General features: G+C 40.9%; 122 protein-coding genes, 2 pseudogenes, 1 riboswitch and 1 other annotated feature (2 of these 126 running past the window's edge). Of the genes and pseudogenes, 35 read left to right on the top strand and 89 right to left on the bottom strand.

All coding sequences use genetic code 11. The annotated features are described in order from the left end of the window. From trpA to MUO14_RS19270, 7 genes and pseudogenes are all read right to left on the bottom strand, one after another. Positions 1 to 570: pseudogene (gene trpA / locus MUO14_RS19300) on the bottom strand (tryptophan synthase subunit alpha); it reaches 230 nt to the left of the window's first position. 1 nt (position 571) lies between these two features. Next, positions 572 to 1,765, bottom strand: coding sequence for a tryptophan synthase subunit beta (gene trpB, locus MUO14_RS19295; protein ID WP_396265723.1), 1,194 nt, complete (start codon positions 1,763 to 1,765; stop codon positions 572 to 574). Next, positions 1,746 to 2,402 (bottom strand): phosphoribosylanthranilate isomerase, encoded by a 657-nt coding sequence (locus MUO14_RS19290; protein WP_244752179.1) that lies wholly within the window; start codon positions 2,400 to 2,402, stop codon positions 1,746 to 1,748. The genes trpB and MUO14_RS19290 overlap by 20 nt, the downstream gene beginning before the upstream one ends. Then, positions 2,402 to 3,163 (bottom strand): indole-3-glycerol phosphate synthase TrpC, encoded by a 762-nt coding sequence (trpC, locus tag MUO14_RS19285; RefSeq protein WP_244752178.1) that lies wholly within the window; start codon positions 3,161 to 3,163, stop codon positions 2,402 to 2,404. The genes MUO14_RS19290 and trpC overlap by 1 nt, the downstream gene beginning before the upstream one ends. Further along, positions 3,156 to 4,178 (bottom strand): anthranilate phosphoribosyltransferase, encoded by a 1,023-nt coding sequence (trpD, locus tag MUO14_RS19280; RefSeq protein WP_244752177.1) that lies wholly within the window; start codon positions 4,176 to 4,178, stop codon positions 3,156 to 3,158. Before trpD ends, trpC begins: the two co-directional genes overlap by 8 nt. Beyond that, complete coding sequence (gene trpE, locus MUO14_RS19275; RefSeq protein ID WP_244752176.1) at positions 4,175 to 5,695, bottom strand: anthranilate synthase component I; 1,521 nt, start codon at positions 5,693 to 5,695, stop codon at positions 4,175 to 4,177. Before trpE ends, trpD begins: the two co-directional genes overlap by 4 nt. A 352-nt stretch (positions 5,696 to 6,047) precedes the next feature. Next, entirely contained in the window at positions 6,048 to 6,449 is a 402-nt protein-coding gene (locus MUO14_RS19270; protein WP_244752175.1) for a GNAT family N-acetyltransferase, read from the bottom strand. Between the two features lie 267 nt (positions 6,450 to 6,716). On the opposite strand from MUO14_RS19270, the gene MUO14_RS19265 reads away from it, so the two are divergent. Beyond that, a complete protein-coding gene (locus tag MUO14_RS19265) occupies positions 6,717 to 7,205 on the top strand; it encodes a hypothetical protein (protein WP_244752174.1) in 489 nt (162 codons plus the stop codon). Between the two features lie 116 nt (positions 7,206 to 7,321). Continuing rightward, positions 7,322 to 8,434, top strand: a complete 1,113-nt coding sequence (locus MUO14_RS19260; protein WP_244752173.1) for an NADH:flavin oxidoreductase — start codon at positions 7,322 to 7,324, stop codon at positions 8,432 to 8,434. A 142-nt stretch (positions 8,435 to 8,576) separates the two neighbouring features. On the opposite strand, the gene MUO14_RS19255 is transcribed toward MUO14_RS19260, so the two are convergent. Further along, positions 8,577 to 8,828, bottom strand: coding sequence for a hypothetical protein (locus tag MUO14_RS19255; protein ID WP_244752172.1), 252 nt, complete (start codon positions 8,826 to 8,828; stop codon positions 8,577 to 8,579). Between the two features lie 144 nt (positions 8,829 to 8,972). Between MUO14_RS19255 and MUO14_RS19250 the strand changes: the two genes are divergently transcribed. The 4 genes from MUO14_RS19250 to MUO14_RS24420 all read left to right on the top strand — a co-directional run bounded on the left by MUO14_RS19250 (position 8,973) and on the right by MUO14_RS24420 (position 10,591). Further along, complete coding sequence (locus MUO14_RS19250) at positions 8,973 to 9,563, top strand: TetR/AcrR family transcriptional regulator (protein WP_244752171.1); 591 nt, start codon at positions 8,973 to 8,975, stop codon at positions 9,561 to 9,563. 2 nt (positions 9,564 to 9,565) lie between these two features. After that, positions 9,566 to 9,916, top strand: coding sequence for a DMT family transporter (locus tag MUO14_RS19245; RefSeq protein ID WP_244752170.1), 351 nt, complete (start codon positions 9,566 to 9,568; stop codon positions 9,914 to 9,916). Continuing rightward, complete coding sequence (locus MUO14_RS19240; protein WP_244752169.1) at positions 9,916 to 10,230, top strand: DMT family transporter; 315 nt, start codon at positions 9,916 to 9,918, stop codon at positions 10,228 to 10,230. Before MUO14_RS19245 ends, MUO14_RS19240 begins: the two co-directional genes overlap by 1 nt. A 238-nt stretch (positions 10,231 to 10,468) precedes the next feature. After that, positions 10,469 to 10,591 (top strand): hypothetical protein, encoded by a 123-nt coding sequence (locus MUO14_RS24420; RefSeq protein ID WP_255822134.1) that lies wholly within the window; start codon positions 10,469 to 10,471, stop codon positions 10,589 to 10,591. 57 nt (positions 10,592 to 10,648) lie between these two features. Here the strand turns inward: MUO14_RS24420 and msrA (MUO14_RS19235) are convergent, their stop codons facing one another. From msrA (MUO14_RS19235) to nadE, 4 genes are all read right to left on the bottom strand, one after another. Then, positions 10,649 to 11,344, bottom strand: coding sequence for a peptide-methionine (S)-S-oxide reductase MsrA (msrA, locus tag MUO14_RS19235; protein ID WP_244752168.1), 696 nt, complete (start codon positions 11,342 to 11,344; stop codon positions 10,649 to 10,651). A 67-nt stretch (positions 11,345 to 11,411) separates the two neighbouring features. Beyond that, positions 11,412 to 13,340 carry an endonuclease MutS2 gene (locus MUO14_RS19230; protein WP_244752167.1) on the bottom strand — a complete coding sequence of 643 codons (1,929 nt, stop codon included), beginning with the start codon at positions 13,338 to 13,340 and terminating at the stop codon, positions 11,412 to 11,414. 412 nt (positions 13,341 to 13,752) lie between these two features. Continuing rightward, positions 13,753 to 14,310 carry a cysteine hydrolase family protein gene (locus tag MUO14_RS19225; protein ID WP_244752166.1) on the bottom strand — a complete coding sequence of 186 codons (558 nt, stop codon included), beginning with the start codon at positions 14,308 to 14,310 and terminating at the stop codon, positions 13,753 to 13,755. 9 nt (positions 14,311 to 14,319) lie between these two features. Further along, the gene (nadE, locus tag MUO14_RS19220; protein WP_244752165.1) at positions 14,320 to 15,069 is read right to left on the bottom strand and encodes an NAD(+) synthase; all 750 of its coding nucleotides are present in this window, start codon (positions 15,067 to 15,069) and stop codon (positions 14,320 to 14,322) included. Between the two features lie 321 nt (positions 15,070 to 15,390). On the opposite strand from nadE, the gene bshB2 reads away from it, so the two are divergent. Both bshB2 and MUO14_RS19210 read left to right on the top strand, forming a co-directional pair. Next, the gene (gene bshB2 / locus MUO14_RS19215) at positions 15,391 to 16,077 is read left to right on the top strand and encodes a bacillithiol biosynthesis deacetylase BshB2 (protein WP_244752164.1); all 687 of its coding nucleotides are present in this window, start codon (positions 15,391 to 15,393) and stop codon (positions 16,075 to 16,077) included. A gap of 178 nt (positions 16,078 to 16,255) precedes the next feature. Beyond that, positions 16,256 to 16,975: a FixH family protein gene (locus tag MUO14_RS19210; RefSeq protein ID WP_244752163.1), complete on the top strand. Its 720-nt coding sequence runs from the start codon at positions 16,256 to 16,258 to the stop codon at positions 16,973 to 16,975. 124 nt (positions 16,976 to 17,099) lie between these two features. On the opposite strand, the gene typA is transcribed toward MUO14_RS19210, so the two are convergent. Continuing rightward, complete coding sequence (gene typA, locus MUO14_RS19205; RefSeq protein ID WP_244752162.1) at positions 17,100 to 18,941, bottom strand: translational GTPase TypA; 1,842 nt, start codon at positions 18,939 to 18,941, stop codon at positions 17,100 to 17,102. A gap of 554 nt (positions 18,942 to 19,495) precedes the next feature. Between typA and MUO14_RS19200 the strand changes: the two genes are divergently transcribed. Further along, positions 19,496 to 20,425, top strand: a complete 930-nt coding sequence (locus MUO14_RS19200) for an RluA family pseudouridine synthase (RefSeq protein WP_244752161.1) — start codon at positions 19,496 to 19,498, stop codon at positions 20,423 to 20,425. A 445-nt stretch (positions 20,426 to 20,870) separates the two neighbouring features. Here MUO14_RS19200 and MUO14_RS19195 read toward each other — a convergent pair whose 3' ends face one another. The 3 genes from MUO14_RS19195 to MUO14_RS19185 are packed head-to-tail and all read right to left on the bottom strand — an operon-like array spanning position 20,871 to position 23,364. Continuing rightward, positions 20,871 to 21,242: a hypothetical protein gene (locus MUO14_RS19195; RefSeq protein ID WP_244752160.1), complete on the bottom strand. Its 372-nt coding sequence runs from the start codon at positions 21,240 to 21,242 to the stop codon at positions 20,871 to 20,873. Between the two features lie 12 nt (positions 21,243 to 21,254). Continuing rightward, positions 21,255 to 21,551 (bottom strand): 4a-hydroxytetrahydrobiopterin dehydratase, encoded by a 297-nt coding sequence (locus tag MUO14_RS19190; RefSeq protein WP_244752159.1) that lies wholly within the window; start codon positions 21,549 to 21,551, stop codon positions 21,255 to 21,257. Positions 21,552 to 21,588: 37 nt separating this feature from the next. Further along, positions 21,589 to 23,364: a M3 family oligoendopeptidase gene (locus tag MUO14_RS19185; RefSeq protein ID WP_244752158.1), complete on the bottom strand. Its 1,776-nt coding sequence runs from the start codon at positions 23,362 to 23,364 to the stop codon at positions 21,589 to 21,591. A gap of 201 nt (positions 23,365 to 23,565) precedes the next feature. On the opposite strand from MUO14_RS19185, the gene MUO14_RS19180 reads away from it, so the two are divergent. Next, a complete protein-coding gene (locus MUO14_RS19180) occupies positions 23,566 to 23,937 on the top strand; it encodes a PilZ domain-containing protein (RefSeq protein WP_244752157.1) in 372 nt (123 codons plus the stop codon). A gap of 143 nt (positions 23,938 to 24,080) precedes the next feature. On the opposite strand, the gene MUO14_RS19175 is transcribed toward MUO14_RS19180, so the two are convergent. The 4 genes from MUO14_RS19175 to MUO14_RS19160 all read right to left on the bottom strand — a co-directional run bounded on the left by MUO14_RS19175 (position 24,081) and on the right by MUO14_RS19160 (position 29,272). Next, the gene (locus MUO14_RS19175; RefSeq protein ID WP_244752156.1) at positions 24,081 to 25,202 is read right to left on the bottom strand and encodes a mannitol-1-phosphate 5-dehydrogenase; all 1,122 of its coding nucleotides are present in this window, start codon (positions 25,200 to 25,202) and stop codon (positions 24,081 to 24,083) included. Next, a complete protein-coding gene (locus MUO14_RS19170) occupies positions 25,203 to 25,640 on the bottom strand; it encodes a PTS mannitol transporter subunit IIA (protein ID WP_244752155.1) in 438 nt (145 codons plus the stop codon). A gap of 12 nt (positions 25,641 to 25,652) precedes the next feature. Beyond that, positions 25,653 to 27,746, bottom strand: coding sequence for a BglG family transcription antiterminator (locus tag MUO14_RS19165; RefSeq protein ID WP_244752154.1), 2,094 nt, complete (start codon positions 27,744 to 27,746; stop codon positions 25,653 to 25,655). 65 nt (positions 27,747 to 27,811) lie between these two features. Further along, entirely contained in the window at positions 27,812 to 29,272 is a 1,461-nt protein-coding gene (locus tag MUO14_RS19160) for a PTS mannitol transporter subunit IIBC (RefSeq protein WP_244752153.1), read from the bottom strand. 481 nt (positions 29,273 to 29,753) lie between these two features. Here MUO14_RS19160 and MUO14_RS19155 point away from each other — a divergent pair, with 481 nt between their 5' ends. After that, positions 29,754 to 30,461: a DUF5694 domain-containing protein gene (locus MUO14_RS19155; RefSeq protein ID WP_244752152.1), complete on the top strand. Its 708-nt coding sequence runs from the start codon at positions 29,754 to 29,756 to the stop codon at positions 30,459 to 30,461. Positions 30,462 to 31,124: 663 nt separating this feature from the next. Here MUO14_RS19155 and MUO14_RS19150 read toward each other — a convergent pair. Together MUO14_RS19150 and MUO14_RS19145 are read right to left on the bottom strand one after the other, a co-directional pair. Beyond that, a complete protein-coding gene (locus MUO14_RS19150) occupies positions 31,125 to 31,322 on the bottom strand; it encodes a DUF3951 domain-containing protein (RefSeq protein WP_244752151.1) in 198 nt (65 codons plus the stop codon). Between the two features lie 92 nt (positions 31,323 to 31,414). Beyond that, positions 31,415 to 33,037 carry a BCCT family transporter gene (locus MUO14_RS19145; protein ID WP_244755685.1) on the bottom strand — a complete coding sequence of 541 codons (1,623 nt, stop codon included), beginning with the start codon at positions 33,035 to 33,037 and terminating at the stop codon, positions 31,415 to 31,417. 374 nt (positions 33,038 to 33,411) lie between these two features. Here MUO14_RS19145 and MUO14_RS19140 point away from each other — a divergent pair, with 374 nt between their 5' ends. Next, on the top strand, positions 33,412 to 33,684 hold the full coding sequence (locus MUO14_RS19140; protein ID WP_244752150.1) for a hypothetical protein: 273 nt from the start codon (positions 33,412 to 33,414) through the stop codon (positions 33,682 to 33,684). A gap of 7 nt (positions 33,685 to 33,691) precedes the next feature. On the opposite strand, the gene MUO14_RS19135 is transcribed toward MUO14_RS19140, so the two are convergent. The 10 genes from MUO14_RS19135 to MUO14_RS19090 form a co-directional block, all read right to left on the bottom strand. Continuing rightward, positions 33,692 to 33,946, bottom strand: coding sequence for a hypothetical protein (locus MUO14_RS19135; RefSeq protein WP_244752149.1), 255 nt, complete (start codon positions 33,944 to 33,946; stop codon positions 33,692 to 33,694). Between the two features lie 116 nt (positions 33,947 to 34,062). After that, positions 34,063 to 34,485 carry a hypothetical protein gene (locus MUO14_RS19130; protein ID WP_244752148.1) on the bottom strand — a complete coding sequence of 141 codons (423 nt, stop codon included), beginning with the start codon at positions 34,483 to 34,485 and terminating at the stop codon, positions 34,063 to 34,065. A gap of 217 nt (positions 34,486 to 34,702) precedes the next feature. After that, a complete protein-coding gene (locus MUO14_RS19125; protein ID WP_244752147.1) occupies positions 34,703 to 35,032 on the bottom strand; it encodes a GNAT family N-acetyltransferase in 330 nt (109 codons plus the stop codon). Positions 35,033 to 35,111: 79 nt separating this feature from the next. Then, positions 35,112 to 36,683, bottom strand: coding sequence for an acyl-CoA synthetase MbcS (gene mbcS / locus MUO14_RS19120; protein ID WP_244752146.1), 1,572 nt, complete (start codon positions 36,681 to 36,683; stop codon positions 35,112 to 35,114). Positions 36,684 to 36,831: 148 nt separating this feature from the next. Then, the gene (locus MUO14_RS19115; protein ID WP_244752145.1) at positions 36,832 to 37,680 is read right to left on the bottom strand and encodes a YitT family protein; all 849 of its coding nucleotides are present in this window, start codon (positions 37,678 to 37,680) and stop codon (positions 36,832 to 36,834) included. A 357-nt stretch (positions 37,681 to 38,037) separates the two neighbouring features. Beyond that, entirely contained in the window at positions 38,038 to 39,927 is a 1,890-nt protein-coding gene (locus MUO14_RS19110; protein WP_244752144.1) for a PAS domain-containing sensor histidine kinase, read from the bottom strand. A gap of 171 nt (positions 39,928 to 40,098) precedes the next feature. Next, complete coding sequence (locus MUO14_RS19105) at positions 40,099 to 40,968, bottom strand: DNA-3-methyladenine glycosylase family protein (RefSeq protein ID WP_244752143.1); 870 nt, start codon at positions 40,966 to 40,968, stop codon at positions 40,099 to 40,101. 207 nt (positions 40,969 to 41,175) lie between these two features. Then, positions 41,176 to 41,958: a delta-lactam-biosynthetic de-N-acetylase gene (gene pdaA / locus MUO14_RS19100; protein WP_244752142.1), complete on the bottom strand. Its 783-nt coding sequence runs from the start codon at positions 41,956 to 41,958 to the stop codon at positions 41,176 to 41,178. A gap of 81 nt (positions 41,959 to 42,039) precedes the next feature. After that, entirely contained in the window at positions 42,040 to 43,353 is a 1,314-nt protein-coding gene (locus tag MUO14_RS19095; RefSeq protein WP_244752141.1) for a Na+/H+ antiporter family protein, read from the bottom strand. 183 nt (positions 43,354 to 43,536) lie between these two features. Next, positions 43,537 to 43,683 (bottom strand): SE1561 family protein, encoded by a 147-nt coding sequence (locus MUO14_RS19090; RefSeq protein ID WP_244752140.1) that lies wholly within the window; start codon positions 43,681 to 43,683, stop codon positions 43,537 to 43,539. 174 nt (positions 43,684 to 43,857) lie between these two features. On the opposite strand from MUO14_RS19090, the gene MUO14_RS19085 reads away from it, so the two are divergent. Continuing rightward, positions 43,858 to 44,694 (top strand): mechanosensitive ion channel family protein, encoded by an 837-nt coding sequence (locus MUO14_RS19085; RefSeq protein ID WP_244755683.1) that lies wholly within the window; start codon positions 43,858 to 43,860, stop codon positions 44,692 to 44,694. Between the two features lie 6 nt (positions 44,695 to 44,700). Here the strand turns inward: MUO14_RS19085 and MUO14_RS19080 are convergent, their stop codons facing one another. The 3 genes from MUO14_RS19080 to MUO14_RS19075 form a co-directional block, all read right to left on the bottom strand. Continuing rightward, complete coding sequence (locus MUO14_RS19080) at positions 44,701 to 45,498, bottom strand: YfkD famly protein (protein ID WP_244752139.1); 798 nt, start codon at positions 45,496 to 45,498, stop codon at positions 44,701 to 44,703. A 129-nt stretch (positions 45,499 to 45,627) separates the two neighbouring features. After that, positions 45,628 to 45,756: a hypothetical protein gene (locus tag MUO14_RS24415; RefSeq protein ID WP_255822133.1), complete on the bottom strand. Its 129-nt coding sequence runs from the start codon at positions 45,754 to 45,756 to the stop codon at positions 45,628 to 45,630. A 111-nt stretch (positions 45,757 to 45,867) separates the two neighbouring features. Continuing rightward, positions 45,868 to 46,260 (bottom strand): OsmC family protein, encoded by a 393-nt coding sequence (locus MUO14_RS19075; protein ID WP_244752138.1) that lies wholly within the window; start codon positions 46,258 to 46,260, stop codon positions 45,868 to 45,870. Positions 46,261 to 46,414: 154 nt separating this feature from the next. Here MUO14_RS19075 and MUO14_RS19070 point away from each other — a divergent pair, with 154 nt between their 5' ends. After that, positions 46,415 to 47,584 (top strand): MFS transporter, encoded by a 1,170-nt coding sequence (locus MUO14_RS19070; RefSeq protein ID WP_244752137.1) that lies wholly within the window; start codon positions 46,415 to 46,417, stop codon positions 47,582 to 47,584. 196 nt (positions 47,585 to 47,780) lie between these two features. Here MUO14_RS19070 and MUO14_RS19065 read toward each other — a convergent pair whose 3' ends face one another. The 7 genes from MUO14_RS19065 to MUO14_RS19035 form a co-directional block, all read right to left on the bottom strand. Then, positions 47,781 to 48,734 (bottom strand): calcium/sodium antiporter, encoded by a 954-nt coding sequence (locus MUO14_RS19065; protein ID WP_244752136.1) that lies wholly within the window; start codon positions 48,732 to 48,734, stop codon positions 47,781 to 47,783. A gap of 73 nt (positions 48,735 to 48,807) precedes the next feature. Further along, positions 48,808 to 49,815 (bottom strand): metal ABC transporter solute-binding protein, Zn/Mn family, encoded by a 1,008-nt coding sequence (locus tag MUO14_RS19060; RefSeq protein ID WP_244752135.1) that lies wholly within the window; start codon positions 49,813 to 49,815, stop codon positions 48,808 to 48,810. Between the two features lie 321 nt (positions 49,816 to 50,136). Then, a complete protein-coding gene (locus tag MUO14_RS19055) occupies positions 50,137 to 50,547 on the bottom strand; it encodes a Fur family transcriptional regulator (RefSeq protein ID WP_244752134.1) in 411 nt (136 codons plus the stop codon). Next, positions 50,544 to 51,401 carry a metal ABC transporter permease gene (locus MUO14_RS19050; protein ID WP_244752133.1) on the bottom strand — a complete coding sequence of 286 codons (858 nt, stop codon included), beginning with the start codon at positions 51,399 to 51,401 and terminating at the stop codon, positions 50,544 to 50,546. The genes MUO14_RS19055 and MUO14_RS19050 overlap by 4 nt, the downstream gene beginning before the upstream one ends. Continuing rightward, positions 51,398 to 52,177, bottom strand: a complete 780-nt coding sequence (locus tag MUO14_RS19045; RefSeq protein WP_244752132.1) for a metal ABC transporter ATP-binding protein — start codon at positions 52,175 to 52,177, stop codon at positions 51,398 to 51,400. The genes MUO14_RS19050 and MUO14_RS19045 overlap by 4 nt, the downstream gene beginning before the upstream one ends. 263 nt (positions 52,178 to 52,440) lie before the next feature. Beyond that, positions 52,441 to 53,133 (bottom strand): amino acid ABC transporter permease, encoded by a 693-nt coding sequence (locus MUO14_RS19040; RefSeq protein ID WP_244752131.1) that lies wholly within the window; start codon positions 53,131 to 53,133, stop codon positions 52,441 to 52,443. 228 nt (positions 53,134 to 53,361) lie between these two features. Further along, positions 53,362 to 54,243 carry a transporter substrate-binding domain-containing protein gene (locus MUO14_RS19035; RefSeq protein WP_244752130.1) on the bottom strand — a complete coding sequence of 294 codons (882 nt, stop codon included), beginning with the start codon at positions 54,241 to 54,243 and terminating at the stop codon, positions 53,362 to 53,364. A gap of 299 nt (positions 54,244 to 54,542) precedes the next feature. Here MUO14_RS19035 and MUO14_RS19030 point away from each other — a divergent pair, with 299 nt between their 5' ends. After that, positions 54,543 to 56,471 (top strand): heavy metal translocating P-type ATPase, encoded by a 1,929-nt coding sequence (locus tag MUO14_RS19030; RefSeq protein ID WP_244752129.1) that lies wholly within the window; start codon positions 54,543 to 54,545, stop codon positions 56,469 to 56,471. 60 nt (positions 56,472 to 56,531) lie between these two features. Here the strand turns inward: MUO14_RS19030 and MUO14_RS19025 are convergent, their stop codons facing one another. The 3 genes from MUO14_RS19025 to MUO14_RS19015 are packed head-to-tail and all read right to left on the bottom strand — an operon-like array spanning position 56,532 to position 58,189. After that, positions 56,532 to 57,356 carry a YihY/virulence factor BrkB family protein gene (locus MUO14_RS19025; RefSeq protein WP_244752128.1) on the bottom strand — a complete coding sequence of 275 codons (825 nt, stop codon included), beginning with the start codon at positions 57,354 to 57,356 and terminating at the stop codon, positions 56,532 to 56,534. A gap of 24 nt (positions 57,357 to 57,380) precedes the next feature. Beyond that, positions 57,381 to 57,710, bottom strand: a complete 330-nt coding sequence (locus MUO14_RS19020) for a YtxH domain-containing protein (protein WP_244752127.1) — start codon at positions 57,708 to 57,710, stop codon at positions 57,381 to 57,383. Then, the gene (locus MUO14_RS19015; RefSeq protein ID WP_244752126.1) at positions 57,710 to 58,189 is read right to left on the bottom strand and encodes a low molecular weight protein-tyrosine-phosphatase; all 480 of its coding nucleotides are present in this window, start codon (positions 58,187 to 58,189) and stop codon (positions 57,710 to 57,712) included. Before MUO14_RS19015 ends, MUO14_RS19020 begins: the two co-directional genes overlap by 1 nt. Positions 58,190 to 58,415: 226 nt before the next feature. Between MUO14_RS19015 and MUO14_RS19010 the strand changes: the two genes are divergently transcribed. Continuing rightward, entirely contained in the window at positions 58,416 to 59,792 is a 1,377-nt protein-coding gene (locus MUO14_RS19010) for an alanine/glycine:cation symporter family protein (RefSeq protein ID WP_244752125.1), read from the top strand. A gap of 29 nt (positions 59,793 to 59,821) precedes the next feature. Here the strand turns inward: MUO14_RS19010 and MUO14_RS19005 are convergent, their stop codons facing one another. From MUO14_RS19005 to MUO14_RS18970, 8 genes are all read right to left on the bottom strand, one after another. Continuing rightward, entirely contained in the window at positions 59,822 to 60,643 is an 822-nt protein-coding gene (locus tag MUO14_RS19005) for a putative bifunctional diguanylate cyclase/phosphodiesterase (RefSeq protein WP_244752124.1), read from the bottom strand. Then, a complete protein-coding gene (locus MUO14_RS19000; RefSeq protein ID WP_244752123.1) occupies positions 60,640 to 61,974 on the bottom strand; it encodes a diguanylate cyclase domain-containing protein in 1,335 nt (444 codons plus the stop codon). Before MUO14_RS19000 ends, MUO14_RS19005 begins: the two co-directional genes overlap by 4 nt. 225 nt (positions 61,975 to 62,199) lie before the next feature. Beyond that, positions 62,200 to 63,297 carry a hypothetical protein gene (locus MUO14_RS18995; RefSeq protein WP_244752122.1) on the bottom strand — a complete coding sequence of 366 codons (1,098 nt, stop codon included), beginning with the start codon at positions 63,295 to 63,297 and terminating at the stop codon, positions 62,200 to 62,202. Continuing rightward, the gene (locus tag MUO14_RS18990; protein ID WP_244752121.1) at positions 63,290 to 63,703 is read right to left on the bottom strand and encodes an anti-sigma factor family protein; all 414 of its coding nucleotides are present in this window, start codon (positions 63,701 to 63,703) and stop codon (positions 63,290 to 63,292) included. Before MUO14_RS18990 ends, MUO14_RS18995 begins: the two co-directional genes overlap by 8 nt. Beyond that, a complete protein-coding gene (locus MUO14_RS18985) occupies positions 63,700 to 64,227 on the bottom strand; it encodes an RNA polymerase sigma factor (protein ID WP_244752120.1) in 528 nt (175 codons plus the stop codon). The genes MUO14_RS18990 and MUO14_RS18985 overlap by 4 nt, the downstream gene beginning before the upstream one ends. Before the next feature lie 257 nt (positions 64,228 to 64,484). After that, positions 64,485 to 64,856 carry a DnaJ family domain-containing protein gene (locus MUO14_RS18980; RefSeq protein WP_244752119.1) on the bottom strand — a complete coding sequence of 124 codons (372 nt, stop codon included), beginning with the start codon at positions 64,854 to 64,856 and terminating at the stop codon, positions 64,485 to 64,487. Between the two features lie 19 nt (positions 64,857 to 64,875). Further along, positions 64,876 to 65,511: an MOSC domain-containing protein gene (locus MUO14_RS18975; protein ID WP_244752118.1), complete on the bottom strand. Its 636-nt coding sequence runs from the start codon at positions 65,509 to 65,511 to the stop codon at positions 64,876 to 64,878. Next, positions 65,501 to 66,247, bottom strand: a complete 747-nt coding sequence (locus MUO14_RS18970) for a YkgJ family cysteine cluster protein (protein WP_244752117.1) — start codon at positions 66,245 to 66,247, stop codon at positions 65,501 to 65,503. The genes MUO14_RS18975 and MUO14_RS18970 overlap by 11 nt, the downstream gene beginning before the upstream one ends. A 167-nt stretch (positions 66,248 to 66,414) precedes the next feature. On the opposite strand from MUO14_RS18970, the gene mreBH reads away from it, so the two are divergent. From mreBH to MUO14_RS18950, 4 genes are all read left to right on the top strand, one after another. Continuing rightward, entirely contained in the window at positions 66,415 to 67,422 is a 1,008-nt protein-coding gene (gene mreBH, locus MUO14_RS18965; RefSeq protein ID WP_244752116.1) for a rod-share determining protein MreBH, read from the top strand. A 335-nt stretch (positions 67,423 to 67,757) separates the two neighbouring features. Beyond that, positions 67,758 to 67,991 carry a hypothetical protein gene (locus tag MUO14_RS18960; protein ID WP_244752115.1) on the top strand — a complete coding sequence of 78 codons (234 nt, stop codon included), beginning with the start codon at positions 67,758 to 67,760 and terminating at the stop codon, positions 67,989 to 67,991. 51 nt (positions 67,992 to 68,042) lie between these two features. Beyond that, complete coding sequence (locus tag MUO14_RS18955; RefSeq protein ID WP_244755681.1) at positions 68,043 to 68,384, top strand: DUF1428 family protein; 342 nt, start codon at positions 68,043 to 68,045, stop codon at positions 68,382 to 68,384. Between the two features lie 150 nt (positions 68,385 to 68,534). Beyond that, positions 68,535 to 69,455: a ketopantoate reductase family protein gene (locus MUO14_RS18950; protein WP_244752114.1), complete on the top strand. Its 921-nt coding sequence runs from the start codon at positions 68,535 to 68,537 to the stop codon at positions 69,453 to 69,455. Between the two features lie 352 nt (positions 69,456 to 69,807). On the opposite strand, the gene MUO14_RS18945 is transcribed toward MUO14_RS18950, so the two are convergent. Next, positions 69,808 to 70,332 carry a M15 family metallopeptidase gene (locus MUO14_RS18945; protein ID WP_244755680.1) on the bottom strand — a complete coding sequence of 175 codons (525 nt, stop codon included), beginning with the start codon at positions 70,330 to 70,332 and terminating at the stop codon, positions 69,808 to 69,810. A gap of 621 nt (positions 70,333 to 70,953) precedes the next feature. Between MUO14_RS18945 and MUO14_RS18940 the strand changes: the two genes are divergently transcribed. The 4 genes from MUO14_RS18940 to MUO14_RS18925 all read left to right on the top strand — a co-directional run bounded on the left by MUO14_RS18940 (position 70,954) and on the right by MUO14_RS18925 (position 73,771). After that, positions 70,954 to 71,622 (top strand): hypothetical protein, encoded by a 669-nt coding sequence (locus tag MUO14_RS18940; protein WP_244752113.1) that lies wholly within the window; start codon positions 70,954 to 70,956, stop codon positions 71,620 to 71,622. 84 nt (positions 71,623 to 71,706) lie between these two features. Beyond that, positions 71,707 to 71,901, top strand: a complete 195-nt coding sequence (locus tag MUO14_RS18935) for a hypothetical protein (protein WP_244752112.1) — start codon at positions 71,707 to 71,709, stop codon at positions 71,899 to 71,901. An 11-nt stretch (positions 71,902 to 71,912) separates the two neighbouring features. Then, positions 71,913 to 72,908 (top strand): acrylyl-CoA reductase family protein, encoded by a 996-nt coding sequence (locus tag MUO14_RS18930; RefSeq protein ID WP_244752111.1) that lies wholly within the window; start codon positions 71,913 to 71,915, stop codon positions 72,906 to 72,908. A gap of 470 nt (positions 72,909 to 73,378) precedes the next feature. Continuing rightward, entirely contained in the window at positions 73,379 to 73,771 is a 393-nt protein-coding gene (locus tag MUO14_RS18925) for a hypothetical protein (protein ID WP_244752110.1), read from the top strand. Positions 73,772 to 73,831: 60 nt separating this feature from the next. On the opposite strand, the gene MUO14_RS18920 is transcribed toward MUO14_RS18925, so the two are convergent. The 3 genes from MUO14_RS18920 to MUO14_RS18910 all read right to left on the bottom strand — a co-directional run bounded on the left by MUO14_RS18920 (position 73,832) and on the right by MUO14_RS18910 (position 75,701). Next, the gene (locus MUO14_RS18920; RefSeq protein WP_244752109.1) at positions 73,832 to 74,029 is read right to left on the bottom strand and encodes a YwbE family protein; all 198 of its coding nucleotides are present in this window, start codon (positions 74,027 to 74,029) and stop codon (positions 73,832 to 73,834) included. A gap of 93 nt (positions 74,030 to 74,122) precedes the next feature. After that, complete coding sequence (locus MUO14_RS18915) at positions 74,123 to 74,581, bottom strand: DUF2188 domain-containing protein (RefSeq protein ID WP_244752108.1); 459 nt, start codon at positions 74,579 to 74,581, stop codon at positions 74,123 to 74,125. Positions 74,582 to 74,693: 112 nt separating this feature from the next. Further along, on the bottom strand, positions 74,694 to 75,701 hold the full coding sequence (locus tag MUO14_RS18910; RefSeq protein WP_244752107.1) for a DUF3231 family protein: 1,008 nt from the start codon (positions 75,699 to 75,701) through the stop codon (positions 74,694 to 74,696). Between the two features lie 386 nt (positions 75,702 to 76,087). Here MUO14_RS18910 and glnA point away from each other — a divergent pair, with 386 nt between their 5' ends. Beyond that, positions 76,088 to 77,398: a type I glutamate--ammonia ligase gene (glnA, locus tag MUO14_RS18905; protein WP_244752106.1), complete on the top strand. Its 1,311-nt coding sequence runs from the start codon at positions 76,088 to 76,090 to the stop codon at positions 77,396 to 77,398. Positions 77,399 to 77,514: 116 nt separating this feature from the next. On the opposite strand, the gene MUO14_RS18900 is transcribed toward glnA, so the two are convergent. From MUO14_RS18900 to MUO14_RS18855, 12 genes and pseudogenes are all read right to left on the bottom strand, one after another. Next, positions 77,515 to 78,489, bottom strand: a complete 975-nt coding sequence (locus MUO14_RS18900) for a quinone oxidoreductase family protein (RefSeq protein WP_244752105.1) — start codon at positions 78,487 to 78,489, stop codon at positions 77,515 to 77,517. 10 nt (positions 78,490 to 78,499) lie between these two features. Further along, a complete protein-coding gene (locus MUO14_RS18895) occupies positions 78,500 to 79,279 on the bottom strand; it encodes an enoyl-CoA hydratase/isomerase family protein (protein ID WP_244755678.1) in 780 nt (259 codons plus the stop codon). 54 nt (positions 79,280 to 79,333) lie between these two features. Continuing rightward, positions 79,334 to 79,618 carry a hypothetical protein gene (locus MUO14_RS18890; RefSeq protein WP_244752104.1) on the bottom strand — a complete coding sequence of 95 codons (285 nt, stop codon included), beginning with the start codon at positions 79,616 to 79,618 and terminating at the stop codon, positions 79,334 to 79,336. Then, positions 79,618 to 79,797, bottom strand: a complete 180-nt coding sequence (locus tag MUO14_RS24870) for an acyl-CoA dehydrogenase family protein (protein ID WP_396265856.1) — start codon at positions 79,795 to 79,797, stop codon at positions 79,618 to 79,620. The genes MUO14_RS18890 and MUO14_RS24870 overlap by 1 nt, the downstream gene beginning before the upstream one ends. Positions 79,798 to 79,862: 65 nt before the next feature. Continuing rightward, positions 79,863 to 80,588 carry a 2-phosphosulfolactate phosphatase gene (locus MUO14_RS18885; RefSeq protein WP_244752103.1) on the bottom strand — a complete coding sequence of 242 codons (726 nt, stop codon included), beginning with the start codon at positions 80,586 to 80,588 and terminating at the stop codon, positions 79,863 to 79,865. A 2-nt stretch (positions 80,589 to 80,590) separates the two neighbouring features. Next, the gene (locus tag MUO14_RS18880; protein ID WP_244755677.1) at positions 80,591 to 81,646 is read right to left on the bottom strand and encodes a phosphotransferase family protein; all 1,056 of its coding nucleotides are present in this window, start codon (positions 81,644 to 81,646) and stop codon (positions 80,591 to 80,593) included. An 11-nt stretch (positions 81,647 to 81,657) separates the two neighbouring features. Next, a complete protein-coding gene (locus MUO14_RS18875) occupies positions 81,658 to 82,056 on the bottom strand; it encodes an acyl-CoA thioesterase (protein ID WP_244752102.1) in 399 nt (132 codons plus the stop codon). 12 nt (positions 82,057 to 82,068) lie between these two features. Then, positions 82,069 to 82,944, bottom strand: a complete 876-nt coding sequence (locus MUO14_RS18870) for a 3-hydroxyacyl-CoA dehydrogenase family protein (protein ID WP_244752101.1) — start codon at positions 82,942 to 82,944, stop codon at positions 82,069 to 82,071. Positions 82,945 to 82,977: 33 nt separating this feature from the next. Beyond that, positions 82,978 to 83,532: pseudogene (locus MUO14_RS18865) on the bottom strand (SDR family oxidoreductase); the annotation flags it as partial. A 439-nt stretch (positions 83,533 to 83,971) separates the two neighbouring features. After that, positions 83,972 to 84,403, bottom strand: coding sequence for a DUF3231 family protein (locus MUO14_RS18860; RefSeq protein WP_255822211.1), 432 nt, complete (start codon positions 84,401 to 84,403; stop codon positions 83,972 to 83,974). Continuing rightward, the gene (locus tag MUO14_RS24865) at positions 84,400 to 84,630 is read right to left on the bottom strand and encodes a DUF3231 family protein (RefSeq protein WP_396265721.1); all 231 of its coding nucleotides are present in this window, start codon (positions 84,628 to 84,630) and stop codon (positions 84,400 to 84,402) included. Before MUO14_RS24865 ends, MUO14_RS18860 begins: the two co-directional genes overlap by 4 nt. 12 nt (positions 84,631 to 84,642) lie before the next feature. Next, positions 84,643 to 85,851 (bottom strand): MFS transporter, encoded by a 1,209-nt coding sequence (locus tag MUO14_RS18855; RefSeq protein ID WP_244752099.1) that lies wholly within the window; start codon positions 85,849 to 85,851, stop codon positions 84,643 to 84,645. A 260-nt stretch (positions 85,852 to 86,111) separates the two neighbouring features. Here MUO14_RS18855 and MUO14_RS18850 point away from each other — a divergent pair, with 260 nt between their 5' ends. Continuing rightward, complete coding sequence (locus tag MUO14_RS18850; RefSeq protein ID WP_244752098.1) at positions 86,112 to 86,300, top strand: hypothetical protein; 189 nt, start codon at positions 86,112 to 86,114, stop codon at positions 86,298 to 86,300. A gap of 828 nt (positions 86,301 to 87,128) precedes the next feature. Here MUO14_RS18850 and thpD read toward each other — a convergent pair. The 7 genes from thpD to MUO14_RS18815 form a co-directional block, all read right to left on the bottom strand. After that, positions 87,129 to 88,031 carry an ectoine hydroxylase gene (gene thpD, locus MUO14_RS18845; RefSeq protein WP_244752097.1) on the bottom strand — a complete coding sequence of 301 codons (903 nt, stop codon included), beginning with the start codon at positions 88,029 to 88,031 and terminating at the stop codon, positions 87,129 to 87,131. 353 nt (positions 88,032 to 88,384) lie between these two features. After that, positions 88,385 to 89,860 (bottom strand): catalase, encoded by a 1,476-nt coding sequence (locus MUO14_RS18840; protein WP_244755675.1) that lies wholly within the window; start codon positions 89,858 to 89,860, stop codon positions 88,385 to 88,387. A gap of 521 nt (positions 89,861 to 90,381) precedes the next feature. Further along, a complete protein-coding gene (locus MUO14_RS18835; protein WP_304654196.1) occupies positions 90,382 to 91,644 on the bottom strand; it encodes a glutamate-5-semialdehyde dehydrogenase in 1,263 nt (420 codons plus the stop codon). A 62-nt stretch (positions 91,645 to 91,706) separates the two neighbouring features. Continuing rightward, on the bottom strand, positions 91,707 to 92,840 hold the full coding sequence (gene proB / locus MUO14_RS18830) for a glutamate 5-kinase (protein WP_244752096.1): 1,134 nt from the start codon (positions 92,838 to 92,840) through the stop codon (positions 91,707 to 91,709). Between the two features lie 57 nt (positions 92,841 to 92,897). Continuing rightward, on the bottom strand, positions 92,898 to 93,740 hold the full coding sequence (proC, locus tag MUO14_RS18825; RefSeq protein ID WP_244752095.1) for a pyrroline-5-carboxylate reductase: 843 nt from the start codon (positions 93,738 to 93,740) through the stop codon (positions 92,898 to 92,900). Positions 93,741 to 94,057: 317 nt separating this feature from the next. Then, positions 94,058 to 94,378, bottom strand: coding sequence for a thioredoxin family protein (locus MUO14_RS18820; protein ID WP_244752094.1), 321 nt, complete (start codon positions 94,376 to 94,378; stop codon positions 94,058 to 94,060). A 673-nt stretch (positions 94,379 to 95,051) separates the two neighbouring features. Continuing rightward, on the bottom strand, positions 95,052 to 95,669 hold the full coding sequence (locus tag MUO14_RS18815) for a DUF421 domain-containing protein (protein ID WP_244752093.1): 618 nt from the start codon (positions 95,667 to 95,669) through the stop codon (positions 95,052 to 95,054). A gap of 98 nt (positions 95,670 to 95,767) precedes the next feature. Continuing rightward, positions 95,768 to 95,981: a binding site (T-box leader), on the top strand. A gap of 41 nt (positions 95,982 to 96,022) precedes the next feature. On the opposite strand from MUO14_RS18815, the gene argS reads away from it, so the two are divergent. The 7 genes from argS to MUO14_RS18780 all read left to right on the top strand — a co-directional run bounded on the left by argS (position 96,023) and on the right by MUO14_RS18780 (position 101,435). Further along, positions 96,023 to 97,705 carry an arginine--tRNA ligase gene (gene argS, locus MUO14_RS18810; protein WP_244752092.1) on the top strand — a complete coding sequence of 561 codons (1,683 nt, stop codon included), beginning with the start codon at positions 96,023 to 96,025 and terminating at the stop codon, positions 97,703 to 97,705. A gap of 13 nt (positions 97,706 to 97,718) precedes the next feature. Beyond that, positions 97,719 to 97,934 (top strand): hypothetical protein, encoded by a 216-nt coding sequence (locus MUO14_RS18805; protein ID WP_244752091.1) that lies wholly within the window; start codon positions 97,719 to 97,721, stop codon positions 97,932 to 97,934. Between the two features lie 8 nt (positions 97,935 to 97,942). Beyond that, positions 97,943 to 98,263 carry a uridine kinase family protein gene (locus MUO14_RS18800; protein WP_244752090.1) on the top strand — a complete coding sequence of 107 codons (321 nt, stop codon included), beginning with the start codon at positions 97,943 to 97,945 and terminating at the stop codon, positions 98,261 to 98,263. 76 nt (positions 98,264 to 98,339) lie between these two features. Next, a complete protein-coding gene (locus MUO14_RS18795) occupies positions 98,340 to 99,818 on the top strand; it encodes a DHA2 family efflux MFS transporter permease subunit (protein ID WP_244752089.1) in 1,479 nt (492 codons plus the stop codon). A gap of 168 nt (positions 99,819 to 99,986) precedes the next feature. After that, positions 99,987 to 100,271: a hypothetical protein gene (locus MUO14_RS18790; protein ID WP_244752088.1), complete on the top strand. Its 285-nt coding sequence runs from the start codon at positions 99,987 to 99,989 to the stop codon at positions 100,269 to 100,271. 274 nt (positions 100,272 to 100,545) lie between these two features. Then, entirely contained in the window at positions 100,546 to 100,776 is a 231-nt protein-coding gene (locus MUO14_RS18785) for a hypothetical protein (protein ID WP_244752087.1), read from the top strand. Between the two features lie 176 nt (positions 100,777 to 100,952). Further along, positions 100,953 to 101,435, top strand: a complete 483-nt coding sequence (locus tag MUO14_RS18780) for a ribonuclease H-like YkuK family protein (RefSeq protein WP_244755672.1) — start codon at positions 100,953 to 100,955, stop codon at positions 101,433 to 101,435. 26 nt (positions 101,436 to 101,461) lie between these two features. Here the strand turns inward: MUO14_RS18780 and MUO14_RS18775 are convergent, their stop codons facing one another. Beyond that, positions 101,462 to 102,379: a DMT family transporter gene (locus MUO14_RS18775; RefSeq protein WP_244752086.1), complete on the bottom strand. Its 918-nt coding sequence runs from the start codon at positions 102,377 to 102,379 to the stop codon at positions 101,462 to 101,464. Between the two features lie 230 nt (positions 102,380 to 102,609). Between MUO14_RS18775 and MUO14_RS18770 the strand changes: the two genes are divergently transcribed. Next, positions 102,610 to 102,852 (top strand): hypothetical protein, encoded by a 243-nt coding sequence (locus MUO14_RS18770; RefSeq protein WP_244752085.1) that lies wholly within the window; start codon positions 102,610 to 102,612, stop codon positions 102,850 to 102,852. A gap of 189 nt (positions 102,853 to 103,041) precedes the next feature. Here the strand turns inward: MUO14_RS18770 and eutH are convergent, their stop codons facing one another. The 11 genes from eutH to nikB form a co-directional block, all read right to left on the bottom strand. Beyond that, a complete protein-coding gene (gene eutH / locus MUO14_RS18765; protein ID WP_244752084.1) occupies positions 103,042 to 104,139 on the bottom strand; it encodes an ethanolamine utilization protein EutH in 1,098 nt (365 codons plus the stop codon). Between the two features lie 238 nt (positions 104,140 to 104,377). Beyond that, a complete protein-coding gene (gene msrA, locus MUO14_RS18760) occupies positions 104,378 to 104,851 on the bottom strand; it encodes a peptide-methionine (S)-S-oxide reductase MsrA (protein WP_244752083.1) in 474 nt (157 codons plus the stop codon). Between the two features lie 122 nt (positions 104,852 to 104,973). Continuing rightward, positions 104,974 to 105,094: riboswitch (SAM riboswitch) on the bottom strand. 138 nt (positions 105,095 to 105,232) lie between these two features. Then, complete coding sequence (locus tag MUO14_RS18755; protein WP_244752082.1) at positions 105,233 to 105,928, bottom strand: AIM24 family protein; 696 nt, start codon at positions 105,926 to 105,928, stop codon at positions 105,233 to 105,235. Positions 105,929 to 106,116: 188 nt separating this feature from the next. After that, entirely contained in the window at positions 106,117 to 106,650 is a 534-nt protein-coding gene (locus MUO14_RS18750; protein ID WP_244752081.1) for a chromate transporter, read from the bottom strand. Continuing rightward, positions 106,647 to 107,231, bottom strand: coding sequence for a chromate transporter (locus tag MUO14_RS18745; RefSeq protein WP_396265720.1), 585 nt, complete (start codon positions 107,229 to 107,231; stop codon positions 106,647 to 106,649). The genes MUO14_RS18750 and MUO14_RS18745 overlap by 4 nt, the downstream gene beginning before the upstream one ends. Before the next feature lie 36 nt (positions 107,232 to 107,267). Beyond that, positions 107,268 to 108,872: a gamma-glutamyltransferase family protein gene (locus MUO14_RS18740; protein ID WP_244755668.1), complete on the bottom strand. Its 1,605-nt coding sequence runs from the start codon at positions 108,870 to 108,872 to the stop codon at positions 107,268 to 107,270. A gap of 70 nt (positions 108,873 to 108,942) precedes the next feature. After that, positions 108,943 to 109,917, bottom strand: coding sequence for an ABC transporter ATP-binding protein (locus MUO14_RS18735; protein ID WP_244752080.1), 975 nt, complete (start codon positions 109,915 to 109,917; stop codon positions 108,943 to 108,945). Then, positions 109,889 to 110,893, bottom strand: a complete 1,005-nt coding sequence (locus tag MUO14_RS18730; protein ID WP_244752079.1) for an ABC transporter ATP-binding protein — start codon at positions 110,891 to 110,893, stop codon at positions 109,889 to 109,891. The genes MUO14_RS18735 and MUO14_RS18730 overlap by 29 nt, the downstream gene beginning before the upstream one ends. Before the next feature lie 10 nt (positions 110,894 to 110,903). After that, positions 110,904 to 112,448, bottom strand: a complete 1,545-nt coding sequence (locus MUO14_RS18725) for a glutathione ABC transporter substrate-binding protein (RefSeq protein ID WP_396265719.1) — start codon at positions 112,446 to 112,448, stop codon at positions 110,904 to 110,906. Between the two features lie 21 nt (positions 112,449 to 112,469). Further along, positions 112,470 to 113,378: an ABC transporter permease gene (locus tag MUO14_RS18720; RefSeq protein WP_244752078.1), complete on the bottom strand. Its 909-nt coding sequence runs from the start codon at positions 113,376 to 113,378 to the stop codon at positions 112,470 to 112,472. Positions 113,379 to 113,396: 18 nt separating this feature from the next. After that, the gene (gene nikB, locus MUO14_RS18715; RefSeq protein ID WP_244752077.1) at positions 113,397 to 114,338 is read right to left on the bottom strand and encodes a nickel ABC transporter permease; all 942 of its coding nucleotides are present in this window, start codon (positions 114,336 to 114,338) and stop codon (positions 113,397 to 113,399) included. Positions 114,339 to 114,695: 357 nt separating this feature from the next. Here nikB and MUO14_RS18710 point away from each other — a divergent pair, with 357 nt between their 5' ends. Continuing rightward, positions 114,696 to 115,145, top strand: a complete 450-nt coding sequence (locus MUO14_RS18710; protein WP_304654223.1) for an Lrp/AsnC family transcriptional regulator — start codon at positions 114,696 to 114,698, stop codon at positions 115,143 to 115,145. Between the two features lie 110 nt (positions 115,146 to 115,255). On the opposite strand, the gene MUO14_RS18705 is transcribed toward MUO14_RS18710, so the two are convergent. After that, positions 115,256 to 115,343: the 3' end of an NUDIX hydrolase gene (locus tag MUO14_RS18705; RefSeq protein WP_244752075.1), read on the bottom strand. It continues 389 nt past the right edge of the window; the window shows 88 of its 477 coding nt (coding positions 390–477); its start codon lies beyond the right edge, outside the window; its stop codon occupies positions 115,256 to 115,258.

Here is a 115,343-nt window from a genome sequence, read left to right as displayed (position 1 = left end):
CATCTGGGGACATGTCATTTCGTTCCCCGGTTACTCCAAGGGTTGATACACAATAAAGAAAGCCTTTCGCATCCTCAGCTATTTGCTTGATACGCGTATCAGAATTTGGGGCCACTAGTGAGATGAATTCAACATCACGGTCAGCAGCAAGCCCCGTATCTCTTCGCTTTCCTCATATGGGAGATCAGGGATCAGCACACCTTCTGCTCCGTGTTCATCAAGCAGTTCAAAGAAACGCTGATAGCCTAACTGCAGAACAGGATTAAAGTAAGTGAAAATAACGACCGGTATCTCAACTCCTGCACGTCGAAGTTCAGGTACAAGCTTGATGGCTTTTGTTAATGACATCTCATTTTTTAAAGCACGTTTCGCTGCACGTTGGATCGTAGGACCGTCCGCAAGTGGATCAGAATAAGGAATTCCAAGTTCAAGCACGTCCGCACCCGCTTCCTGCAAGCGCAAAGCAAACTCAATCGTAAGCTCAGGGGTTGGGTCACCAGCTACAATAAAAGGAATAAACAAATCGTCCGTTTTCGTTAGTTTTCCTTGGAATGATGTTTTCGTCAGCATGTTATTCCTCCTCCTGAAAGTGCTCCATTAATGTCGCCATATCTTTATCTCCGCGGCCGGAAAGGTTGATTAAAATCGTTTGGTCTGAACTCATTTCTCCGGCTTCCTTAAAAGCTTGTGCCAACGCATGGGCACTTTCAATCGCTGGAATGATTCCTTCTTGTTCCGTCAAAAGCTTCAGGGCATCTAGTGCTTCCTGGTCGGTAATCGATTCATACCTTACCCGTTTCGTCTGAAAAAGATGGGCGTGTTCAGGTCCAATTCCTGGATAGTCAAGACCTGCTGAGATGGAATAAGGTTCGGTAATTTGTCCATTTTTATCCTGCATTAAATACGTTAGTGAACCGTGAATTACACCAGGGTTCCCTTTGGTCAATGTAGCCGCATGTTCTGGTGTATCAATTCCTTTACCCGCAGCTTCCACACCGATCAATTCAGGCGAATCTTCAAGAAACGGATAGAACATTCCCATCGCATTACTTCCGCCTCCAACACAGGCGTAAATACGGTCAGGCATGTTCGTCTCCACTTCTAAAAACTGCTGCTTTGATTCATCACCAATCACACGCTGGAAATCCCTTACCATTTTCGGATAAGGGTGCGGTCCGACGACAGAGCCGATTAAGTAGAAATGATCCTCACAATTCGCAACCCAGTAGCGAATCGCTTCATTCGTTGCATCCTTCAATGTGCCATTCCCGCTTGAAACCGGAATCACTTTCGCTCCGAGCAGCTTCATACGAAATACGTTCAGCTCTTGCCGGCGAATGTCCTCTTCTCCCATATAAACCTGGCATTCGAGACCGAACTTAGCTGCTACTGTCGCCGAGGCGACGCCGTGCTGGCCAGCTCCTGTTTCTGCAATGATTTTCTTTTTGCCCATTCTCTTAGCCAAAAGTCCTTGACCAATCGCATTGTTCATTTTATGGGCACCTGTATGATTGAGATCTTCTCGTTTCAAATAAATCTTAGCGCCGCCTAAATGATCTGTCATTTGATCAGCAAAGCTTAACGAAGTAGGGCGTCCGGCATATTCCTTTAGTACATCATGATATTCTTGCACGAAATCGGGATCATTCATTGCTTTCGTCAGCTCTTCTTCTAATTCTTGCAAAGGTCCCATCAATGTCTCTGGAACATACTTGCCTCCAAAATCTCCAAATCGACCTTTAATGTCAGGAAAAACTTGCAACATGGTGATCCACCTCTTTCAATACGGCTTGAATTTTATTAATATCTTTCTGTCCATTTGTTTCAATTCCACTTGATATATCGATTCCATCGGGCTCATGTGTCATCAACTGTTTGATATTATCAGGGTTGATACCGCCTGCAATGAAGCAAGATACATTGTGATCGTTAGCCATTTGCTTGTAACTTTGGATGGCCTCCCAATCAAATTGAACACCCGTTCCACCATGAGCGCCGTCTACTTTTGAATCGATGACATAGCCATCTGCTACTCCTTGGAAAAGATCCATTTGCTCTTGACCATTCGCTTGATGGTGAATCACCTTCCACACAGGCAACCCGAAAGTTTCTTTGATCTTTAACACTTCAGAAACGGTCTCATTGCCATGAAGTTGTATGACATCAAGCGGCGCAAACGCCAACACTTCATCAAGCTGGTCAATAGAAGGATCGACAAAGACACCGACAAGCTTCTGCTTTGGCCGAACCTTTCTAATCCACCTGCCGACCTGCTCTGGCCGCACATAACGCTTTGTTTTATTAACAAAAATAAATCCGAGATGAGTGGCTGACGATGAAGCCGTTTTTTCAACATCACTAAGAGATCGATTCCCGCACAATTTCACTAATGGTTCATACATCACACATTCACCCCATTCATCAGCTTTCCAACAGCCTGTTTAATATTGTCCTGACTCATGAGGGATTCCCCCACTAATACTGCCTCTGCTCCATAACCTGCAACCTGCTGAATATCATCGTGTGTGAATATCCCACTTTCAGAAACGAGCAGCGACTCTTTTGGAACAAGCTCCGCCATCCGCTTCGTTTGCTCAAGTGATGTTTCGAAAGTGTGCAAATTACGATTATTAATCCCGACAATCTCTGGTGTAAACTGGTTCAACACTCCCTCCAGCGTCTCCTCACTATGCACTTCAACAAGCACTTCAAGCCCCGCTTCATATGCTTGCAAATAAAGTTCATGTAATTTGCTCGCTTCCATCGCTTCTCCAATTAACAAAATGGCATCGGCACCAATTAACTGACTCTCAGCCACTTGAACTGGATCGATAATGAAATCCTTCCTCATCACCGGTACATCCACAAATTTTTTAATATCAGTTAAAAAATCACGATGTCCCTGGAAGAAATGCTGATCGGTAAGTACAGAAATCGCCTGCACCCCAGCATCAGCGTATTGTTTTCCCACCATCACATGATTAAAATCATCACGAATAATTCCTTTCGAAGGGGATGCCTTCTTCACCTCAGCAATTAATCCTGCAGTATAAGGGGATTGTTTCAAAGATTGATAGAATGATTGCTTGGTTACTTCCGCTTGCTCTGGCAAGTATATTGTTTCAATTTCTTGTTTTTTGATAGCTAAAATGGTTTCAAGCATACTGACGATTCTCCTTTTCTCCCTGAATCGATGCGAAATATGATTGCACGCTTCCACTCTTAATCGCGTCTTGGACATGTTTTACGCCGTCCGTTAAGTCAGAAGCTTTTCCTGCCACATACAGACCTGCTGCAGCGTTCATCGTTACGATTGTCATGGCACTCTCCTTGGCGTCGCCTATGATGACTTGCTTAATTAAATCGGCACTTTGTTGACTGTTGGAAATCTGAATATCCTCAAGCTTCCCTCTCGTTAAGCCAAGTTCTTCGGGTGTAATGGTAAACCTATGAATCTCACCGTCTTTTAGCTCAACTAGGTCTGTAACACCTGTCATGGTAATCTCATCCAGACCATCTCGACCGGTAGCCAGTAACACGTGCTTAGAGCCTAGCTGGTTTAGCGTTTCTGCCATCTTTTCAGCGTAGGCCGTATCATAAATGCCAATGAGCTGACGCTTGGCGTTCGCCGGATTAGCCATCGGGCCGAGTAGATTAAATACTGTGCGAAAGCCTAGTTCCTGCCGTGCTGGCACGGCGTGCTTCATCGCCTGATGGTAGTTCGGGGCGAACAAGAAGGTCATCCCTTTTTCTGAAATCGCCTTGGCCCCTTGTTCTGGTGTCGTATCAATCGGTATGCCTAAGGATTCCAGCACATCAGCACTACCGCTTTTTGAGGATACTTTACGGTTGCCGTGCTTAGCGACTTTCACACCCAGTGCGGCTAATATAATAGAAACGGCTGTGGATATATTAAAGGTTGAGCTACTATCGCCCCCTGTTCCACACGTATCAACGATGTCAGTTTGCTCTAAATCAAGTTTCGTCATATTCGCACGCATCGCGCGAACGAAGCCGGTCATTTCCTCAACGGCTTCTCCTCTATGACGCATGACAGAAAGCATACTCATAAGTTGACCTGTTGATACTCCCCCTTTCATGATTTGGTTCATTGCTGCATAAGCTTCTTCTTCTGTTAAGATATCTCCCTCTACGATTCTGGTCAATTGTTGTTTCATTTTGTCTCAGCTCCTTCTCTACTCTGCTCAAATAACTGCTGGGCTAACTCTATCGTACTTTTTAGGGCACTTGCTTTGTTCAATGTTTCTTGATATTCAGCCTCTGGATCCGAATCGGCTACAATGCCGGCACCTGCTTGAACATACACTTTCCCATTTACGAGTGTCATCGTTCGGATTGTGATACACGAGTCAATATTGCCGTCAAATCCTAAGTACACAATTCCCCCGCCGTAAAGATGACGTGGGGTTGGTTCTAATTCCCTTAGGATTTGCATGGCCCGAACCTTTGGTGCTCCTGATAACGTACCAGCTGGAAAAGCTGATATCAGGGCATCAATCGGTGAAATCTCTTCTTTTAGCTGGCCTGTCACTTTACTAATAATGTGCATAACCTTTGAGAAGCGTCCGATCGTCATATAATCATGGACGTTTACGGTTCCATATTCAGATACCCGCCCGATATCGTTTCTAGCTAAATCAACCAGCATGCGGTGCTCGGCTTGCTCTTTCTCATCAGCAAGCAACTCTTCAGCAAGAGCATCATCCTCTTCTTGTGTAGCACCGCGTTTTCTTGTGCCGGCAATCGGATGGATCTCAAGCTCACGAGCCTGAACTTGTAACAAGCGTTCCGGTGAGCTGCCAATCACTTCAACATCTTGAAAGTGTAGATAAAACATATATGGAGAAGGGTTTACTTTTCTCAAGACCCGATAAAGTTCAAAACCGCTTCTATTTGTTATTGCCTCAAAACGTTGTGATAAAACAGCTTGAAAGATATCGCCTGCTCGAATGTACTCTTTAATTTTTTCTACATCCTTCTTAAAGGTCGGTTTATCATAATTACTTGTTAATTCAATCAATGGTGACTGTCCATCCTCGTCTTCATCTGCCAGCATTAAATCGGGTAAGAAGCTTTTTTCCTTTAATGACTGTCCAACATTTTGCAGTTTTTCTTTTGCCAAATTAAAGGTCTGGGCAGCATCTGTTTCATCATCAAGCCTTGCATACGTTAAGATCGTCGTTTCCTTTGTTTTATGGTGATAAGCGATGAGGGTCTGACAAAATAACAGATGATAATTTGAGAGACTTATATCGTCGCTAATGGCTTCAGGAATCGGCTCATAATCGGAAATCGCGTCATACGCCATATACCCGACGGCGCCTCCCCTAAATGGTAAAGGAACTTCCGCAGGTTTCACATGAAGAGCTTCCACAGTGTCTTCAAAAGCTGCCTTCAAGGAAGATCTGCTCCCTTTTTCACCTGTGTGAAAATCATGGATGATAAATTGATCATCACTTTGTTGAATCTCAATCATCGGATCTAAACCAATAAATGAGTAATTAGACCATGGTGATTCAGGGTCTTGGCTCTCAAGCATATAAACCGCTTCGTCTTTCAAAGCATGAAACATGTGAATCGGTGTTAATGTGTCAGTATAGAAGGTTTGGGTAATTGGAATTGTGTGGTATTCCTTTGCACTTGCAAGGAACGATTCCATTGTGGTCGTACTCATATGTGCTCACCTCTCCATAAAAGTTTTATGGAAAATGAGACGTTGAGGGGTTAAAAATTAGTGGATGAAACATTGTAAAAATTGGCTTAGGCCACCGAAAACCCTTCATCGTGCAGGTCCTGTCGATCCCTTAGCTCTCTCTGCTCTTCTCACCCTAATTTCCTCAACTCATCTAATCTCATTCTCTACTCTTTGTACTTTCAAACAGTGTATTAAATTCTGATAATAAAGTCAAACCATTCCTTTTCTAACAAGCTACATGCTTAGAAAACTCGCCCAACAACCATTTATCCCCACCTCAGGTCATCCAGATTCTGGATGACCTGAGGTGGGGATTTTTTGTAACTTTTGATTATACGCTTTCCTCTGCTGATTTTCTAAGGCCATAAAAAGGGCGGAAACCGCGATTGACATAATATTCTTGAGAAGTGCTCGTAGCAAGCATCTCAATTCTTGTACTTGGGTAACATTCATGTGCCAAATTGATTAATTGTTGTCCAATTCCTAGCTTGCGATAATTTTCCATAACTAGGACCTCACAAATATATAATGTAATCGCACCGTCAGTCAGCCCTCGCAGATATCCAATTACATCGTTTCCATCTAAAGCTACTAACGCAAGATCTGAATTAAGTAAAGCTTGGATCGTTTCTTGACTGTGTCCAGCTAGATTGTCCCATCCTTCTTGTTCAAGTAAAGACTTGATCACATCAAAGTCATTCTCCTGAAACGTGCGAATTACAAAATCACTCATTAGGATACACCCCTTTTTAATAGATAAATTATAAAATACTGACCCATGTCTTCCATTTTCAAACCCTTCTTTAGTTAGTTTTCTATGGGTTTGAAGTCTTGCCACCTATACCGCCTTAATCATATAACGATCTGCCCCCTGCCTTGGTTTCACATGAACGTCATTAATTCTAAATAATCGCGATTCTAGAGGTTTTTTTATGTTTAAACATTTGTGCTAAAATATATTCTAGGTGTGTGATGTTGCTTAATGTAGGGGGGCATGAATGTGAAAGTCATCAAAAGATTATCTGTCATGATTATTTCCTTTGTTCTATTAGTAGGCTGTTCATCTGGACCTGATCTTTCTCTAAGTCATTTGAAAGAACTCTATCCTGAAGCCTTCGCAACTCCAATTGAAGCTTTGCCACAAGAAAAACAACAAAAATTAGGGTTGCCGCAAGAACTGCCTTTTGAATTGCAATCACTAGAAGCTGTTGTTGAAGGGGACGAAGTTGAAGTTATATATCAATCAGAAACTACGAATAAGGCTCTCGTTCGGACAATTTTTAACCCTGGTAACGACTTAGAGGAATCTGAATTACAAATCCCTCTTGATTCAGGAATCCTAGCAGGGGTTCAAGAACGAGAAGATCACGTTTTCGTAGAATGGTATAATGGAGATAAAGATGTCATCTATCAACTCGAATATTCATCGGAAGCGAAAAAGGAAGAACGATTGAAACAAACCATGGAAATAACCAACTCTATAGAATAATCCTAGGCCGTCACTTCAATCGTGGCGGTCTTTTTCTGTCTGCTTTTCCCTAAAGTAGTTTAACTGTCTCGATTTCGGGATAAATTAAGATTAATGTGGAAAAGGAGATGAATGTAATGAAGGAAGAATATAAAGCGCTATTTGAAAAATTAGCGGTCAACCAATTACAGCTTAACAATCGATATGTAGTTGCACCTATGACGAGAATTAGTGCTGAAAATAACGGAATAGCCAATGAAACAATGAAAGCCTATTATGAACGCTATGCGAAGGGCGGCTTTGGGACAATCATTACAGAAGGGGTTTACCCGGATGAAGAATATTCACAAGGGTATCACAACCAACCTGGTCTCGCGAACGTTAACCAAATGAAATCTTGGAAGCCGATCGTAGAAGGCGTACACAAACATGGGGCTGCTTTTATAGCACAGCTTATGCATGCCGGCTCCCAATCTCAAGGCAACATTCATGCGAACGATACCATCGCTCCATCTGCCGTACCTCCACAGGGTGATATGGTTCCCCTCTACGGCGGGGAAGGCCCCTATCCGACTCCTATTGAAATGACCCACGCGAACATGGAACAAGTGAAACAAGGGTTTGTTACGGCTGCTATCAATGCTAGGGAAGCAGGCTTTGATGGCGTAGAGATCCACGGGGCGAACGGTTACTTGCTAGATGAATTTCTTACCGATTATATGAACCTGCGTGAAGATCAATACGGAGGGGCTACAGGAAATCGAGTACGCTTTCTAACAGAGATCATTATTGAAGTTAGAAAAGCAGTCGGAAGAGAATTTATTGTTGGCATCCGAATATCACAAGGGAAGGTCTCAGATGGCGAACATCGCTGGGCTCTTGGAGAAAGTGATGCCAAGACAATATTTTCGAGTCTGGATAGTACCCCGCTTGATTATATTCATGTTACTGATGCTGACGGAACTAAGCCAAGCTTTGGAGAAGGAAGTAAATCCATCGCTGCAGCAGCTAAACAATACAGTAGATTGCCAATCATGGCAAATGGTCAATTACAGGATCCAGCTATAGCAAACTCCTTATTGCAGGAAGATCAAGCAGATTTAATTAGTCTAGCTACAAGTGCTTTACAAAATCCAGATCTTCCTAATCGAGTGAAGCAGGACGCAGAAGTCGTCCCTTTCGATTTTAAATCGATTATGCTTCCGAAAGCTTATATTAAAGAACATGAATTAAAAATGGAGATCATGTAAAATCAAAAATCAGCGAAGACTGACTCCGCGGATTTTTTAATTATTTCTCAAAAGAGAGCTCCAATTGCTGAACTTACAGATATAAATGAATGCTCTATAATACAAACACCGATCCATACTCTCACGAATATGGATCGGTGTTTTACACTTCACTTGAAGGCTTCTCATAATTCTTCCCAACAATTTGCACCTGTTTTAAATTTCCAATACTGTCGAAGTCAATTGCCAAGGTATCCCCTGCTTTCGCGAATGCAATTAATCGTTCTTTCAGTACTAGAAACTCACTTCTCTCTGCATCCTCCTGGACCAATATTGCATATGAACCATCATAACGGTCTAGCTTGTATTTATTCATGGATATGTCCCCTTCTACCGAAATTGTATGAACGTTCAAAAAATTACCTCCTATGTTTTACATACCCCCCTCCTTTATGGATAAACGTGTCGAAAATTGTAAAAAGCAATCTTCCCCTCTAGACAAACAAAAAAATCGATGATAACATTAAACTACCGACCGTTAGTTAGTGAGGAATACAAAATGTCTAAACAAAAAATTATAGATGTCAGTCTTGAGTGTTTTGCTTATCATGGCTATGAAAATACGAGTCTTACAAATATTGCTTCCAAAGTAGGAATCAAGAAACCTTCTCTTTACAATCACTTTTCCAGTAAGGAAGAAATTTTTCTTGAAGTATTAAAGGAAGTAGCTGTGAAAGAATCCGAGCACTTCAAAGACTTCAACAGACAAACAGGGGATCAACCCATTAAGCAGCGACTTGAGAAAGTTTATCATTTCTATGTTGACCACATGGCAAACTCAACCGAAGGCACGTTTTTTAAGCGTTTTACTTTCTTTCCGCCTGAAGACTTCTCTGATGAAATTAAACAAGTATTTCTTCAAGTAGAAGAGCAGGCGAATGATATTATCCGTCCTATTTTCAAGCAGGGAATGGAGGAAGGCACGTTGCGTCATCTTCCTATTGATGAAACACTATCCGCCTTCTACACGCTGATCGACGGACTATTTTTGGAAGAAAACTTTTACGATAAAGATACACTGGCTAAGCGAGAGCAAGCCAGCTTTAAAATCTTTTGGCTTGGGGTACAAAAATCAAGCGAGGAGGATTAACTATGGCCTGGATCTATTTATTCATAGGGGCCCTGTTCGAAATTGGCTGGGCCGTTGGGCTGAAAATGTCAGAAGGCTTTACAAGACCTGTTATTACTGGTCTTACACTATTATCAATATTCATTAGCTTCTTTTTATTTACAAAAGCATTAAAAATGATCGACATCGGCACAGGATACGCTATCTTCACAGGAATTGGCGCAGCTGGTACAGCCGTAATCGGAATGGCATTTCTTGGCGATATCAAAAGCGCCGGAAAGGTCTTTTTTATTGCCGTTTTAATCTTTGGGATTATCGGATTGAAAATGTCGGATACGCCAAAGGTGGAAAATCTTACTGAGGAGGGGTTATAATGTCTTGGATCTTTTTACTTCTTGCTGGCACAGGTGAAATGTTCGGTATGTTATTCCTCAAGCTTTCAGATGGATTTCGAAAACGAATCCCGACTTTGCTGGCCATTGTTTCAGGTGGATTAAGTTTATATTTCCTATCCTTATCTCTTAAAGAATTGCCTATTGGCACGGCATATGGAATCTGGACAGGAATAGGGTCTGTCGGAACAGTGCTGCTCGGTATTCTATTATTTAAGGAAAAAGCAAGCGTACAACGACTCTTTTTCATCAGTTGTATTATCGCTGGAGTTGTGGGTCTAAAGCTTGTTTCCTAATGGGACAATTTTTTCTAATAGATTTACTCAAAAACGTATTGCAATCGTCCTAGATAGCAAGTAAAATAAAAAAGGAAAATTCTAGCGATTAGACAACATCCGATCCCTTTTTTGAAAAAATTGATAGAGTACGGTGGATTTCGACCCATTGCAATATTTTTACCATTCATTGTAGGGATCTCTTACAGGTCATACGTCTATAGAGTATAGAACACATTATTCCTTGGAGGGCTCTTTAATGAGAAAAGTACTATTTGCAATCTTGCTCCTCATTGTTTTTTCATTCGGGTTCGTTGGTTATACTGATCTTCAATCCAAACCGACAATGAGTGAACCTGCTGCTGAAACGGAACAGTATTAAGAGGAAACATTAACATAGTAAAACCCGCTATCTGGTAGTTCCAGACAGCGGGTTTTCTTATTGTGATTCTTTTTTCGGTAGATCTAACATACGATCTTCTCCCCACGTCTCTTCTAAATAATCATCACGTCCGGAATTCCCACGGTAAAATTTATACCTTAACTCATTTTTCTTATAATAATCCTGGTGATATTCCTCTGCCCGATAAAATTCTTCTGCAGGGCTGATAGGTGTAACGATTTCTCCTTCAAAACGTCCTGAATCAGCCATCTGTTGTTTAGACTGCTTTGCTAGCTTTTGCTGCTTTTCAGAGTTGTAAAAAATCGCAGTCGTATATTGATAGCCTCGGTCAACAAACTGGCCTCCATCATCAGTAGGATTAATCTGCCTCCAAAATACATCCAACACCTGTTCATACGTAATCACATCTGGGTCAAAGTAAACTTGGACAGCTTCAATATGCCCTGTCCCGCCAGCCGATACTTCCTCATAAGTAGGACTTTCCGTCTCTCCTCCTGTGTAACCGGAAACTACTTCTTTTACACCTTTAAGCCTTTCAAAAGGCGGCTCCATACACCAGAAACAACCGCCGGCAAAGGTCGCTACTTTATAATCATCTGGTATATCCTCTGCTGAGACCATTTCACTTTCATAATTTCGTTTTGTCAAGTACGAATAAGCTTCTGGAATAACGAGCACGCCGGCAATGACTAGGATTCCTGCAATCACAAACCACTTGATTCGCTTGCTCATATTATCACCTCATTGATATGGTTACTTCAATCATAGCATGCATGCAGGGGTATAACGAGAAAACTGTTTATTCCTCTTCATCTAAGCTTAATCCTTCTATATGCTTTCTTCCCATTTGATGTTTGATTTTCCGGTATTCCTTTGATTTAAAAATAATATCAAAGTCATAGTCATCTGGGTAAAGTTCACTGGCCGGAATGTGCAGCTTTAGCCGCTTATGGTTAATCGTTTGCTTCTCCCCTTTAATTTGGACAATATAGTTCCCCTTTTTATCTGGTCCTTTGTAAACAATCGCTGTTTCTCCCGTCGCTTGCACAGTTACATTGTCACCCATTTGAAATTGACTGGCTTTGTCGTCATTCTTTTCTTGTGACTTTGCCTGACGCTGACCATATCGATTGACAGCAATTTGCTGCATGTACTCCATCTTCCCAAGCTTTGCCTCATCCACGTGAAAATGGGTAGCTTTTTTATAGGTAATCGCGTAAGCTTTCTCAATAATCTGAGGGTGGAGTCCTAGCTTAAGGGCAATATCAAATGCCTGGCTTTTCCCACTTGCACCTAAAGTGAGTTTATAAGTTGGTTTTAAAGTTCCAACATCAAATTCCATCGCTGCATTTAAGAATCCTTGCTTCGTGTTGGCATACTCCTTCATTTCACTGTAGTGTGTTGTAGCTAAGATGGTTGAACCTTTATCTGCCAGTTGATCCAGGATAGCGGTAGCCAAGCCCATCCCTTCTCCGGGGTCGGTTCCAGATCCCAACTCATCTAGCAGCACAAGGGTGTGATCATTGGCCTGCTTGATCACTTCTATGATATTCACAAGTCGTGAGCTAAACGTGCTTAAATTTTCCTGAATGTTCTGGCCGTCGCCGATATCAACGAGAATGTGTTGAAAAAGGGGAAGTGAGCTCCCTTTAGCTGCGGGGATGTGCAAACCCGATTGTGCCATTAACGACAGCAGACCCACTGTTTTAAGTGTAACTGTTTTCCCGCCGGTATTCGGACCAGTAATCAACAGGCTTTGAATCTCACCATCCAAAGTGATCGTTAACGGAATAGCCTGTTCTCCTAATAGAGGGTGCCTGGCTGCCTTTAAATCTATCACACTCTCATCATTTAAAACGACAGAATTCCCGTTAACCTGTTTACTATATTTTGCTTTTGCAAAAATAACATCATATTTATGCATGGTATCAATCGCCACTGATAACTCTTGTTCATAAGCAACCACTTCGTTTGTGAGTACGTAAAGGATTTGCTCGACCTCCTGTTCTTCACTTAGCTTCAGCATCTGAAGTTCTTCTTGCTGAACAGTGATCTCATCTGGCTCAATGAAGATAGTTGCCCCTGAAGAGGACTCGTCAATGACCGTCCCCTTTACTTTGTTCCGACTCTCCCTTTTAATAGGAAGCGTATATCTACCACCCTTTTCAACGACCATTTTTTCTTGCATAAGCGGCTTGTATTTAGCAGATTTAGTCATTTGGTCAATTTTCTCTTTTAGCTTCGTATATTTGGCTGTTTTCTGTTTTCTAATTTTAGCAAGATGGCTAGAGGCGTAATCATCCACCTGGCCATGACGGATTATGCGATGAATCTCCTCCTCAAGTAACGTTAAATCGGCAATCGACCAGGCGTATAAGCTAATGGTAGGTGCGATCATTTCCTTCCCATTCATAAACCGCTTCAATTTTGTACAATGATTGAGAAACGATACGAGGCGAGCGAACTGATCAGCTCGAATAAACATACCCTTCTTCGCTTGTTCGATCATATAAGTGACATCACTTAATGAATGAATAGGAACATTCCCGCTGCCAGCCAAAATCACTTTTGCCTCTTCAATTTCAAGATGCAAATGGCTAATCAACCTTTTACTTCGTGACGGGACAATGGCTAAAATTTCCTCCCTGCCTTCGTTCGTTAGTGCATAACCAGCTGTTTCTTCTAAAATTTCCTTAAACTCTAAACTCTGATATGATTTAGTATTCAAAGTAGATGCCTCCTATTTTTTATAAATCCATAAAAAAAGCCACGATAAGCACAAAGCTCATCGCAGCTCATGTATGGATTGTAAGGAGAACGAAAACGCACAGATGCGTTCATTCATGTGCTCCACCATTTAGAAAGACATAAAAAAGCTATGACTTAAGAAAGCCATAGCCTTAGATACTTCTTTCATTTCTGCTATGATTATGCTTGTTCTTAACTGTTTCTAAAAAAATGGAAACACAAATCTGACCTGCCTCAAAGCACGTCTTTTTCACATTTCTTCAGAACGTATCCAATTAATGGGATTAGTTAAGAACAACCACACTCATAATTCATTCTCCTCTAAGAAAGGAATTTAAATGGTAGAACACATTCGTTCTCTTCCTATAGGATAGTCAACTTTTTGAAAAAAGTCAATCTTTAAAAACGGTATCAAAATTGGCATCGTAACTCTTGATGGTCTTTGCGGAAAGTGATCGCTCTATAATCTTTAATGCGTTCTGATTATCTTCTCTCTGTTCTGAGGCCACACAATCCCTTGGCACCCATAGATCAAATCCACGCATATAAGCATCATTGGCCGTGAATAAAACACAAATATCACCCGCTACCCCAGTTAAGATCAGATTGGACACCCTCAACTGCTCTAAAAGGATGCCAAGCTGTGTACCAAAGAACGCGGAGTGCTTTGGTTTAATGATAAAATAATCATCTTCTTCAGGGAGTATTTCGTTAATTACAGGCTCCCCCAGGCCCTTCTTACACTCTTTGATTAGCTCTGTCTTGTTATCCTGCCATAAACCGAAATTATCATTGACATAAATAACAGGCATCTCTTTTTGTTTGACCACAGACTTCAACTTTTGCAGATTAGCCGTTATGGCTTTTGTATTTTCAAGAAGGTTCTCTCCTCCATCGAAATCCATTTTATTAATCATATCAATAATCAACAGTGCGGTTTGTTGCGACATACTATCTCCTCACTTTTTTTCATATTTAGGAGGCCCGGCTGGAACTTGCCTTTTGTGTTCTGTCCGTTCATGAATCTCGCCGAGACGCTGTTCATCTTCGGGAGGAATATCTTCTCCTCGCAGGTAGGCATCAATCGTTTGATAGGAAATGCCCATCTCTTCTTCATCAGACTGGCCTTCCCAAAGTTCAGCGCTTGGTTTTTTCCTAATCACAGAGTCTGGCACATGTAAGTACGCGGCCATTTCCCGCACCTCTTCTTTTCTCATATGAATAAGGGGAACAAGATCTACTCCACCGTCTCCAAATTTTGTGAAATAACCGGTAAAATCTTCAGCGGCATTGTCTGTTCCTATTACTAAGTAACCATAATTGTTAGCAACAGCGTACAGTGTACTCATCCGCATTCGTGCTTGAAGGTTTGCACCTCCTAATTGGGATTTTTCTTCTTTCCAATCCCCTTTCTCCACTAGCTTTTTTTGTATAGATGAATAGGTTTCTTTATAAGCATCGGTTAGTTCTATACCTACATAATCAAGATCAGCTTGCTCCACAGTGGCTACAGCATCCGTTTGATCTTCCACCCGCTGATTAATCGGTAGAATCACTCCAAGTGATTGGTCTGGAAACGCACGTTTAATTAAATTAGCAACGACTGCAGAATCGATGCCGCCACTTACTCCAACGAGAGCTCCTTTCGCTCCTGCTTCTTTAACCTTTGTTTGAAGCCAATTGACAAGATGTTGAACTCTTTGTTCCATATTATAATAACTCCCTTCATTTATAGAGGATGTTCAAAAAGTCACAAAATGATAAACGGCGAATTTCTTTGTTGCTCAGTTTTTCCGGTCCTCACGTAGGAAAGGTATACGCTGTGGTCCTCAAAACGTTCGCGCCTCGAACTTCTTGTCTCTCATTCGTCAACTTTTTGAACACACATTTATAGATCTTTATTTCACTATGTTCCTTTCTGCAAAAATAGGTAAACATAACTGTTGCCTCTCAATAAACAAATAGCTTTAAAAACAAGGTGATCTAAGTAATAATGTAGAATAGATGACTAGTTAAGGAGTGATTCACTCATGATCGAAAAGGAAAACCACGTGCTCGTCATTTTTCCACATCCTGATGATGAAGCATTTGGTGTTTCAGGCACCATTGCTTCCTATATAAATCAAGGCACCCCGCTTACCTATGCCTGTCTAACTCTTGGTGAGATGGGCAGAAACCTTGGCATGCCTGCTTTTGCTACCCGCGAAACACTACCAAACATTCGACGTGTTGAGCTGCAAAAAGCGGCTGAGGCTATGGGGATTACTGATCTTAGGATGGTGGGATTACGCGATAAAACATTAGAATTTGAAGACAATGACAAAATGACCCAGCTTGTCAGTGATTTGATTGTGGAACTCGATCCATCCTTAGTGATCAGTTTTTATCCCGACTATGCCGTTCACCCTGATCATGAAGCAACGGCAAGAGCTGTCGTCCGTGCTTTAGAACGAATCGAGCCTGCCAGACGGCCAAAATTTCACGCTGTGGCTTTTGCAAATAATACAGAAGAAGAACTGGGTAAGCCAGACGTCGTTCATAACATAACAAAAGTTCAGGAACAGAAGCTGAATGCTATGCGTGCTCACATTTCACAAACTGCTCGAATGCTCGAAATGCTCGACGAGGGGATCCAGGCGAATGACCCGGAAGCATTAAAGTGGATCACAACAGAATCTTTTTATAACTATATATGGGACGATTACCAAAAAAACTGATCCTAAGGGTCAGTTTTTTTACTCTTGAGTGTGATCCATCCTTTTCCTTAAAACGATGGCTTTATAGAAAAATAGGAATGTCACAGCATTGCCACAACCATAGGCAGCCATGTCATATAACATGACGATTGAACATGTTATGATTAAGATGGTTAATTTGGAAAGGGAGATTTTATTTATGAAAAAAATCGTATCATTCCTAATGTTTTCTGCTCTAATTATTATCCTTGCAGCATGTGGATCCTCTAGTGAAAGTGAAGAAAGCAACGCTAGTGAAAATAAGGAACCTGTGATGACTGAGGTTGAAGTGAAATTTGAAAAAGAACCTCTGCCGGTTAAAGAAGAAACTGTAATTAAAGCCGTCGTTACACAAGGCGAAGAAAAAGTGACCGACGCCGATTCAGTGGAATTTGAAATATGGCATAATCAAGCTGGACAAGAAAAATCAGATACGATTAAAGCCGAACATGCAGAAGATGGCGTGTATAAAGCTGCCTATTCATTTAATAAGCCAGGTACCTATCAAGTAATTGCTCATACGCAAGCAAGAAGCATGCATGTCATGCCTCAAGTTGAAGTGAAAGTGAGAGGCGACGAAACAGCTCAGGAAGAAAGTGGTCACGATCACGAAAAAGATGATCACGCTTCTGAACAAGATAGCCACGGGCATAGCACGTTCATGGTTCACTTTATGAAAGATCAAGAATTCAAAGCAGCTGAAGGCTCCACTCTTGCCGCACATATTAACCATAAAGAGAAGCCTTTTAAAGGGGCTATGGTAAAGTTTGAAATCAGTTCAGCCCAACTCCACAAGCATGAATTCATATCGGCTAAGGAAACGAATCCTGGTGAATACACGGCAGACTATACTTTCCCTTCAGCAGGGGATACACGGTGAATATTCATTATGAGAAGCCTGATCAAGAAATTCATGGTCATCACGAAGAAACCATCCAAGTAAGCGAATAGTTTTTGGGGGCAAAAAAAGTCTGATCCGCAATGGATCAGACTTTTTTTAATAATTAGATTTCAGCATTCTGCAGCTTTTTCTTCTTCGCCATTTTCTCACGTTCGTTTTTATTAAGATATTTCTTACGAAGTCGTACCGCTTCAGGTGTAACCTCACAATACTCATCATCATCCAAGTACTCAATGGCTTCTTCAAGCGTTAACTGACGCGTCTTTTTAATGGTGCTTGTTGTATCTTTCGTAGCAGAACGCACGTTAGTCAAGTGCTTCTCTTTCGTAATGTTTACAGTAAGATCATTTTCACGGTTGTGTTCGCCAACGATCATTCCTTCATAAACCTCTGTACCAGGCTCTACGAAAATCGTACCGCGATCCTCGAGGTTCATAATTCCATAAGTGGAAGATTTCCCTTTATCAAGAGAAACAAGTACTCCCTGACGACGACCTCCTACCTGCCCCTTATTTAGTGGAGCATAACCATCGAACGTATGGTTTAGAATTCCATACCCACGAGTTTGCGTCATAAATTCAGTAGAATAACCGATGAGGCCACGGGATGGAACGAGAAACTCAAGGCGGACCTGACCATTTCCATCATTGACCATATCTTGCATTTCACCTTTACGGATTCCAATTGACTCCATAACAGCACCTTGATAATCTTCTGGTGTATCAATTTGAACACGTTCCATCGGCTCACAAGTTACCCCATCAATTTCTTTCAAAATAACTTTCGGCTTAGACAGCTGAAGTTCAAAACCTTCACGACGCATATTTTCCACAAGAATAGATAGGTGCAATTCCCCACGACCTGATACAGTAAAGGCATCAGGGGAGTCTGTCGGTTCAACACGTAAACTTACGTCTGTTTCCAGTTGAGTCAACAAACGCTCTTCGATTTGGCGAGAAGTCACATACTTCCCTTCGCGCCCTGCAAATGGGCTGTTGTTCACCAAGAACGTCATTTGAAGGGTCGGCTCATCAATACGTGGAATTTCCATTGCTTCTTGGTGAGTTGTTGGACATACCGTTTCGCCAACGTTAATGTCCTCCATACCTGCAAGAGCAATAATGTCCCCAGACTTCGCTTCTTCAATCTCGATACGCTTCAGACCGATGAAGCCAAACAGCTTAGACACGCGGAAGTTTTTCACTGAACCGTCTTTCTTCATAAGTGAGACTTGTTGTCCGACTTTAATACTTCCACGGAACACACGTCCAACTCCAATACGTCCAAGGTAATCATTATAATCAAGGAGCGTCACTTGGAATTGCAGCGGATCGTCCTGTGAATCGACCGGTGCAGGGATATTATTCATAATCAGCTTAAAGATCGGATCCATGGTCTCGTTCTGATCTTCAGCCTCATCTCCAGACGTCCCATTCAATGCTGACGCATAAACAACTGGGAATTCAAGTTGCTCATCATCGGCACCAAGCTCGATAAATAAATCAAGCACTTCATCAATGACCTCATTAGGACGAGCGTTAGGACGGTCAATTTTGTTCAAAACGACGACTGGTGTTAATTTCTGTTCCAACGCTTTTTTCAGAACAAAACGAGTCTGTGGCATACAGCCTTCATAGGCATCAACGACTAATAATACACCGTCTACCATTTTCAAAATACGTTCAACTTCTCCACCAAAGTCGGCGTGACCTGGTGTATCAAGAATGTTAATTCGTGCATCATTATAATTGATCGCGGTATTTTTCGCTAAGATTGTAATCCCGCGTTCTTTTTCCAAATCATTAGAGTCCATAGCACGGTCATCCACGTGTTCATTCTCACGGAATGTACCAGAATAGCGGAGCATCTGATCCACAAGCGTTGTTTTTCCGTGGTCAACGTGTGCGATGATCGCAATATTACGAATATCATTTCTGTGTTGCATGAAGCACACACCTCTTTCAAATCACAAATTATTCAACCTGTCTATTATAACACATCAAGAGATTTGTCGATACCTATTATGCACTTATTTCAATTGTTGTACACATGGAGAACAGAAGATTATCGAATATTCCCTTTCTTAACGGCTATTTTCACAGTACAATAGAAAGCAACTGTTTTTAAAGTGAGTGTTCAAAAAGTTGCCAAGACACGCGAGCAACGTTGACACTAGCACGTTCCTTGCGCGTCGCAAGAAGGTCGAGGTGGCGTAGTTCCTGAGCACCAAGGAAATCTTCCCCGAATTGGTATCGCACGAAGGAAAAGTCTCCTTCATTTCCAAGGAACGGACTTGCATAGGACATGTGACTTCTAACACGGTTTTAGTTAGAAGTTCCACTGCTGCTTCATGATACGTAAGTAGCGAGGCAACTTCAGAGAATATCCTTCTTCGCTGAATTTCCTTCTTTGAATAGGCTTGTAGACGCAGGGGCACACGCTCTTCAAAAGCAAGCCAACGACTTTTTGAACAACCTCTAAAAGAAAAAGGTGAAATCAATGAAAACGAAACGCCAAGGAGAGTGGCTTGAGGTTACAATCCCGAAAAAATGGGATACCTTCACCATTGAAAGGATTTTGAAAAAGGAGTGGAAAGTGCCCAGGAAGCTCCTTCATAAATATCGAACCGAACGCAGCGTAACCTTAAATAATGAATCAAAGCATTGGAAGCAGACACAGGTTTATGCAGGAGATGCGCTTCGAATTAAACTGTTTGAACCTCAGCCGTTAGAAGTAATTCCTACTTACTTTGAGATTAACGTGTTATATGAGGACGATCATTTACTTGTCGTCAACAAACCGGGCGGAATGGATACACACCCAAACAACCCTGATCAAACGAACACGCTTGTCAATGCAGTAGCTTTTTACTTTCAGGCAAGTGGAATTGAAGCGAAGCCAAAATATGTGCATAGATTGGACCGTGATACATCCGGAGCTATTTTATTCGCTAAGCATGACCTTGCGATTGCTATGCTCGGTGAGCTATTGAAGAAAAGGGGGATCAGTAGGACGTATTTAGCCTGGGCTCACGGTAAAATTAAACCAAACAACGGTGTGATTAACCATCCGATTGGCAAAGACCGCCATCATCCGGCACGCAGAAGGGTATCGTCGGGAGGTCAGGATGCCGAAACCCGTTATGAACTAATTAAGTATGATGCTCAGCAAAAAGCCTCCCTTGTTAAATTAAAGCTCAGTACTGGGCGGACACATCAAATCCGTGTTCATTTAAGCTACATCGGCCATCCTTTGCTCGGGGATGAATTATATGGAGGCAAGCCTGCTGGATTCGGCAAGCAAGCCCTTCATGCAGCAAAGCTGAGCTTTTCTCATCCTTTTACAGAAGAAGTAATAGAATGTCTGGCTCCACCCGAAAACGACACGAGTTTATTTACATTTGAGCATGTTCAGGCATTAAACCAGTAGCATTACAGTATGAAGTGAGTAACATGATTGAGAATTCTGCCCAGACAACTGATGATTCTGACTAAAGTTCAGTTTATTCTGTCCTAACTTACGAGATTCTACCAAAAATCCAATTTATTCTGTCCAAATCCAAAGCGATTCTATTTACCCAAATCAGGATAGATTCTAACTTAACTGGAATAAGCCGCCTATCCCAAAGGATAAGCGGCTTTTCTTCAGCAATCTACTTTCAAAAAGTTCAGCATATGCCTCTTTCAGAAACAGCTTATTAGCCAGCTTTGCAAAGCATCCCTAACGGAGCATTAAATGGAAGGATATCAGATCTAAAAATTTGTAATATGGCTTTAAATCGTGCATAAAACAAGTTAAATACGCAAAAGCTCTCCTAAATACACAAATATCCTATCTTGCCACTGAAAAACATTGCAGTTTTTCAGTGGCTCCCCTACTCCTCGCTTCTTTTATTAAATAACTTTAGCCCGCCATACAGAGCAACTGCTCCCGTCGCAACAATGGATGCTCCATCCATTAATAAAATAGGAATCTCATCATTCCCTACGATGAATCGATTCATCATTGCAAGGAACAATACCCCTATGAAAAAGATAATCGCTACACAAGAAATAATAATACGGTATTTTTCCGGTGCTTCCTTTAAAGACCAAATAAAAAACACCGCTGCAAGCAATGCCCCTGTACTAGTAATCATTGCTTCAATCAATGTCACTGGTGGACTCGTAAGTATTTTAGTTTGATAGAAAAAGGTCAGCGCACCTATCGCAAGAGCAACTGACCAAGTGATTAAAAACACACGCATTAAGCTAAGCTCCTATTCTGTTATCTGTTTATAAAGGTCATCATATTTATCTGCACAGGTGAGATCAAGATCGATTAGCCCTTTCGCTTGCCATGAAGTCAATTTAATCGTAACCATCTTGTAGTCAATGCTGATAAATGGATGATGTTGGATATCCTCTGCATATTCAGCTACGTTGTTAACAAACTGAATCCCAGTAAGGAAATCTTCAAATCGATAACGCTTTACAATAAACTTGCCATCAAGCTTCCAACCATCTAACGCATTTACTCTCGTTTGCTTTTCCTCTTCAGGTATCCGTTGTTCCATACTGACTCCTCCTTTTTCAGAAATCCTACCCTATTTTTTAAGATGTAAGCTCTAAAAATTCCTCAACATCAGCGATGCATAGATTCAGTGCATACTCCCAAAACTCTGCCCCTTCAAGATTCACATTCAAATGCTTCTTCGCTAGATCTTCCACTGTCATGCGTCCCGTATCTTGTAGTAAAGCGATATATTTATCCTCAAAGTAGCTGCCTTCTTCGAGGGCTTTCGCATACACACCCAAGCTGAACAAATAGCCAAAAGTATAAGGAAAATTGTAAAAAGGAACATCAGTAATGTGAAAATGAAGCTTTGAAGCCCAGAAGGTTGGATCATATTCGTCTAAGCTATCTACATAAGCCTCTCTTTGAGCCTCTACCATCATTTCGTTTAAACGCTCGGTTGAGACTGTGCCTTGTTTACGTTCTTCATAAAATCTCGTTTCGAACAGAAAACGCGAATGAATGTTCATGAAAAAGGCCACCCCACGCTGTACCTTATCCTCAAGCAGTGCTATTTTTTCTGTTTCGTTCGAGGCGTTTTTCACAGCGGCATCTGCTACTATCATTTCAGCAAACGTCGATGCTGTTTCAGCGACGTTCATAGCATATCCTTGGTTCATGATCGGCAATTCATTCATGACATGCTGATGATATGCATGGCCAAGCTCATGTGCTAGTGTCGCAACATTAGAAGGAGAGCCTGAATAGGTCATGAAAATCCTTGTCTGTTCGCTATGAGGAAAGCTCGTGCAAAACCCTCCTGGACGCTTTCCAGGTCGATCCTCTGCTTCAATCCACTGTTTCTCAAATGCCATTCTAGTAAATTCAGCTAGATTCGGACTGAACTTTTCAAATTGTTCAATGATAAACTGTGCTCCCTCATTATAATCCATCTTCTGCTCACTCTCACCAATTGGCGCCCCGACATCATACATACTCAATTGCTCAAGCCCTAACAAATCCGCTTTCCGTTGTAAAAACTTCTGGTAATGTCCTTTATATTTCGAAATCGTCTCCCACATGGCTGTCAAAGTCTTCTCGCTCATCCGATTATATTCAAGCGGTTCTTTCAGCACATCATCCCATCCACGATGCTTGTATGTTTGTAGTCTAAATCCGGACAGATGATTAAGCGTTTCTGAAAACAAATCAGACTGTTCGCCCCATGCCTGTTGTAATTTATCAAAAACTTCTTTTCGTTTCCCTCGATCTGAAGTACTCAACTTATTAGCCGCCTGTCCAACTGATAACGCTTCTCCATTCATTTCAATTTTCACTTTACCAACAACCGTATCATACATTTGCCCCCACGCATGGTACCCATCTACTGCCAAATCATTAATCAATGCTTCCTGTTTTAAATCTAGTTTATCTTTCACCTTTTCCCGACGTTCCCTTAAAACAAATGCCAGATTATTAAGAGAAGAATCTTTAAGTATGCCCTCCCACACATGGGCATCAATCTGGATAAACTTTTGATCGAGTTCCGTCATTACATTTCCATACTGAGCCTCAAGCTCGCTCCTCTTCGTTACTAAAGTACCTGCAGCTTTATCCTCAATATTTTGAGCAGAAAGACAGCTGACAAACGCTCCAAACTCACTCAAATGCATAGCTGTTTCCTGAAGATTATCAAGAATTACGACCAGTTTATCAGTCTGTTCTGGATTTTTCGGTGGTGAAAATTGATGAACAAGCTTTCCAAGTTCACTTAAAAGGGTTTCAGTTACTTCTATATAATCCTGCAATTCACCTGAGTTGCTTCCTCCACTGAAAATTGTATCTAAATCCCATGTCGGTTCATAAGTCGCCATCTCAACCATCCTTTTTCTAACGAATTTTCATTCCCTTATGTAGGCTATTAAAAGTACTATTCCATTATACAGAATTTTCAAAACCAAGGAAAGTGACTCCTATTCCTCAGATTTGATTTATGGGAATAATCTGGGTAGATGTTATACTTTATTATAGCCTAACCCACACGCATATGATTTTGTATGAGAAAGGATGATCTTATGCGCTATAAACGTCATGAAACATTACGATACAAATTTAAAGATCCCTTACCAGCCAGCTTTAAAATTATAAAAATCGACGATCACGCTGTTGATACTACTCAAGGTCACGGACACATTATTAATATGAGTCCAGGCGGTCTGCGGTTAGCTATCAACTTAAAACTTCCAGCAAAACAAAAGGTACAGCTCTTTGTTGAGACAACGATACTCAATCACTCTCTTCACTTTATTTCAGATGTCGTTTGGACAAAACCAGTAGGCAGCACACAACATTACGGACTTATCTTTATCGATGACCACCATGAAGAAATCATGAAAATCCTCAAGGAATACCATAAAAAGCAACAAAGTAATTTCCTGCTCGGATAGAAAGGGCAAATGCCATTCACCGCGATGATTGGATCAGCAATTAGGAATGTTTTCGTCTCAAATGTAGTTTACGGTTTCTAACCTGAAAAAAATCCTCCTCTATAATTAAATATAGGGGAGGATTTTTCAGGAAGTTACAACATTTAAAATTGTTTTTCTACAGCCTCAAGCAAAGGGTGATCCTCACTTAGTTGAGCTACTTCTTGTAATGCCTCTTTATAGCCTTGTTCTTTTATCAGTGATTGAAGTTCCACAGCTTCGGGATCCTGATCTTGTTCATATACCAACACAGCTGCAATCACCTCAACCAAATGAATAGGTATCTCCTTATTCCATTCTATATATTCAACTGCGGGACGAACTAAGCGATCTTTTGGTCCAAGCTTGCGAATCGGCGCCCGACCAACACGAGTTACTTCGTCTGACAGATCAGGGTTTGCAAATCTTGATAAAATCGTTTCAATATACTTTCCATGAGTTTCCTTTGTAAAACCGTATTTTTTAATGAGGACATCACCAGACTCGTGAAGCGCCCCTTTTATTTTAGAAAGAATTCCACTATCACTCATCGCCTGATGGATCGTTTGATGTCCATAATAGTTCCCTAAATAAGCGGCTGCAGCATGTCCTGTATTTACAGTAAACAGCTTTCTTTCAATATACGGTGTCAAGTCGTCTACAAGTGTCATCCCACCGATTCCCGGTTTCTCCCCTTTTAAATTAGAGGAATCCACTACCCACTCAAAATAAGGCTCAACCGTTACTTTAAGTGGGTTCTCATGGGTTTGATCAGGCACAATGCGATCAACTGCTGCATTGGGAAATCCTGTCAATTTAACCACACGTGATTCAAATTCTTCATCCAAATGCTTTAGGACATGCTCCTTAAGTAAATCACTTCCTCCAATCATGTTTTCACATGCAATCACATTTACAGTTTCTGTTCTTTCTTTTAGCCCTTCAGCAATTAAAGGAGCAACCTTTGGTAAAATATGAGGACCAACAGCTGTTGTAATTAAGTCTGCCTTCGCGACCATAGCCACAACGTCTTCCTGATTAGTCACGCTATTTATTCCTGCTATATTGGTTACCTCGAATGACTCCTTTGAGCCCGCCAGTTCAATAGTGTACTTGCGTCTTTCATTAATCTGATCAATAAGTTCACCATTTACATCAACAAATACAGTCTCATATCCTGCTTTAGACAATAAAGCTCCAATGAACCCTCGACCAATATTTCCTGCACCAAAATGTACAGCCAGCATTTAATTCACCTCTTCAAAAATAGAAAGGATCGCTCCTCTAGACTCAGCCTGCAGAATTTTTTCAATATTTTCTTCTTCCGAGCACACAAGAGCAATCTGTGATAAAACTTCTAAATGCTCGTCACCTTTTCCAGCAATGCCGATCAACAACTTAACAATATTACCATCACCAAAATCGACACCCTCTGGTACAGTCACAATGGTAATCCCCGTTTCTTTCACAGACTTCTTCCCATCCTCCGTACCATGAGGAATCGCAACAAAATTCCCCATATATGTTGAAGTTACTTCTTCACGTTCAAGCATTTGTCCAATGTAAGCCTCCTCTACATATCCTTGTGTATGGAGAAGGCTTCCCACGTAACGGACGGCTTCTTCTTTACTATTAAACTGCTCATTCAAAGCAATATTACTGGTTGTTAAAATATTTGTAGACATGTTCATTCTCCTTTAATTTGTAAGTTTATTTCTCAAGAAGTGATAAAGTTTATTGGAAAAATAGTTCTTCATCTGTTCTTCGTCATCAGATTCCAGCACCTTCGTACATTCTTTTTCTTCCACTATTAAAGAACTTAAATAACTTAACACTTCATTTCCCCTGCTAGTCAGGTTGCTCGGGGCAAGCATAATAATAAAGCGATCACTAGCCATCATCTCACCATCCATTCCGAGAACCCTTGCTTCCTTTTTCAAAGTAATCATCATAAAGCATGGTTGTATAATTTCCCTTAATTTGGCGTGATAAATCGCTAATTTCGTATCCGGGATGCCAAGCCCGCCGACTTCCTCCCTTTCCAATAAAGCATGAACCACCTTGTTTGCATCATTGAGAACCTGGATCCTTTGCAAATACTCACATGCTTCAATGAGCGCGCGTTGCTTATCCGACTCATTCGTTTGTAACACAGCTAGATGTTCGATAATTTGGTTAACCGTTGCAGCATAATGTTGGATGGACTCCACAGATTGCTGTATAGACTGAATCGATTCACCCTTTACGTGAAGAGGATTTGCTAGTTTAACACGCTTCATTCGCTCATTCATTTTCGCTTTTCGAACCGCATGCTGCACCTTATGAACATCTTTCAATGGGAGCATCGGGTTGACGAGTACATAATCTGTAAAGTCACTAAGTGGGATCGTCGAGATCGTTAGATCGTAGCTTTGATGATCTAATTTCTCTAAATCAAATAATGAACGATGCTCTACTCCCTCAATTTCATAAAACTGCTGTTGGAGCTTTGCAGCAAGAATCTTAGCGGTACCCATTCCACTTGAACAAACCACTAACACGTGAAGACCCCGTGTCTCTCTCATGTTTAGAAGGGCCGATGCAAAGTGCATAACGATATAGGCTGCTTCTTCTTTTGGAAAAGTCATGCCTGGAAACACGTGTGCCGTCCCATCCTGTACAATTTCAAACAACTCGGGATAGTCTTGCTCGATTTGTTCCGTCAAAGGGTTTTGGATATCCATTTGCTGTTGGATCCGATAAACGCTCGGCTTTAAATGAACAACTAAATCATTGAGCAGCTGGTTAGATTCCTGGAGGTCGTGATTGAGAGCTTTTGAGACAAACTCGATAAGCTGTTTCGCCTTAAAAGCAATACTAAGGCTGCTATCTTCAATGATTACATCCGTATCATAACGGACCTTAGCCCCCATTAAGTGCATGGTGACGTAGCCTGTCTCCGCTTCAGGGATCTCAATATGAAAAGTCTCCTCAAGTTTTTCAATAAGCTTCCCAGCCACTTTAAACTCTTTGGAATTTCGTAACGAATGTAAATAATCCTCATCCATCCGAATAAACTCTCCTTGCTTCAAGCGTTCCAAGGCTAAAGCAATGTGAATCACTAGACCAATATAAGCTTGATCAGTCAAGTTATAATTGAGCGAGGGGCGAATGGTCTCTATCGTCTGTTCAATCAGAGAAATCTTGTCTCTGCTTACTAAACCAAGCAGACGCTCTGACACCATATCGAGGGAACTATCCTGTACATTTTCACGGAGCAGCTTTATAAAATCCAATTCATTCATGTGCTCCATTATTAAAGAGCTGATCGCCTCCCGTATTCGTGATTCACTCCCTTTAACCTCAACGCCATACCCTCTTTTTCGAATCAATTCTAATTGGAAGTCATTTATCATCTGCTCAATCTTATCAAGATCATAGCTAATAGTGGCAACAGTAACACCTAAATCGTGGGCAAGCGCAAATAATTTGATAGGCTGTTTTATTTCCAGCAGCTTAGAAAGAATGAGTACTTGCCGTTCTTCAGGTGTATAATCAACAGCATCTTGGTTGTTGATCGCTTCTTGCAGACTCTTCCGGTTTTCCTGTTCCCCTTCGACGATCACACCTTTACCCGCGGTCTTTTTTAATAAAAGATCATGACCCATCAGGAGTGTTTCGATTCCTTGGAGATCACGGTGAACCGTTCTCGTACTAACATCCAGGGACTCGGCGATTTCTTTAATAGCTACCGTTTCATTCGATAGTAAAAGTAGTTCAATCATCTTTCTTTCTCTGGCAGATATATACATCATCTTCCCTCCTTTCTTAAAAAGGTGAAGAAGGAAGAGTCTGCTCAATGCAGACTCTTATAAGATTATTCATTTGACTTTAGCTCCTCAACCAGTTCATCATACCTTGGACTGTTCAAGAAGTTGTCCACCGAAATGTGATGAGCATTCGGAACTTTTTGCATCGCACGCTCGGTTAAGTCTTTATGCGTAATGACAATGTCAACATCAGACGGCAGGTCATTAATAGCCATATTTGTTACATCAATCGCGATCGACGCTTTTTTGAATTTATTTTTCAATAAGGAAGCCCCCATTGCACTTGATCCCATCCCTGCGTCACAAGCGAAGATGATCTTATCTACCTCTTCTTGGTTTACAGCTGGAACTTCCTCAGGAGACTGCTGTGATTCTTTTTGCTGTTCTTCTTTTGATGAAAGTTGATCAGCTACATTGCTCTTTTTCCCTTTCATTTCTTCCATCTGTGCGGTCGCGGCAGTAATATCACTTTCTTCTTGCTTTCCTGCCTTTAAAATAATAGCAGCAACGATGAAAGTAACGGCAGTAGCGACAAGCACCCCGAGGATCACTCCAATATAATCTCCCCTTGGCGTCAGTGCTAATAAAGCGATAATACTTCCTGGTGAGGCAGTAGAAGTAAGTCCCACCCCGAAGGCCGCAAATGTAGCCGTTCCTGATACACCACCAGCGATGGCGGCGAGAATCAAGGAAGGTTTGGAAAGAATGTATGGGAAGTAAATTTCGTGAATACCACCAAAGAAGTGAATAACAGCAGCTCCAGGAGCGGTTTGTCTCGAAACCCCTTTACCAAATACAGTAAATGCCAGCAGTACACCTAGTCCAGGCCCAGGGTTGGCTTCCAATAGGAACAAAATTGACTTTCCTAATTCTTCTGTTTGCGTTACAGCAATTGGACTTAAGATTCCATGGTTAATGGCATTGTTTAAGAATAAAATTTTTGCAGGTTCAATAAAAATATTGACTAAAGGTAATAACCCTGCATTTACCAGAACTTTCACACCCGCGCCTAAAGTCAAAGTAATCCCGGAAACAATAGGTCCAATTAACTTTAAGCCAATGATCGCTAAAACGAATCCAGCAATCCCTGCGGTGAAGTTGTTAACAAGCATTTCGAAGCCTGAGCGAACTTTTCCTTCAAATAGACGGTCAATCTTTTTAATAACATACCCGCCTATAGGTCCCATAAGCATGGCTCCCATGAACATCGGGATATCTGCCCCTACAATCACGCCCATTGCAGCAGTTGCACCGACAACTCCCCCGCGAAGACCGTGCACAATACGTCCGCCTGTAAAAGCAATTAATAATGGCAATAGATACTTAATCATCGGGTCAACAAGTGCTGCTAACTCCTCATTTGGTGCCCAGCCTGTCTCAATAAATAAGGCAGTAATGATCCCCCAAGCAATGAAGGCCGCAATGTTCGGCATAATCATACCACTTAAAAAGCTGCCAAACTTTTGAACTCCCGCCCTTATTCCAGACTGTTTATTTTGGTCTGACATTTTATTTCCTCCTCTTTGTCTTTAATTATTTCTATATCTTTATAGTAAAACGTTTACAGAGGATCCATCAATATAATCTAAATACATGTTTGACACATAAGATGTTGCCATTTTTTAATTTAGAAACATTAGGAAAATAAGAGGGTTTACAATAGCCTAAACAATGGTAAAATGATTTTGTAATATAAATGAAATATTTTCGTCATAAAAATGAAACTTTCCACGATTACTGATCGTCTAATAAGTAGAAGAAAGAGTTTTTTGAAAAAATATTATCTATTAAAAGGGGCTTTTGCAATGAGAAAACAATCTGAATATGATTCTACAGATTTCATCTATGGTTTCGGAGGTTCTGCTGTTCTAGCAAGCATTCTTTATCTTTTTATCTATATTGCTTAATCTGAATGAAATTATACGGCGAGCCTCTTCCTTCACAAAATGAATGGAGAGGTTTTTTATTGATCAAAAGGAGGTGCTGTAATTGAGCATTCAAATACCAACTATCCTATTAGTAGGAGTTTTCCATATCTCAATGGAGCCAGATTTGGTTAACAAACAAAAAAATAACATAGAACAGGTAATGAATACCCTTCAAACATTTCAGCCAACTAAAATTGCTGTAGAAAAACCTTATTTAATTGAGGAAGAACTTGATCGTAATTATCAAAAATATAAAAGGGGCGACTTACTACCGGGGTATGATGAAGTCGAACAGTTCGGTTTTCCGCTTGCCAGCTACTTTGATCACCCTCGTCTATATCCTGTTGATGACATTGTTGATATGTCATCTCCATCCTTAAATCAAGTTTTTGAATGGGCTAAAGAGCATCAACCTGATTTGTTTCAAGAAATCATTGGAGTTCAATCACGATTGAAAGAGATGGAAAACCATTCAACTCTCATAGACAAGCTACACTATCTCAATAATCCAGCGTACATAGCCGAATTACAACGTGTCTATATGAAGCTTGCCCGAGTCGGTGATCGTCAACATCAAATTGGGGTTAGATGGTTAAAGCAATGGCACGAAAGAGATTTAGCCATATCAGCAAATATAGCGAGGTTAGTGGAATCTGACGATCGCCTTCTCGTCATTATTGGAAGCGATCACTTGCATCTCCTTCACCGCTTCTTATCAGATAGCGGTGATTATCATATGGTGGACTCATTTGACTACCTTCCGAGATAAAGGGTATTAAACCTCACTACCCTACAGAGCCCGCTGAAAAAAGTGACGTTTGTTAAACTCTGTAAGGAATGTATTTGGCATTTTTGTTACGTTTGAAATGGTCATATGATTTTTGTGTACAAAGACCTCAGATAAACAAGCTGATGAATAAAAACATGTATGTAGCTCTGTGCTCTCTTGGTAGCTTCCGTTATAAAAAAGAGAAAGGTGGTTGGGAAACGACTCGCTTTCCGTGGCCCCTCTCTCTGTTCCTAACCTTTATTCCAGATAACAGCTTTTTAATTCAATAACCACGTCCTCATTATTCCTGCAATCATGTATTCCATTATATAGTGAGTTCCTTAAATCAGTATGATAGAATTCTGTATAATACGCTCGGCTATACAATAATAGAGTGGGGTTACTATACGTGTGTTCAAAAAGTTGACGAATGAGGCCGTCGATACTAGCACGTTCCTTGCGCGTCGCAAGAAGTTCGAGGTGCGACAGTTTTGAGGACCGCAAGCCGTGTACCTTTCATACGTGAGGACCAGAAAAACCGAGCAACGAAGAAATTCGCCGTTTATCATTTGATGACTTTTTGAACATCCTCTATACACAGACTTTTTCAGCGACCTCGCCCTAGTGGATTTTTCACATAAAATGGATGACCTGAGGTGGAAATTATCCCCTATTATCTTTGTCTTCGACGATTATTTCTTCTTCGTGGAATTCTGTGTCTGTCTGTCCTGTTATATAATCAAAGGGCGTATAAGAATTGTCTACGCGTTCTTTTTTAATAAATATTTTATATGCTACGATCGTAATTAATACAAATACAGCAATCCCTACAATGAGTAAACCGATACTGTTGAGCAACAACTAATCGCCTCCCCTTCATTACTATTCTTTTCCCCTGTACATCCATTAAAAAACCAGACTTACTTTCTTTCGTCAGTAAGTCTGGTTGAATACTACTTGTCATCCCGATCCTTCTCTTGCATAACTTCAAGAGCAGACCGCTTTTTATTCTTTCTCTTCCATCGCTTAATATGGATAGTCGGGGGTTCATAATCATCAGATGCTCGAATGTCTGTGTTGGACGCTTTAATAAATGACCAGGCTAGCAGAAACATAATGAAGATCAGCGGAAACCCTCCAACAATACTAGCGGTTTGCAACGTGTCTAATCCGCCTAAGAACATGAGAACCATCGGCATGATACTTAAGGCAAAAGCCCAAAACAGACGGTTCCATCGAAGCGGTTCCCCTTCGACAGTCTTCTGTACAACAGATGCTAAAATATAAGAAGAGGAGTCGAATGTTGTTGCTAAAAAGATGATCGCGAGGATCGTGAATACAAGCACCATAAACTTCGCTAGTGGAAGCTGGTTAATGATCTCGATAATTGTAGCGGGTGCTCCATTCGTATCCATAAAACTAACGACGTCAAATTGACCTGTCAGCTGCATGTACAAACCAAAGTTACCCATAATTCCGAAGAAAAGAATACAACCAATGGTACCGTAAATCATTGTTCCTAAAATCATTTGCCGGATGGTTCGTCCTCTGGAAATACGGGCTACAAACAAACCAACAAACGGTGCATATACAAGCCACCATGCCCAGTAAAAAATTGTCCATGATTCTGGAAATTGTGTTTCTTCAAATTGTGCCAAGTTTCCAAAAGGCTCCATCCAAGTTGCCATTTTAAAAAAGTTGTCCAATAAAATCCCTAGGGAATTAAAGGTCGTTTCCATAATAAAGCGGGTAGGTCCAAGAATAAAAATAAAGGCAAGGAGGAATAAGGCCAGCCATATATTTATATCACTCAATACCTTTATCCCGCGCCTTAGTCCTGAATAAGAACTAATGGCAAAGATAACTGCGCACAAAACCATAACCCCAGCTTGAAGTCCTAAAGTTACATCTAATCCTGTTAAATCATTAATCCCGTGAGCAATCATTGGTGCTCCGAGAGCCAAGGTGGTTCCTGCACCGCCCAACAACCCGAACATAAAGAGAATATCAATTAAATTACCAATTGGACCGTCCACAGTTTTCCCTAAAACCGGACGGACCGCTTCACTTACTTTAAGTACAGGTTTTTTTCTAACATAATAGAAATAGGCAATAGGCAATGCTGGCAAGATATAGATCGCCCACGCTACAGGACCCCAGTGGAAGATCCCATATGCGGTAGCCCATTGAATGGCTTCTTTTGACTCGGGTGTTATGCCAAAGGGAGGCCCTTGATAGTAATAAGCCCATTCGATGACGGCCCAATACAAAATACTTGATCCAATTCCGGCTGCAAACAGCATAGCCGCCCAGGAAAATGTGCCAAATTCAGGCTTTTCCCCCTCATCACCTAATTTAATACGCCCATTTTTACTAAAAGCTACAAATAATAGAAAAACAAAAATAACAAGACCCATGATCATATATAAGGCACCAAAGTTACCTGTCATGAACGCATTTGCTTGACTAACAATTTCCTTTCCGGCCTCAGGAAATAGTACAAGGGGTACCGTAACAGCTAAGAGTAATACAAGCGCCCCGATAAACGTAGGCCAATCAATCATTTTCTTATTCAACATACATCTTCCTTCCATTTTGACAATACTCTGAAGGTTTTGTCGTTATTTTGGAGGCAAACAATTTGAAGAGATCTTGAGAAGGGCACGCTTAACAATGCAAAAATCAGAGTAACAAATAGCATACCATTGGTCAAATGAGTTCAGTAATATTAGTTATACCCTATCGGCCAAAAGATTAACATCCTTTTCGACAATGTGTACTTTTATTTGACAACCTCTGGCTATTCGTTAATGATTAGAAAAAGTTCACATTTCACAATACAAAAAGCGTAACCCATATAAAGTTACGCTTTAGCCTGAATGCTTTCTTAGTCTAACACCGACAGTGACTTATTATTCTGATATTCTCCGATAAATAGGTGGTTTTCTTAATGCTGAATAAATTAAAAAATTGGGATGAATTTATTGCCCCGCTCTATATACCTTCTTATACTGCTATACCAATCGCTTGCTGGTTGCTGTTTAAATCATCTGCGTGGAAGGACGTCGAGATAGTCTTGCTCATTATAATCACCCTATTCCTTGTATTTGCTGGGGCAGTCGAATCCAGTAGTGATGAGAACAAACATCAATTTTTTGGCTACCTTTATTTAAGTTCTAGCGTGATCTTTGCTTCAGCCGGCATATATATTTGGCTACTGTAAAGCAAACTCAAATAAAGAAAAGCCAAGGGAGTATCACAGGTATCATAATAATCATCGTTACGATAAGCCAGTTATTTCTATTCTCGCTCGTCAATTGTTTCCGATAAGACATCCCCCAGGCTAACAGTAGGAGAAATGTCATCAGGACGCTTCGAACGTGGAAATCCCCATCCTTATTGTTTGTAAATATATACACTCCGCCTTCAATAATAATAATTAAACCCACAATTAAATTAAAAGTATGGGTAAACATTTTACTCATCATATTCACCTCACTGAAAAGAATCATCATGATGGCTTAACATGATCAAGTATAGCAGATTCTAAAATGATTCGGGAACAATAAAACAGCCAGACTCACGTTTAAGGGTGTCTGGCCTAGTACTTTTGGAAAAGTTCTTTTAATGAACTAGTCATCTCAAAGGATGGACTCCCATGCTTTAAGACTTCCCAATGATTGGTGTGAAACAATATTTTAAGCAATGTAGTATCTTTCGTTGATAAAGTGAGCCCTCCAATAACCGTTGATCGACCATTGGGTTCTTCTACAATGTCACTGCTTTTTAAAGCGGTTAAGAACTGGCGAACCTCTGATTCCTTCTTTATCGTGAAAGTTTCATTCTTCTCTCCATAGTTATACAACTTAATTTTCAAGGGCCGTTCATAGTCACTCCAATCATGAGATGTCACCTTATCCTGCTCAAAGAATAGTGGATTAAAAAAGTATGTATTGTTCACATATATAATAGAAAATACAGTTAAAGCGATTCCTATAATAACATATAACTTTTTCCTTCTCATTATTCACCTCAATCTTCCTCACCTATTACTAAAAAATTTCAAGGAGTATAGGCCTTTATAATTATATGTACTATATATACGATCCACCCATCCTATTCGTTTCATATAACAGAGACTATTTTACAAAAAGTTGAAAACCATCCATCTCGTATAAATGAGATCTAAAAAAGGACCTGAGAATACTCCTCTCAGATCCTTCCTTGTTTAAGATATTCTCTTATAAAATCCTGTGGCCTTTCCTTGGAATCCCCAGTGACGATAGATTTGATGGGCGTTGTTTCTCATCCCGGTCCCCACTGTTTAATACAATGGACTTTGCTCCTTGCCGACTTGCCCATTGCTCTGTACGCTCTATCAATAAATTGCCAATTCCCTTCCCCTGAAACGATTCCCTAACACTAAAGGCTATGACACGAACATGCGGGTCATTTGTATGATACGCAACATTAAAAATAAAGCCAATCATCCCCAGGAGCCTCCCCCTTTCTTCATAGACAAAAGTATGATAACTAGAATCATTCAAAATAGACGTCAAACGGCTCTTCATCTCTTCTTCAGAGGTTGGATAGCCTAGCGCCCCATAAGCTCAGCTAGTTCCTTTGCGTCCTGTAATACCGCAGCACGAATCACTGGGGTTGTTCCTGCTTTCTAAGCTCAATTCTTCTGATTTTGCCAGATGTCGTTTTAGGAAGTTCAGCAATAAACTCGACTTTTCTCGGATACTTATATGGAGCTGTTAATTGTTTGACGTGGTCCTGAAGCTCTATAATAAGTGAATCTGTCCCCAGATAACCGTCTTGTAAAACAATAAACGCCTTCACGATATTACCGCGTACTTCATCGGGGCTAGCAACAACAGCACATTCCTGAACAGCGGTGTGCTTAACAAGGGCATCTTCCACCTCAAATGGACCAATGGTATATCCAGAGCTAATAATAATATCATCACTTCGGCCCTCAAACCAAAAGTATCCATCCTCATCTTTCCTTGCCTGGTCACCCGTGATATAATAGTTTCCTCTTTGTGCTATTTTTGTACGTTCTGCATCTTTATAATATTCTTTAAATAAAGCAGGAGTATCTAAATGAACGGCTATATCTCCAACTTGATCTGTCTCCACTGGTTCACCCATCTCATCAATAATATCCACGAGGTTCCCTGGAGTAGGACGCCCCATTGAACCGGGCCGGACTTCCATATCCTTCATAATACCGACGAGCAGTGTATTTTCAGTTTGGCCATAACCATCTCGAACGATGACATTAAAGTGGTTCTGAAACGTCTCAATCACTTCTCTATTTAAAGGTTCCCCGGCGGAAACGGCACTATGCAAATGCTTAAGACTGTATTCATTCAGATTATTCACTTTTGCCATTAACCGGTATTCTGTCGGCGTACAGCATAAAACGTTGACCTCGTGTTGATCAAGCATGCTTAAATATGTTTTAGGGTCAAATTTACCTTGGTACACCAGTCCTCTCGCCCCTGTTCCTAAAACAGAAAGAAACGGACTCCATATCCACTTCTGCCATCCGGGACCAGCTGTCGCCCATACTGTATCACCATCTTGAATGGCTAGCCATTCAGATGCAGCGGTCTTCAAATGAGCAAATCCCCAGCCATGTGTATGAACGACACCTTTTGGATTACCGGTTGTTCCAGAAGTGTAGGAGAGAAAAGCCATATCATCACGATGTGTATCTGCCATTTCAAGGGAATCGGGCTGACCTTCCATCAAATCGTCCAAGCTCAACCAGCCTGCTTTTGAACCACCATTTGTAAATGTCTTCACATTATCCATTTCTCTTACTCCATCAAACTGGTCTGTAAAGGGCTGATGGCTGACTACAGCACTCACCTCTCCATGGGATAAGCGATAAGCCAAGTCCTTAGCCCTCAGCATTTCAGAACTTGGAATCACAACAACTCCAATCTTCAAGGCTGCTACATAAACTTGATAGGCTGAAATCAGCCGTGGGATCATAACAAGAACCTTATCTCCCTTTTTTAAACCTGCCTCAAGGAAAGCGTTTCCAATTTTATTTGCATTCTTTATCAATGTTTGGTATGTAATCTCTTCGCGATCACCTGATTCGTTAAGCCATAGCAGAGCTTTACGGTCAGCTTCAAGTGCAAACCTTTCCATTTCAGAAACGATGTTATATTGCTCTGGTGCGATTAAATGCTCTTGATTCATTGCCATTCCTCCTCAAAAGATGAGCGATTATTCAATTATTAGCAAGTCAAGTATATCAAATTTTCAAAAAAATTAAAACAATAATGAGTCTACTACCAATACAAAAAGCCGCTTAAAGGTAGAACCCCCAGCGGCTTACTTTTATCTATTATGCTAAACGTTTAAAGTTTTGACCCAAAATTTCATTCATGGAGTGAACTGTTATAAATGCCCTTTCATCTATATTTGTCATATACTTCTTCAATCTCGCAAAATCTTTCCGATTCATGATGGTAGTTATAACCTCTTTATCTTCTTGATTAAAAGCGCCTCTAGCATAATGAATCGTAGCACCACGGCCTAAACTGTGAACAATAAAGTTACGGACTTGTTCACTTTCCTTGCTGATAATGACAATTTCCTTGTTATTATCAAACTGCTGCAGAGCATAGTCGATCACCAGTCCATTCAAAATAACACCAAAGAATGCGTACATTCCAACAGTAGGCCCGAAAATAAAGATGGAAGAAACGGCGATCGCTATATCAGAAAATAGTACACCCTTACCTACATCAATAGAAAAATACTTGTTTAGAATCATAGCAAAAATATCAGTTCCACCTGTGGATGCCCCTTGATGGAAGACGATAGCCATCCCAGAAGCTGCTATAATTTGACCAATGATTAGCTGAATCAGCAAATCGTCACTAAGCGGCTGCTGCATCGGAAAGAAAGCCTCGAGTCCCCACACCATAAAGGATAATACAAAACTTGCATAAATGGTTTTTGTGCCAAATTGAAACCCTAAAAAGATAAAGCCAATAATAAATAATACAATATTTAACAGAATCATGATTAATCCAAGAGATAGGTCCGGAAATACTTTATTTAAAACAATGGATAAACCACTGACTCCCCCTGTAGCTAAGTCGTTTGGGGAAAGGAAAAAGTGAACATTTATTGCTACTCCTAATGACCCAAGGTTCATGAGCAAAAAGGAAAGTATTTTCTTCTTCATCCAAAAGCCCTCCCTTACTAACGATGTCCAATTTCGACGAATTTTTTAGTACAACGGGGATTATAGAGGGCTTTGAGAAGTTTGTAAACAGCTTTGATTCAAAAAACTATAGTTTTTTCATGTAAGCGTTTGTTAACTCACTTTTCTCATAATTGCAACTGATTTTAACTGTTAAAAACATCGGTGAGTAATGAATAAGCACTATTCGACAGTAATGTATATTTCCCGGGAAATGTGTAATAATTTCTGGATATTTCATGGGAGGTGTCAAATCTGTCGGATCATCAATAGGAGAGGGAGATTTTCTATGTACGTATGCTAAAAGATCCGTTACGAATATCGTAACGGATCTTTACTTTAGAGTTCATATGGCAGGCAAACTGTGACACAGGTTCCTTTGCCAAGTTCACTCTTATATGCAATAGTTCCATTTAAATCGGTTACCATTTTCTTTGTCACCATTACACCGAGGCCTGTTCCTTTTTCTTTCGTCGTAAAAAACGGCTCACCAAGCTTTGCTAGTTGTTGATCACTTAGCCCCTGACCGTCATCCTTAACAGATAAGACAAGGTCATCACCTCTATTATAAGCAGCAACTCGTATATCCCCCTCTTCCTCAGTTGCATCAATGGCATTACTTGCTAAATTCAATAATATCTGCTTCAACCTTTTAGGCTCTGACTGAAAGGACTTTTCCACAATATCACATGTGAAGGATAAATCGACATTTTTGCCTGTTGCCTCTGGATCCAGTAATCTTAGGACATAGGACACGACTTCTTCAATGTCAATCTTTTCTAACTGAATCGAGGATTTCGGTTTAGACAGCATCATGAAATCCTGGACTATTGATTCAATTCGATTCACCTCATCCAATATGATCTCATAATAATTATCACGTAAATCTGGATTAACAGCACCTATCTGCAAAAACCCTTTAATTGCCGTAAGTGGGTTCTTAATTTCGTGAGCCACACCAGCAGCCATTTGAGTGATCGTAGATAATTGCTGTGATTTCTCCTTTAGTTGAACCATTTCCTTATATTTTGTTATATCTTGATGGGTTCCAATGATATACTCGGTTCCTTCACTTATAATAGGAAAGCCCTTTGTTCGAATCCACTTTTCTTCCCCTGACGTGGTTGTTACTCGATAATCCACCTGATGCTTTTGTTGTTTCATTACTGAAAAAGCGTTAAGAACCCTGTTGTAATCGTTCATATGAACAATATTCTCTAAAGAGGACCAACTAGCAAGTATTTCTCTTCTTCTCATACCGAACATATCATTAAAAGCCGGACTAACATAATGAATTTTTTGAAATTCAGAATCACATATCCAGAACACATCATTAATATTATTGGCTAACATAGAAAACCGCTTCTCAGATGCTTGCAATGCTGATAGTTGCTGCTTATACAATGTAATATCTTGTCCGATTATTGTAAGTCCTTGCGTGGTAGGCAGAATAGTCATTTTTACTGTAAGATCATATTTGTTAAGTTCACCTTCCAATTCTACCGATTCCTGAGTATCCATTGCTCTTAAGCAATGCCGGAAAAAGTCAGAATATTCATCTACCGAAACAACATCCCACAATTTCCTATTCAAGTTAGTTTGATAGGAAAGGCCGGTTAATTTCTCCATTTTATCATTCGCATAGATTAGTTCCCAACTGTTATTCACCATGGCTAACCCATGTGGAAAGTGATCAGCCACTTGAGAAAACAACTCTTTTTCGGGCGAAATTTGGCTTGCAGACAACTGATCGGTAAGAATTGCTGTTTGACGAAAAGCAGCGTTTGATGGATGTTCTATCATGTTGGCGGGTCCATCAGTATCTTTTTGTAATAGCTCTTCATTCCCTTGTAATAAGGAAGAGTCAACTTTATGTGCTTTAGGAAAGATTAGCGTTTTTTGATCGTTTTTTAAATCGAAGATCTTGCAAAGAAAGATACGATATTCATTTGCAACTCTCATATCAACTGAAAAATCCAACTCTTTCGTTTGAGAAGACTGGTAAATCATTTGATGGATGTCCGGACGATTTGAACTGCGGAACAAAGAAAACCATTCACACAAAGAAAAGTGAGTTTGGTCAAGCTGCAACGCTTTACGCATTTCATCATTTAATGCAACAGTCTGGTAATGGACATTAATCAGACATGCCGGAGTACCACTTGCTTCTAGAATGTCCAACATTTCTCCGCAATGAACATGGTCAGAATACCTCTCTCTAGTTACCAATATTAAGACCTCTTTCCTTTACCATCCATATTTTCCAACATGGGTTTAATTATAACGCATTAGTGTAAAATTTTGAATATCATCATTCAATTTCCATGTGAAAAAATAAGGACGAGTAACTTTTTAACATCATACGAGTTGTTGCGCTAAAATATGACCTCAAATGATATTTCATCCTTCTATACTTCGCCAAAGAGTTAGGGAGGCATAGCTTCTAAAAGGTTCCCAGCCGATGCTTTTTTCATTCATTTGTTCATAATCAGGCTTTTTATCAAGATCAAAATAGCGTTTTAATGCATTCTGAATGCCTATATCAGCCCTTGGAAATAAATCCTCTCTTCCAACCCCGAACATCAACCAATTTTCTGTCGTCCATGGACCGACGCCTCGAATTTTTATAAGTTTTTTCATCACCTCTTCGTTCGACCGTTCTGCAAGGTCCTCTAAATCTAATGTTCCATTGGTAATTAAACGTGACGTATCTATAACATATTCTGCTTTTCTTTGACTAAACTGCAGTTCTCTCAATTGTTTATAATCTAGGTCAGCGACGATTTCTGGCTGTGGATAAAACCATACACCATCCTTTTGAAATCCGAATTGCTCAACAAACCTTTTCGTTAACGTATAAGCAAACTTCATATTTAACTGCTGGTGGATAATCACCTTCATTAAACAATCATATAAGTGAAAATCCTTCACAATGGGCGTTCCAGGATGTTCATCAAATAAGCCTTTTAAATTTGTATTTAAAAAATGCTTATGTATCTGCTCTAAATCACGATCCCATTGAAATAAGCTATAAATGTGTTTCATTATACCCTCTTTGTTCTTTTCACTATCGTTTCGGATTTCAAACACAGGATTTTCGATCGTGCCACGACCAATCACCCGGACTACATGCGGCTGACCTGCTAATTTAACAGGTACATCTACCCATCTTTCCTTTATATTCAAAGATGTTAACGGATCCATAGACCATCTCGCTAATGTATAATCAAAATCATATATACTAACTGCTTCAACTTCTATTTTCCACATATTGATCCTCCTTACAAGATTGAAAACAATGGGTTTAAAGGCAAAACGCTTTGACTAGCTCCTGAGTATGTATGATTACGAAAAACCGGATATCCTGTAAAGACCTTCTATAACTCAATTCGACTTTAGTCACGTATTATCCTTTTCGAACCAGTGAATTGAAAAAAATGACCTGACTAGTAACTCGTCAGGTCATTTTAACAGAAACTATAAACCAATAATGGGGAATGGCAAAAGTTTTTTCATCATTAAGTCATTTAAGCTTCCAAAATGATATCCTCTTTTTCGCAACTGTATAATTAATTCGTTTAATGCGTCGGCGTTATCTTTTGAAACCGTGTGTAATAATACAACTGCTCCTGGATGGATTTGACCAAGGATACTTTGATAGGCATATTCCCACCCTTTTTGCTTGTTTGTTTCCCAATCTACAAAAGCAACCGACCAAAAGGCATGAATATAGCCAAGCTCTCTCGCCCATTTCAATGTTTGTTCATTAAACTTACCTTTTGGCGGACGAACATATGTCATCGTGTCTTGCTTTGTCAATTCTGAAACGGTTTCCTCCACCTTAGAAAGCTCCTTCTTCATTTCTTGTTTAGATAACTGGGTAAAATCGGGATGGTTCCACGAGTGATTCCCAATTATATGGCCTTCGTTAGCCATTCTTTGCACTAATTCAGGCGCACTATTGATATAGTGACCTGTTACGAAAAATGTAGCAGGAACTTGTTGTTCCTTTAAAACATCAAGCACTTTCGCTGTATGCCCTTGTTCATACCCGTTATCGAAGGTTAAATAGATCATTTTTTCGTCTGAATGGTCAACGTAAAAACCATCATACTTCTCAATCAATGGACCATAGCTTCCTACGTCAGGAGCCTTTCCATCCTTACTCTTTTTGTAGCCCCACCCTTCGGCAAAAACTGTGGTTATAGGCACCATAAGTAATGTAAAAGCTATAAACAAGGTAAATAGTCGTCGTTGCATAACGATCACTCACTTTTTTTCTTAGTATGCGATAGTTATAAGCAATTATAGATAAAAAATGGTTGGAAATCATGCCCAAAATTAAAGCACCAATGAGGCAATCCATCCAAAAATAAATAGCGGGATATTATAATGAAGAAAGGTTGGGACACACGTATCCCATATATGATTATGCTTACCGTCTGCATTTAACCCAGACGTTGGGCCAAGTGTACTGTCTGAAGCAGGGGAACCTGCATCACCAAGGGCACCCGCTGTTCCTATCAAGGCGGCTATTGCCATGGTCGAGAAACCTGCGCTAACGCAAATAGGTACAAACAATGCGGCAAGAATCGGTACGGTGGCAAAAGAGGAACCAATTCCAATTGTCACGACCAGACCAACAAGTAATAATACAAAGGCAATTAACGCTTTACTATCTCCTAAATAGGTCGAACTTGCATCAACCAGTGCAGAAACTGATTCGGTTTGCGTTAATACATTCGCATAGCCAGCTGCTACGAGCATAACAAAAGCAATGGTTCCCATCATTGCTATTCCATCGCTGACGACACGATCACCTTTTCTAAAGGGAACGACTTTAAAGATGAACATCAAGGCTAATCCAGCTAACGCTGCTAAGACAAGGTCTTTCCAGTAGGCTTGAATAAATAACGTTAGGATAATAGCAGCAAGGGTCAACCCATGTTTCGTGTCAAAACGTTGCGCTGTGAACTTTTGCAATAGCTGATCGCTTTTCTCTTCATGTTCGTCTATTGGCAGTGGTTTTTTCTTTTTACGATACGTAATAAACACGGCAAATAACAAACCAGCCACCATCCCTAAACCAGGAATTAACAAAGATTTCGCGATTGTATTAATGGTGATGGTAACACCATTTGATGCCATTGCTTGTTGAATCGTTTGGTGAAAAATATAACCAAAGCCAATCGGGATCATAATATACGGAGCTTTAAGTCCAAATGTAAGGGCCGTAGCAACCGCTCGCCGATCAATCTGCATTCGATCAAACATATGAAGTAAAGGTGGTATTAAAATAGGAATGAAAGCAATATGAACCGGGATCACATTTTGTGACAAACTTGCTATTCCCGCGATAACTAATACTGTAAAGATACGCATATCCTTAAGAACGCGCAGTAAATAGCCAACAAGCATACTGGTGATTCCGGAGTAGTTAATCGCTATGGCAAATGCGCCAAGCAAAATATAGCTTAAAGCCACCCCCGCTTGTCCTCCCATACCGTTAACAAGTATTTCTAAAGAACTGGTTAACGATTCACCATTCATTAATCCAGCTATAAGACCCGCTGCAAGAATGGCTATAACTACATTGACTCGAACTAAACTTAAGATGGTTAGAGCGAGTACTGATACAATAACAGCTGATGCCATCATGGTCGCTCCTCTCTACGCTGTTTTCTTTCTCTCTTTTTTACGTTAACGATTTATCATAATAAAGCAAGATAAACAAAAAATCAACCCTCATCTTGTGATGAGAGCAGTGGCTTTCGGGACTAATGATCATGGGACACATATGTATCTACTGATGTACATCGCCAGAAAAACTTCAATTAATTAAATTTTTTGTTCAAGTTCTTCCAGCATTTTAATAAGCTGATCAATATCCTCTACAGATGTTTCTTTTGGATCCATCTCATCCACACGATCCATAAAGGCAGATAAACGCCCTTTAAGATCGCTCAATTTCTCTTGCTGTGACATTATTAATAAACTCCTTCTATGTTTGGTTTAGCATTGCCTTGCCTATCATAGTACAAAGCGTACGATGTGTCTATCAATGATCTATCAGCTAAACATGCTATAATACTTTTTAGAAAAGTAAGCGTTTAGTCGAACAGGAGGCATTTTCAAGTGAAACTATTCGGAACTAATATTATGGAACTTATAGTAAATAGTACAACAATTCGCATTATTATTAGTGCCATCACCCTATTTATTGGTGTCATTATTGTTCGAAAAATCATTCGCTCGTTCTTTTCCCGCACTTCCTTTTTCGAGGAACGGAAAGAAAAGACGCTCGAAGCTATGATTAACTCAATTATTAGTTATGTCGCCCTGATTGGTTTTATAATCGTTGTATTATCAGAATTCGGGATAGATATAGGAAGGATTCTCGCCGGTGCTGGGATTATTGGAATTATAATTGGCTTCGGTGCTCAAAGCTTGATAAAAGATTTCTTTGCAGGACTTTTCCTTTTATATGAAGAACAACTGCATAAAGGCGACTATATTACACTAAACAACACACATCACGGTACCGTTGAAGACATCGGGCTCCGTTTTATCAAAATTAGAGAATGGAGCGGGAAGCTGTTAACGATAAGCAATGGACAAATTCATACGATAGAAAATTATAACTTCGAGTATATGCGCGTCATCGAGAATGTTACGACAAATTTTCGCGAAGATCCGCGAACAGTGTTTAATGTGTTAGAGGAAGCCTGTGAACGTTTAAATGAAGAACTGGCCATATACCTAAAAAGAGATCTCACAAGAAAAACGATCGAACCCTTTCAGGTGTATGGGATGTCTTCATTAAACGAGAACTATCATGGTTATCAATATACTGTAACGGGCGTTGTTGAAGACCTTGTTTACTGGACGGCATCAAAAGAAACGCGCCGTATCATAGCCGAAACAATGTACGATCATAACATTGCTATGGCAGAACAGCGCGTTCAAGTTCAGTCCTACTCATCTAAAGAGGAGTAGGACTCTTCATTTTAGTTCAAAGGAGAATCCGACGTGGTCTTGAATTGGGATCCATGCCCCAATTCCTTGTCTTGTGACATTTTTTATTTCCAAACTCTTCTTAGAGCCTTTAAGCTTTATATAAACGTCCCCAAAGGCCACTTCGCCTTTTTCATTAATAGCGGGAGCATAGGCATGGAGAAGCCCTGTTTTATTTACTGGTACAGAATAAGTATTCTTCTGCTTTGTACCAGCTCCAATTACTGTATGAAAAGACAGCGGAAGCTTCGTGTTCTTCTGTGCTTCCAATAAAATGAGCTTCATCATTTGCTCACTATGGCTGATTTTTGACGTCAATCCGCCTTTAATATGCTTTTCTTCCTTTTGCTTGTAGTTCATTTTCTCAGGCTGGTTGGCACCATGATTGTCTAGTTCATTCACATTGATCTCTTGGTACTCCCAATTAATATTAGTCTCTTTTGACTCATAAGTTAAAGGCCATCTTCCTAAGAAAATCTCTGCTCGGTAACCTAACGCAAAAGGAGAAGGCTTAAGCGTTGTTTCGTTTAAAATTTCGATCAGCTGTGGGTTTGTTATGCGCACTTCTGATTCTTCCATCAACTCATCTGTTAATTCTTCAGCCTCTAATACCTCTTGATCATCTGTTGAATTAGGATACGTGTTATCCTTCGAAATATTTAGTACATGATTCGGTATCGTAGAGTTCTTACCGTTTTCCTTATCTTTAGCTAGTGTATCTTGGGATGTGGGAACTAGTGAGATAAAACCAATAAGAACGATAAGTCCCAGCCACTTGAATTTCATCCTGCGTGGACCACCTTTCATTTTCCTATAGCTTGTGAAAATTGGTCCTGAACTATTCGACATTATGAAATCATTTTTTCCATTATCCACTTCGATTTTGGAGCAAAAAAATTGGATCGTTAGTCCGATTCATCCAAGAATAATGACTGTACCAAGACGAATAGGGCCGCCTAACCCAAGGGCTTTAATCAATTCAAATACCTCTGTCATTGTCTTTGCGGCTGTCAACGAAAAACCAAATCTTTTCTGTAATGCCACCAAAAAGCCATCAATGGGATTTAGTGAATACTTTGGTTTGGTGACTTTTTGAACAACCTCTATAAAACAAAAAGAGCTCCATCCTGTTCGGTCAGGATAGGCTCCTTTATTTCACCTACTGAGTTGAATACACTCAAGCGTTTCTTCGATTTCTATACTGTCTTTAACGGATTGAACCATAGAACAATTATTACTGGATATATCTAGGTTTTTCAGCAGCTTATCTTGATTTAAATGGTAACCCTTGACAACAAAGTGCAATTTAATCTTTACAATGCGATTTGCTTCTTCCGCTTTTCGTTCCACATCTGTTCGTACAATAATATCTTCGTAGTTGATCCTCTGCTTATCAAGGATTTTCCTGTAAACACTTAAACTGCAGCCGGCGATTGATGCTGTCATTAATTGATATGGACGAAAACCGTACTCTTCATCTCCAGATATGTCTAACTGCCCGTAATCAAAAGACGTACGAATTCCTTCTCCTTTAATATAAAATTCCATTGTACCTATCCCCTTTTTCAATTTTTGTTTCTCTTACTTATATAATAACCGTTTTCGCTAAGTAAATAACATAACAAATAGAATATCCTTGCCTGCGGGGTTCGATTTCGTTTACTATAATATGGATGCTTAAACTGATAAGGAGGGTGGAAGTGTGGTTTCGACAAAAACGAGGTTTTGGATTCTAATTGGGCTCGTAACGATTTCCGGGTTTTCTCAAGGGATGCTGCTTCCATTGTTGGCCGTTATCCTTGAACAAAATGGAGTACCATCTTCTATAAATGGACTTCATGCTACAGGACTATACATAGGAATTTTACTATCATCGCCATTTATGGAGAGGCCGCTCCAAAAAATGGGTTATAAGCCAATCATTTTAATTGGCGGAGCTCTCGTTTTTGTTTCACTTGCGTTGTTTCCTTTTTGGCAAGCTTTATGGTTTTGGTTTGCTTTACGTATGCTTATCGGCATTGGCGACCAAATTCTTCACTTTGGAACCCAAACATGGATTACAGCAACTGCTGCTAATGAATCCCGCGGAAGAAGCATCGCATACTATGGTTTATTTTTTAGTCTAGGTTTCACGTTGGGCCCTTTAATGACGAACTTACTCTCTGTCAGTATATATGTACCTTTCCTTCTGGCTTCATTATTAAGCTTAGTTGTCTGGAGCACCATGTGGTTAGTACGTAATGAAATGCCTGAAAACGACGGTGCCGCTGTGTACAGTACGAGTTCTATAAGACGATTCAGACAAGCATTGAAGTTAGGTTGGGTTGCCTTTCTCCCCCCGCTTGCCTACGGTTTCCTTGAAGCTACACTTCACGGGATTTTCCCTGTATATGGGATGAGAATTGGACACGATGTGAATGTACTGTCATTTATTATTCCATCCTTTGCCGCAGCAAGTTTATTTTCACAAATACCGCTCGGAGCACTAAGTGATAGAATTGGCAGAAAAAAAGTCATTCTTTCTGTCGTTGCAGGGGGCATGCTCGTCTTTTTATTTGCGGCTTTTTTCGAAAGCTCTACTGCCTGGTTATTTGCGACCTTTGCCCTGGGAGGATTATGTGTAGGTTCGCTATTTTCATTGGGAATCTCGTTCATGACTGACCTGCTTCCACGAGAGTTGCTTCCAGCTGGGAATATCATGTGCGGCATGTCGTTCAGTCTGGGAAGTATAGCCGGCCCATTCTTATCTGGGATTTTTATAGATCTCTTCCCTAACCTCTCATTTTTCTATATTATTGTAGCCTTGCTCGTGGTAGTGTTTATTTCAACCTTGTTGAAGCAGGAACCTCAAGTACAGGGTGCGAATATATAACTTTTTTAGTATAGAAGAACAAGAGATCAAGCCTCCATGTAATCTTAGTCAACTTCCTAAAAGAGGCTGGGACAATACTCTTTTAAAATAAATAAACCGCATGAAATCTGATTTTAAAATCTTGATTTCATGCGGTTTTTTATTCTCATGATTTGAACGATAACCGGTTATTTTTCACTTATGTCCCAGCCCCTAGTTAATTTCGCAAAATAATATAAACTAGATAAACGATATATCCAACCGCTAAAACCAACCCTTCTGTTTTGCCGATTCTATAGCTGGTTTTTGAGAAGATTAATAATAATACAGTCAATAAAATCATGATCATTACATCAGCAAACACTGCCCCATTAACAGCTAAAGGTGAAATTACTGCCGAAGTACCAAGTACAAATAATATGTTAAAAATATTACTGCCTACCACATTCCCAAGTGCAATTTCGCTTTCTTTTTTAAGTGCGGCAGAAATGGAGGTAACAAGCTCAGGAAGAGATGTCCCTATCGCAACAATCGTTAAACCGACCAACGTTTCACTCATTCCAAGTGAGTAGGCAATTTGTGTACCATTATCCACAACCAGTTGACCACCAAGAACAATCGCAGCTAAACCTATCAAAGAGTAAGCTATGTTTTTCCCCCACGTTATATGTTCGGGAATGGGTTCCCGAGCTGAATCTTTCCGGCTTCTCAGTCCAACCTCGATCACATAATACATAAAGATCGTTAAAAACAACAAAAAGATCAAGCCATCACTACGAGTTAACAGGTTACCCCCTAATCCCTGCAATGCCACATCTCCCATTAGGATCAATAATACAACACTTGCCAACAAAGTGAATGGGACTTCTTTTTTAACCGTTTCACCTTCTACCTTTAAAGGATATAAGAAAGCTGCAACCCCTACGACAAGAGTAATATTAAAGATATTGCTTCCAACTGCATTCCCCAATGAAACATCAGCGCTTCCTTGGAGAGCAGCAATGATACTTACTGTTGCCTCAGGGGAGCTTGTTCCAAAAGAGACAATCGTTAAACCAATTAGAATCGTAGGAACATGAAGCAGCCTGGCAATATTAGCGGACCCGTCAACAAATAGATCGGCTCCTTTGATTAATAAAGCAAAACCAACAACCAGTAAAAAATAAGCCATCGATGTTTTCTTCCCTTTCTACTTTAGTCCATACTCTTTATTCCCTACGACTCTTGAAATAAACCGCAAGCCTTTAATTAGATAAGGATTTAATAAGCACATCTAAATTCTGCTTCATCAAACTAAAATAATCTTCATCATTTGAAATATCCTCGTCTGTTAATACAGAAAGATTGTGAATTCTTAATGGCTCAGCACCAATTTCATTTTGTACGACTTCAGAAACTTTTGGTGTGACATTTTGTTCAAATAACACATAATTCAACTGAAGCTCCTCAGCAGTTTGGATAATCTTTTCAAGTTCTTTCTGTGAAGGTTCACTTGTAGGACTTAAACCTGAAACAGCAACTTGTTCTATTCCATACGCCTCTTCCCAATATCCATAAGCAGCATGCGAAACTATAATTTTATTCTTAGGAGTGTTTTCCAGTTGATTATGAAATTGTTGGTCAAGTGTAACTAGCTTATCTTCAAGTTGGTTGAAATTCTCGTTGAACAGATCTTCTGATTCTGGCTGTAATTCGACAAGCATGTCCTTTATGTTCTCAGCCATTTCAATAGAACGAATCGGATCAAGCCATATATGCGGATCCTGGCCTTCATGGTCATGCTCTTCTTCATGTAAATGAGTCTCTTCCCCAGAATCCTTCTCTTGTTTATGGGAATGATTTTCTTTGCCTTCTTTATGAGAGTTTTCCTCCCTCTCATGAGCATGGACATGTTCTTTAAGATTTACTCCCATTGAGGCCTCTAAAACACGCACACCTTCAGGCTTAACAGACTCCGCTATTGTTTCAGCATAAGACTCAAGTCCTGCACCACTGTAAATAAACGCGTCTGCTTCAGCTATTTTTATCATTTCCTTTGTTGTTGGCTCATAGGTATGGGGGTCAGTACCTGGTGGTAAAATCGAGGTCACTTGTGCTGCATCCCCCGCAATTTGTTTCGTAAAGTACTGTAATGGATAAACAGTCGTATTGATTTTCAGCTGCTCGCCTGCTGAATCTTCTTTAGAAGTTCCATTTCCACACCCAGCCAAAACGAATATAAGTATAAAGACAAGTCCTATATATTTCCTCATTGTATATTCTTTCCCTCCTCATCCCTTTCCAAAATGGATTATATCGTAATGATTACCATTTGTAAATAGTAATCATTACTCTTAATTACATGAAGCGAAAGCGTAGGGGCGCCTTGATCAGCCGCCACATAGGATGTTCGGCTAAGTTCGGAACTTCCTTGCGCCAACACCGAACCACCGGGGTCACGTACGATTGATATGACCTCGAGCATCCAAGCGTTGGAGATGGATGCGGCCCACGTAACGCGAACTTATCCACGATGCAACAATTCTTAGACCCCACAAGAAAAGCCCGCAACTCAGTGGTCGCAGACTTTTTTCTTAGTTGCATTGCGGGCATTTTCCATAAATCTCAAATTTATGATTTTCTATATCATAACCGTTAAGATGTTCATTAATGGTCTCCATCGGGCAGAACTCAATCGATTTCGTCTTGCCGCAATCAGTACAAATAAAGTGGTGGTGATGACCATGAGTATCACAACCTAAACGAAAGTGTTTCTCCCCACTGAGCTCTGTAGCCTCAAGGATTTCCTCATCAGTTAATAAATAAAGATTACGATAAATCGTATCATAGCTCACACTTGGGAAGTCTTCTTGAATTTCTTTTAAAATTGTTTTGGCAGCGATATATTGATCCTGATTTACAAAGATTTCAACAATACGCTCCCTTTGACGTGTTCGTTTATATCCTTTTTCCTTTAGACGTTGTAAAGCTGTTTCAACGTTCATATCGTTTCACCCTTTGTATAGAGTTGATTTCTAACCTTTTTATAAAGGATCGACATCATTAATATGATAATCGCAGTCAACACAATCGTCCCTCCTGGTGGTACACTTAAATGATAAGAAGAGTACAATCCAAGAATAACCGATAGTTCCCCAAAAGCGATCGATAAGCCAATGGTTTGTTTAAAACTTGTTGCAATTCTTAGGGCAGCAGCTACTGGCAATGTCATTAATGCAGACACAAGTAAAATTCCTACGACCTGCATGGCTGATGCGATGACGAGCGCTACCATAACAATAAATAAAAGATGAATCCACTTGCCATTCACTCCCGAAATAGAGGCATGTTCTTCATCAAAAGAAAGTACAAACAATTCCTTATAAAAAAGTATAACAATTGTTAGAACGACAATGGTAATAATTAAAACAGTCCACATGTTTGTACGGCTCACAGCAGTCACACTACCAAATAAATAACTAAATAAGTCCGTATTGAAGCCGTCCGCTAACGAAATTAATAGTACACCTAAACCAATTCCACCAGATAAAATAATTGGAATCGCTAATTCTTCATAGTGCTTATACACTTTGCGCAGCTTCTCAATTAAAATGGCGCCACCGACCGAAAACACCATCCCCATATAAACAGGATTAAGATCATGAATAGTCGATACTTTTTTCTCGAGTAGAAGACTGGCTGCAATTCCTGTTAATGTAATGTGGGAGAGAGCGTCAGCAATAAGCGAGAGACGTCGAACCACGATAAAGACACCTAATAATGGCGCTACAATTCCGATGAGTATCCCCGTAATTGCAGCATTTTGTAGAAATTCATATTGTAAAAAACTTTCAATCATAACTGGTTCTCCTCGTGTTGATGGTTATGTTTGAGCTGCTGCACAGAATGTCCATATAAACGGTTCAAATCCTCATCATCAAATTCCTTGTATTCCTCAGATGCTCCGTGGAAGTGTATCGTTTTGTTCATGCACACAACGTGTGTAGCGTGTTCGGTTATCGTGCCAATATCATGTGTCACCATCAATAGGGAAATGCCTTGCTCTCTGTTTAACTTAGCTAACAAGTCGTAAAAGTCTGTAACATGCTTTGCATCAACCCCTACTGTAGGCTCGTCTAAAATCAGCAACGAAGGATCACTGACAAGTGCTCTGGCAATAAATACACGCTGCTGTTGACCGCCTGACAGTTCACCAATGCTTGCATAGGCATACTCTTCCATCTCAACCACCCGCAACGCTTCAATTGCCTTTTCCTTATGTTTACGATTAAAGAAGCGGAAAACACCGATTCTAGAAACAAGTCCAGTCTTTACTACTTCTAAAACCGTGGCAGGAAACCCCAAATTAAAGCTATTTGCCTTCTGAGAAACAAACCCTACTTCCTGCCATTTATCAAAATGACGCAACTTGCGCCCAAATAGCCGAATATCACCTTCATCCGGTCTAACTAAGCCAAGCATTAATTTAATTAATGTAGATTTTCCTGATCCATTTGGGCCGACAAGTCCCAGGAATTGCCCTTTATCAATAGATAAATCAATGTCCCGTACAACCCATTCTTTATCATATTTAAAGGAGACATGGTCTACCTCTACAATTTTTTCTGCACCCATATACAAACCCTCTCGTAAATAAGAATGATTACGAATTACATTATAATATGTATGTACATTGAAGTAAACGAATAATTCATAACCATTACGATTAAGCAATGTTTTACTAAAATTCAATCATTTAATCAAGAATCTTGACCACAAAAAATCGCCGAACTTAGTCGACGATTTTTTCCTATAAGTGAGTGTTTAAAACCCCTATGCCTTACCAGACACCACGATGAATGAAAATGGATATCATTTGGTGACTTTATGAACAACCTCTATAAATATTTGTTATACCTACGTTCTAAATAATCCTGGAAGATTGAGAAAACCAGCGTTAATGCCAAGTACACCATCGCTGCCAATATATACATTGTCAACGAGTCAGTCGTTCTCCCTGCAACGATTTGGGCTTTATTTAAAATCTCTGGAACAGAAATCATCGCTGCTAAAGAAGTGGCTTTTAATATATCAAGAAAAACATTCGCCAACGGCGGGATAGCAATTCTTGTTGCCTGTGGCATGATAATACGTCGCATCGTTTTCCAATAAGAAAAACCTAAGGCTCGCGCTGATTCCCATTGCCCATGATCGACGCTGTTTAGTGAGGAACGATTTATTTCGGCGATATAAGCCGCGCTATTCGTCCCAAACCCTATAATAGCAGCTATAGGAGCAGAAAGGGTAATTCCTACAACGGGCAGGCCAAAGTAAAGTACAAATAAATAAACAAGAATGGGTGTTCCCCTCATCAAGGTAATATATAGACGGGCAGGCCATCTAAATAAGCGTTTGCTCGCCCCCCTTGCTATAGCTAAGAAAAAACCGATAACCAAGCCAAGGAGCATGCCGAGGAACGCTACCAATAAGGTATAGGGAACACCTTCTAATACAAACGGTAAGTTTTCCCACGCACGCTCAGGTACGAAAAGCTTCTCTAAATTAATATCATTTATTTCAATACCTAACATAACAGAACCCCTTAAAGTGTGTGTTCAAAAAGTTGACGAATGAGAACGTCGCCAAAGATCGTTACCTCCTGTGACAACGTCACGAGCACGTTCCTTGTGCGTCGCAAGAAGTTCGAGGCGCGACAGTTTTGAGGACCACAGCGGATGCCTTTTCATACCTAGGGACCGGAAAAACCGAGCAACGAAGAAATGCGCCGTTTATCATTTAGTGACTTTTTGAACATCCTCTTAAAGGTCTAGCCCTTCAATCTCTTGAATATCGGCTTCTGGTTTCTTGGAAGCATCCTGACCCCCAAAGAATTCTTTCGAAAGTTCTGTGAGTGTCCCATCTTCTCTCATTTCATCTAAGGTTTCATCCACTTTCTCTTTCAGCGTAGCAGCCTCTTTAGGCATGACGATAGCGGATTCTGTTGGGTGGAATTTTAAATCTGGATGAAGCTGTACTGGGATATCAGGCAATGCTTTTAATGCAAGTGACTGCAAATAGTAATCGTTAATGATGAAATCAGTACGTCCGTTGGCTACATCACGAAGGTACACATCATTGGCTACATTCCCATAGGTTTTTGTTTCTGCACCAAAGTGCTCAGCAATTTCCGCAAATACAGTTGTTGCTCCACCGCCGTGTTTCTTTCCTTCTAAATCTTCTAATGTTTCAATTCCGGAAAGGTTAGACTCACGGACAATCATAGTTGAATAGGAATACTTATATGGCTCGCTGAAAGCAAACTCTTTCTTCCTATCTTGCGTAACCTCCATATCATTAATGACCATATCAATCCGACCGCTGGTAATAGCAGATAAAAGCCCGTCTACTCCATATTCTTGAAATGAAAGCTCCAGGTCTAAGCGTTTCGCTACTTCACGCATCACTTCCACATCATAACCTGTCAGCTGGTCAGAATCCTCCGGGTAATAGGAAGTGGGAAAAAGTGTCCCTGAAGTCCCAACGACTAACTCCCCTGATTCTTGAATTTCACTCCATTTAGAATTAGAAGCATTGTCTGATTCATTGTTTTCACCAGACCCTTCTTTATTTTCATTTGTCCCACAGGCTGATAGAACAACTGAGAACATAAGGATAAGTATCAATAAAAGACCTTTTCGCATGGAATTTGTCCACCTCTCTAAGTTTGTTTTACACCTTATTCAATATAGCAACTTGACACATGTAAGATCAACCATCAAGCTTGGCTTTTTCCAATTAATCTTATGTAAAAATCTTCTGAATTTATTCAGCTTATTTATAATAATTATCCTTGACTTCCGCCGATGTCATGTTAATATTATAACATATATAAAATTATAATTATTATAATCTAAATAGTTGGCATTTACTTTGGAATATCCGGATTTACCCCGGGTTTATCGCGGTATTTATTATCAATTATAAATAAGGAGTTGAGAATATGTCTTCTGAAGTACGCTCATTATATAAGAAAGGATCCCAAGTGTTCAGCTCTTCCATCATTGAAAAACTGAAGGAACACTTCGAGTTAATTGCTGCTCTCTTCAGTGGTTTACTTATATTAATAACTTGGTTGAGTGCTGATCACCTTTCACCAAGCACATACATCACTTTACACCTCATCGCCTTCATCATCGGTGGGTATGCAAAGGCGAAAGAGGGAATAGAAGAAACGATACAGGATAAAGAGTTAAACGTTGAATTGCTTATGATTCTCGCTGCTATCGGCAGTGCCTCCATTGGATATTGGACAGAAGGGGCCATTTTAATTTTCATATTTGCATTAAGCGGAGCCCTTGAGACGTACACGATGAACAAAAGCCAACGAGAAATATCTTCGCTTATGGCTTTGCAGCCTAATAAGGCATGGAAAGTAACGAATGAAGGCTATATAGAAGTTGCTACAGATTCACTCATGGTGGGTGACCGCATTTTGGTTAAAGCTGGTGAACGTGTCCCCTCGGACGGAAAGATCATTAAAGGAGCGACAGCTATTGACGAAAGCGCCATTACAGGGGAATCCCTGCCTGTGTCCAAAGAAAATAATGCAGACGTTTTTGCTGGTACAGTAACAATTGATGGAAGCATCACTGTCGAGATCACTAAATCCTCGACAGATACAGTTTTTCAAAAAATTATGAAGATGGTCCAAACCGCTCAGAGTGAGAAATCACCATCCCAATTATTTATTGAGCGTTTTGAAAGTACTTATGTAAAAGTAGTCTTGATCGTTGTTGCATTAATGCTGTTCCTTCCCCACTATCTACTCGGCTGGACATGGATGGATACGATTTACCGGGCGATGATTTTGTTGGTCGTTGCTTCCCCATGTGCTTTAGTGGCTTCGATTATGCCGGCAACGCTATCAGCTATTTCAAACAGTGCGCGTCATGGGGTTCTATTCAAAGGCGGTGTACATCTTGAGAATCTGTCACATATTAAAGCCATTGCTTTTGACAAAACAGGGACACTTACTCATGGTTTACCTGAGGTAACGGATATACGCATGGCAGATCACTATTACGAAGATGATGTCTTATCTGTTGTTGCCTCCATTGAGCAGGAATCGAACCACCCATTAGCAAAAGCAATCGTCCGTTACGCCATGGAACACCAAGCTTCTTTCCTTCCTGTAGATAATATGAAAGATATAAGCGGGCACGGAATAACCGCCATCGTCCGTGGGGAAACTTGGAAAATAGGGAAACCCGAGTTTGTTGGAACTGACCTGGTAGAGTCTTTCCAAGATGGAGCGGCTTATGATTTAGCCGCAGAGGGAAAAACGGTAGTCTTTGCAGCTAATAATGAGGGACTTATTGCCATGTTTGCCTTAAAAGATACAGTTAGGGAAGAAACAAAACAGGCTGTCGAGGTTTTAAAACATCGCGGGATCTATACGGTCATGTTAACTGGTGACAATCCTACAACGGCTAAAGCGATCGCTGATGAGGCGGGGATCGATCATTTCGTAGCCGAATGCCTGCCAGATCAAAAAGTAACAGAGCTTAGTGCTTTGAAGAAACATTTTAAACATATTGCCATGGTAGGAGATGGAATTAATGATGCACCAGCTTTAGCCACAGCAAATGTTGGGATTGCAATGGGAGAAGGCACAGACGTAGCACTGGAAACAGCTGATGTTGTGTTAATGAAAAATGACCTTCCCAGAATCTCAAGGGCCATAAAGCTATCACAGAGGATGAATGGGATCGTGAAGCAGAATGTGATCTTTTCCATAGCTGTGATTATGCTTTTGATTATCAGCAATTTTTTACAGATGTTAGATCTCCCTCTAGGCGTGGTTGGACATGAGGGAAGTACAATTTTAGTGATCCTAAATGGGTTACGTTTGCTCAAGGATTCCGGCTGAGTGAATTTACAAGAAACAGTAAAAGGCAGCCTAATCCTTAACAGGGGCTGCCTCTTACGTTTAGCTATTCAATTCTCGATTTTTTAACACTACAGCATTAATTTCTCCACCCAAAATTATGACCAACCCTGATAGAAAAAACCATATCATAAGAACAATTACACCGCCCAAGCTGCCATAAGTAGCTGAATAATTGCCTAGGCTGCTTACATAGTAAGAAAACAGTAAGGATACCAATTGCCATCCCACTGTTGCAAAAATAGCGCCGATCGCAATTTCATTGATCCTAAGGGTTTTATTTGGGGCCATTATATATAAAAAGGAAAGGACAATAAAGAAGATCACAGAAGAAATGACCCATCTAAAGGCGCTCCATAAAGCAATGAAGCTATCCGATAATCCAAGTAAAGAAAAAACATACGTTCCAATGGCATTACCTAAGACTGGGAGTAAGAACGCAATCGCAATCACTAAGACCATCGCAACTGTCAGCACGATGGCGGTAAGTCTGCCCACAATGAAAGAGCGGCTTTCTTCAACGTTATGTGCACGATTCAAGGCACGCATTAGCCCCTTAACCCCATTTGAAGCTGCCCAAAGGGTACCAAGTATCCCAATAGATAGTAGACCTCCACTTCCTTGGTTAAGCAATTCAGTGACATTTTTAGAGATCATTTCATATGTTTCTGGAGGGGCATATGTTCCTATGAAGTCGAGCACTCGCTGTTCATCTATCTTCATATAGCCTAATAACGTAATAAGAAAAATCATCAATGGAAACAAAGAAAGTAAAAAGAAGTAGGCAAGTTGAGCTGCCATCCCGGGAACATCATCTTCCCCAATCCGCGTAAACAGCTCCTTGCCAAACCATATTACCTTGCTCAAATCGCCCTCTCCCCTTTTAAATCACTAGGAAGCCTTCTTAGGATCATCCACTGCTTCAAGCTGTTTACTTACATCTTTTTCGATGTCACTAAGCTTGTGAAGAGCTTCCTCTGCTTTATTTAAAATCATTAAAACATCGTCAATACCATTAGTTATACAGTGTGCTAATGATTCATAATTCATGCGTAACGAGTGAACCGCTTCAGATGGATGTGCAGCAAATTTTTTGCATGAAGCACCTGCTCTGCGTGTCTTACTCGTAACATAGCGACGTGTCCCTTTATCAAAAAGCATGATAGCCCCCCCTACAAGCGCTCCTATAAACATACCTTTACATAACTTATGCTGTGTCATTATATTTCCTCCTTAAATTTATGGTTTCGTTTAATTTCATTCAGAAGACCTAGACAGCCTTCGGTGACTAATTGATAAACTTGGTCGAAATTCCCTGTAAAATAGGGATCGGGTACATCTGTTTCATCTGCATCTAAAGCATAATCCATAAACTTTTTAACGGTTACACCATTTTTCTCTCTTATTGCTTGCAAATCATTCATGTTTTTTTGATCCATCGCAATAATGTAATCAAAACGATCCCAATCAGAAGAATCCACTTGCCTAGCAAGCATACCTTCGAATGAAATCCTGTTCTTATCTAGGATTGCACGTGTTCCTTCGTGGGGAGCAGCCCCTACATGCCAATGGCCAATCCCAGCGGAATCAACTGAAATGTGGTTTCCTAAGTTTTCTTCTTTAATAAGATCTCGAAAAATGGCTTCAGCCATAGGAGAGCGGCAAATGTTGCCAAGACAAACAAATAATACATGAATCATCTAAAGGTTCCCCCATCTTTATTATTTCATCTAATAGAAATTATATCGAAAAAAATTAAATTTTTCACCTTTACCTCTAATGGCTTTCAAAGGTTATTTTCCCATAACTTTGGCACGATATCCAATTCATTCATACAAACATTTTTAAAATAGCTTGACATTTTACGAGAATTTTCGGAATATTTTACATATAGACAAGTTTTTAAAACTAGTTAGGGGGAATCACATGGAAGACCGAGGAGTTATTTATAATTTTTTATCTTGGGCCAGTGGCGTTGTTTGGGGACCGGTTTTACTAATTCTTCTTGTTGGGACTGGGATTTACTTAACGTTACGCCTGGGCTTCCTGCAATTTAAAACACTTCCATACGCTTTAAAGCTTGCTTTTAAACCAAGCAAGCCTCAGGAAAAGGAAAAGGGCGATATCTCACACTACCAGGCTTTAACTACGGCGCTAGCCGCTACCATTGGGACAGGTAACATCGCTGGGGTAGCAACAGCCGTTGTTTTAGGCGGTCCTGGTGCCGTATTTTGGATGTGGATCACAGCGGTATTCGGTATGGCGACCAAGTATGCGGAAGCCATCCTTGCTGTAAAATATCGTGTAACAGATAAAAATGGTCAAATGTCCGGCGGCCCGATGTACTATCTTGAACGCGGACTAAAAGCCAAATGGCTGGGTGTTTGTTTTGCATTATTTGGTGCCCTCGCTGCCTTTGGTATAGGTAACATGGTGCAATCCAATTCGGTTTCAGATGTTATGGAAACAACTTTCAATGTCCCGACTTGGGTGACTGGAATAATCCTTACTTTATTTGCTGGGCTTGTCCTTTTAGGCGGTATTAAGAGTATCGGAAGAGTGACAGCGTTCTTCGTACCAATCATGGCTGTCTTTTATATTATTGGTGGTCTAATCATTATTTTCTTGAATCTTGAACAAGTACCGCAAGCCTTTGGAACAATTTTTACAGATGCCTTCACTGCAAGTGCAGTTGGTGGTGGGTTACTTGGGACGGCTATTCGTTATGGCGTGGCCCGTGGTGTATTCTCAAACGAAGCTGGTCTAGGTTCCGCTCCTATTGCTGCCGCTGCAGCACGGACGGATTACCCTGGACGCCAGGCACTCGTCTCTATGACACAGGTTTTCATTGATACCATTGTTGTTTGCAGTATAACTGGGTTAACGATTGTCATGGCCGGTCAATATGGCGGTGGACTAGATGGAGCCGATTTAACTTCTGCTTCCTTTGGAATGTTCCTAGGCGACATTGGTGCATACGTCGTTACTCTTGGTCTAGTCTTCTTTGCCTTCTCCACCATTGTAGGTTGGTCCTACTATGGTGAGAAATGTTTTGGATACTTAACAGGGGGACGGGGAATTAATGCTTACAAGATTGTTTTTGTTCTCTTTGTTCTCGTCGGGGCAATTGCCCAGCTCGACACTGTTTGGTTATTTGCTGACGTAGCAAACGGTTTAATGGCCTTCCCGAATTTAATTGGACTCTTACTTCTGTCCGGAGTTGTAGCTGCTGAAACGAAAAAGTTCTTAAAAGTAGCCAAACAAGAGAAAGCGGAAAAAAAGCGAGCACGTGAATCTGCATAGTATTTCCATAAAAACCCGCCATCCAATGATTAACTGGATCGCGGGTTTTCTTTTGGTTTATATACAGATTGTTTCGTTAACAGGTGCACGATTTCTTCTGGAGGAAGCGGCCGGCTAAAATAGTAGCCCTGATAAAATTGGCATTGGTTCTCTTTTAAAAAGGCAAGGACTTCTTCACTCTCCACTCCTTCAGCTACCACTCCTAATTTGAAAGCATCAGCAAGCCTGATCATAGCTTTAACAATTTCTGCATCACTAGGATCTGTAAGGACATCTTTCGTAAATGTTTGATCTATTTTTAGATAGTGAATAGGAAACTGCCTTAAATAACTTAATGAAGAATAACCTGTCCCAAAATCATCAATCGCAAGCGACACACCCATTGACTTTAAATACTGCATCGTTCGTATACAATCTTCGGTGTGCTGCATCACGCTATTTTCTGTCACTTCTATCTCTAAATATTCTGGGGCTAATCCTGTAATCGCAAGGATCCGCTGAACTTTATAGGCAAAATCATCTTTTTGAATTTCACTTGCGGATACATTTACTGCTATTCGTTCAGGTGCATAGCCTAACTCGATCCATTCCTGATTCTGTCGGCAAGCTTCGTAAAGGACCCATTCATCAATCCGTGTTATCAAACCCGTTTCTTCCGCTAATGGGATGAATTCATTAGGAGAAATAACTCCCTTCGCTGGGTGTTTCCACCTCACCAGTGCTTCCAGGCCGTTGATATACCCAGACTCCACGTCTACCTTAGGCTGATAATGCAGGCTAAGTTGGTCTTTACTAATAGCCTCACGTAAGTCTCCTTCAAGAGAAACCAGTTGGTTGTAAGAACGGTTCATTCCTTTCGTATAAAAAAGAATACTGTTCCTGCCCTCATTTTGCAATAATGCACCGCAATATCAGCTTTACCCATCAATTCCTGTGATGTACCCCCATCATTTGGATATGTGGACACACCAATACTCATCGTTATAAAAACTTTTTTTCCCATTAAGTCAATTGGCCTGCAGACTTGTTCTAAGATCTTCTCACCGATCTGGTTTGTTTTATAAGTGCCTGGCCCGTTTCTGATAGCTATGACAAATTCATCTCCACCAAGACGATACAAGATCGCATCATCGTCTAAGCACGAGCGAATTCTTTCGGTCATCATTTTAATCACTTGATCTCCCGCAACATGTCCCATTGCATCATTGACATACTTGAACCGATCTAAGTCACAAGACATGATCGTCATCGGTTCTGTTTGCTTAGACAGATCAATATATTGCTCAAGGTCTGTTTGAAGCTTACGCCGGTTAGGAAGATCTGTTAATGGGTCATGATAAGCCATATGACGGATACGGGATTCTGCATTTTCATACATCGTTATTTCCACCGCACTCCCTATAACTTCGACAATCTCTCCTTCAATTTCTACTGGGGACAAAGTTGTATAGAAAATTCGATTTTTGTATGTATTTTTATAGGAGACAGATTTTCCTTTAAAAGCCTGACCATACTGATTTCGATAAAAGGCTGCTTGTTTTTCACCAAATAGCTCATCAAGACTTTTATCTTGTACGTAATCAGTAGTCAGCTCGATTTCACGGGCAAGCTTACCCTCAAACATTACGAAGAAGAAGTCTTTTAAAGATGGATTATACCTTACTTTAAACACTAAGTTAATTAACGCGTTGATCGTTCTCGTGTAATCATCTTGTTCATAATCAAATGAATAAGGCAGCTTTGAATCCGTTACTTCCTGACCAAGTATGAATACTACATTTTCATTAACGAAATGGGGCATTGCTACACTCGTCGTCTTGAGCCACCGTTCTTCCCCACAGGATGTCTTAAAACATAGTTCCTCTCGCCAAGTCCCTTCTCCTTTAAATACAGGAAAGTCCCCTCTTACTATTCCACTTTTATCCTTGACCAGTAGAGAAAGTAGAGAAGAACCTATTAATTCGGTTCGGCTTTTTTGTGTGAAGTGACAAAAAGCATCGCTCATTTCTTGGATCAAACCTTGCTCATCTACTATGAGCGATGGCACTGCTTTTTGTAAAATATCGCTGTTCTGAATAATGGACTTGATCTCCTCTATAACTTGACGGGAGGATGGTGTCAACTTTTGTTGCTCTTCTAACACGTTTAAGAGCTGTATTACCTTCTGGCTGGAATTCAGCATCGCTTTTAGCCTCCGCTAACGTTCTTATTCTAAGTATACATTATACAATACAGGAAAAAAGACTACTACAATGAGAACCTGCCGCTGAAGGGGCGTATTTATACAAATACGCATATATGGCCTTAAATCGTGCATATATCACTTGAAATCATGCATAAAACAAGTTAAATACGCAAATACCTCATTTAAATCGGGCATATATTTTTAAAATAGTCACTTTTTTGTTTACACTTCCTCAACATTCTCCTTCGAACGTTTGCTTGTTAGAAGATAAAGTCCCCCACCCATAAGCAATAAGCTGACTAATCCCACCTGAAAATATCGTTGATAGTAATACCAGATATCTATATGAAATACCCTGCTTATTTGATCAGCAAAAGCCGGCAATAAGACAGAATCCGCAAAATAATACCCTCCTAAAACAAGTAATACAGCTCCAAGCTTCCGTTTTTGTTGAAGGAAATTTTTCACAATGGGTTGATCATTCACTTCTCCTTGCTGCACACGGTTCATTTGTTGAAGAGCATCAAAAAAACTAAAAAACCAAATAATCGGAATTAAAAACAGAAAGACTGATAACCTGAGAACATCTAAAATATAGATGGATAATAAAAAGAATACCATCAGCTGAATCCCACGTTTTTGTAAACCAAGATATAAATGACCTGCACCTGGAAAAATCGCTAATACGATGGTTAACATATTGTTTCTATGCCCTGCCTTACGCAGCTCGTTCCAGTCATCCATAAGCGGACGATCCTCTAATTCATATCCAGCCTGCTTTTTATTTAACGATTGAATGACATCAAACAAGTTATAAACCCAAATGATTAACAGAGCTGGGAGAAATAATAGGAATCCTGCTTGACTCGTAAGAAAAGTGACGAAGATAATCATCATCCCAGCACCTAAATAAATCGCTAAGAACGTAAGCCCCCTTTGTTTTAATCCGAGCTGGAAATGCCCCACACCCGGAAGGAAGGATAAAAGAATGGTAAAAAAGCGCTCATTCTGAATTGAATTGCCTGCTTGTACTGTAGCCGTTAATGATGTTGCCTCCTTCCCTCCTGTATGCTTATTTCTATGCAAAAGTGTAAGTGTAATATCAAGCATATTTGCTCCCCAAACTAAAAAAGCTAACGCAAGCAGGAACAAGATCGCAGGATCATTGTATGGTTCGAAAACAAACACTATAAAGCCCAGTCCGAGAGCTGCGAAAAAAATAAGCGGGTACAATATCCCTCGGACAGCCCTACCCAAATACATATGTCCAAAACCAGGTATAAAAGCTAAGAAAAAAGCTAAAATTGGCGATTTATTCATTACCCATTCCCCTTTCAGTTTCTGTCATCCAACGGTCCGTTCCTTCCATCATTTTCTCGGTAATGGATGGTCCGTTGTGAAATTGTTCTTCGTCAAACACTGTAAAAACATACTGAAATACACCGCTTCCCATCAAGACAATCGTCAACCCTGCGGCAATCGCATAATGGATAAATGTTTTATTCTGCTTCCCTTGTGCAGGGGTTTTTTTACGAATCTCATTCATTGTGTCCTCAGTAAAGGAGGGAGACATCAAAAAGTCGGGGTCAAATAAGTGAAGGCTTGTCATATATCTATGAAAACAATGCTCACATTCGTCCAGGTGATCCTCCACCTCGATTCGCTCGCCATCGCTAAGTTCGTTTGCAAGATACATTTGAAGAACTTCCTGTGCTACATGTTTCATGTAAAATCCTCCTCCCGCCAATTTTTCTTCATCCACTTACGCGCTCGATACAACTTCATTTCCACTGTTTTCTCCGCCAAGTCAAAGCGTTTACCGATCTCTTGGTAACTTTGTTCATCTATGTAATAGGCTTTAACGACATCACGGTAGTTTTTAGGAAGCGCCTCGATGGCTACCCGGATGCTCTTCTGCTTCTCTTTTGCTATTACGTACTGCTCAATGCTTTCGTCATAAAAAGACGCCCTGTCAAAGTCCAGTGAAACAGGGTCCTCTGGCCTTCGCTTATCCTTCCTTTGCTCATCAATTGCTTTTCTAAAAGCAATTTTACTTAGCCATGTTTTAAATCCGGGTCCGCGGTAGGAAGGGAGGGCATCCATCATCTTAATAAATGTCTCTTGCGCAATATCTTCAGCTTTTTCACGGTCACGGATAACACTATAAGCCACTTTAAAAACATGGGCTTTATACCGTTCAATAATGACTCGCGCTGCTTGCTGGTTTCCTGCTAATATTTTTTTAATCAATTGTTCATCAGTAATGTCCGCCCCTCCTCTCTCCTGACCCTTTTACTAATAGACGAATAAAATTGCCGAATCCCTACAATAAATAAGCAAAAATGTAAGCGTCTTGACCAATACCGAACACGCGCCTTTACTATGATGAAGAATCGACTGCCTACATATCAAGGCGTTAAACTTTCATGAAAAAACCTGAATGAAGCCAGTCGCTTCATTCAGGTTTTACTACTATTCATTCGCATGTCCTGATCATCTGTCTATTGCTAAAATCCCAGCTTACGGTCAATACTTCCCTGATATTGCCGGTATGCGCCCGATTGCTGCCACTTTCTTTTCTCCATTAAAAGATTAAACCGTATACGTTTCTCGGAAAGCTGTTGCTTATAACAAGATTGTTGTTTAGGATCATGGCAATCAGCGAGCAAATCCTCCAGTTGAACGATCTCTTTCTTCATCTGCATTTCTTCTGGAAGCATATTGGCATTTTTTAAGATTCGATAGCTGTTTCGCATATCATCCGGAACATGAGCAAGTTCATCCTTTGACAATGGTTTCCCTTTCCCTGGAAGATGATCGAAGTCCCCACGTGCGATCGACTGTTTAATTTTCTCTTCAATGATATGGCCAAAATCCATGGTAATTCCTCCTCCCTTGTTACAAGCGCTTTTGAAGAGATTGACGCAAGTCCTCAGCGAGAGCATCTACCTGCACAATTCGAGAGATTTTTTCCTTATTATATTTATCTGCAAACTTAACTTCATTCACTTCAGCTACTGTTACCCTTGCTGGATTAGCTCGCTTCAAACGCAAGACATCTCCTTGAGCAACACTCCCTTCCTTCAGTACACGCAAATAAAATCCTGTAAATCCCGTTTTCGTTAAACGACCAGGGAAATCATCAATCCCATGAGTACGAGCAATGATATAACACGGCTTCCGCGGCTTGGTAACCTGCACTTCCGCTTCCCCCAACGAATACACATCACCAATATTCACCCCCCACTCATCAATACCTTCTACAGTTATATTTTCACCAAAAGAAGGATAAGGAAAATTCAGCTCGTACACCTTTTCAAAATGACGGTAATGCTGTGCTGGATAAAGACAAACTGCTTGATCAGGTCCACCATGGTGTTTTTTATCTGCTTGTTCATCACCAGCAAAATGTAAAAAGTTTAAATAAGCCGGTTCAGTCATAGGCTTTTTTCGATAGGCACTCGTTAGTTCTCCTTTATCGGTTGTATAAGTTTCTGGACGTCCAACATTCAAAGAAAGCAATTTATAGCTCATGCAATGTCCCCTCTCTCCACTTTTCTACCCATGCAGGCAAATAATCATAACTCCACACATCACTGGGGTAATCGACAAGTACATCTTCCCCATTTTCATACAATGCTTGAATTAATTCATTGATGGCGCCGAAATACAAATCATATAAAAATTCATAGCTGAAAGGCTCTTTTGGAAGATGATTCTCAGCACAGACCTTTGGATCCGAGTAATTTAAATAAGTACGACATGCGATCGGCCTAACTTCATACGCCATACATGCTTGTGTCTCCGGGTCAAGCATCGGGCAAGGGAGGTTAAGTTTTTTATAAGCCAGCTTAGTGTCATCGTCAGTATGGTCCATAGACAGTGCCAGATTCAGCTTGTTCTTGTATTGTTCATAATAACGGTCCCAATGGTTATAAATCTCTTGTCTTCTATCTTCCGAAAATTGATCGATCAAACGAAACATCATTTTGGCTTCCATTTTACTTAAAACAATAGGAAAATAGCAGCAGAAGGCACAACCTTTGAAGCAGTTCGGAGTCATTTCAGAAAATTGCTCCATCCGACCTATTTCTTGATCTATCTCGCCTAACAAACGTTGAAAACCGGTTAAAATTACATTCTCCGACTCTAGTTGACTATCTAATAGCTGATCAACAATTTCATCAAAAAATTGCTGATCTAGTGCATAGGAATCGTTAATTTTTTTTGATTTATCTATAATCTCTTGATGTTTTAAATACCTTTCCATTAGGAAAAAACCCCTTCAACTAACATTACCTTTATTATACACGTCCTGGGGTCTAAACGACTACCTTCAAAGGACCCCATTAAATTCCTATTGTAAGACCCCCAAAAAAAACTTAAAATGAAAGAAGAATTATATGAGAATCTGTCATCTTATGGAGGTACGTCTACATGTTATCAAATGCTGAAATTGGAATCGATCTGGGAACAGCTAATATATTAATCTACTCAAAAGCCAAAGGTATTCTATTAAATGAGCCCTCTGTTGTCGCCTATGACACAGAAACCAAAAATGTTGTGGCCGTCGGGAAAGAAGCTAAGGAAATGGTTGGTAAGACACCAAGGAATATTATCCCTGTGCGCCCGCTCAGAGATGGTGTGATCGCTGACTATGATATGACTGCACAAATGCTTAAGGAATTATTAAAAAAAGTAGCTAAGAAATCCGGAATGTCCATGCGCAAACCGACCGTTGTCATTTGTACACCTTCCGGTTCAACTTCTGTGGAAAGAAGAGCGATTCATAATGCAGTGAAGAGCTATGGTGCAAAAGCCGTCCACCTTATTGAAGAGCCTATCGCAGCTGCTATAGGCGCCGACCTCCCTGTTGATGAACCTATTGCGAACGTCATCGTAGACATTGGTGGAGGAACTACAGAAGTGGCGATCATTTCCTTCGGTGGTGTTGTATCATCTCGCTCCATTCGTACAGGCGGAGATGTGATGGATGAAGAAATTATCCAATATGTCCGTAAAGCCTACAACATTTTAATTGGTGAACGAACCGCTGAACTAATCAAAATGGAAATCGGCTATGCCCAAGGCGACCACCCAGAAGAAAAAATGGATGTACGTGGAAGAGATATGGTGACAGGACTACCTAAAACCATCGAACTTTCATCTACTGAAATACAAGGGGCTCTTAAAGAAATATTAGAACAAATTCTAGAAACCATTCGTGCTACTTTAGAAGAGTGTCCTCCAGAATTAAGTGGTGACATCGTCGATCATGGCGTAATTCTAACCGGCGGAGGTTCATTGCTTAAAGGTATGCAAGAATGGTTATCTGATGTCATCGTTGTCCCTGTTCACATGGCCCCATCACCACTAGAATCCGTAGCCATCGGAACAGGTCGCTCCCTGAAAATGATCCAAAAACTCCAAAAAGCTACTAAGTAATACAGAAAAGCGGAAAAGCCCGTTTAGCCCCGTACGCATAAGACAAGCGGCGCAGTGACAAGAAAATAACAAATAACCTCTAGAAAAGCTGCCCTTCGTTGGACAGCTTTTTTTAGTCTAAAATAAAAGGATTTAATCATATCATGTCGAATTAATTTTACATAAGGAATGAACATATTTTTTTATAAAAGAATATTCTAATGAGATAATAAACAGAGAGATACATTTACAACAAAAAGGAAAAGAGGATCAATTATGCAGCGAACAACATTAATGAAGTGGGTCACAGGGGTCGGCGAAGGTTTACTCGCCATCCCGCTTGCAGGGGAGCATTTGTGTTAAGTACAGGTTGGACAGCACTCTTAGTCATGTTCATCCTTCACACCATTACACTCATCCTCTCAATTAGAGATTCACAATTCAGCTCTGGAAGTATTGTCGGAATGGTGGCTAGTTTCCTCGGAGCTATCCCTATACTTGGTTGGATGCTTCATACTGCCTCAGCCCTTGTTCTTCTGATTGATGCTGGTCAGGAAACTGGGAAAGCCAAGCAGAAAGACAATTTTTAATTTTGTTATAAGAAATGGTTCAAGAGAGAGGTGGTTACTATCTATGTATTGATGTATATCTTCCGTGTAAAAGAAGATAAAGCTGACTTGTTTAAACAGCTAAGCAAGAAAGCGAAAGAAATCATCCGGTCTTATTCTGGTAAGGCCACTCTTTATCAGGGAGAAACATTAACAGGAAAACAGGGTTCGATGGGACTTTTAGATTTGTTCGAATTAAAGGATGAAGAGATCGTCTTCTTTGGGAAGATTGAATACCCTTCAAAAAAGATGCATACTAAGTCCGTAGAGCAAATGAAAAAGGATGACCTGATCACCCATCTTTATGAGCAAATTATCGAAGTAGTTGACATGAGTCATCTAGTTACGTCGACTTTTCTAAAAGTAGAACAATAAGGTGTGAAAGAAGACGTTTAGGGGAATTAGGATGGTGAACATTAAGAAGATATTTAAAAGTCGTCATATCACAATATCCATTGCAATGAATCGGTATTCTATTCCTTCTTTAAAGAGAGGTAAACAAATCCATATAAAGAGGTGTTTCATATGAAAATAGTTGTACTTGGCGCAGGTGCATTAGGTGCATATTTCGGTGCTCGCTGGGAGGAAGCTGGGCATGATGTTGTCAATCTAGTTCGATCAGGACGCGCTGATCAGTTAAGAAAGCATGGCTTAACATTACATAGCGAAATGGGAGATTACACAGTAAATGAACTCACCATTGCTGAAAGCCCAGAAGAAATTGAGGACCCTGACCTAGTTTTTCTAGCTGTAAAAGGGTATCACCTGCATGGGACATTAGACTGGTTGAAACAGCTTGTTCAAAAAGGGGCAAAGGTTTACCCTGTGCTAAACGGAATGGAGCATATCCCCATTTTGCAGAAGGAACTCGGTGAAGAAGCCGTGATCGGTGGTCTTTCTTACATTATTGCTACCCTTGATGAAAAAGGGCATGTAGTTCATTCAAGTTCATTTCACGATGTAGTATTCGGACCTCTTCACCCTTCACAGCAACAAATATGCGAGGAATTAGCTTTAGCTTGCAACCAGGCTAATCTAAGCGGTACGTTAAGTTCGAATATCTTAGAGGATATTTGGAAGAAATACATGTTTATTTCAGCATTTTCAGGGATAACAACAGCCACCAATTTGCCTATCGGCGAAGTGCGTAGTTTCCCACAAACCCTTTTGGTCACAAGAAGAATACTTGAGGAGATGAAAGAGCTAGCTAACACCCACCAAATCCAGTTATCTGATGAACATGTCGAAGCCGCTTTCAATCAGTTAAAAGGCCTTCAACACGAAATAACTTCGTCTATGCATCAAGATCGCAGAAAAGGCTTGCCACTAGAGGTTGAACACCTCCACGGCGGAGCATTACGGCTTGGTAAAGAGCATAACCTTCAAATGCCCTACACCGAAACCATCCACGCGATGATTAAACCATACGAAGCCTACCAGCAATAAGAAAAGCGTAAAAAACATAAAGACATTAAAGAAGCTCTCTAGTTTTAAGCTAGAGGGCCTCAGCTTGTAGAGAAACCCCTTGTTTTTCTCTACAAGCTTTTTTGTGTATACGTACGGGCGAATATCGCTCGCTTTCTCATGCGGTATATCGACTTTCCTTCATTTGAAAGCCGATTCAAGCGAACTTGTTCTTTATCATCCCCCAAATACATCTCTTTGGGTGAGGCCATGACAAATAGGAGTAGACAAGTATTCGGCATCTAAACCAACGGCTTCTACGTTAAAACCGATAACAAATGAACGCGGTAAAAAATAAAATAGAAGGTCCACTAGTTTTAAGTTAGAGGGCCTTCTATTCTTCTGCTAACGTTTCAGGTTTAGGACGCTTTCCCCTTTGCAATTCACGGATACTCAATCCAAAGTCCATCTGCAAGTGAGGATAGTCTTTAAATGATTGCCAGTCACCGCCCCAAGCAAATCCCAGGCCTTTAGCAATCTCCACCACTTCCATCCAATCTGCCTGACCGTTTCCGTTATCATCGCGCGTCAAATCCCAAACGACATCTCCATCATCAAGCTGTAATGCAAAATCAATGGCCAGTCCATAATTGTGATAAGACTGCCCTCCTGAGGCATAGGTTACAATATCACCTTCTGTTGAACGGCCTTGTTCATATAGGCGCTCTTGCTCCTGTTTCGTCCTTACTCCCTCCGTTATCACCACATCAATCCCACGTTCGGATGCCTGTGCAACTAAATGTTTTTTTCCTTGCTCAACAGCTGGGTGCAATTCAGACGGCGGATTTTTATCTTCCACGTAATATATATGAGAATTCCGTTCTTGGAGTTCTATTAGCGTATAAATTAAAGAAATCATAACTCCGCCAAAGAACAATGTCCACACGGCTCGAATAAATAGACCTCTCAATGGCAAACGACTCCTTTTTTATTTCTTGTTTCGATCATATCATAATGTCTAGATTGATAGAAAATAATCGTACCTTGGTATAAAAAGGTTTCTGCATCTTTTTTTACAATCATAGTATATTTAGGAACCTAACTCCCGAGAACTTCCGCCACCACAGTCAACTAATTAAATATAAGAAGGTCCCCTGTACGACTATCCTCATTTTGCATTCAAAGTCTATCTATCATCCAGAGAAAATGCTGATCGTTTCCTTTTAGAATGTACATTTAGATAAGTACCGGACCATTCTTATGGAGACTTCCATTTTAGGGAGGGTGCTTTTTTGCGTCAAAACCCATTTTCATATAAAAAGTTGACGAATGAGAAACAAGAAGTTCGAGGCGTGAAAGTTTTGAGGACCACAGCGTATGCCTTTCCTACGTGAGAACCGGAAAAACCGAGCAACGAAGGAATTCGCCGTTTATCATTTGGTGACTTTTTGGACATCCTCTATAATATGCATCGTTATTAAGTAAAGCCTTCCTCATGATATAATAGGAGACAGAAATACCTTAGGAGGAGAGCGAAGACGTGAAGCTATTTAAACGCAAGCCCACTAGGACAGTCTATGAACTTCTAATGGTAGGTCTGGCTACATTATCTGTTGCAACCATCTGGCAACAAACACGATATGATAGTTATCTCGTATGGATAACCTGGAGCATATTTTTTATAGATTTCCTCTATCGACTGTTCACAAGTGATCGTAAATGGTCATTTGTTAAAAGGAATCCGTTTATTGTTATAGCTGCGATTCCTTTAGATGCCGCCTTTCAATTTGCTAGATTTGCTCGAATCCTTCATTTACTTAGGCTTAAATCAATTACAAAATACTATACCAAACCGCTGATCCGTTTCCTACAGCGCCAGCACCTTTCGCTAGTGGCGGGAACCACGTTCTTTTTGATTTTTTTGTTAATCATTCCATTAAACCTATATGAAGATAAATTGACAAGCTATAATGAGGCTTTTTTAAGCACATTGACAGCCCTGACCTTTTTCGGAAAAACAGGATTTGAGCCCCAAACGACAATCGGTCAGGTCATTATCGTTATTTTTACTATATTAGGGGTCATCATCCATGGGCTGATCATTAGCACAGTTATTGACTACCTTATCCAACTGCCTGTCGTACAAAAATTCAAAAAGCGATTCGGCAATAGTAGCAACACTGAAGAAATGCGCGAGAAAGAATCCTAACGGTCAACTGTTCTTAAATAGTTGATCGTTTTTTGGTTTAAAAATTAGAGAAAAAAGGAACATAAAAGTTATGGAGGTGAAAAAATGCCTGCGCGTAATAAAAAAACTGACCAAGACAGCGAAAATTTTAAAGAGAAAGTAAAAAAGGAACAGCTTATAGATGACGACATCCCTGAAGAAGACCTCAAACAGGATGAACGTGATGCCAAACGAGGAGAGAAGTCAAAAAATGATTCTTCCTCTGAAAAAAAGTATGACGAAGATTTTAAAAATAAATGAGGCGATCTCCTTTGACTGAATTTAAAGCGTACTATATTGATCAAATGGAAAATGGCAAAACGAATGCCGAGATAAAAACCATATCTACAAGGGAGCTTCCTGCAAGCGATGTACTCATTCAGGTACATTATTCAAGTGTAAACTATAAAGACGGAATGGTTTCATCACCGGGTAACCCGATGGTAAAGGGTTATCCTATTATCCCAGGAATTGATTTAGCCGGAATCGTTGCCGAATCAAAGGATGACCGTTTCCATGAGGGCGATGCCGTTATCGCTACTAGCTATGAAATAGGTGTGTCCCACCATGGTGGTTACAGTGAATATGCTTCAGTACCTGGCGACTGGGTTGTTCCTCTTCCAGATGGTATAACACTTGAGGAATCAATGATTTATGGAACAGCAGGCTTTACCGCAGCATTATCTGTCCATAAATTAGAGAAAAACGGATTGACTCCGGGTGACGGTTCTGTCTTAGTTACAGGTGCAACCGGAGGAGTCGGCAGCATGGCAGTGGCTATGCTCGCTAAGCGTGGTTATGAAGTTGAAGCCAGTACAGGCAGTAAAGAACATAAGAACTACCTACTGGATTTAGGAGCCGCACGAGTACTTTCTCGGGAAGAAGTATATGACGGAAAGGTTAGATCCCTGGGAAAACAACGATGGATCGCTGCCGTTGATCCCGTCGGCGGCGAACCACTCGCTTCCCTTTTAACCCAATTAAAATACAACGGGGCAGCGGCTGTGAGCGGATTAACAGCAGGAACGGATGTACCAACACAGGTTTATCCATTTATCCTTCGGGGTATAAACCTCTTAGGAGTTGATTCTGTCTATTGCCCGATGAATACAAGAAAAGAAATTTGGTCCCGTTTGGCTGACGATTTAAAGACAACCGATGCATTCGAAAAAATAAAAGTAGAAATTTCGTTAGATCAGGTACCTGAAACATTAACAAGTATCTTAAAAGGGAAGACTCGTGGACGAACAATTGTTAAGCTAGGATAAAAATATGGTAGTTTTTTAAAAAGCAGAAACCTGTTATTGACAAATCACACAAACCGTATTATAGTATTATATTAGTGCCTTCGCTAAAGGTAACTCGGAACAATGAAAGAGTGATGTGTATGAAACTGGCATTCTGCTACGTTTTATCACGACTTAATCACACTGGATCAGCTTCGGAGCTGTAAGGATGCAATAGAGGTAGGGATTGCGTCGTTTAAGTTGATAAAAACTACCATGTAGAATGGACCGCGGCAATAGGGGTTCATAACAACTTGCAATGGAAACGCAAGCAATCAACGAAAATTATTTTTTTCATTAATCCGATGTATAATGGAGGAAAGCTTAAAATAATGCTTTCTTATTCATAATAAAGCGGGACAGACGACGGTCTGTCCCGCTTTTCCAATATTTATGTGTTTATTTAATTATTTATATGGTAATATATACTTATGTATTGGAGGAGGAAAATAATGTCTGATTATAAATACCTTAATAAACTTTTACCAGAAGATGTGCATTATTTATTAGATCTAAGTGAATTTAAAGAGCTTATAGAGGAAATGTTAGGGAAAGCCTCAAAATTGGTCACAGTAGAAGTAGATTGTGATCAAATTGAAGATAGCTATGATAATTCCAACTTCAGGCCAATGGTTATTTTGAAGGAAATCGCTAACCTGTCAGAAGAAAACCGACACACAATCTTAAATACGGGCTTCTCCCTTGGTCAGCCATTTGATAGCGGAGATTTTGCGATGAAGAAAGTTTTCGGCGACAACTATACAGTCATTGCTGCTACAGAAGATCAAGATGGCGATTTCTTTACTGTAGAAATTCCATACGAGGATTTTGCTAGATCACAGTAGTAATGATTGAAAAACGCCCCGTATCCTTTTGCTAACAAAAATAGGATACGGGGCGTTTTTTTATTTTTCATATATGCTTTTTACTCTTCCCACTTGCCCATCCGCAAGACGCACTTTAATGCCGTGAGGATGGCTAGGAGATTTCGTTAGTAGATCCTTCACAACACCTCTAGTTAAATTTCCACTACGTTGATCCTTTTTCAAAACAATATCAACCTCTAGGCCAGGCTTAATATCTTTTCGTTGTTGTCCGTTCATTTTTTAAACCTCCAAACTATTCTTCAACCTATCATATCATGTTTCCTTAGAATAGCAGAAGCAATAATTGGGGGTATATACTACAAATCCTATTTATTCATTATAAGACGTTTGGTCCTGAATGCTCCCGTCTTTTCGATGAATAATCATTCTTGTCCCTTTATTTTTCGCCACTTCTTTAGCCCGTTCTACCGCATCCTGTTTATTATCGAACACATCAGAAGGCTGCTTAGCATCCTCAGCTTGGACGGCCCAGCCATCTTCGTGAGAAACGACATGTTCCCCCTTATCTAACAGTTCCGGGCGGCTCGGATAACCATTTCCTTCCCCTCTGCTGCGCAAATCATAATCACTTTTATTGTTCATTTCCTTTATTTCATCTTGAGATGCATTATCATGCCATTCCTTCGCTTGCTCTGTGGCAATTGGAATTGCACGTCCTTCATCGTATCCCTCATCAACCATTGCATTTGCTATATCGATCGCTTTCTTTCTAACAACCTGATCTAGACTTTGTAATGAGCTCGGATAATCTGTAGTATCCCAAGGCATTTCTCCCACCCCTTTACATGTCTTTTTATACTATTTACCACAGCTAGGAGAAAATAAACATTCTTCTACTTTACGGGGAGATACGATAAGGTTAGAAGATGTCACTTCTCCATCACTTTTTCTTCACCAATTCTCCTCGGTCAGCAGCTTGCGGTGGTTGCTCCATCCAACCCTTGTTTATCATTATATTAGCTCCATCTTCCGAGTACATGGCAATCTCCGATGTCAAACGTGCGTACAGTAATCCTAAATCCCGTCTCGGGCTCGTCGACATAGTCGTACCATATTGGGCGATTCCCGAAGCTACGAGTCCGCTAATATGAAACATCATAAGTTTATCTGAAAAAGGGGGTACAGTAGAGTCTGTTACTTCTGAGGTTAAATTTTTTGCTGATGAGAGGTTTTCTTCGTGTAATACTGAACTAAAAACCTTAAAATGCTTCGCAGAGATTTGCTTACCTCTTTTCATGTATTTTGCAATTTCTTTAGATTCCACTGCTTGGCTAAATCCAATAATAACAGCCTCACCAAGTGCATTTCTTTCAGCATTAAAAACGAGATTCGTAATCTCAATACCAAGTAAGGGACGACGTTCACCAAGCCATCCTGTGAGAAAACTTTGATCTTTAACAAAATCTACACGTTGCGGTGTCGGGAGGTAGGGATACCGTAATAATACTCCTTTATCTAAGGCAACTTTTCTTGCTCTATTGGTAAGTTCCTTCATTTCCTCCAAGCATTGATAGTAAAACGCCGCTATATCATCTCTTGCCGAAACACCATAAAGAATGCTTTCCCCCGTCAAACTTAACCTTCCCATATTCAACATATACAGTAAAATCAAAGCATCGGAAAACAAACGTGGTGCTTCTTTATTAACGTCGTCATCTGTAAACCCTACCGGAACAGGATATTTTTCTTCCTGAAAGATTCGTGTGATCGTCTGTATTCGTTTTTCGGTAAATTCTAAGGTGTATTCCAAAACCGATTGAATGTCCGGGTCCTCAACCGTAGCTAGAAAATATGTTAAGCCGCATTTAATCATTGTACTAGCATGAAATGTTGTCCAAAGATTTGAAACTTCAGCCGAAGTTAATTTAGGGTGGTGAACGCTTTTCAAAGTTATCCCTCCTCGTATTCCTTTCGAAAATTCCTTTTAAAAAAATGATTAAGGCCATGTTTCGCTGGGGTGGGCCTATTAACTGCTTGAACTCAATCAAAGACCTATATCAATAACACCATCAATAATCATACAAACTAGAACAGTACTATTACCAGAGACATAACAGGGAACAAGAACAAGCATTGTAAGTTTGAATTTAATTTTGTAATTAGATTAAAAATAGTTTATGGGATTTTTCGTAATCTATACAATTTCCTACATTTCTTAATAAATAAGCCCCCCATAATATTCCATGGTTTAATAATCAAACGAGATGGGAATCTAAATTTAGGTATGATAACAAAGACACTGACAAAAATTATCCAAAAAGGTGAGGAGTAATATTGAATTACACGAAAGAGAATATCAAACAGATCGTTAATGATGAAAAGGTAGAATTTATTCGACTAGAATTTACTGATATGCTAGGCGATACAAAGAATGTGGAACTGCCGATTGAAGAAATAGAAAGTGTACTAAATGATGAAGCTATGTTCGACAGCTCTTCCATTTCAGGTTTTTCAGAAATACAGGAGAGTGACATGTATCTAGTTCCTGATTTAGATACATTTAAAGTATTACCTAAGAATGTAGATGAGGATTGTATCGCACGCTTTATTTGTGACATTTACACACCAGATGGGGAGCCGTTTGACGGAGACCCTAGGTATATATTGAAGAGAGCGATGAAGGAAGCAAAGGATTTAGGCTACACAGTAAATGTTGGTCCAGAGCCTGAATTCTTTCTATTTAAATTGAATGAAGAGGGGTACCCTGTTCGTAAGATGAATGATCGTGCCGGATACTTCGATGCTTCTCCAAAAGATAAAGGCGATAAAGTGCGCCGGGATATTGTCCGCACGCTTAAAAAATTCGGCTTTGAAATGGAAGCTTCTCACCACGAAGTCGCTGAGGGGCAACATGAAATTAACTTCCGCTTCGATGATATGTTAAAGACAGCAGACAATATTCAAACGTTTAAAAACGTTGTAAAAGATGTCGCCACAAACCATGATTATCATGCGACCTTTATGCCGAAGCCTATTACCGGCGGGAACGGTTCAGGTATGCACTGTCACCTTTCTCTATTTGCTGATGGCGACAGTGCCTTCTATGATCAACATTCTGAAGATGAAATTTCTGATACAATGAAACACTTTATGGCTGGCATTCTTCACCACGCGAATGGGATCGCCGCTATTACAAACCCGAATGTGAACTCCTATAAGCGTCTGGTCCCTGGATATGAAGCACCTGTAAGTGTTGCCTGGTCCCACTCTAATCGTAGTTGTATGATCCGTGTTCCGATGACACGCGGGATGGGAACAAGATTTGAGGTTCGTAACCCAGACCCAACAGCAAATCCATATTTAACCCTTGCCGTGCTCATTCAAGCAGGACTTGAAGGTATCCGTAAAAATATGGATCCAGGAGAAGCGGAAACACGCAACCTATACGAAGTAAGCGACGATAGCGTTCCTACTCTTCCAACAAACTTAAAAGAAGCCATTAAAGCACTGAAGAAAGACGAAGTGCTGATGAAAGCATTAGGGGATCATACTTCAAAGGTTTATCTTGAAGAAAAAGAAGAGGAATGGAACACCTACTCCCTCCAAGTCAGTCAGTGGGAAGTAGATGAGTATATGAATAAGTAAATGTATGATATGCGGCTCTCTCAATATATGAGGGCCGCGTTTTTTGCGGGACTCTCAATCGGTATTAGTGGTCATTCCAAAGCAAAAAGCCGCCTACTATAGACGACTTCTAAAAATTAAGGTTTTAGTATTAACTTCCCTTTCGTTTTTCGCGCTTGCAATGATTCATGTACCTGTGCCGCGTCATCTAAATTGTACACACCGCCAATCGTCAACTTTAACTTTCCATTGTTGACTAATTGAAGGAGTTCTTCCAAGCTTTTCTCGAATAAGATTGGCTTCTTCATGATCTCTGGTAAAAAGAACCCAATTACTGATAGGTTTCGATTCATGAGTCCTGATGGATACATTTTGGCTGGATTGCCGCTTGCGACCCCATATACGACGATACGCCCAAACGACTGCATACACTGAACCGTTTCGTGAAAAATGTCCCCGCCTGCCATCTCAAGGGCTACATCTACACCCTTGTCACTCGTCACCTTCATAACTTCGTCAGACCAGTTCGCTTTCGTGTAGTTCACGCCATAGTCCGCACCTAATTTTTTAGCTACAGCTAACTTTTCATCTGTGCTTGCCGTGGCAATGATCTTTCCAGCACCAAAATGTTTCGCCAGCTGAACGGCTAGCGACCCTACACCTCCGGCTCCAGCGTGAACCAATACCGTCTCCCCTTTTTCAAGGCGACCCATCGTCGTTAATAAATGATAGGCAGTCAACCCTTGAAGAGGTAAAGCTGCAGCCGTTTCATCATCACAATCATCTGGTAATGAAATAAGCGCATTGGCTTTAGCTACTACATATTCCGCATATCCACCCGATCCAATTAGCGTGACAATCCGATCGCCAACTTGAAAGCGATCGACATCTCCCCCAATTTCTTCGATTATCCCAGCCACTTCAGCTCCTGGAATAAAAGGAAGTGGGGTCGGTATCACATAGGCACCTTGCCGCCTCGCTGTGTCTGCATAGTTCACACCAATAGCTGTGACCTTAATCAAGACTTCACCAGATCCGGGCTTCGGTTGTTCTACCTCAGCGCTTCGTAATACCTCAGGTCCTCCATATTCTGTAAATTGAACAACCTGCATTTAAATCACCTTACCTTCCTACAAAGACAGGCTTACGCTTATCCTTGAAAGCCTGGATTCCTTCTTTATGATCGTCTGTTTGTGCCATCATCGTTTGCGTTAACCGCTCTTGTTCAAGGATCGTCGCTAAGTCCGATTGATCGGCTTGATCAACGAGTTTTTTCATCATCCCAAGCGCCTGTACAGGTCCTTTAGCTAACTCTAAAGCATAATTCATTGCTCCCTCTTCCAACTCAGTAAGCGGCATAACACGGTTAACCAATCCCCATTCTGCTGCCGTTTCTACTGGGATAGGCTCAGCTCTAAATAAAAGCTCCTTCGCGCGGTAAGGACCAAGGATTTTCGCTAGGAAGTAATGTCCGCCTCCATCTGAGACAAGTCCTACCTGAGCAAAGCTTAACACGAACTTACTGTCTTCAGCAGCGATGATTTGATCACAAGCCAGCGCTAAGTTGAACCCCGCTCCTGCTGCATAACCATGTACGACCGCAACTACAGGCTTTGCAAGATCCTTAATCATAAGAATGAGTTTATTTAACTCCCCCACATGTTCATAAAGATGGTTCGCTGTCGCCTTGCCCATGTTTTTGACGTCGCCGCCTGCTGAAAAAGAACGGCCGGCACCAGACAACACAACGACCTTGACCTCCGCATTATGTTCCGCTTCACTAAGTGCTTCCTGCAGCCCAGTAATCATTTCATCCGAGAACGCATTCAAACTGTCAGGTCTGTTTAACACGCAAGAAAGCACCGGTCCATTCAACGATACACTTAAATGATCATTACTCAAATTTTGCAAAACGATCAGCTCCTTATTAAGATATATAATGCTTTTTCTCAATTATCACATCACAATGGCACGATTTCTTTCAAACGTATCTTCCCATTGATAGCTGCTTAGCAAACCCGCTATGTTCCCTAGTACTTTTGCCCGCTCTTCTCCCTTAAGAAGGTTCGACAGGAGTGAGGTTGATCCCTGATGTACATCCCCCGCTGCCTCTTCGCCCATTGCATACGCGAGCTGAGCTTTCAAGTCTACTTCTCTATCAGATACCTGAATAGCTTTAAGGGTACGAAGCATGGCTGATTCGCTTGCATAGATCGCAATCGCGAGGTCGGCCAGCTTCATCAGTGTTTCTTGCTCTGATTAATAATCCCAACTCCGGCCTTTCTGATTTTTTCCGCTACTAGTGGAAAATTCCCTGCTTCCAGCTCCTTTCTGTATGGGAGTATTTCCCGGGAAATAAATTGTCGAGCCGTGTCAGCAATCATCTTATGCTCTTCACTTCGATCTTCAGGTGTAAAGATCGTTTTCGGTGCTATATCGATAATTAAAAAACCTCCACCTTAACACTGTTTTCAACAGAATACATTCACTGCACCCCCTTAATTTTCCCGCTTTCAGGATCATATTTTGCTATTGTAGATAACAAGCCTTCCTGTGCTATAAATTGAATTTCTTTTTCATCCATGCCTAGATCAACAAGAATTCGTCCAATTCTAGTGGAGCGGAGCGTTTCAAACGGAGCTGCACATCCTTGATAGAATAGCAGCGCAGTTCTAGCCGCATCCGAAAGTTCAAAATCCCCTTCCTCTACTAGAAAAGAAACTAGACTACCTGCCCCATAAAAATCCTCCATCGTATAATGCCCACTCGTACCTGAGCAAACGAGAACAATCGTATCGTCTTTGTGTTCGCTTGCTAAGTGACGCGCCATTGCCCGATTGTTTAATAGAGAAGAGGCATATAGTGAATCGGCCTGACTTGAACGATTGAGGGCAACCGTTCCATTCGTAGTCGATAAAACGAGGTGTTTTCCCGCTACAATAGGCTGTAAAAAGCTGCGCAAGGGATGCTCGAAGCCCTCGATTGTCCTCCCTTTGTCTTCACCTGCTAACACATAAGGCTCATGCAGCGACTTCGCTTTTTCACGAGCCTGGGCTTGATCGTATACAGCAATGACTGAGGCCGCTCCATCAGCAAGGGCTGCTGTGATTGTTGATGTCGCAAACAGAACATCAAAGACAACGGCTACTTTCCCTTTCATCATGTCCGGTTGAATATCTTCCTTCTTAAAAATAACTTGAATATCGCTCATGCTTACAATCCAGCCGTTTCTTCTGCATGTTTAATTAAGTTATTGACAAACATGTTCATATTGGCAAACCTCGGGTCATTTGTTTGTCCATTTTTGTAGCGGTAATAAATTTGTTGAATGATCCCGGCAAGTTTGAAATAAGCAAAGGTTACGTACACATTGATATTGTCAAGGTCTCTACCGCTTCTCTCCGCATACTTCTCTATGAATTCTTCCCGGGTGTAAAAACCCTTGTGTACAGTAAGCGGCTTTTTACCAAGTCCGGTTTTTAGAAGCTCAGGGTCATCCTTTTCAATCCAGTAGCTCATCGCAGCCCCAAGGTCAGCAAGTGGGTCCCCAACTGTGGTCATTTCCCAATCGAATAGACCTACCATATTCGCTTGGTCATCAAACATCGCATTGTTTAATTTATAGTCGTAATGAATAATTGACGCTTGACTAGAGGCAGGAATATGGTCAACCAACCATTTTTTCAATCGCTTACCACTGACAACATCATCTGTACGTGCCTTCTCATAACGCTTAATCCATCCGTGAATTTGCCGCTCCATAAACCCTTCTGGCTTTACCATATTTTTCAGATCGGTCGTTGTATAATCGATAGCATGCAAGTCAACTAATCGATCAACCATGGTGTTAGAAAGGGTTCGACCTAATTCAGGTGTCGGTGTCACCCCATCAGGAAATTTAGTGTCAAAAGTCAATCCACGGCGTCGTTCCATAACAAAGAAGGGGCTTCCAAGCAATTCACCTCGTTCAAATACATATGGCTTTGGAGCTAGCGGAAATACCGGATGAATCGCTTTTAAAACTCGATATTCTCGTTCCATATCATGGGCTTTTGGTGCAACGGGTCCTATTGGTGGACGGCGCAACACAGCCTCCCAGTCTCCGATGGTGAGCTCATAGGTTAAGTTGGAATGTCCTGCCCCAAATTGTCTTACTTCGAGTTCCTCGTCTGGTAGATTCGCAACCTCACTACGTAAAAAAGGTTCGATTTTTCCTACATCGAGCTCTTCTCCTTTACGAACTTCACGTGTATCTTTAGTTTGCACGATAAGGATACCTCCTAATTAGCTGCCATTTGATAAGTTTCCAGCTGCTTTCTCATATCAACTGTTAAGGAAGCACTCTTTTGCTGTTCAAAGTCAAACTGAACAATCACACTGGATCCTTTGGCTACAAGCTCTCCTGATTCCTTTTCATACATTTCCTGCTCCAAGTGAAAACTTGAATTGCCAATTTTAGCTACACCACTCTTAATGACAAGAGTTTGGTTAAAATAGACTTGTTTTAAAAAGTCACATTTAATGGAGGCAAGAATAAAATTCCAATCCTCTTTTACTAACCCCAGATCATTAAAAAAACGGATTCTGGCGTCTTCCATATAAACAAAAAAGTTATTATTATTCACATGCCCTAGTAAATCAGTTTCACAAAATCGCACCCATATTTCAATCTGATGCATCTTCATCGCCCCTTATCTGCTCTTCACTTTGTTGTTGTACGTATAAAATCCTTTGCCGGTCTTCCTGCCAAACTCCCCGGCCTCCACTTTTTTCACAAGTGTCTCTGACGGTTTATCCTCTGGATCCCCTGTTTCTGCGTAGCGCTGTTGCATCACATAATAGCCGACATCAATGCCAGAGAGATCCATCAATTCAAATGGCCCAATTGGATGACTTAAGGCTTTACGGGTAATTCTGTCAATATCCTTGAAATCAGCATATCCTCCTTCGTATAAAGCCATCGCTTCCTTCTGGATCGCAAATAGTATTCGATTCGCAATAAAACCGGAAATTTCTTTTTGTAAAAGAACGGCCGTACGATTCATCTGTTCACACACATCCATAGCCAGCTGAGCTGATTCTTCAGAGGTATGGTCGCCTTTAACGACTTCCACACAATCCATTACGAGCGGTGGGAAGAAGAAGTGAATGTTGCAGACTTTCTCAGGACGGGATGTAGCATCCGCAATTAATGAGCTGACTATTGTCGATGAATTTGTGGCAAGCACAGCATTCTTTGGCGCAATTTCATCTACTCGCGCAAACACTTCACGCTTTACCTTTAACTTTTCAACAACTGCTTCAATAACAAGATCAGCTTCACTGGCGGCCTCTTTCAAATCCGTCGTAAACATGATGCGCTCAAAGGCTTCATCCCGATCCCGAGCGGTGATTTTCTTTTTTTGGATCCATCTTTGCATAATCTCAGTCAATTTTTTCTTCGCCTGATCAAGCGAATCTTGACTCATGTCCTGCACACTCGTTTGAAATCCAGCTAACGCACTAAGCATCGCAATTTGATGTCCCATTGAACCTGCGCCTATTACAGTTACATGTTTAACCACCATATTATTCCTCCTTATTTTTATAAAATTAGTACGCTAACAGGAAGCATGCATGCCACCGTCTACGACTAATACGTCGCCTGTAACATAATTTGAAGCTCTTGATGCCAGGAACAAAGCAGCTCCCTTCAAATCCTCCTCTGTTCCGAATCGACCCGATGGTGTCCGGTCGAGAATTAAATCCCCACCTTGTTCAAGTAATCCTTTGGACATTTTCGTTGGAAAGAACCCTGGAGCTAGCGCATTCACCTGAATATTTTTCGGACCCCATTTTACTGCTAAATCTTTGGTAAATGTAATGACGGCACCTTTGCTCGCATTGTACCCGACTGTATCCATAAACTCAGGATCAGTACCCCCAATCCCGGCCACAGAGGCTATGTTAATGATCTTTCCCGATTCTTGCTTCACCATTACCTGCCCAACCTTTTGTGACATCAGAAAGGTCCCTGTTACGTTGACATTCATAACCTTTTGAAAAGCCTCAAGAGGCATCTCAAGTGTTAGAGCTCCCCATGATGCTCCACTGTTATTGACAAGAATATCAATCGAACCAAACTTTTCAATCGTGCGTTCTACGACATTCTGTAGCTACCTTATGTATGCTGCCTTGAGGGTGAGCAGTCGAGCTGTTTAGTTCAATCGGGCGTCGGGAATCCATTTCTGACGGCTTGTGAGAAGCTGTCCTGCCTGCACGCGCTTACATAGATTCTCAGGTCCCCACTCTACTGTCCTTGAACAACGGGGGTTTCCCCCAAAAAGGCTATCTTTTACATACTCATCCCCATCACGCTCAATCCGTCTTGTACATTCAAACATACCAGTTAGTATGTATTTTCTATTTTATATCGACAATTCTGAAAATTCAAGCCAAAAAGTGAGGGTTCATTCATTTTCATATTGTGAACTTTAATCAGGATCACGATATATTCGTTGAATAACAAATAAACACCTCAGTTCAATGTAAGGAACTGAGGTGATCATAATGATTGGTGATTTATTTCGACTTTACCATATAAGCATGCTCGTATTAATCAATAACTTCCTTTTTAGCCAAGGCTGTACGATCAGGAGCCATAGGTGGTTGTTCCATCCAGCCGTACTTTATCAGGAGATTTGCGCCATCCTCGGCATACTTGCCAATATCAGTTATCAATCTTACATATTGGAGGGCTAAATCCTGTCTTTGGGCGACGGACAGACCTTTCCCATAAAAGCCCATTGCAGCAGATACTAATACAACAATGTGGTACAACATAAGTTTGTTTGAAAAAGGAGGAATGGTGGAACTAGAAATTTCAGATTCCCATCTCTTTGGTGAAGGTAGGTTCTCTTCAGATAGGATATTGTTTATTATATTAACCTGTCTTTTACAAAGGGACACTCCTCTTTGAAAATACTTACGAATATCTTTTGATTGAACCACCTGACTGAATCCAACTTCTAACACGATTTTGACTATCGTCTTTTGATTAGACCAGTTACTTCTGTGGCATTCAACGGTCTACGTTTTCCAAACCACCCTGTTAAGTAACTTTGACTTTTCACAAAATCAATCCCGCTTGGAGCAGGAAAATTTGGGGGCTTACTAAATATTCCTTTAGTTAACATCACTTCTAATATTCGATCATATAGGTCCATTGTTTCGGAATTACACTCGGCAAAGTAACTGGTGATGGCTGATAACATGTACGCCCACTACTAGTTTGTACTTAGATAAGTTCTTTTTCCCCACAACACACCCGGAATGACTAGAACAGCGAGCGAAATTACTCCTATCCAGCCCCACCGACTCCATAAGAGACCTGTAATGGTGCCGCCCCCTGAAACGCCGATGTAATAACTAACGAGATATAGGCTGGAAGCCCCTCCCTTGTGATGAGTTGCCTGCTGATTAACCAGCCATGCCATCATCGAATGAATCACAAAGAAGCCGAGACACATGAGAATAAGTCCAGTATATACTAACGGCACAGTCGGTAATATTGTTATGACTATACCTGTCAGCATCACTGCTGCACTAATCATGATAATCTTACTTAAATCAAAGGTAAGGGATAGTTTACTGGCAAGCGGCGAACCGACCAGTCCCATTCCATAAGCAAAATAAGCTACCGTAATGGTCCCAATGGACAAGTAATAAGGATCACCCATTAAATAAAACGGCAAATAAGTCCAAACTCCTGTAAATGCCAATTGAATAACAACTCCCATATAAAAGGCTGGAATGAGGTTTCTATTTTTCAAATGGATAAACATCATAGCCAAGTCTTCTTTAACAGGGAGTTTACTCGATTCAAAATTCTTAGATTTTGGTAACAGAAATAAAAAAGCTAGGAAAAAGACTGTTTCTATTGCAAATAAGAACCAGATGGCTGTTTGCCAGGAACTCTGCTCCGTCAGGTAACCTACAAATACCCTGCCAAACATGCCACCAACAGCATTACTGGCAATATAAAAGGAGATCCCTATCCGAATACTTCGCTGCTCAAATTCTTCTCCAATATAGGCAATTGCAGCTGCGGGAAGTCCAGCAGCAAAAAAACCTTGAATAAAACGTAAAATCAAAATCATTGTAAACGATTCTAAAAAAGGAATAATGAGTAACGGAATAATGGAAAGCAGGATCGTTCCTTTCATTAACGCTACTCTTCCCCATCTATCAGACATGAGTCCGAAAAATAACAATCCTAAAATTAAAGAAAAGATCGTTAATGAAAGCAGCAAACTTGATACAGTCGCGTTTACACCGAACTCGTCAACAAATTGAGGTAGAATCGGCTGTACCATATATATATTGGAGAACGTCATAAATGAGGCGACCGTCAATGCCACGATGGCCATCCAAAAAGGCCTATCCTTTGGCGTGTATCCTGTTTCACCTATCCTATCATCGTTTGCTTTTGCCACAAGAACCACTTCCTATATCAACAATTATGTAAGCATAAAAAATAACTCTCAGCCTTGCCAGCACATGAGAGAGACTGTTTTTTCTGTATGACGGACTGTTGAATGCTCTGTTTAGGGTAAAAATAAATTATTATAACTCTTCAAATATTATATCTTAATTTATATAAAACCAAAACAAAAAAACTTCGCTCGCCCTATGCATATCTATTCTTAATTGGGGCATAATACGGCAGGACTAAAGTTTAAGGAGCTGAATACCTATGGAGCATAACAAAGTTACTGATCTACAGGCGTTAGGACAGGAAGCCTATGCGGACCTAGAGGATATATCAAAAGCCATGAGTCAGCTACAGGCAGGATATAGTAAGGACATATTGGAGCAAAAGAAACAACTTAAACTGGATGTACTGAAAGCTGTAGGAACTGAGTTAGATAGGTATAAGACATAAGAGAAAGAGCTTGATCAGCTTCCATCCCTCTTTTCGACACATCCATATGCACCCCTAAGTCTTTAACCATCTGTACAGCCTAAACAAAATTACAACAGTGCGAAAGAAATTGATAACCACTATTATCCTGCTCCGTTACAGTATAGTCTCGATAATTAGGCCTCACAAAAAAAGACAGGTAACATCATCTCTAATATAAAATGGTTCTGTTCAGGATTAATCCTAAAAAGGGAATATAATGACCTTTTACTTATAACTGTAGCCATATTCCATTTAACAGCTTTTTTTGTACCTAAGAGAGTGACATAGTTAGATATATATGGCACAGTCCTATTTTACCGTCTCTCTCCAACTGATTGTCGATACTTATCTTGATCCTAGATATAACCTATATGGATACTTTGACAAGGGGGCAGACTTTGAAACGCTTCTATTCATTTTTGGTGTCTATCTAGCTGTAAACATATTGGTTATAAATTTTCCCTAACAGTAAAGGGCTAACCACAAAATCTTTTTACATATTGGCTTGGTCAATCTTCTCAGTGACTTATGAGCTTTTACTTTTGGAGGTAGGGATTTTTTATCATAGTGATCAATGGCACATCTAGTTCTCCGGGCTAATCTACCCTTTCCTCATAATTATTTTGTTACTCAATTTGAAACTGATTAATATTATCAAAAAATAGGTTACTGAAAACTCACTTCGCAACTGTCTCACTTTTCAGTAATCCACCTAATAAGGGCTGTTTCAAAAGGACTGCTTTACCCCGTTTTGAAACAGCCCATTTTATAGCCAGTAATACCTTTAGGAAAGTTCCCCATATCTCTTTACCTACTACTGCTTAATGTTGGGGCACCATCTCGTACAGCGATGAATTCAGGACGCTTCTCCCCTCCTGAATATGGCTTAACCAGTTGGTTTTCCACGCTATTATAAACCATGAATAAGTTGTTGCGGCTATATGGTGTAATATTGCCGTTTGAACCATGCATGGTATTGCTTTCAAATAAGGTGATAGAACCTGCTGCTCCCGTGGGCACGGAAATACCACCGCCTTGATCAGCGAGCCATCTTAAACTATCATGATCAGGAACTCCAAGCTTTTGTCTTTTCAATGATTCTTTGTAGTTGTTGTCTGGTGTTTCTCCTATGCAGCTAACATAGTAGTTATGGGACCCAGGTATCAGCATTAAAGGCCCGTTGAATGTATAGTTATCAGACAAGGCGATTGATAGACTGACACCCCTCATCCGCGGCATTCCATCCTCTACATGCCATGTTTCAAAATCAGAATGCCAATCAAATTCTTTCCCTGTAAACCCTGGCTTATAATTGATTCGAGATTGGTGGATGTACACATCGCTTCCGAGAAGATGGTTTACGATATCAAGCAAGCGTTGATCGTTTACTACTTTCTTGAAATAATCATCATCTTGATGTACGTGAAAAATCGATCTGATTTCATCACTTTCAGGTTCACGAATCACTTTTTCTGAACTCACATCACTACTTTCACCTTGAAGCTCAAAAATGCCTTTTTGCATTTCAGATACTTCCTGTTCAGAGAAGAAATTCTCAATCTGTAAAAAACCATTTTCCTCATAAAAGTCAAGCTGCCTCTTTGAGATAGGAGCTTGAGCATCTTTAGATCGATCTGTGTGAATCACAGGATCCTTTCGTTTCATAATTTCCGGCTTGGTATTTTTTCTGGAAGGATAAAGGTCTTTCATTTAAAAAAACACTCCTTGTCAAAAAATGATCTCTTCGAAGCCGATTTCATGGTTGCTGCTATTATTACTGGGTTTCTGAGGGGAACTTTCCTACGTACAGAACCCATACCCATCTTAAATAAGGTTAAACACTACCATATATAATTTTTTCAAAAAAGGAGTTAAGCAAGAAATAGAAGAAAATAAGTGATACTTTACATAGAAAGCTCTTGTGGAAACCTCATTAGTTCTCATGGTATTTAATGAGGTTTATTTTCTGTGTTAGTAGACAGCCAACTGAGTTAGAATGCCAAACAACATCCAAACAAAATAAAACCCTGCCTCCCATCTAAGGGAAGCAAGGTTAACCAGGGTTAGACTTTCCGTCCTACATATTCATCTAAATCGATCTTAGAATTTTCAGCAAGCAATTTACCTAGACTTTCATCAGCCTGATAGAAATTGGCGATCGCGCGACCTACGATGTTGCGGTCTTTAATCTGGTCAAAATCACCAAGAAGGTTCCGGACTAATGCATCCTTCTTCTCCTGATCGTAGCTTCTATAAATACGTCCAGCTTGACCGTAATAGTTGGGTTTATCAATGATGGAACGTTCGATTTCACCGCTTAGCGGCTGGGCGGGCTCTTCATACCCTTCAACAGGCGCTGGTTCACCCTCGGCACTGTTAGGTTCATAGTTTGTATGGCCGATCCCAGTATCCCGTGCCATGAAGCCTTCCTGCTGATTATTACTCACATCAACTTTAGGTCGATTAATAGGCAGCTGCTGATAGTTCGGCCCAACGCGGTGGCGTTGCGTATCAGAATACGAGAATAAACGACCTTGAAGCAGTTGGTCTTCAGAAGGCATCATTCCAGGCACGAGTACACCTGGGTTAAAGCCGACTTGCTCTGTTTCTTCAAAGAAGTTATCGACATTTTTATTTAATGTCATTGTACCAACAAGTTCCCAAGGTATATCCTCTTCCAACCAGTCCTTCGTCGCATCAAGAGGGTTAAAGTCAAAGTCATCCAATTCATCAGGGCGAAGAACTTGAACATAGAGATCCCACTCAGGATAATCTCCTGCTTCAATGGCATTATACAAATCAACCGTTGCATGGTTAAAGTCCTTGCCTTGCACTTCCTGAGCAGCATCAGGAGTTAAATTTTTCATCCCTTGCCTCGTTACCCAGCGAAGTTTAATATAGAATGTTTCACCTTGTTCATTGTACCACTTGAAGGAATGGACACTTGATCCTCGCATGTTACGGTACGTTGCCGGGATTCCTTCATCAGTAAATAAATGAAGCATCATGTTTGTTGTTTCTGGGGACAAGGACATGAAATCCCAGTAACGTGCAGGATCTTGAACGTTTGTCACAGGATTCGGTTTTAAGGAATGAATAACATCAGGGAATTTAATGGCATCACGAATAAAGAATATTGGAAGTGTGTTTCCAACGAAGTCATAGTTCCCTTCATCTGTGTAAAATTTAACAGAGAAACCACGAGGATCACGTGCTGTCTCAGGAGAGTGTTTTCCGTGAATTACAGTTGAAAAACGGGTGAAAACGGGTGTTTCCTTTCCCTCTTCCTGTAAGAAATCGGCCTTTGTATATTTTTTCATACTATTTTTCGTAACAAAGACACCGTGCGCCCCTGCACCTCTGGCGTGAACGACACGTTCAGGAATTCGCTCACGGTCAAAATGAGCAATCTTCTCTATCATTTGGTAGTCTTCCATTAGAATAGGACCATTTCTACCTGCTGTTTTGGAATTTTGGTTGTCAGAAATAGGTACACCTTGGTTGGTCGTCATCCGTTTACGATTGTTTTTATCAGACATAATACCCTCTCTTTCCAAATAAGTAATAGGTGTAAATTCACAGTAAGCAATGAAATCCATACTCACGTTTCCTTTACCTTAATTCTTTACCCCTAAAAATAATCCTCAAACTTGTTTTTAATTATTATTATCTAAAAATCTTTAAAAATATTTCATAAATTAAGAAGCTGAAATTTTTTCGAATAGCAATAGAAACCAATCACCATTATCTCAATCCTATTTCTATTATTATGAGTTTTCAACAAAATAAGTCTATATAACTATATATTCGTCATAAAACCGTAACAATCAACAGTTTTATAAATCTTTTGATGCATAATTTTGGAGAATAATTGTTTATAAAAAACGTAGGAGGGTATATCCAAAATGTAGGCGGATAGGATTTAAATTTACTTCGGGGAGGTGTATTTGAAAAATTAAGAACAAATCCCTTACCGTTAGAGTACAATCATCACCCAGCTCAAACAAAATACAAAAATGGAAGAGAAACCTATCGTTTCCCTTCCATTTAATCAAAACCTTTATCGAATTTGGCCGTCGCCCTTCATTAGGAATTTAATCGTCGTTAGTGCTGGCAATCCCATTGGGCCGCGGGCATGCAATTTCTGGGTAGAGATTCCAATTTCTGCGCCAAAGCCTAGGGCGCTGCCATCTGTGAAGCGTGTTGACGCATTGTGGTAAAGCGCTGCGGCATCAACGAGATTCAAGAAGGTTCGCGATGCTTTTTTATCTTCAGTTACGATCGCTTCCGAATGCTTCGTGCCATACGTTTCAATGTGTGCGATCGCTTCAGTAATGTCATCAACTGATTTTACAGCGATATCTGTGCTTAGATATTCATTAGCCCAGTCTTCTTCGCCTGCGAGGACAGCTCCTGGAATAACTGTCATGACGTGTTCATCGCCATGAACACTGATGTTATTTTTTTGCAGGGCATCGACTAAGGCCTCGCTGTTTCGCTCAAGCCAGTCTTTATGAACGACGAGCGTTTCGGCTGCATTACATACAGCAGGGCGGTCTGTCTTGGCATTAACTAAAATGTTGATCGCTTTTTCTACATTGGCGTCCTTATCCACGTAAATGTGGCAGTTACCAACGCCTGTTTCAAGTACAGGGACTGTTGCGTTTTCAACCACCGCCTGGATCAGCTTTCCGCCGCCACGCGGGATCAGGACATCCACATGTTCTTTCATTGTAAAAAGTTGATTTGTTGCCGCGCGGTCAGTACTTGCGATGAATTGAACAGCTTCACTCGGAATCTTCGTTTCAGCAAGCCCTTTGTGCATCACGTCAACGATCGCCTGGTTAGAGTTGATGGCGGAAGAACCACCTTTAAGAATAATGGCATTGCCAGACTTAAGGGCAAGCCCTGTCGCATCAACAGTTACGTTCGGGCGTGCTTCATAAATCATACCGATGACACCAAGGGGCACGGTTACTTTTTCAACTTGGAGACCATTCTCTAGTGTCCAATCAGAAAGAATGCTGCCCGTTGGATCATCAAGCTTAGCTACTTCACGCAAACCTTTAGCAAAATCCTCCACGCGTTCTTTTGATAAAGAAAGTCGATCCATAAACGCTTCAGAAAAACCTTTCTCGCGCCCGTTCTCAAGATCTTTTTCGTTAGCTGTTAAAATCGTTTCATATTCTTTTTCTAAAAAATCTGCTAAGTGGATAAGTGCTTCATTCTTTTCTTCGGTGGAAAGTACCATTAGTTTTTTTGATGCTTTTTTCGCTTCAATCGCTTGTGCCTCAACGTTCACATTGCTTTTTGTTAGTGTCATCCAAGACCTCCTTGATATTTTTGAAACCGTTAAAACTTCCTGCGAGAAAAAGGTTAATTTTCCTAAACACCTACCGGCAATGAAACTTCTAAGTGACAGACTAGATCTTTACTTTCAATGGCTGCAAGTTCATAGGATTCAAGTTCTGGTTCAGTTAAGCCGATCATTTCTTTCATTTGTTCTGAAGAATAATTGACGACACCGAGTCCCACTTCTTCCCCATCCAAGTCATGAATACGCACGACGGCTCCTTTTTTGAAACGGCCGGTTACATGATGAACGTTCATTGGCAAAAGACTTTCCTTCATACCTACGATGGTTTCACGGGCGGTGTGATCAATCGTAACATCGCCTTCAGGTCCAGAGTTAAACGCAATCCATTGCTTTTTCTGGTTTAAGTTCTCTTGTTCTGAAGTTGGTTCAAAGTAAGTTCCAATTGCTTTGCCATAAACGGCATTATAAACAATCCCGTCTGTGCTGGCTTTTCCTAGGAAAGAGGAAATCCCTGAGGCCATTGCAATCTTGAAGGCATCAATTTTAGATTTCATGCCCCCTGTTCCTACTTCACTTCCCGGATCGCCAGCTGCAGCCTCGATCTCTGGTGTGATTTCGTGAACCCGATCAAGTAATTGAGCATTTTCATCTTTTCGAGGATCTGCATCATAAAGACCATCTATATCAGATAGGATGACCAGATCATCCGCATCAACAAGACCTGCTACTTTCGCGGATAACGTGTCATTATCTCCAAATTTCAATCGGTCGATCGTGATCGTATCATTTTCGTTAACAATTGGGATAATCCCGCGTTCGAGGAGTACATTAATCGTGTTACGTGCGTTATTATATCTGCTTTCATCAGAGAAGTCGCTGCGTGTAATTAGGATTTGCGAACCCATATACCCATGGGACAAAAAGAGATCGGAGTATGATTCCATTAACAATCCTTGACCTATCGAAGCAGCGGCTTGCTTTTCTGGTAATGACTCTGGGCGTGATAAGCATCCAAGTTTACGATACCCTGCTGCAACGGCTCCTGAAGATACCAGAAGCACCTCATGACCATCATCTTTAAGGCGGACAACTTCATCGACAAGCTTCTCTAGCTTACGTCGACTGATCTCACCATGAAGACTTGTTAATGAACTACTTCCAATTTTTATGACTACGCGTTTCTTATTTGTATCGTTAACCAACTTATCACTCCTATTACTACGTGTTGTTCTACCTGTATGGGTCGACGACTGATTTATTTATTTTTGTCCTACTAACATTCCTTCTAATTCTTTACTCATTTCCTTTGAACGGCCGGCAGCGCCTTTAATTGCTTCCGAGATGGCTGTTCCTCCACCGGCACGATTTAGGGCATCAAGCCCCGCTGCTGTTGTTCCGTTAGGTGAAGTGACATTCTCACGAAGCTCAGATGGAGTAATATCTTGTTCTAACATCATTTTCGCCGCTCCAAGCAGTGTTTGCGCACCAATTTCTCGTAATGTTTCACGATCTAAGCCCTCAGCACTTCCTGTTTCCTCAATGTGTTCCATTAAATAATAGAAGTAAGCTGGTCCGCTCCCTGCAATCCCTGTGAAAACGTCCATTTTATCTTCTTCAATCACAAACACTTCTCCAATTGATTTCAATAATTCTTTAGCCACGAGCACGTTATCCATCGCAGCAAAATGTCCTGGGCAAACAGCTGTTGCTGATTCCCTAAGCATGCTTGACGTATTCGGCATCACACGAATCACTTGCTGTTCTTCATTCAGACGCTCTTCCATATAAGAAGTGGAAATACCTGCAAGTACAGATACAAGCACTTGATTGGGTGTGATTTTATGTCTTAAATCTTCAAGAACCGCATCAATGTCTTTTGGCTTCATTGCTAAAATAAATTGATCTACTTCTGAAAAATTTAAGTCATCTTTTAAAACTGTCCGTACACCGTATTTATCTTGAATCTCATTTAGACGATCTTGATTACTTCTATTCGTAACAATAATTTGTTCTGCAGGAATGTTCCCGGAATCAACCATTCCAGAAATCATCGCTTCCGCCATAGATCCTGCACCTAGAAAAGCAATCGTTTGTTTGATCATATGAGTTAATCTCTCCCGTTCGCGTTTTTTGTTCGCTCTTTAATATGACGTTTTTCATAATAACACTTGCGAAATGTATATCAAGGGTTTAAAGGCAAGTCATGCTTATAAACTCCAATTAGTGAGCGTAAGCGGTTTCATGGAGAGATATTTGCGATTCATCCTCTCTCACCGCAAATAATTACGTCTCACGCGAATATATGGAGATTATTTTTTCTAATAACCATACAGTTATGTGAGTTATCCTAATATTACAAAAATTAAACAAGACCACAAAAAAACCGATGCTATTAGCATTCGGGTAATTGTTCTTACTCCTATATAAATTGACTGTATTTGGCTAATTGCTGGTTTAATTTTTCCATTGGCACAAAACGCGCTTTACGAAACAGTTCCTTTCCTTTTGAAAAGACGATCACGGCAGGAACTGTAAATACAATGTATGTTCCTGCAATAGCTTTAACCTCATTAGCATCCACATGGATCGATGCGAAACGAGGATACTCTTCAAGAAGTTTCTCAATTTGGGGGAGCAGGCTGTGGCAAACTGAGCAGCCTTGGCTGGAGATGTAAACGAATGAAAGCAGTTCATCATTAATGACAGCCTGAACCTCCTCGATCGTTTGGACTTTTCTCATACTCGTCACCTCATTCATTAACTCCCATTGTAGCAAGTCCTAATCGAGATTTCACCCTAAATAATGGCTAAAACCGTTACAATGTGCCTATAGGTGTACATATGAGGAATCTCGTTCAACCAAGGAACAATCTTATATTATAAGTGAGAGTTCAAAAAGTTGCCAAATTAGAAGATAGACAAAATCGCCACGACATGCGAGCAATGTCGACACTAACACGTCCTTGTGCGTCGCAAGAAGATCGAGGCGGCGTCGTTCCAGAGCACCAAGTAAAACCTTTACCGAATTGGCCTCGCACGCAGGAAACGTGTCCTTCTTTTCCAAGGAACGGACTTGCACAGGACCGGTTTTAGTAGAAGTTCCACTCCTGCTTAAGGATACGTGAGTATCGAGGCAACTTCAGAGAACATCCTTCTTCGCTGCCTTGCACCGAATTAAATAGGCTCGCAGACGCAGGTGCACTCGCTCCTCAAAAGCGAGCCAACGGAGAGATTCGTCTCTTATCATTTGGTGATTTTTTGTACAAACTCTATTAAGAAAAAACTTACGGCCATCACTCTGTTACTCTTATTTCTAATACATGCTCTGCCAAAATCGGTGCCGATGACCTGTTTATCTATCGTCTCTTCCATGACTATATATTTATATAGTAGAAAATAATCTGCACAATTGTTTACTGAAGCTGTTGTGGTGGATTTTGATTACGTCCTTTATCTTCTACTTCTTTAAAAATATCATTACCAGTTGATTTAGGGGACTCCTGCATACCAACATTTGATCCTAAAGCATTCTTGAGACTTAAAATTTCTTTCTTCATATCTTCTATGTCCTGTTTGGTGGCAGGTTTTTTGTTCTCCATCAGTTCATAACCGACTTGGCCATTCGGCTCAAGTGTCGCTGATTTCAAATCACTAATAGTCGAAACATTCTGCTGTCTTAGCTTCATTTCAAGCTGATCCACAGTAAACCGGAGCTTTTTTAAGTTTTTTTCGTCGAGCTGTCCATTCTTAATAATCGACACAGACTGTCCAGTAATAAACTTCTCAAACCAATTCATTTTCACTTGTCCATACTCAATAACGACTAATGTAAGCACAAGTACTGCACCAACGCCAAACGTTGTCCAAACATTTTTTCCTGCTACAGGCTGAATCAATAATGAACCAATCCCAATCATAATCACCGTTTGTGCTAACGTCATCTGAGATATCGACTTTCTCCCTGCGATTCTTAAAATTAAGGTACCTACAACAATAATTAAAACGGCTTTCCATATCCAATCCCAATCCATAAACATCCTCCTCGCTTTCTTAGTGTGCCAAAAGGTAAAACAACTATTCGAAAAAACATTGCATTCCACACAACACTCCGCTATAATCTGAACAATACCTAAATTCAGCGATAAAGAGAGTAACTTTTGGGAAGTCGCTTAGCGAGTCAGGAATGGTGCAAGCCTGGCCGACTATCCATCAGTGAACCGGACTTTTGAGAAGCCGCTCCGAAACATAGTAGGAGCACGCCGGGGATGATCCCCGTTACCAACTTCAAGTGGTTGTTTTGCAGCTATAAGAGTGGTACCGCGAGCCCAAACCTCGTCTCTTCAATGAGACGAGGTTTTTTTATATTTAAGAGGAGGAATTAACCATGGAAAAACACGTCCTTGCCTTACAGCTATCCCACCTACTAGGAGAAGAGTACAGCCGCGACTGGGTGCACTCGCTCATTGAAATTCCGAAGCAGGAAGAACTCGGCGATTTGGCGTTCCCATGTTTTCAACTAGCCAAATCGTTTCGTCAGCCCCCCGCCAAAATTGCTGGTCAACTTGCACCACGATTGAAACATGATTTATTTGCGAGCGTTCAACCAACCGGAGGGTATATCAACATCTTCCTCAATCAGCGCTTCGTTACTGAACATACGCTTAAACAACTATTAACATCAGGCACAGATTATGGCTCTCATGAGTTTGGGGCAAACAAAAACGTTGTGCTCGATATGTCTGCACCTAATATTGCTAAACCCTTTTCTATGGGACACTTGCGCTCGACCGTCATCGGTAATGCGCTTGCCAATTTAGCGGATAAATGTGGCTATGAAACGGTGAAAATCAACTATATCGGTGACTATGGTACGCAATTTGGCAAGCTGCTCGCTGCTTATAAAAAGTGGGGGAATGAGGAACTAGTACGTGCAACCCCACTCCCTGAGCTAACAAAGATTTATGTCAAATTTCATGAAGAATCAAAGCAAAACCCTTCGCTTATTGAGGAAGGCCGCGATTGGTTTAAGAAACTTGAACAGAATGACCCTGAAGCCATTGAGCTTTGGAAGTGGTTCAAAGATGCCTCATTAACAGAGTTCAACAAGATCTATAACCTGCTCGGTGTATCGTTCGATCTCACACGCGGAGAAGCCTATTACAATGACAAAATGGATACAACCGTTGATTTATTAAAGGATAAGGGATTATTAGCGGAATCAGACGGTGCTAAGGTGGTACCTTTAGATAAGGAAAGCCTTCCTCCTTGTTTAATTATGAAAAGCGATGGAACAACGATTTATGCTACCCGTGATTTAACAGCTGCCATCGATCGCTATCACAGCTATAAATTTGACGAAGCACTCTATGTGGTCGGCCATGAGCAGACGCTCCACTTCCAGCAGATCAAGCATGTATTAAAGAAATTGAACCTCCCTTGGGCCCAAGATATTAAACACATTTCGTTTGGGATGATGCTTCAGAACGGAACAAAAATGTCGACCAGGAGAGGTAAAACGATTTTATTAGAGGAGGTTCTAAAGGAGGCTATTGAACGAGCAAAAGCGAATATTGAGGAGAAGAATCCTGGTTTAGCTGATAAGGATCTAGTGGCAAAGCAGGTCGGGGCTGGGGCGGTCATCTTTCATGATTTAAAGCATGATCGTCGTAATGATGTGGAGTTTTCGCTTGAGGATATGTTGACGTTTGAAGGTGATACGGCACCATATTTGCAGTATGCGTATGTGCGAGCTCAGTCGATACTTGATAAGGGTGAGTTTAAGCTTGATAAAGCAGATGTTTCTCTTGATGATTCCGAGGCATGGCCTTTAGTAAAACAGTTGCGTCATTTTCCTGATATTGTTGAAAAGGCTTATACGGAATACGATCCATCGAAAGTCGCGAGATATTTGCTTGATGCAGCCAAAACGTTCAATAAGTATTATGCGGGGACACGAATATTGCAGGAGGATCAGCTGGATGCGCGTTTAACGTTGGTTCACGGCTTTTCACTCGTGATCAAAGAAGGGCTGCGTTTACTCGGGATTCAAACACCAAATAAAATGTAGAGGGGATCGTCTAATGGAGTGGTTGAAAAATAATAAGAAAGACCTCTTACTCGTTGGGATTGATGGCTGTGGCGGTGCGGGCAAAAGCACTATGGCTGCGCATTTTTTATCGATGGTACCAGAGGGGGTTGTCGTTCATATGGATGACTTCTACCTCCCTTCCCACGAACGCAAGGAGATACAGACATTGGCGGGCATTTTGATTGGAAACGTGTGCTCAACCAAGTGATCAAACCTTTGTCGGAAAAGTCCCCCACTGACTATCAGCGCTATGACTGGGATCATGACGAGCTTGCAGAATGGCATCATATTTCTCCTTCGGGCGTTATTGTTGTTGAAGGCTGCTATGCTGCACGTGATCAGCTTAGGTCTTACTATGATTATACGGTCTGGGTCGAGTGCCCTCGAGAAGTCCGGCTTAAGCGGGGACTTGAACGGGATGGACAAGAGGCATTATCTTTCTGGCAGGATTGGATGGAACAGGAAGATCGTTATATCGAAATCCAGCAACCGCGGGATCAGGTCGACTTTATTATAAAGGGGATCGAAAATAATTAAGCAAAAATGTATATTTTGGTCGTTGCTTTCCGTTATAATGGTATTTTGTTAGGAACCTAAATAAAGGAGCATATCTATGGAAGGAACAACGACTACAAAATATGAATTTCTTGCTGATGATCCAAACTTCAGCGTTAAACCTGTAATGATCTCACTAATTGTAGGTGCTTTTTTTGCCATTTTAAACGAGACATTACTTAACATTGCATTAACAACCTTAATGGCAGAGTTCAGCCTATCTGCAACAACCGTACAGTGGATGGTGACTGGATTCATGCTTGTGATGGGTATTCTCATTCCGATTTCAGCACTACTGCTGCAAACCTTTACTACGAGGCAAATGTTTATGGGGACGATGACAGTATTTACAATTGGAACAGTCATTTGTGCGATGGCACCTACCTTTTCTATCTTACTAACAGGTCGCCTTGTTCAAGCTGTTGGAACAGGGCTGCTCATACCGATTATCTTTAACACCTTCTTACTTATCTTCCCGCCTGAACGCCGTGGAACGGTTATGGGAATGATCGGTCTTGTGATCATGTTCGCCCCTGCGATTGGACCGACATTGTCAGGGATTATTGTGGAACATTTGGGCTGGAGATTTCTATTTATTACGGTCATTCCATTTGCACTGTTTTCCATGGTCTTTGCCTACAAATTTTTGAAAAATGTCGGTGAAGTCACAAAGCCTAAGGTTGATATTCTATCGATCTTGCTTTCAACGGTTGGATTCGGTGGAGTGGTCCTTGGATTCAGCTTTGCCGGTGAAGGGGATTCAGGATTTCTTGATCCGCAAGTATTGACCTTCATTGTTGTTGGTTTTATCTCCCTGGCCTTTTTTACAATCAGGCAGTTGAAATTAGAAGAGCCACTTCTCGATGTCCGTGTCTTTAAATACCCCATGTTCACGTTGGCCCTTCTGTTGTTTATTATTGTTATCATGGCAATGTTCTCATCCGAAATTATTTTACCGATGTTTATGCAAGGACCTCTCGCGTTAACTGCTGCCACGGCAGGACTTGTCCTATTGCCAGGCAGCTTATTAAACGGACTGATGTCCCCCGTGATGGGAAAACTTTTTGACAAATTTGGTCCTAGAAAATTAATGATTCCGGCCGCCGCTGTCTTAACAGCCACGATGTTTTCACTCAGTCGTGTCGAGGCAACGACACCGATTTACGTCATTGTTATTAGCTACATGCTGTTAATGCTATCCGTATCAGCGATTATGATGCCGGCTCAGACGAATGGGTTGAATCAGCTTCCAAAACAGCTCTATCCGCATGGAACCGCAATTATGAATACATTGCAGCCTGTATCTGGTGCGATCGGGGTATCCGTGTTTATCAGTATTATGACAACTAGAAAAGAAAGTTTTTTGGCCAACGCCACAAATCCCACTTCGGAGAACGCGATCATGCAATCTACCGTCGCCGGAGTTGAACTAGTTTATTTCATAGCTTTCGCTGTTGCTTTAATCGGCTTTATCATTACTCTTTTTGTAAAAAGAGCAAAACCGAGTGATGTTTCAAGTGAATCCTCTCCGTCATAAAAGAAAACCATACCTTGGGGAAAAGCATGATCAGGCTGTCGTGAAAGTCTCGACAGCCTGATTTTTTCCTCTCTATTTTTATTTTTTCACTGATCTAGAAGCCGTTGATTTAGATGCCGGATACTTGACCACTCCTACCTGTCATGGCCTCGCCCCAAAGAGATGTATTTGGGGTTATTGCCTATCCTCGCTTATCAAATGCAAAAAGGATTTCTATATGATGCGGACCGCGATGTGTATGTGTGTCCCCGGGGAGAAGAACTAACTTATGCCACTACAGATCGTGATGGATATCGCCATTACACACCAAATCCCGTCGATGTAAGGAATGCCTCTCTTCCCGTAGAGTGCACTCAAAATCAAAAGCATCAGAAAAACATCACACGCCATGTCTGGGAGGATAATAAACGTCAGTTAGGTGAAGGGGAGTCTTTTTCGATTACGGGAGGGTGAATACTGCGAGACTCCTACGGAAAAACGGGCGATCCGAGACCCCACAGTGTGGGTTTCACGAGGAGACTCGGGTGTTCGTCCGCAGAAAGCGAGCGGTATTCGCCCGTACGTATGTACAAAAAAGCTTGTAGAGAAGTTTCTCTACAAGATCTGACCATGCTTTGGTGAAAAGCATGGTTTTCCTGTTTACAAATGGGTATAAACGGTTTCATTTAAGTGATAAAATCTTAGTAGACCGACCTTATTTTAAGAGTCAAAAAGGAGTGGGGCAACTATGTATTCGATCTACTATATCATCGTGATTGTCGTTTGCCTGGCTGCTTTAATTGGAACCATCTTAGTGGCAAGAAATATGATAAAGGAAGAATCTGAAGAGACTTCAGTGGAAGAAGAGCTTTCAAGTTTAAAAAGCGAGGGCAAGAGCTCAAGCATCCGATTGTTGACAATCATTTATTCAATCACGTTCATTATTACCATTATCCTCATTTGGATATTTATTTTTTAATTGAAATGACGAACTCCCCTCTTTGGAGCTCGTCATTTTTAGTTTTTTCACATGTAGAAAAGGGAAATGAATATAGTATAGAAATGGATTCCCTCAAAACCCTGTTTTTCTACTCCACTTGAAAAGAGCTGGTTCTATTGAAACCCATCCTGTTTCAGAATTCAATCAAAAATCAGATGACCTACAGTGAAGTATTTTCCCATATCTATTCGTTCATGCAGAGTGATCCAAGAGGTAACTATAAGCTTATGCTAGGTACAGATTCTCAAATACATGAAACTAGCACGTTATTTATAACCGGAATTGTCATTCAAAGAATAGGCAAAGGAGCCTGGGCGTGTTTTCGAAAAGAGACAGAACCAAGGTGTATGACGGTCCTCCACGAACGAATATCCTATGAAACGACATTAACGGAAGAAGTGGCCTCGCTTTTCACAAATGAGCATCTCGACAAACTGATCAATGTCGTCCTCCCCCACATTTATAAAGGGGCAAGCTTTATGGTTGAGGGACACATCGATATCGGTGCCGGCGAGCGAAATAAGACACGAACGTATGTCAATGAAATGATGGCACGGATCGAATCATTAGGGTTTGATCCAAAAATAAAACCTGATTCTATTGCAGCTAGCAGTTATGCCAACAAATATACGAAATAGAAGAGTGCAGACTTTTCTACAGAAAATTATCCTTCTCCTGCAACGCGTTGCTTGTTCGTTTGTGACGTATTCCTTTTAGGCTTTCTTGTGGCTAAATAAACCCCTATAAAAATAATCACGAGCCCGAAAGCTAAATTTTTAGTAATCGGTTCATTTAGCAGTACATATCCCCACACCATTGCCGTAACCGGAACTAAATAAGTGACAGATGTCGCGAACTCGGCACTGCTATTCTTCACAATATAATAAAAAAGCAAATGGGCGATTCCTGAACCAAAACATCCAAGGCCGATAATGGACCATAGAACGAGTGGATCCGCAACTAAGTCAGCATTTATACGGGAAGTGGTTCCTGTTACAAGTGTGCCAATGAATCCGACCACTGATGCAATCGCAAGTGAACAGGTAGTAATCAGCAGGACACCCGTTGATTGTAGATGTTTTTTCGTATATTGGGAGGCAAATCCATAAGAGATGGTGGCGCATACCATTGTGCCGATTCCGACGAAACTTTCTTTAAATAGTTGCCCCACATTAAACTCTATAAGGACAAGAATACCTGCGAATCCTAAACCTATTCCGAGCCATTGCCGCTTTTTCAACACAATTGCGAAGAAAAGGAAACCTACAAGGCCAGTACAAATCGGGGTTAATGCATTTAGAACTGCAGCTGTACTGCTATTAATCTCGGTTTCACTTAAAGCAATCAGCCCCCACGGGATGCCGGCATTAAAAACCCCTACGAAAACAAGTGATCTCCAGGGAATCGGTCTTACGATGTTCCCTCTCCTCATCCAAAGGAACGGGAACAAAATCAGGACGGCTGCTGAACACCTTAGAAACACCGACCCCCACGCACCAACAGGATCGAGCAGCCATTTTATAAAAACAAACGACATCCCCCAAATTAAACTTAAGCTGATTAAAGCACCATATACTCTCATTCCAACTCCGCCTTTCTTTAACAAAAAAGCACACAGGGTATATATTTAAAGTGCGTGCTCACAATTCTATTAACTGCACATGATTACAGCTTTTCATAAAAATTCCTCAATGCTTTACATCGAATGGAGCAAATGTTCACCAAAAAGTACAATTTATTTCACCTATAGCATCGTTTTTACAACCACAAATAAGGTAAAATGAAGGTAATCTAGTAGAGGGAGTGGTGAGCATGTACCCTTTTTTAATGGCCGTCATTATTCTCGTTAGTATCATAGCATTAGTTGGGACACTCTATGTTGGAAAGAACGTAAACCAAACCATTGCAAAATATGAAGCAGAAGGATACTCTGCCGAGGATGAAGTGGCAAGCTTGCAAAATCATGGAAAAAAAACAAGCTTTCGCCTACTAACTACCATCTACAGCATTACCTTTGTTATTGCAGCCATTCTATGTGCCATTTTCATCTTTTAGTTTGTGTTCAAAAAGTTGACGACTGAGAAACAAGAAGTTCGAGGTGCGAACGTTTTGAGGACCACAGCGTATGCCTTTCCTACGTGAGGACCGGAAAAACCGAGCAACGAAGAAATGTGCCGTTTATCATTTGGTGACTTTTTGAACATCATCTTTTAGAAAATTATCATTTGGGAAACACCTAAAACCTTAACTTGACTGCTCCTTTAACCCATCAGGGCTGGTTGTTAGCCACGCGATCCAAGCAGCCAGTCCGCCTGCAACTAGCTTACCGATGACCACAGCCACAATCATCTCCTTATTTACACTAGCTACAAATCCTAAATGGCCTCCAAGCACAAATGCCCCGCTAACCGCAAACGCAGCATTCATCACTTTTCCCCTTGTATCCATATCCTTCATGGTCGCCAGCATAGGAATATGGTGAGCAAGCGATGCGATGAACCCCGTCATCGCTACCGAGTTAACCCCAAGTTTACCGCTCCATTTGTTCCATAGTCGCTGGCCCGATTGATTAATAAAGCTGACCATTGGATAGGCACCCGCAAGCATGATCGTGATATTTCCCACGATGCCTAGCCCCTCCTCTAAAGGAGCCATACCTTGAACTAAGGTAAAACCTGTTAATGTTTTGATAATAATTAAGACTAACCCACTAATGATTAGTAACTCGACTGATCTGCCAAACTTTGCAAACAAGTGAATGGTTAGATTAGTAAACTTCCATAACCCTAATCCTATTATGACTGCTACAACCACTGTAGGTATAAGGTTGCGGATCATCCACCACAGTTCATAGCCGGCTACAAACCCTCCGGAGAGGCAACCAATGGGAATCGTAATTAACCCGATTAATATCCCCTTTGCAAAATAAGGATAGTCTTCTTTTGCAATCATCGTTAAGGCAATTGGAATGGTAAAAACCAGTGTAGGTCCCATCATCGTCCCGAGAAACGCCCAAGAGAAAACCGCTGCATCGTCACTCTCAGCGAGGGCTTCTGCTAATTGATAGGCCCCCATATCAATCGCTAATATCGTTGATGCAAACATCGATGGATCAACCCCAAGCCACTGGTATAGTGGCGTAATAATAGGAGCTAACCATGCGGATAGAACAGGGGCCAACGAAATAATTCCAACCATTGCAAGCGCAAGCGGCCCCATCATCATAAAAGCATCGTAAAATCGCTCCCCTAAGCCCCATCGATTATGTAAAAGATAGTAATCTACTGCTCCAATGACCATAAAAAGTGTCATGATGATAAGTAATCCCTCATTAAACCACATGGTATCCTGTATCCTCCTAACCGCCTATAATTATACGTAACTATTAAAGATTGTGCTGTTTATAATCAAGTCTTCAAGCTTTTTTCGTTAATCATTGGCTTTAATTGAAAAAAGAGTGACCACCACCCTTGATTCATCTCAAGCTAGATCACTGTCGATCTATTTTAACACTCTATTCCATTTTAGATATAAAAAAAGAACCCTCCTTATTAAAAGGAAGGCTCACTCCTATTTTTAATTAGCTGATTCCGCAAGCAACTGCTCCATTCTTTTGTGAATATTTTTGATGGTATTCTTCCGCATCATAGAAAACTTCAGCTTTTGCTACCTCCGTTACAATCGGACGTTTAAAGATCCCTTTTGCTTCCCACTGCTTAATCTTTTCGTCCGCAATCGCCTGCTCTAATTCATTGGTATAAAAGATAGCAGATCGATATTGATGACCTACGTCCATACCCTGCTTATTGCGAGTTGTTGGATCATGCGCCTCAAAAAAGATATTAATCAACTCTTCGTATGTCAGAACAGTTGCATCATATTCAATCTTTACAGCTTCTGCATGACCCGTTGTTCCCGTTTTCACTTGATCATATGTCGGATTCTTAACGTGACCGCCTGTGTATCCAACCCGTGTTGCAGTCACTCCATCAAAACGCTCAAAAAAGGGCTCGACGCCCCAGAAACACCCTGCACCAAAAATAGCTGTTGCCATAACTCATCTTCCCTTCTGTTAATGCGGAACTTCTTCTTCAAAGAGAGTTTGACGGTTTTAAAACCAAAAAACCCCTTTTCTTATCCAGTATAAGAAAAGGGGTCGTAATATTCCGTACGATCCTCTCATCTCTTAGAATGTTACCATCCTACAGGAATTGGCACCGTTCTCGTCAATCTCGTGGATTGATTCGATGGTTGCCGGGCATCAAAGGGCCAGTCCCTCCGCCTCTCTGGATAAGAAGTTTCCATTATTTATTTTGTTAATTCACATGATACAACGATTTTCCAATGAAGTAAAGAGTGAAGCTTCAACTTTTTCTCCTGTTTGTTAAATTATGCTGAAGCCCTATTGAAGATGACTGATGGATTAATAAATTTCTTACGATCCGCTTCCCGTCGTGTACACTTCCTCAAACGGTTGAACGATGACAAACCCTTCACCTTTGAATTCCATTTGGATTGATTCCCCGCTTCCCCTTCCGAGAAATGTCTTAAAACTGATATCTGTTTTAAACTCTGGTTCGAGATGCCCGGACCAGGCTACCGTCGCATTAGGGTCCGTAATTACAGATTCTCCGGGGCGAACGAGTAAAGTTAACGGCTCATAATGGGAGGTAATCGCTACCCTTCCGTTGCCTTGAAGTTTAATATTGAACAGTCCACCAGACATCATTCCTGCTACTTTTTTCATTAACTTAACATCCCATTCGATACCTGGCTCAAAAGCCAAAAGGTCATTCCCATTAACGGTAATCGATTCGTTGGAGAGATCAAAAATTGTAATTTTCTTCCCTTGATCTGCTAGGTATAAACGACCCCTGCCCTGTGCTTTCATTAATGAGCTGCCTTCTCCTGAAAAAGCTTTCTTGAACATGCGGCCGACTCCATGTTCCAGTATCCCTTCGCGCTCAAACTTTATTTGACCATTGTAAGAGATCATTGAACCTGACTTCGCCCACACTTGATCCGTTAAATTAACCTCTAAAATACGAGGTGTTTCTAATTCAAAATAGTCACTTTCTGTCTCATCTTGTTTCGTTTGTTGAATGAATTGATCAATTGAATAATTGTCCATTTAAGAGTTCCTCCCCATTTCGTTCTGTTCTTGATACGAATGAGGAAGGCAAAGCGTTTCGTGCTTTCCTTCCATTTTAGAATATCCCCTCACTGTGGTTTGGGGAGATCCTACTTAGTTTTTTGATAGAATCCCTGGTCAACATTGAAGAACAAAAGGCACACCATCCTCTAAATGGTGTGCCTTATTTACGATCCTAGAAAAATAGCTCCATACATTAATGAACCTATTATCACAAAGGCTGGATGAACCTTCACACGTTCGAGTAAAAAGAAGCTGACAACAATCAGCAGAATGGTTTGCAGTGCTCCGGCAGAAAAGTAAGAATTCCGGAAGAACTGAAAAGCCATAATCCCTAGTAAAATAGCAATGGACGGACGTATTAGGGCTGTCATTGTTTTAACTCTAGGGGAGTCTTTGAATTTATACAAAAGACTTAGAAGCCCAATCATAAGTAGTAGGGATGGAGCTACTGTGGCAAATACCCCTACAAACGTCCCCAAAATCCCGCCCTGCTGATAGCCGATAAACCCAGCCATTTTCGTAGCGATTGGGCCTGGTAACGCATTCGCCATCGCCAGCATTTCACTGAATTCGCTGACAGACATCCAGCTGAACCGCTCAACCACTTCGTTTTCTACCAGAGGGATAGAAGCGGGGCCGCCGCCATACCCCACTATTCCTGGAATGAAAAATGCAATAAAAATCTTCCAATAAATCATGAGGATTGCTCCTTATTTACATATACCTTGGTGTCTTTCCCCTTTTTGCCCATAGGTCTAATTAAGGCAACTAGAAGAAGAGCGAAAATAATTAAGCCCGGATGGATGCCTGCCCATTCTATTAAAATGAGGGATCCTGCTCCCAGTAACAATGTTGTCAACCATCCTAAATTCACTTTTGCCTTCTTAAGAAAGTCGTAGGTAAGTGTTGCAAGCATCACACCAACAACAGGAACGACAGCTTGTGTCATTCCGTTCACCCATGGCTGTTCACGAAAGCTATTTAATGAAGTAATGAGAATAATCATGATCGCAATCGTTGGGATAATGGTAGCAAGAACAGCGTTTAGCATGCCAAGAATTCCAGAGACTCTGTATCCGATATACCCTGCCATTTTCGTAGCAATCGGGCCCGGCAGTGAGTTACCTAGAGCAAGGATATCGGCAAAATCATCGTCAGATAGCCATTTGTACTTTTCTACAACTTCTTTGTGCACGAGTGGAATAGAGGACGGGCCGCCGCCATATCCAAGCATACCTACCCGAAAAAAAGCCAGGAAGAGATTCCAATGCTGTATCATACTCTCATCCCCTCTCATCTCTATCCTTTCATAGCCTTAATAAGCGGATATGGTTCCATCTGTGCGCGATTCTGTTCCGCCAAATAACGTTCCGGTATGTTTATCACGCCAAATGATTTGCCCGCGGCCAAAAGCGCCGGTCTCGAGCTGCACTTCAATTTTATGACCTTTTCTTGCTAAAGCTTCTGCTACATGGCTAGGGAAACTCGGTTCCACCCACACCGTTTTATTCTCCATCCACTGCCAACGCGGGGCATCAAGTGCAGCTTGCGGGTTCAAATGGAAATCTATCGTATTCATAGCGACTTGCACGTGGCCTTGTGGCTGCATGAATCCTCCCATCACTCCAAATGGTCCAACAGGATCGTCCCCTTTGGTGAGGAAGCCTGGGATAATCGTGTGATAGGAGCGTTTGTTTCCGGCTAGCGCATTTGCATGATTCTCGTCTAATGAAAAATTATGACCACGGTTTTGTAAGGCAATACCAGTCCCTGGAACGACAAGTCCTGAGCCAAAGCCCATATAATTACTTTGAATAAAGGACACCATATTGCCTTCATCATCCGCTGTTGCTAAATAAACCGTCCCCCCTTTAGGAGGTTGCCCTGGCTCAGGAGTGAGTGCCTCCTCAGAAATGAGCTTTCTGCGTTCACTCGCATACTGATCATCTAAAAGGGTTTGATAATCAAATTCCATATGATCAGGCTCTGCAACAAACTTTTGCCCGTCAGCAAAGGCTAGTTTCATAGCTTCAATTTGCTTATGATACGTGTTCACGGACTCCTTTTCTTCTATTTGGAAACCTTTTAATAGATTTAAAGCAGACAGTGCTACAATTCCCTGGCCGTTTGGCGGAATCTCCCATACATCATAGCCCCTATAATTTACCGAAATAGGATCAACCCACTCTGGTTGATAGTTTTTCAAATCTTCCTTTCGAATAAATCCGTCATGCTTGATGGAAAACTGTTCGATTTGATCGGCCAGCTCACCATGGTAAAAATCTTCAGACTTTGTATCAGCAATTTTTCGGAGTGTATCGGCGTGACCTTGTGAGCTCCAATGTTCGCCGACCCGCGGCGCATGGCCGTTAGGAGCGAACGTATCAAACCAATGTTGAAATTCTTCTCCCTTAAGTGTTTCCTTGTACTTCTCGGCCGCTGAGTTCCAGAACTTTCCGAGTACTGGTGAAATAGGAAAGCCTTCTTCCGCATATTGAATGGCAGGAGCTAGCACGTCCTTAAAGGGTAGCTTGCCAAACCTTTTTGACAGCTCCGCCCAGGCTCCTGGAACGCCAGGGACGGTTACGGGTACGAATCCAAATTTTGGGATTTTATCATATCCACGCTTCTTAATCTCTTGTATAGACAAAGATGACGGGGCATGCCCGCTTCCGTTCAAGCCGTACAGTTTATTTTTCGTCCAAACGAGAGCAAAGGCATCTCCACCGATGCCGTTCGATGTAGGTTCTACTACCGTTAACATAGCTGCTGTGGCAATAGCTGCATCAATTGCGTTACCGCCTTGTTTGAGAATATCTAATCCGGCTTGAGATGCTAGCGGTTGGGAGGTTGCAACCATCCCTTTATGTGCGACAGTACTTACTCGATTGGTTGTATAAGGTTGATAAAGGTAGTCGATGTGATCCACATTCTTTCTCCTCTCTAAATTCAAATATTATCTGTGTTTGATCATGAAAAAAGATAAACGGTTATACTTCATGACAAGCTACAAAATGATTGGGTTTAACCTCTCTCCATTCTGGTCTCTCCTCACGGCAGCGGTCATGAGCAAGCGGACAGCGTGTGTGAAAGGGACAGCCGGACGGGTAATCAGCAGGATTCGGCAAATCTCCGTCTAATCGCACTCGTTCCTTTTTCTTTCCTGGTATAGGCCTTGGAATGGCAGAAAGAAGGGCCTGCGTATAAGGATGCAATGGATTAGCATACAGTTCCTCCGAGAAAGCAAGTTCCGCCGTAGCTCCTAAGTACATCACAAGGACTCGATCACACATATGTCTAACTACCCCTAAGTCGTGCGAGATAAATAGGTAGGTTAGCTGGTGATCTTGCTGAAGGTTCTTTAGCAATTGTATAATTTGCGCTTGAACAGAAACATCAAGGGCAGAGACCGCCTCATCACATACAATCAGGGACGGATTCAGCGATATCGCCCGAGCGATCCCGATCCTTTGCCTCTGTCCTCCACTGAATTCATGGGGATAACGTTCTGCATGTTCTTCCTTTAGTCCGACTTCGACTAGCAGGTCTTTTACCCGCTGCTCACGCTCTTTTTTCCCCACTTTTGTATGAATAATAAACGGTTCTTCAAGGGCATCCCCAACACGCTGCCGAGGATTTAGTGAAGCATATGGATCTTGAAAAATCATTTGCATCTCTTTTTTAAAATTTTTTAGTTTTTTTTCTGATAGTCCTCCAATTTCTTCTCCTCGAAACTTTATCGACCCTTCCGTAAGCTCCTCAAGACCTAAAATCGTACGACCAAGAGTAGACTTCCCACAGCCGGATTCACCGACAATTCCCATGGTCTCTCCCTCTAACACATCAACAGATACGTTCTCAACAGCCTGAACATTGGCTTTTGTTCTTTTAAGTAAACTGCTTTTAACAGGAAAGTATTTTTTAACTTGATTCACTTCAAGAAAGGGCTTTGTCGTAAGACTCATCTTTGGTCACCTCCTCTTCCTGTAACCAGCATTTCGATTGATGACTAGAAGAGATGGAAAAGTGTGGCGGATCTTCTTGTTTACACTTTTCTGTAGCAAATGGACACCTTGGATGGAATCTGCATCCTTCGATCTCTTCATTTATATTAGGTAAAGAACCAGGGATCGCTTCAAGTGATTGGTTTGCATCGTCAACATTCGGGACAGACGCAAGCAGTCCCTTCGTATAAGGGTGACTAGGATTTGAAAAGATTTCTTCTACTGTCCCTGTTTCAACAACATGGCCTGCATACATTACCATTACATGGTCAGCCACTTCAGCCACAACACCCATATCGTGGGTAACCATGACCACTCCCATCCCTAAATCTTCTTTTAGATCATCGATGAGATCAAGGATCTGCGCCTGGATCGTTACATCAAGTGCTGTTGTAGGTTCATCCGCAATCAGAAGCGAAGGGTTACAGGCAAGTGCGATCGCGATCATAACTCGTTGTCTCATACCACCACTTAGCTCATGAGGGTGTTGCTTTAATCTTTTCTCAGGATTAGGTATCCCTACTTTGTTTAACAAATCAATAGCCTTATGCTTAACTTCCGCTTTTGACAGTTTCGTGTGTATTTTCAGTGGCTCCATCAACTGATAGCCTACAGTGAATACAGGATTTAATGCGGTCATAGGCTCCTGAAAGATCATTGAAATTTCATTCCCGCGCAACTTTCTCATATCCTCTTTCTTTTTAGCAGTCAACTCTTCACCATTAAACTTAACGGATCCTTCTGATATCTCGCCATTGTTAGGGAGCAATCCCATTACGGATAATGTTGTGATACTCTTCCCGCAGCCAGACTCACCGACAATGCATAAGGTCTCACCACGATTGACAGAAAAAGAGACCCCTCGAACAGCGGACACCTTTTGGCCCGCTGTTTTAAATGAGGTAACTAGGTTGTTCACTTCTAATAGTTGTTCCATTGTCTCACCCCTACTCTCTGTGGACGTTATAAAGTGACCATTGTCCTGTTGGATCAATCTGCAATCCTTTCACAGATTTATCATAAGCTACAGTAACCACTCCGTGGTGCATAGGTACCCAAACAGCATCCTCAACAGCTATTTGATTTGCTTCTATCAGCTTTTGTCTTCTTACTTCTTGATCTACAGTCTCCCGCGATTCCTTAACAAGCTGGTCAAAATCACTATTACTGTAGGACATACGGTTAGATGAACCAATATTATCGGAATGTAAGTTCGGATATAGCAGCTCACTGCCGTCAGCTGTACTGTTTGACCAGCCAAGGAATGTCATTTGGAAGTTTCCTTCAGTAGTAGTATCTAGGAATGTTCCCCATTCCATTGTTTCAATCTCAACATTAAGTCCAACCTCCGTTAACTGGGCTTGAACTATTTCCGCCATCTTCATATAAGATTCACGATTTGCAGCAAGTAACGTAATTTCCTGACCTCCAAATCCATTTTCTTCAATAAGCTGCTTCGCTTTTTCCGGATCATAGCTATACCCTGCATCTGCAGCTTCCTCATTATAGCCAAATACTTTTGGTCCAATAAGGCTTTCATTTTTTATACCTAATCCATTCAGCTGCTTCACGTAAGCTTCACGGTCGATCGCATGAGAAACGGCTTTCCTAAAGTTAATATCATTAAAAGGTTCTTTATTCATATTGAAACCTAGATAATAAACAGGGGTTCCTTCCCTCTTTTGAACCTCTACATTTTTCAATGATTCAATACGCGGAAGCTGTTCAGTCGGGATCGCATCTATAAATTGAACTTCACCCGTCTGCAGCATGGAAACAGCAGTGGAATACTCAGGGACGACTTTCATTGTGACATTCTTAAGTTGGGGAGCTCCTTGCCAATAATCTTCATTTGCAGAAAGGGAAACATGGTCACCTTGTACCCATTCTTCAAAAACAAACGGTCCGGTACCAACTGGGTTTTGGTTTAAGTCCCCACCTTTATCAGCCTCCGGGCTTACAATAGAAGCGTTTGTATGGGACAATGCTGCAAGCAAAGGACCATAAGGCTCTTTCGTTTTAATAACAACGGTATACTCATCCTTCACTTCAATGGATTCTACAGGTTCGAGCAAAGAAGCACGCGGTGCAGCCCTCTCTTCACTCATAAATTGTTCAAACGTATATTTTACGGCTTCGGCATTAAAGGGGGTTCCATCATGAAAAGTTATATCTTCTTTTAGTTTAATCTCCCATGTGGTGTTATCTGGGGTTTCATAGGATTCTGCTAAATGCGGCTTAATTTCCATTGTTTCTGGATCCCTAACAAACAACGTTTCATATACTTGCTCAATCACTGCAGAGGATACAGAATCGTTCGTATCAATCGGCGAAAGACCTACCACATCTGATGTAGTAGCATAGGTGAGCTCTTGACTTACATCCGCTCCACTTTCACCGCTCCCCTCCTGTGAAGTATCACTACTACACCCCATTAAAGTTATAAGAACTAAAAAAATAAAAGCAACACATTTAATACGTTGTTTTTTCATACTAAAAACCTCCTCTTATTATTAAGTATCAAGATCCATATTAGGATCAAGCGCATCCCTTAAACCATCTCCTACAACATTAAAAGCAAATACTACAAGCATAATAGCGATACCAGGAATAATTGTTAAATGGGGGGAAGTAAACATAAAATCTTGTCCCGTGGCAATCATAGCTCCCCATTCAGGTGTAGGCGGCTGTGCCCCTAAACCTAAGAAACTTAAAGCTGCTGTTGATAAAATAGCCGTCGCCATTCGCATCGTAGCGAAGACAATGATCGGTGCTGTACAGTTAGGTAGAATATGTTTTAATAGAATTCGAGAACTGCTAGCTCCAAGAGATCTCATCGCCAAGATATACTCTTGCTTCTTTACGGTTAAGACACTTCCTCGAACAATTCTTGCGCAAGTTGGAATTGACCATATACTGATTGCGATCACTACGTTTACTAAGCTCGTACCTAACATAGCGATAATTAACATCGCAAGCAAAATTCCTGGGAAAGCAAATAACAAGTCAACGATACGCATAATCGGCCCGTCCAGTTTCTTATAATAACCCGACAGCAGCCCTAAAGTAACTCCTCCAATTAGTCCTAACGTAACCGAGGTAATCCCAACCAATAATGAGATTCTCGCCCCGAAAACAAGGCGTGACCATACATCCCTTCCATAATTATCAGTTCCAAGCCAATGTCCTTCAGCTCCAACTCCAAGCTGAGCACTTGGCAGATCCTGTTCCACAGGATCATACCCCGCGAATACAGGTGCAAATATAGCCATAATCACTTGTATTGCAATGATAATAAGTCCAAATACAGCAAGTTTATTTTTTAATATACGTTTAATGGTTTTAACTAACATTCGCTCTTTCTTGCTCTGTTTCATTCCTTGTTTTACTGGACTATGGCCAACAGATTCTGAGCTCGCCATGGTATACACCTCCCTTCTTTAATCGTAGCTAATTCTCGGATCAATAAGTGCGTAGATAATATCCACAAGCAGATTTACAACGACAAATAACGTTGCCACCAACAACACGGTTCCTTGTACGACTGGAAAATCACGAGCAGCGATCGCATCAATCATCAATCGGCCTACTCCATTAATTGCGAAAACCTGTTCTGTAATAATTGTGCCGCCAAGCAGAAACCCAAAATTCAACCCAATAACTGTAATAACAGGAATCATCGCATTTCTTAAGGCGTGTACCCAAATGACCGTCCAAGATTTTGCACCTTTCGCTTTAGCTGTCCGTATATAATCGGCGCGAATCACTTCCAGCATGGCGGACCGGCTCATTCTTGCGATCATCGCTGCTGAAGCTGTTCCTAATGTGATCGCGGGCAAGATCAGCTGTTTTATCCCTTCAATAGTCCAAAATGGGGCACTCAACCCACCTACAGGTAGCCATTGAAGTTGGACAGAGAAAATCAAAATCAGCATCGCGCCTAACCAGAAGTTTGGAATAGAAATTCCCGCGAGAGCAACGGTTGTACTCGAAAAGTCAAACCAGGAATTTTGTTTAATTGCTGAAATAATTCCAGCTGGGACACCGATGAGTATTGCTACAATCATGCTGGCAATAGCTAAATTCAATGTTTGTGGAAAGCGTATAATAATTGCTTCCGCCACCGATTGATTGTTTTGGAACGAATATCCGAGATCTCCTTGAACAACCCCTTTTATGTAGTCAACATATTGGACTAGTACAGGCTTATTTAAACCCAATTCCTCTCGGATCGCCTCGATGTCTGACTCTGTAGCTGTAGGGCCTCCAATAACTGTTGCCGGATCTCCAGGTGCAATGTGCATACTCATAAATACTAGAAAGGAAATTCCAAAAAGCAGAAGTAAAAGCTGCAAAAAACGTTTTATTATTAAACCTACCATACTATCCCCCCTTTATTAATATAATTATTTCGAAAGTGCATACTCTAAAGTTATTTAACTTTAAGAAGCTATCACCCGCTTTTTATTTACAATCGTTAATTAAATGTGCACTTTAAATTAACAATCGTTTGTTGTTGTGATGAGTATAATGCAATTTTCAAAATATTTAAACCCCTTTCAGCGAAAAAGGTCACATTTTTTTGTATTTTGAATAAATTCAGATTTCATTTGAAAGAAAATAATCTTCATGCTACTATTTTTACGAAAGGGTTTAAGTATGGAAAAAAATACAATGAATCTAGTAAAAAAGATTCTATTGATCATGTTAGGTGGTAACCTATGGAAGATGATTATAAGATGAAGATCGATGATACGGATAAACGTATCCTCGAGTTATTAATTGAAGATGGTCGTCTGTCTTATGCGGATATAGGGAAAACCCTTGGACTTTCACGTGTTGCCGTACGTTCAAGAGTTAACCAGCTCATTGACTGTGGGGTTATTGAAAGATTTACTGCGGTGGTGAATAGTGAAAAGGTTGGCAAAAAAGTATCTGCCTTTTTTGAAGTGGATTGCGAACCACGTTCACTCGTAGAAGTTGCTGAGAATTTAGCAAATAATCCTTATGTAGCAAGCTGTTATCAAATGACAGGACCAAGTACACTGCATATGCATGTCCTAGTCAATGACTTTAAAGAACTTGAATCATTTATTAATAATGAACTATATGCTCTTGAGGGGATTACAAGGGTTGAAAGTCATACATTGCTCCGTCGTTTTAAAAGCAGGAGCGGCTTGAAATTGTAGAGATATGGATCAACATGTTACGAATGGCGAAGAGATTTGAGCGACTTTATGAACAACTTAAAAAGGACAAGACCCCTGGTTATGAGATCTTGTCCTCTCATTAAACATAACTAGTCTTCCTTCTCAACTTTCATACCATCAGTACGCAAATAGTCCTCGATTATCTGTCGATGACTTCCTACCATCTGTTGTGGTAAA

It is taken from the genome of Halobacillus shinanisalinarum (genome assembly GCF_022919835.1).
Lineage (GTDB): Bacteria > Bacillota > Bacilli > Bacillales > Halobacillaceae > Halobacillus_A > Halobacillus_A shinanisalinarum.
The sequence above is the reverse complement of the archived record's forward strand: the minus strand, read 5'-3'. Positions and strand labels throughout refer to the sequence as shown.

Excerpts from the sequence above, each read along its gene's own strand:
- MUO14_RS19185 (WP_244752158.1), bottom strand. The coding sequence starts at position 23,364 with ATGGCGACTTATGAACCGACATGGGATTTAGATACAATTTTCAGTGGA.
- msrA (WP_244752083.1), bottom strand. The coding sequence starts at position 104,851 with ATGGCAACAGCTATTTTTGGTGCAGGGTGTTTCTGGGGCGTCGAGCCC.
- MUO14_RS18935 (WP_244752112.1), top strand. The coding sequence starts at position 71,707 with ATGCCTGCGCGTAATAAAAAAACTGACCAAGACAGCGAAAATTTTAAA.
- MUO14_RS19195 (WP_244752160.1), bottom strand. The coding sequence starts at position 21,242 with ATGCGTGTGTTTTTAATCACTTGGTCAGTTGCTCTTGCGATAGGTGCG.
- MUO14_RS24420 (WP_255822134.1), top strand. The coding sequence starts at position 10,469 with ATGAGAAAAGTACTATTTGCAATCTTGCTCCTCATTGTTTTTTCATTC.
- MUO14_RS18980 (WP_244752119.1), bottom strand. The coding sequence starts at position 64,856 with ATGGATTTTGGCCATATCATTGAAGAGAAAATTAAACAGTCGATCGCA.
- MUO14_RS19290 (WP_244752179.1), bottom strand. The coding sequence starts at position 2,402 with ATGTATGAACCATTAGTGAAATTGTGCGGGAATCGATCTCTTAGTGAT.
- MUO14_RS19245 (WP_244752170.1), top strand. The coding sequence starts at position 9,566 with ATGGCCTGGATCTATTTATTCATAGGGGCCCTGTTCGAAATTGGCTGG.
- MUO14_RS19270 (WP_244752175.1), bottom strand. The coding sequence starts at position 6,449 with ATGAGTGATTTTGTAATTCGCACGTTTCAGGAGAATGACTTTGATGTG.
- MUO14_RS18900 (WP_244752105.1), bottom strand. The coding sequence starts at position 78,489 with ATGCAGGTTGTTCAATTTACAGAATATGGAGGACCTGAGGTATTACGA.
- MUO14_RS18885 (WP_244752103.1), bottom strand. The coding sequence starts at position 80,588 with ATGAGCGATATTCAAGTTATTTTTAAGAAGGAAGATATTCAACCGGAC.
- MUO14_RS19015 (WP_244752126.1), bottom strand. The coding sequence starts at position 58,189 with ATGATTCATGTATTATTTGTTTGTCTTGGCAACATTTGCCGCTCTCCT.
- MUO14_RS19135 (WP_244752149.1), bottom strand. The coding sequence starts at position 33,946 with ATGAGTAAAATGTTTACCCATACTTTTAATTTAATTGTGGGTTTAATT.
- thpD (WP_244752097.1), bottom strand. The coding sequence starts at position 88,031 with ATGAAAGACCTTTATCCTTCCAGAAAAAATACCAAGCCGGAAATTATG.
- MUO14_RS18770 (WP_244752085.1), top strand. The coding sequence starts at position 102,610 with ATGTACCCTTTTTTAATGGCCGTCATTATTCTCGTTAGTATCATAGCA.
- pdaA (WP_244752142.1), bottom strand. The coding sequence starts at position 41,958 with ATGCAACGACGACTATTTACCTTGTTTATAGCTTTTACATTACTTATG.
- MUO14_RS18990 (WP_244752121.1), bottom strand. The coding sequence starts at position 63,703 with ATGAAACATGTAGCACAGGAAGTTCTTCAAATGTATCTTGCAAACGAA.
- MUO14_RS19000 (WP_244752123.1), bottom strand. The coding sequence starts at position 61,974 with ATGCTGAATTCCAGCCAGAAGGTAATACAGCTCTTAAACGTGTTAGAA.
- nikB (WP_244752077.1), bottom strand. The coding sequence starts at position 114,338 with ATGGTAGGTTTAATAATAAAACGTTTTTTGCAGCTTTTACTTCTGCTT.
- MUO14_RS19130 (WP_244752148.1), bottom strand. The coding sequence starts at position 34,485 with ATGAGAAGGAAAAAGTTATATGTTATTATAGGAATCGCTTTAACTGTA.
- MUO14_RS19210 (WP_244752163.1), top strand. The coding sequence starts at position 16,256 with ATGAAAAAAATCGTATCATTCCTAATGTTTTCTGCTCTAATTATTATC.
- MUO14_RS19010 (WP_244752125.1), top strand. The coding sequence starts at position 58,416 with ATGGAAGACCGAGGAGTTATTTATAATTTTTTATCTTGGGCCAGTGGC.
- MUO14_RS18725 (WP_396265719.1), bottom strand. The coding sequence starts at position 112,448 with ATGAAAAAACAACGTATTAAATGTGTTGCTTTTATTTTTTTAGTTCTT.
- typA (WP_244752162.1), bottom strand. The coding sequence starts at position 18,941 with ATGCAACACAGAAATGATATTCGTAATATTGCGATCATCGCACACGTT.
- MUO14_RS18995 (WP_244752122.1), bottom strand. The coding sequence starts at position 63,297 with ATGAATAAATCGCCAATTTTAGCTTTTTTCTTAGCTTTTATACCTGGT.
- trpB (WP_396265723.1), bottom strand. The coding sequence starts at position 1,765 with ATGTTGCAAGTTTTTCCTGACATTAAAGGTCGATTTGGAGATTTTGGA.
- MUO14_RS19115 (WP_244752145.1), bottom strand. The coding sequence starts at position 37,680 with ATGAAGAAGAAAATACTTTCCTTTTTGCTCATGAACCTTGGGTCATTA.
- MUO14_RS18805 (WP_244752091.1), top strand. The coding sequence starts at position 97,719 with ATGGAGTGGTTGAAAAATAATAAGAAAGACCTCTTACTCGTTGGGATT.
- MUO14_RS19095 (WP_244752141.1), bottom strand. The coding sequence starts at position 43,353 with ATGGCATCAGCTGTTATTGTATCAGTACTCGCTCTAACCATCTTAAGT.
- bshB2 (WP_244752164.1), top strand. The coding sequence starts at position 15,391 with ATGATCGAAAAGGAAAACCACGTGCTCGTCATTTTTCCACATCCTGAT.
- trpC (WP_244752178.1), bottom strand. The coding sequence starts at position 3,163 with ATGCTTGAAACCATTTTAGCTATCAAAAAACAAGAAATTGAAACAATA.
- nadE (WP_244752165.1), bottom strand. The coding sequence starts at position 15,069 with ATGGAACAAAGAGTTCAACATCTTGTCAATTGGCTTCAAACAAAGGTT.
- MUO14_RS18850 (WP_244752098.1), top strand. The coding sequence starts at position 86,112 with ATGGAGCATAACAAAGTTACTGATCTACAGGCGTTAGGACAGGAAGCC.
- MUO14_RS18955 (WP_244755681.1), top strand. The coding sequence starts at position 68,043 with ATGTATATCTTCCGTGTAAAAGAAGATAAAGCTGACTTGTTTAAACAG.
- MUO14_RS19075 (WP_244752138.1), bottom strand. The coding sequence starts at position 46,260 with ATGGAATTTTATATTAAAGGAGAAGGAATTCGTACGTCTTTTGATTAC.
- MUO14_RS18915 (WP_244752108.1), bottom strand. The coding sequence starts at position 74,581 with ATGCCTTGGGATACTACAGATTATCCGAGCTCATTACAAAGTCTAGAT.
- MUO14_RS19250 (WP_244752171.1), top strand. The coding sequence starts at position 8,973 with ATGTCTAAACAAAAAATTATAGATGTCAGTCTTGAGTGTTTTGCTTAT.
- MUO14_RS18720 (WP_244752078.1), bottom strand. The coding sequence starts at position 113,378 with ATGGCGAGCTCAGAATCTGTTGGCCATAGTCCAGTAAAACAAGGAATG.
- MUO14_RS18925 (WP_244752110.1), top strand. The coding sequence starts at position 73,379 with ATGTCTGATTATAAATACCTTAATAAACTTTTACCAGAAGATGTGCAT.
- MUO14_RS18785 (WP_244752087.1), top strand. The coding sequence starts at position 100,546 with ATGTATTCGATCTACTATATCATCGTGATTGTCGTTTGCCTGGCTGCT.
- MUO14_RS18945 (WP_244755680.1), bottom strand. The coding sequence starts at position 70,332 with ATGATTTCTTTAATTTATACGCTAATAGAACTCCAAGAACGGAATTCT.
- MUO14_RS18820 (WP_244752094.1), bottom strand. The coding sequence starts at position 94,378 with ATGAGAAAAGTCCAAACGATCGAGGAGGTTCAGGCTGTCATTAATGAT.
- MUO14_RS19030 (WP_244752129.1), top strand. The coding sequence starts at position 54,543 with ATGTCTTCTGAAGTACGCTCATTATATAAGAAAGGATCCCAAGTGTTC.
- argS (WP_244752092.1), top strand. The coding sequence starts at position 96,023 with ATGGAAAAACACGTCCTTGCCTTACAGCTATCCCACCTACTAGGAGAA.
- MUO14_RS18840 (WP_244755675.1), bottom strand. The coding sequence starts at position 89,860 with ATGTCTGATAAAAACAATCGTAAACGGATGACGACCAACCAAGGTGTA.
- mreBH (WP_244752116.1), top strand. The coding sequence starts at position 66,415 with ATGTTATCAAATGCTGAAATTGGAATCGATCTGGGAACAGCTAATATA.
- MUO14_RS18815 (WP_244752093.1), bottom strand. The coding sequence starts at position 95,669 with ATGGATTGGGATTGGATATGGAAAGCCGTTTTAATTATTGTTGTAGGT.
- MUO14_RS19040 (WP_244752131.1), bottom strand. The coding sequence starts at position 53,133 with ATGTTAGGTATTGAAATAAATGATATTAATTTAGAGAAGCTTTTCGTA.
- MUO14_RS18875 (WP_244752102.1), bottom strand. The coding sequence starts at position 82,056 with ATGCATCAGATTGAAATATGGGTGCGATTTTGTGAAACTGATTTACTA.
- MUO14_RS19045 (WP_244752132.1), bottom strand. The coding sequence starts at position 52,177 with ATGGGTGCAGAAAAAATTGTAGAGGTAGACCATGTCTCCTTTAAATAT.
- MUO14_RS19180 (WP_244752157.1), top strand. The coding sequence starts at position 23,566 with ATGCGCTATAAACGTCATGAAACATTACGATACAAATTTAAAGATCCC.
- MUO14_RS18745 (WP_396265720.1), bottom strand. The coding sequence starts at position 107,231 with ATGATACAGCATTGGAATCTCTTCCTGGCTTTTTTTCGGGTAGGTATG.
- MUO14_RS19020 (WP_244752127.1), bottom strand. The coding sequence starts at position 57,710 with ATGACACAGCATAAGTTATGTAAAGGTATGTTTATAGGAGCGCTTGTA.
- trpE (WP_244752176.1), bottom strand. The coding sequence starts at position 5,695 with ATGAGTACGACCACAATGGAATCGTTCCTTGCAAGTGCAAAGGAATAC.
- mbcS (WP_244752146.1), bottom strand. The coding sequence starts at position 36,683 with ATGAATCAAGAGCATTTAATCGCACCAGAGCAATATAACATCGTTTCT.
- MUO14_RS19240 (WP_244752169.1), top strand. The coding sequence starts at position 9,916 with ATGTCTTGGATCTTTTTACTTCTTGCTGGCACAGGTGAAATGTTCGGT.
- MUO14_RS18730 (WP_244752079.1), bottom strand. The coding sequence starts at position 110,893 with ATGGAACAACTATTAGAAGTGAACAACCTAGTTACCTCATTTAAAACA.
- MUO14_RS18975 (WP_244752118.1), bottom strand. The coding sequence starts at position 65,511 with ATGAGCTATAAATTGCTTTCTTTGAATGTTGGACGTCCAGAAACTTAT.
- MUO14_RS18835 (WP_304654196.1), bottom strand. The coding sequence starts at position 91,644 with ATGACACTAACAAAAAGCAATGTGAACGTTGAGGCACAAGCGATTGAA.
- MUO14_RS19005 (WP_244752124.1), bottom strand. The coding sequence starts at position 60,643 with ATGAACCGTTCTTACAACCAACTGGTTTCTCTTGAAGGAGACTTACGT.
- MUO14_RS18775 (WP_244752086.1), bottom strand. The coding sequence starts at position 102,379 with ATGAGAGTATATGGTGCTTTAATCAGCTTAAGTTTAATTTGGGGGATG.
- trpD (WP_244752177.1), bottom strand. The coding sequence starts at position 4,178 with ATGAAACAACAATTGACCAGAATCGTAGAGGGAGATATCTTAACAGAA.
- MUO14_RS18970 (WP_244752117.1), bottom strand. The coding sequence starts at position 66,247 with ATGGAAAGGTATTTAAAACATCAAGAGATTATAGATAAATCAAAAAAA.
- MUO14_RS18870 (WP_244752101.1), bottom strand. The coding sequence starts at position 82,944 with ATGGTGGTTAAACATGTAACTGTAATAGGCGCAGGTTCAATGGGACAT.
- MUO14_RS18780 (WP_244755672.1), top strand. The coding sequence starts at position 100,953 with ATGACCTACAGTGAAGTATTTTCCCATATCTATTCGTTCATGCAGAGT.
- MUO14_RS19125 (WP_244752147.1), bottom strand. The coding sequence starts at position 35,032 with ATGAAGAGCCGTTTGACGTCTATTTTGAATGATTCTAGTTATCATACT.
- MUO14_RS18755 (WP_244752082.1), bottom strand. The coding sequence starts at position 105,928 with ATGGACAATTATTCAATTGATCAATTCATTCAACAAACGAAACAAGAT.
- MUO14_RS18735 (WP_244752080.1), bottom strand. The coding sequence starts at position 109,917 with ATGAGTCTTACGACAAAGCCCTTTCTTGAAGTGAATCAAGTTAAAAAA.
- MUO14_RS19050 (WP_244752133.1), bottom strand. The coding sequence starts at position 51,401 with ATGATTGAAAGTTTTTTACAATATGAATTTCTACAAAATGCTGCAATT.
- MUO14_RS18950 (WP_244752114.1), top strand. The coding sequence starts at position 68,535 with ATGAAAATAGTTGTACTTGGCGCAGGTGCATTAGGTGCATATTTCGGT.
- MUO14_RS18920 (WP_244752109.1), bottom strand. The coding sequence starts at position 74,029 with ATGAACGGACAACAACGAAAAGATATTAAGCCTGGCCTAGAGGTTGAT.
- MUO14_RS19090 (WP_244752140.1), bottom strand. The coding sequence starts at position 43,683 with ATGTCACAGCAAGAGAAATTGAGCGATCTTAAAGGGCGTTTATCTGCC.
- proC (WP_244752095.1), bottom strand. The coding sequence starts at position 93,740 with ATGATCAAACAAACGATTGCTTTTCTAGGTGCAGGATCTATGGCGGAA.
- MUO14_RS24865 (WP_396265721.1), bottom strand. The coding sequence starts at position 84,630 with ATGTTATCAGCCATCACCAGTTACTTTGCCGAGTGTAATTCCGAAACA.
- eutH (WP_244752084.1), bottom strand. The coding sequence starts at position 104,139 with ATGTGGTTTAATGAGGGATTACTTATCATCATGACACTTTTTATGGTC.
- MUO14_RS19175 (WP_244752156.1), bottom strand. The coding sequence starts at position 25,202 with ATGCTGGCTGTACATTTTGGTGCAGGAAATATTGGTCGAGGGTTCATT.
- MUO14_RS19080 (WP_244752139.1), bottom strand. The coding sequence starts at position 45,498 with ATGAAATTCAAGTGGCTGGGACTTATCGTTCTTATTGGTTTTATCTCA.
- MUO14_RS19035 (WP_244752130.1), bottom strand. The coding sequence starts at position 54,243 with ATGCGAAAAGGTCTTTTATTGATACTTATCCTTATGTTCTCAGTTGTT.
- MUO14_RS18890 (WP_244752104.1), bottom strand. The coding sequence starts at position 79,618 with ATGAAGCTGGCCGACCTCGCGATTGCGATCTATGCAAGCGAATCAGCC.
- MUO14_RS19085 (WP_244755683.1), top strand. The coding sequence starts at position 43,858 with ATGGAACTTATAGTAAATAGTACAACAATTCGCATTATTATTAGTGCC.
- MUO14_RS18710 (WP_304654223.1), top strand. The coding sequence starts at position 114,696 with ATGAAGATCGATGATACGGATAAACGTATCCTCGAGTTATTAATTGAA.
- MUO14_RS19105 (WP_244752143.1), bottom strand. The coding sequence starts at position 40,968 with ATGTGGAAAATAGAAGTTGAAGCAGTTAGTATATATGATTTTGATTAT.
- MUO14_RS19065 (WP_244752136.1), bottom strand. The coding sequence starts at position 48,734 with ATGGCTTATTTTTTACTGGTTGTTGGTTTTGCTTTATTAATCAAAGGA.
- MUO14_RS19200 (WP_244752161.1), top strand. The coding sequence starts at position 19,496 with ATGAAAACGAAACGCCAAGGAGAGTGGCTTGAGGTTACAATCCCGAAA.
- MUO14_RS19170 (WP_244752155.1), bottom strand. The coding sequence starts at position 25,640 with ATGTCTACAAATATTTTAACAACCAGTAATATTGCTTTGAATGAGCAG.
- MUO14_RS19260 (WP_244752173.1), top strand. The coding sequence starts at position 7,322 with ATGAAGGAAGAATATAAAGCGCTATTTGAAAAATTAGCGGTCAACCAA.
- MUO14_RS19140 (WP_244752150.1), top strand. The coding sequence starts at position 33,412 with ATGCTGAATAAATTAAAAAATTGGGATGAATTTATTGCCCCGCTCTAT.
- msrA (WP_244752168.1), bottom strand. The coding sequence starts at position 11,344 with ATGAGCAAGCGAATCAAGTGGTTTGTGATTGCAGGAATCCTAGTCATT.
- MUO14_RS18795 (WP_244752089.1), top strand. The coding sequence starts at position 98,340 with ATGGAAGGAACAACGACTACAAAATATGAATTTCTTGCTGATGATCCA.
- MUO14_RS18750 (WP_244752081.1), bottom strand. The coding sequence starts at position 106,650 with ATGATTTATTGGAAGATTTTTATTGCATTTTTCATTCCAGGAATAGTG.
- MUO14_RS19165 (WP_244752154.1), bottom strand. The coding sequence starts at position 27,746 with ATGTATATATCTGCCAGAGAAAGAAAGATGATTGAACTACTTTTACTA.
- MUO14_RS19055 (WP_244752134.1), bottom strand. The coding sequence starts at position 50,547 with ATGAACGTTGAAACAGCTTTACAACGTCTAAAGGAAAAAGGATATAAA.
- MUO14_RS19225 (WP_244752166.1), bottom strand. The coding sequence starts at position 14,310 with ATGTCGCAACAAACCGCACTGTTGATTATTGATATGATTAATAAAATG.
- MUO14_RS19060 (WP_244752135.1), bottom strand. The coding sequence starts at position 49,815 with ATGAGGAAATATATAGGACTTGTCTTTATACTTATATTCGTTTTGGCT.
- MUO14_RS19160 (WP_244752153.1), bottom strand. The coding sequence starts at position 29,272 with ATGTCAGACCAAAATAAACAGTCTGGAATAAGGGCGGGAGTTCAAAAG.
- MUO14_RS19190 (WP_244752159.1), bottom strand. The coding sequence starts at position 21,551 with ATGGAACAACGGATACCTGAAGAGGAAAAGCAAACGAGAGTAAATGCG.